The sequence below is a fragment of the Pseudoalteromonas sp. SG43-7 genome, from assembly GCF_014164295.1.
GTDB classification, from domain to species: Bacteria; Pseudomonadota; Gammaproteobacteria; order Enterobacterales; family Alteromonadaceae; genus Pseudoalteromonas; species Pseudoalteromonas rhizosphaerae.
In genome coordinates this window covers 1-98,734 of record NZ_JACJEY010000016.1, presented here as the reverse complement: position 1 = coordinate 98,734, position 98,734 = coordinate 1, and the positions used below count along the sequence as shown (strand labels likewise).

84 protein-coding genes are annotated in these 98,734 nt (G+C 40.5%); 45 read left to right on the top strand and 39 right to left on the bottom strand.

What is annotated here, in order from left to right:
* From H5200_RS09790 to H5200_RS09775, 4 genes are all read left to right on the top strand, one after another.
* A partial coding sequence (locus H5200_RS09790; RefSeq protein WP_182761394.1) for an IS3 family transposase occupies window positions 1-95 on the top strand: 95 nt, incomplete at its 5' end.
* Window positions 85-702, top strand: coding sequence for a hypothetical protein (locus tag H5200_RS09785; protein ID WP_182761393.1), 618 nt, complete (start codon window positions 85-87; stop codon window positions 700-702). The genes H5200_RS09790 and H5200_RS09785, both read left to right, overlap by 11 nt.
* A 36-nt stretch (window positions 703-738) precedes the next feature.
* The gene (locus H5200_RS24355) at window positions 739-2,052 is read left to right on the top strand and encodes an RHS repeat-associated core domain-containing protein (protein WP_220497013.1); all 1,314 of its coding nucleotides are present in this window, start codon (window positions 739-741) and stop codon (window positions 2,050-2,052) included.
* 79 nt (window positions 2,053-2,131) lie between these two features.
* Complete coding sequence (locus H5200_RS09775; protein ID WP_182761392.1) at window positions 2,132-2,626, top strand: hypothetical protein; 495 nt, start codon at window positions 2,132-2,134, stop codon at window positions 2,624-2,626.
* Window positions 2,627-2,726: 100 nt separating this feature from the next.
* Here H5200_RS09775 and H5200_RS09770 read toward each other — a convergent pair whose 3' ends face one another.
* Genes H5200_RS09770 through H5200_RS09760 form a run of 3 tightly spaced genes read right to left on the bottom strand, consistent with a single transcriptional unit; the run spans window position 2,727 to window position 5,055 of the window.
* Window positions 2,727-3,914: a VWA domain-containing protein gene (locus tag H5200_RS09770; RefSeq protein WP_182761391.1), complete on the bottom strand. Its 1,188-nt coding sequence runs from the start codon at window positions 3,912-3,914 to the stop codon at window positions 2,727-2,729.
* 1 nt (window position 3,915) lies between these two features.
* Window positions 3,916-4,764 carry a MoxR family ATPase gene (locus H5200_RS09765; protein WP_182761390.1) on the bottom strand — a complete coding sequence of 283 codons (849 nt, stop codon included), beginning with the start codon at window positions 4,762-4,764 and terminating at the stop codon, window positions 3,916-3,918.
* 51 nt (window positions 4,765-4,815) lie between these two features.
* Window positions 4,816-5,055: a DUF1653 domain-containing protein gene (locus tag H5200_RS09760; protein WP_145235257.1), complete on the bottom strand. Its 240-nt coding sequence runs from the start codon at window positions 5,053-5,055 to the stop codon at window positions 4,816-4,818.
* 60 nt (window positions 5,056-5,115) lie between these two features.
* On the opposite strand from H5200_RS09760, the gene H5200_RS09755 reads away from it, so the two are divergent.
* From H5200_RS09755 to rpoS, 11 genes are all read left to right on the top strand, one after another.
* On the top strand, window positions 5,116-5,598 hold the full coding sequence (locus H5200_RS09755; RefSeq protein ID WP_182761389.1) for a DUF2947 domain-containing protein: 483 nt from the start codon (window positions 5,116-5,118) through the stop codon (window positions 5,596-5,598).
* Between the two features lie 90 nt (window positions 5,599-5,688).
* A complete protein-coding gene (locus tag H5200_RS09750; RefSeq protein WP_182731534.1) occupies window positions 5,689-6,318 on the top strand; it encodes a hypothetical protein in 630 nt (209 codons plus the stop codon).
* 61 nt (window positions 6,319-6,379) lie between these two features.
* Window positions 6,380-6,670, top strand: a complete 291-nt coding sequence (gene ftsB, locus H5200_RS09745; protein WP_145235264.1) for a cell division protein FtsB — start codon at window positions 6,380-6,382, stop codon at window positions 6,668-6,670.
* Entirely contained in the window at window positions 6,660-7,361 is a 702-nt protein-coding gene (gene ispD, locus H5200_RS09740; RefSeq protein WP_182761388.1) for a 2-C-methyl-D-erythritol 4-phosphate cytidylyltransferase, read from the top strand. The genes ftsB and ispD overlap by 11 nt, the downstream gene beginning before the upstream one ends.
* A complete protein-coding gene (ispF, locus tag H5200_RS09735; RefSeq protein WP_182761387.1) occupies window positions 7,358-7,840 on the top strand; it encodes a 2-C-methyl-D-erythritol 2,4-cyclodiphosphate synthase in 483 nt (160 codons plus the stop codon). The genes ispD and ispF overlap by 4 nt, the downstream gene beginning before the upstream one ends.
* Entirely contained in the window at window positions 7,837-8,886 is a 1,050-nt protein-coding gene (truD, locus tag H5200_RS09730; RefSeq protein WP_182731531.1) for a tRNA pseudouridine(13) synthase TruD, read from the top strand. Before ispF ends, truD begins: the two co-directional genes overlap by 4 nt.
* Window positions 8,867-9,631 (top strand): 5'/3'-nucleotidase SurE, encoded by a 765-nt coding sequence (surE, locus tag H5200_RS09725; protein WP_145235272.1) that lies wholly within the window; start codon window positions 8,867-8,869, stop codon window positions 9,629-9,631. The genes truD and surE overlap by 20 nt, the downstream gene beginning before the upstream one ends.
* Complete coding sequence (locus tag H5200_RS09720; protein ID WP_145235274.1) at window positions 9,621-10,259, top strand: protein-L-isoaspartate(D-aspartate) O-methyltransferase; 639 nt, start codon at window positions 9,621-9,623, stop codon at window positions 10,257-10,259. The genes surE and H5200_RS09720 overlap by 11 nt, the downstream gene beginning before the upstream one ends.
* 9 nt (window positions 10,260-10,268) lie before the next feature.
* A complete protein-coding gene (locus tag H5200_RS09715) occupies window positions 10,269-10,847 on the top strand; it encodes a YqaA family protein (protein WP_182761386.1) in 579 nt (192 codons plus the stop codon).
* A gap of 40 nt (window positions 10,848-10,887) precedes the next feature.
* Window positions 10,888-11,712, top strand: a complete 825-nt coding sequence (locus H5200_RS09710) for a peptidoglycan DD-metalloendopeptidase family protein (protein WP_182761385.1) — start codon at window positions 10,888-10,890, stop codon at window positions 11,710-11,712.
* Window positions 11,713-11,772: 60 nt separating this feature from the next.
* Window positions 11,773-12,768, top strand: coding sequence for an RNA polymerase sigma factor RpoS (rpoS, locus tag H5200_RS09705; RefSeq protein ID WP_145235280.1), 996 nt, complete (start codon window positions 11,773-11,775; stop codon window positions 12,766-12,768).
* Between the two features lie 104 nt (window positions 12,769-12,872).
* Here the strand turns inward: rpoS and mutS are convergent, their stop codons facing one another.
* Window positions 12,873-15,443 carry a DNA mismatch repair protein MutS gene (gene mutS / locus H5200_RS09700; protein WP_182761384.1) on the bottom strand — a complete coding sequence of 857 codons (2,571 nt, stop codon included), beginning with the start codon at window positions 15,441-15,443 and terminating at the stop codon, window positions 12,873-12,875.
* Window positions 15,444-15,464: 21 nt separating this feature from the next.
* Here mutS and H5200_RS09695 point away from each other — a divergent pair, with 21 nt between their 5' ends.
* Both H5200_RS09695 and recA read left to right on the top strand, forming a co-directional pair.
* Window positions 15,465-15,953, top strand: a complete 489-nt coding sequence (locus H5200_RS09695; protein WP_145235284.1) for a CinA family protein — start codon at window positions 15,465-15,467, stop codon at window positions 15,951-15,953.
* A gap of 68 nt (window positions 15,954-16,021) precedes the next feature.
* Window positions 16,022-17,068, top strand: coding sequence for a recombinase RecA (recA, locus tag H5200_RS09690; RefSeq protein WP_145235287.1), 1,047 nt, complete (start codon window positions 16,022-16,024; stop codon window positions 17,066-17,068).
* Window positions 17,069-17,266: 198 nt separating this feature from the next.
* Here the strand turns inward: recA and H5200_RS09685 are convergent, their stop codons facing one another.
* Window positions 17,267-18,430 carry a DcaP family trimeric outer membrane transporter gene (locus tag H5200_RS09685; protein WP_145235291.1) on the bottom strand — a complete coding sequence of 388 codons (1,164 nt, stop codon included), beginning with the start codon at window positions 18,428-18,430 and terminating at the stop codon, window positions 17,267-17,269.
* A gap of 307 nt (window positions 18,431-18,737) precedes the next feature.
* Between H5200_RS09685 and acs the strand changes: the two genes are divergently transcribed.
* Both acs and H5200_RS09675 read left to right on the top strand, forming a co-directional pair.
* Window positions 18,738-20,678 (top strand): acetate--CoA ligase, encoded by a 1,941-nt coding sequence (acs, locus tag H5200_RS09680; RefSeq protein WP_182717187.1) that lies wholly within the window; start codon window positions 18,738-18,740, stop codon window positions 20,676-20,678.
* A gap of 97 nt (window positions 20,679-20,775) precedes the next feature.
* Window positions 20,776-21,429, top strand: a complete 654-nt coding sequence (locus H5200_RS09675; RefSeq protein ID WP_145235295.1) for a response regulator transcription factor — start codon at window positions 20,776-20,778, stop codon at window positions 21,427-21,429.
* Between the two features lie 76 nt (window positions 21,430-21,505).
* Here H5200_RS09675 and purU read toward each other — a convergent pair whose 3' ends face one another.
* Entirely contained in the window at window positions 21,506-22,336 is an 831-nt protein-coding gene (purU, locus tag H5200_RS09670) for a formyltetrahydrofolate deformylase (RefSeq protein ID WP_182717186.1), read from the bottom strand.
* A 229-nt stretch (window positions 22,337-22,565) separates the two neighbouring features.
* Here purU and H5200_RS09665 point away from each other — a divergent pair, with 229 nt between their 5' ends.
* The 3 genes from H5200_RS09665 (at window position 22,566) to H5200_RS24000 (ending at window position 27,441) form a co-directional block, all read left to right on the top strand.
* Window positions 22,566-25,463, top strand: a complete 2,898-nt coding sequence (locus H5200_RS09665) for a PKD domain-containing protein (RefSeq protein WP_182761383.1) — start codon at window positions 22,566-22,568, stop codon at window positions 25,461-25,463.
* A 207-nt stretch (window positions 25,464-25,670) separates the two neighbouring features.
* The gene (locus H5200_RS09660; RefSeq protein WP_145235301.1) at window positions 25,671-25,940 is read left to right on the top strand and encodes a hypothetical protein; all 270 of its coding nucleotides are present in this window, start codon (window positions 25,671-25,673) and stop codon (window positions 25,938-25,940) included.
* A gap of 148 nt (window positions 25,941-26,088) precedes the next feature.
* Window positions 26,089-27,441: a PQQ-binding-like beta-propeller repeat protein gene (locus H5200_RS24000; protein ID WP_259398733.1), complete on the top strand. Its 1,353-nt coding sequence runs from the start codon at window positions 26,089-26,091 to the stop codon at window positions 27,439-27,441.
* A gap of 47 nt (window positions 27,442-27,488) precedes the next feature.
* On the opposite strand, the gene H5200_RS09650 is transcribed toward H5200_RS24000, so the two are convergent.
* The 4 genes from H5200_RS09650 to H5200_RS09635 form a co-directional block, all read right to left on the bottom strand.
* Entirely contained in the window at window positions 27,489-30,713 is a 3,225-nt protein-coding gene (locus H5200_RS09650) for a serine/threonine-protein kinase (protein ID WP_182761382.1), read from the bottom strand.
* Between the two features lie 8 nt (window positions 30,714-30,721).
* Window positions 30,722-31,291, bottom strand: coding sequence for a sigma-70 family RNA polymerase sigma factor (locus H5200_RS09645; RefSeq protein WP_145235307.1), 570 nt, complete (start codon window positions 31,289-31,291; stop codon window positions 30,722-30,724).
* 68 nt (window positions 31,292-31,359) lie between these two features.
* The gene (locus tag H5200_RS24350; RefSeq protein ID WP_182731522.1) at window positions 31,360-32,385 is read right to left on the bottom strand and encodes an AraC family transcriptional regulator; all 1,026 of its coding nucleotides are present in this window, start codon (window positions 32,383-32,385) and stop codon (window positions 31,360-31,362) included.
* Window positions 32,382-33,302, bottom strand: coding sequence for a GGDEF domain-containing protein (locus H5200_RS09635; RefSeq protein ID WP_182731521.1), 921 nt, complete (start codon window positions 33,300-33,302; stop codon window positions 32,382-32,384). The genes H5200_RS24350 and H5200_RS09635 overlap by 4 nt, the downstream gene beginning before the upstream one ends.
* A 335-nt stretch (window positions 33,303-33,637) precedes the next feature.
* Here H5200_RS09635 and H5200_RS09630 point away from each other — a divergent pair, with 335 nt between their 5' ends.
* The 4 genes from H5200_RS09630 to H5200_RS09615 all read left to right on the top strand — a co-directional run bounded on the left by H5200_RS09630 (window position 33,638) and on the right by H5200_RS09615 (window position 42,106).
* Window positions 33,638-36,409: a TonB-dependent receptor gene (locus H5200_RS09630; protein ID WP_182761381.1), complete on the top strand. Its 2,772-nt coding sequence runs from the start codon at window positions 33,638-33,640 to the stop codon at window positions 36,407-36,409.
* Window positions 36,410-36,457: 48 nt separating this feature from the next.
* Window positions 36,458-37,780, top strand: a complete 1,323-nt coding sequence (locus H5200_RS09625) for a metallophosphoesterase (RefSeq protein ID WP_182761396.1) — start codon at window positions 36,458-36,460, stop codon at window positions 37,778-37,780.
* Between the two features lie 203 nt (window positions 37,781-37,983).
* Window positions 37,984-39,348, top strand: coding sequence for a hypothetical protein (locus H5200_RS09620; protein WP_182739729.1), 1,365 nt, complete (start codon window positions 37,984-37,986; stop codon window positions 39,346-39,348).
* A gap of 106 nt (window positions 39,349-39,454) precedes the next feature.
* Window positions 39,455-42,106 (top strand): DUF2339 domain-containing protein, encoded by a 2,652-nt coding sequence (locus H5200_RS09615; protein ID WP_182761380.1) that lies wholly within the window; start codon window positions 39,455-39,457, stop codon window positions 42,104-42,106.
* A 97-nt stretch (window positions 42,107-42,203) separates the two neighbouring features.
* On the opposite strand, the gene H5200_RS09610 is transcribed toward H5200_RS09615, so the two are convergent.
* Window positions 42,204-45,644, bottom strand: coding sequence for a PAS-domain containing protein (locus tag H5200_RS09610; RefSeq protein WP_182761379.1), 3,441 nt, complete (start codon window positions 45,642-45,644; stop codon window positions 42,204-42,206).
* Window positions 45,645-46,033: 389 nt separating this feature from the next.
* On the opposite strand from H5200_RS09610, the gene H5200_RS09605 reads away from it, so the two are divergent.
* The 5 genes from H5200_RS09605 (at window position 46,034) to H5200_RS09585 (ending at window position 51,113) form a co-directional block, all read left to right on the top strand.
* Window positions 46,034-46,297, top strand: a complete 264-nt coding sequence (locus H5200_RS09605; protein ID WP_004586074.1) for a DUF4212 domain-containing protein — start codon at window positions 46,034-46,036, stop codon at window positions 46,295-46,297.
* Between the two features lie 10 nt (window positions 46,298-46,307).
* Window positions 46,308-48,032 carry a sodium:solute symporter family protein gene (locus H5200_RS09600; RefSeq protein WP_149982128.1) on the top strand — a complete coding sequence of 575 codons (1,725 nt, stop codon included), beginning with the start codon at window positions 46,308-46,310 and terminating at the stop codon, window positions 48,030-48,032.
* Between the two features lie 119 nt (window positions 48,033-48,151).
* Window positions 48,152-49,990 carry a DUF294 nucleotidyltransferase-like domain-containing protein gene (locus tag H5200_RS09595; protein WP_182761378.1) on the top strand — a complete coding sequence of 613 codons (1,839 nt, stop codon included), beginning with the start codon at window positions 48,152-48,154 and terminating at the stop codon, window positions 49,988-49,990.
* A gap of 36 nt (window positions 49,991-50,026) precedes the next feature.
* Entirely contained in the window at window positions 50,027-50,650 is a 624-nt protein-coding gene (locus H5200_RS09590; protein WP_182761377.1) for a 3'-5' exonuclease, read from the top strand.
* 202 nt (window positions 50,651-50,852) lie between these two features.
* On the top strand, window positions 50,853-51,113 hold the full coding sequence (locus H5200_RS09585) for a hypothetical protein (protein ID WP_145235329.1): 261 nt from the start codon (window positions 50,853-50,855) through the stop codon (window positions 51,111-51,113).
* 48 nt (window positions 51,114-51,161) lie between these two features.
* Here the strand turns inward: H5200_RS09585 and H5200_RS09580 are convergent, their stop codons facing one another.
* The 9 genes from H5200_RS09580 to H5200_RS09540 all read right to left on the bottom strand — a co-directional run bounded on the left by H5200_RS09580 (window position 51,162) and on the right by H5200_RS09540 (window position 61,201).
* The gene (locus H5200_RS09580; RefSeq protein ID WP_145235331.1) at window positions 51,162-51,653 is read right to left on the bottom strand and encodes a PaaI family thioesterase; all 492 of its coding nucleotides are present in this window, start codon (window positions 51,651-51,653) and stop codon (window positions 51,162-51,164) included.
* 23 nt (window positions 51,654-51,676) lie between these two features.
* Window positions 51,677-52,924, bottom strand: a complete 1,248-nt coding sequence (locus H5200_RS09575) for a phenylacetate--CoA ligase family protein (protein WP_182761376.1) — start codon at window positions 52,922-52,924, stop codon at window positions 51,677-51,679.
* Between the two features lie 45 nt (window positions 52,925-52,969).
* Complete coding sequence (locus H5200_RS09570; protein WP_145235336.1) at window positions 52,970-53,791, bottom strand: ABC transporter ATP-binding protein; 822 nt, start codon at window positions 53,789-53,791, stop codon at window positions 52,970-52,972.
* A gap of 82 nt (window positions 53,792-53,873) precedes the next feature.
* Complete coding sequence (locus tag H5200_RS09565; protein ID WP_182761375.1) at window positions 53,874-55,124, bottom strand: ABC transporter substrate-binding protein; 1,251 nt, start codon at window positions 55,122-55,124, stop codon at window positions 53,874-53,876.
* Between the two features lie 96 nt (window positions 55,125-55,220).
* On the bottom strand, window positions 55,221-56,294 hold the full coding sequence (locus tag H5200_RS09560) for a branched-chain amino acid ABC transporter permease (RefSeq protein ID WP_149982122.1): 1,074 nt from the start codon (window positions 56,292-56,294) through the stop codon (window positions 55,221-55,223).
* A gap of 68 nt (window positions 56,295-56,362) precedes the next feature.
* Window positions 56,363-57,256 carry a branched-chain amino acid ABC transporter permease gene (locus H5200_RS09555; protein WP_145235342.1) on the bottom strand — a complete coding sequence of 298 codons (894 nt, stop codon included), beginning with the start codon at window positions 57,254-57,256 and terminating at the stop codon, window positions 56,363-56,365.
* The gene (locus H5200_RS09550) at window positions 57,253-59,214 is read right to left on the bottom strand and encodes a long-chain fatty acid--CoA ligase (protein WP_182761374.1); all 1,962 of its coding nucleotides are present in this window, start codon (window positions 59,212-59,214) and stop codon (window positions 57,253-57,255) included. The genes H5200_RS09555 and H5200_RS09550 overlap by 4 nt, the downstream gene beginning before the upstream one ends.
* Window positions 59,214-60,020, bottom strand: coding sequence for an ABC transporter ATP-binding protein (locus H5200_RS09545; RefSeq protein WP_182761373.1), 807 nt, complete (start codon window positions 60,018-60,020; stop codon window positions 59,214-59,216). The genes H5200_RS09550 and H5200_RS09545 overlap by 1 nt, the downstream gene beginning before the upstream one ends.
* A 140-nt stretch (window positions 60,021-60,160) precedes the next feature.
* Complete coding sequence (locus tag H5200_RS09540) at window positions 60,161-61,201, bottom strand: DcaP family trimeric outer membrane transporter (protein ID WP_145235348.1); 1,041 nt, start codon at window positions 61,199-61,201, stop codon at window positions 60,161-60,163.
* 181 nt (window positions 61,202-61,382) lie between these two features.
* Here H5200_RS09540 and H5200_RS09535 point away from each other — a divergent pair, with 181 nt between their 5' ends.
* Complete coding sequence (locus H5200_RS09535; RefSeq protein ID WP_182761372.1) at window positions 61,383-64,922, top strand: PAS-domain containing protein; 3,540 nt, start codon at window positions 61,383-61,385, stop codon at window positions 64,920-64,922.
* On the opposite strand, the gene H5200_RS09530 is transcribed toward H5200_RS09535, so the two are convergent.
* Window positions 64,919-65,581 (bottom strand): response regulator transcription factor, encoded by a 663-nt coding sequence (locus tag H5200_RS09530; RefSeq protein WP_145235355.1) that lies wholly within the window; start codon window positions 65,579-65,581, stop codon window positions 64,919-64,921. The genes H5200_RS09535 and H5200_RS09530 overlap by 4 nt on opposite strands.
* Before the next feature lie 415 nt (window positions 65,582-65,996).
* Between H5200_RS09530 and epd the strand changes: the two genes are divergently transcribed.
* From epd to H5200_RS09500, 6 genes are all read left to right on the top strand, one after another.
* Window positions 65,997-67,013, top strand: a complete 1,017-nt coding sequence (gene epd / locus H5200_RS09525; protein WP_145235357.1) for an erythrose-4-phosphate dehydrogenase — start codon at window positions 65,997-65,999, stop codon at window positions 67,011-67,013.
* A gap of 69 nt (window positions 67,014-67,082) precedes the next feature.
* On the top strand, window positions 67,083-68,258 hold the full coding sequence (locus H5200_RS09520) for a phosphoglycerate kinase (RefSeq protein ID WP_145235359.1): 1,176 nt from the start codon (window positions 67,083-67,085) through the stop codon (window positions 68,256-68,258).
* 230 nt (window positions 68,259-68,488) lie between these two features.
* Window positions 68,489-69,553 carry a class II fructose-bisphosphate aldolase gene (gene fba / locus H5200_RS09515; protein ID WP_145235361.1) on the top strand — a complete coding sequence of 355 codons (1,065 nt, stop codon included), beginning with the start codon at window positions 68,489-68,491 and terminating at the stop codon, window positions 69,551-69,553.
* Window positions 69,554-70,178: 625 nt separating this feature from the next.
* Window positions 70,179-70,868, top strand: a complete 690-nt coding sequence (gene phoB / locus H5200_RS09510; RefSeq protein ID WP_145235364.1) for a phosphate regulon transcriptional regulator PhoB — start codon at window positions 70,179-70,181, stop codon at window positions 70,866-70,868.
* 71 nt (window positions 70,869-70,939) lie between these two features.
* Window positions 70,940-72,247 (top strand): phosphate regulon sensor histidine kinase PhoR, encoded by a 1,308-nt coding sequence (phoR, locus tag H5200_RS09505; protein WP_149982118.1) that lies wholly within the window; start codon window positions 70,940-70,942, stop codon window positions 72,245-72,247.
* Window positions 72,248-72,358: 111 nt separating this feature from the next.
* Window positions 72,359-73,327 carry a PstS family phosphate ABC transporter substrate-binding protein gene (locus H5200_RS09500; protein WP_145235368.1) on the top strand — a complete coding sequence of 323 codons (969 nt, stop codon included), beginning with the start codon at window positions 72,359-72,361 and terminating at the stop codon, window positions 73,325-73,327.
* Between the two features lie 77 nt (window positions 73,328-73,404).
* Here H5200_RS09500 and mdoH read toward each other — a convergent pair whose 3' ends face one another.
* The 10 genes from mdoH to sfsA form a co-directional block, all read right to left on the bottom strand.
* The gene (mdoH, locus tag H5200_RS09495; protein WP_182761371.1) at window positions 73,405-75,366 is read right to left on the bottom strand and encodes a glucans biosynthesis glucosyltransferase MdoH; all 1,962 of its coding nucleotides are present in this window, start codon (window positions 75,364-75,366) and stop codon (window positions 73,405-73,407) included.
* Window positions 75,338-77,002 (bottom strand): glucan biosynthesis protein, encoded by a 1,665-nt coding sequence (locus H5200_RS09490; RefSeq protein ID WP_259399195.1) that lies wholly within the window; start codon window positions 77,000-77,002, stop codon window positions 75,338-75,340. The genes mdoH and H5200_RS09490 overlap by 29 nt, the downstream gene beginning before the upstream one ends.
* A gap of 334 nt (window positions 77,003-77,336) precedes the next feature.
* A complete protein-coding gene (locus tag H5200_RS09485; protein ID WP_182717174.1) occupies window positions 77,337-77,576 on the bottom strand; it encodes a hypothetical protein in 240 nt (79 codons plus the stop codon).
* 17 nt (window positions 77,577-77,593) lie between these two features.
* Window positions 77,594-78,445: a pantoate--beta-alanine ligase gene (gene panC / locus H5200_RS09480; protein WP_182717173.1), complete on the bottom strand. Its 852-nt coding sequence runs from the start codon at window positions 78,443-78,445 to the stop codon at window positions 77,594-77,596.
* Window positions 78,445-79,239 (bottom strand): 3-methyl-2-oxobutanoate hydroxymethyltransferase, encoded by a 795-nt coding sequence (gene panB / locus H5200_RS09475; RefSeq protein WP_145235375.1) that lies wholly within the window; start codon window positions 79,237-79,239, stop codon window positions 78,445-78,447. The genes panC and panB overlap by 1 nt, the downstream gene beginning before the upstream one ends.
* Window positions 79,240-79,270: 31 nt before the next feature.
* Complete coding sequence (gene folK / locus H5200_RS09470; RefSeq protein WP_182761370.1) at window positions 79,271-79,756, bottom strand: 2-amino-4-hydroxy-6-hydroxymethyldihydropteridine diphosphokinase; 486 nt, start codon at window positions 79,754-79,756, stop codon at window positions 79,271-79,273.
* A 2-nt stretch (window positions 79,757-79,758) separates the two neighbouring features.
* Window positions 79,759-81,117, bottom strand: a complete 1,359-nt coding sequence (pcnB, locus tag H5200_RS09465; RefSeq protein ID WP_310736213.1) for a polynucleotide adenylyltransferase PcnB — start codon at window positions 81,115-81,117, stop codon at window positions 79,759-79,761.
* A 387-nt stretch (window positions 81,118-81,504) separates the two neighbouring features.
* Entirely contained in the window at window positions 81,505-82,449 is a 945-nt protein-coding gene (gene gluQRS / locus H5200_RS09460; protein WP_182717172.1) for a tRNA glutamyl-Q(34) synthetase GluQRS, read from the bottom strand.
* Window positions 82,450-82,466: 17 nt separating this feature from the next.
* Complete coding sequence (gene dksA, locus H5200_RS09455; protein ID WP_145235383.1) at window positions 82,467-82,910, bottom strand: RNA polymerase-binding protein DksA; 444 nt, start codon at window positions 82,908-82,910, stop codon at window positions 82,467-82,469.
* A gap of 225 nt (window positions 82,911-83,135) precedes the next feature.
* On the bottom strand, window positions 83,136-83,852 hold the full coding sequence (sfsA, locus tag H5200_RS09450; RefSeq protein WP_182758180.1) for a DNA/RNA nuclease SfsA: 717 nt from the start codon (window positions 83,850-83,852) through the stop codon (window positions 83,136-83,138).
* A gap of 90 nt (window positions 83,853-83,942) precedes the next feature.
* On the opposite strand from sfsA, the gene pepB reads away from it, so the two are divergent.
* Window positions 83,943-85,238, top strand: a complete 1,296-nt coding sequence (gene pepB, locus H5200_RS09445) for an aminopeptidase PepB (protein ID WP_182761369.1) — start codon at window positions 83,943-83,945, stop codon at window positions 85,236-85,238.
* 234 nt (window positions 85,239-85,472) lie between these two features.
* Window positions 85,473-86,039, top strand: coding sequence for a phosphoribosyltransferase (locus H5200_RS09440; protein WP_145235390.1), 567 nt, complete (start codon window positions 85,473-85,475; stop codon window positions 86,037-86,039).
* A gap of 72 nt (window positions 86,040-86,111) precedes the next feature.
* Here H5200_RS09440 and H5200_RS09435 read toward each other — a convergent pair whose 3' ends face one another.
* The 3 genes from H5200_RS09435 to H5200_RS09425 form a co-directional block, all read right to left on the bottom strand.
* On the bottom strand, window positions 86,112-88,268 hold the full coding sequence (locus H5200_RS09435; RefSeq protein WP_182761368.1) for a YjbH domain-containing protein: 2,157 nt from the start codon (window positions 88,266-88,268) through the stop codon (window positions 86,112-86,114).
* A gap of 154 nt (window positions 88,269-88,422) precedes the next feature.
* Window positions 88,423-90,321, bottom strand: a complete 1,899-nt coding sequence (locus H5200_RS09430) for a hypothetical protein (RefSeq protein ID WP_182717169.1) — start codon at window positions 90,319-90,321, stop codon at window positions 88,423-88,425.
* A gap of 355 nt (window positions 90,322-90,676) precedes the next feature.
* The gene (locus H5200_RS09425; protein ID WP_145235393.1) at window positions 90,677-91,333 is read right to left on the bottom strand and encodes a Crp/Fnr family transcriptional regulator; all 657 of its coding nucleotides are present in this window, start codon (window positions 91,331-91,333) and stop codon (window positions 90,677-90,679) included.
* Window positions 91,334-91,601: 268 nt separating this feature from the next.
* Between H5200_RS09425 and H5200_RS09420 the strand changes: the two genes are divergently transcribed.
* Window positions 91,602-91,829 carry a YgjV family protein gene (locus H5200_RS09420; protein WP_182761367.1) on the top strand — a complete coding sequence of 76 codons (228 nt, stop codon included), beginning with the start codon at window positions 91,602-91,604 and terminating at the stop codon, window positions 91,827-91,829.
* A 9-nt stretch (window positions 91,830-91,838) separates the two neighbouring features.
* Here H5200_RS09420 and H5200_RS09415 read toward each other — a convergent pair whose 3' ends face one another.
* The 5 genes from H5200_RS09415 to H5200_RS09395 form a co-directional block, all read right to left on the bottom strand.
* Window positions 91,839-93,503, bottom strand: a complete 1,665-nt coding sequence (locus H5200_RS09415) for an amidohydrolase (protein ID WP_182739827.1) — start codon at window positions 93,501-93,503, stop codon at window positions 91,839-91,841.
* Between the two features lie 120 nt (window positions 93,504-93,623).
* Window positions 93,624-93,860 carry an EF-hand domain-containing protein gene (locus H5200_RS09410; RefSeq protein WP_149982107.1) on the bottom strand — a complete coding sequence of 79 codons (237 nt, stop codon included), beginning with the start codon at window positions 93,858-93,860 and terminating at the stop codon, window positions 93,624-93,626.
* Between the two features lie 12 nt (window positions 93,861-93,872).
* On the bottom strand, window positions 93,873-94,109 hold the full coding sequence (locus H5200_RS09405) for an EF-hand domain-containing protein (RefSeq protein WP_149982106.1): 237 nt from the start codon (window positions 94,107-94,109) through the stop codon (window positions 93,873-93,875).
* A 110-nt stretch (window positions 94,110-94,219) separates the two neighbouring features.
* A complete protein-coding gene (locus H5200_RS09400; RefSeq protein WP_145235404.1) occupies window positions 94,220-94,447 on the bottom strand; it encodes a hypothetical protein in 228 nt (75 codons plus the stop codon).
* Window positions 94,448-94,469: 22 nt separating this feature from the next.
* Entirely contained in the window at window positions 94,470-94,697 is a 228-nt protein-coding gene (locus H5200_RS09395; RefSeq protein ID WP_145235406.1) for an EF-hand domain-containing protein, read from the bottom strand.
* Window positions 94,698-95,012: 315 nt separating this feature from the next.
* Between H5200_RS09395 and H5200_RS09390 the strand changes: the two genes are divergently transcribed.
* The 4 genes from H5200_RS09390 to H5200_RS09375 all read left to right on the top strand — a co-directional run.
* Complete coding sequence (locus tag H5200_RS09390) at window positions 95,013-96,482, top strand: HAMP domain-containing sensor histidine kinase (protein WP_182739833.1); 1,470 nt, start codon at window positions 95,013-95,015, stop codon at window positions 96,480-96,482.
* A 1-nt stretch (window position 96,483) separates the two neighbouring features.
* Entirely contained in the window at window positions 96,484-97,026 is a 543-nt protein-coding gene (locus tag H5200_RS09385) for a hypothetical protein (protein ID WP_182761366.1), read from the top strand.
* 2 nt (window positions 97,027-97,028) lie between these two features.
* The gene (locus H5200_RS09380) at window positions 97,029-98,378 is read left to right on the top strand and encodes a sigma 54-interacting transcriptional regulator (protein ID WP_145235410.1); all 1,350 of its coding nucleotides are present in this window, start codon (window positions 97,029-97,031) and stop codon (window positions 98,376-98,378) included.
* Window positions 98,379-98,386: 8 nt separating this feature from the next.
* Window positions 98,387-98,734, top strand: a 348-nt coding sequence (locus H5200_RS09375; protein ID WP_182761365.1) for a DUF1543 domain-containing protein, incomplete at its 3' end; no start/stop codon positions are given.

The following is a 98,734-nucleotide window of genomic DNA, read 5'->3' as shown; positions in this document are numbered from 1 at the left end:
TTGAATACATCGAGGTTGATTATAATCGGACAAGAAGGCACAGTGCTCTCGGGTATCTAAGTCCAGTTAACTTTGAAAATAAAAATGTCGCTTAATGAAGTGTCCAGTCTGGCTGGAGCAGATCAAAATGGTGTCGGACAGTTAACTAAAGTTACTGATTCTACAGGAATTACAGAGTATTTTTATACACCACATGGTGAGATAAAAGAAACAAAACACCTACCAACTGGCACAGACTTTGTACAGATCGTTAAATATAACTATAACAATGTTGGTGATTTATCGCAGCAAACATACCCAAGTGGAATGATTGTAAATTATAGTTATAACTCTATAGGGAATATAATTAGCGTTACTGCTCAAAAAAATAACACAAGCAATATTATTGCAACTAATCTTGATTACTTACCTTATGGCCCTTTAAGTCATTTAGAGTACGGAAATAGCCTAACCCTAGAACAAGGCTATGATAATGCTTATCGGCTGACTAATAAAAAGGTGACTGATACATTTGATAAAAAATATATTTATAACTACCTTAATATTCAGTCAATTGATGACTTATTGCATTCGAGTTTATCGCAAAGTTATGAATATGATTTGATTGATAGGTTAACAAACGCACAAGGCCGCTACGGTGACTTAAGCTACACTTACGACAGTATTAGCAATCGCACAAACAAAGTAGTTAATTCGGTATAAATACCATACACCTACAGCGATGGCGTATTAAACAGCGTGAATGGCGTAAATAGATCATATGATGCTATAGGAAATACGCTTAATGATGGCACAAGAACCTATCAGCACAATCAAGCTGGGCGTTTAATAAAAACTAAATCCGGTACAGTTGAATATGACTACCAATATAATTTTCTTGGTCAACGAACTAACAAACAATGGCAAACAGCTAACTCAAATCAAAACGACCACTGCAAAGTAGTTGAAGTCATTAAAAATGTGAAGGTTCGGTCTGAGCCTGATAAAAACAGTACAAAAGTTGGCTATATAAAAGTCGGGCAAAAGTATGTTGAAACCGGCCTGCAAGGAAATTGGCGACGTATTTGGTATCAAAATGAGCAACGTTGGGTATACGGAAGAGGATATTTAGAGGGATCTATAGAGCAATGTTTTGAAATTGCAAATACTAGAACAGGCAATGTTAATGTCAGAGCAAGTAATACCAGTAGCTCTGAGAAAAGAGGTACAGCACCAGAGGGTTCTATGTGGGTTTTAGATAACTCTCAAGGTGATTGGCTTAGCTTTTGGTATGGTGCAGAGCTCAGTTTTGTTCATAGTAATTATGCTGTTATAGATGAAAAAAACAGTAGTAATCAACGTTATTATCAATATGATTCATCAGGTATGTTAATTGCGGAATTGGATGGCAGTGGTAAACCGTTAATTGAATATATCTATTTAAATGGTAAGCGTATCGCATTTGTAACAGCGGATGAAATTTATTACATCCATACTAACCATTTAGATGCGCCTGTTGCAATAACTAACAGTAATGGCGAACCTGTTTGGACTGGTTACTATACACCTTTTGGTAAGTTAGTTGAAACTAAAAATGAGCTCTCAGAAGAAATGGCATTACGCTTCCCTGGTCAATATGCCGATGCTGAAGCCGGTTTATATTACAACTACTTTAGGGATTACGATCCCGAATTGGGGAGATACATTCAGTCTGACCCGATTGGTTTAGCGGGTGGCATTAATACTTACGAGTATGTTAGTGGTAATCCGGTGAGCTTTATAGATCCATTCGGTTTAGCAAAAATATGTACAAGACCGTTAAATGGATTTAAAGGCTTTAGAACTAGTGGCGTATCAAACACTAATATAGGAATTTTTCATGAGCAGATTTTGTATAAGGATGGAACCAATAGTGGCTTTTCTGGTGATGGGTTGTTCGCTGATGGGTTCGCTTATACAGACTCTGAGACAAGTGCATATTCTTGCAAAAGCAAAGAATATGATGATGCTTTAATGAAAAAAGCAGAAGCTCGCGCTCAAATTTCATTTGACATGAAAACTATAATGTTGTAACTAATAACTGTCAGGATTACGTTGATGAAGTAATAAAACAATATTACAACGTGCTCGCTGATAAACAGAGAATGCAACGGTGAAAATAAAATATATTACACCAATATTGATTTTGTTGTTAATAATGGTACATCCTTTAAATATATATGCCAAATGGCATTTAAAAACATTTTCTGGTGGTTTTGTTTATACACTATTAAACTTAACTTATGTTCCGTATGACTATTATCGGCAAATAGGGGAAGTTTGGGTTGATACAGATGAAAGTAGAACCGAGTATTTAAATCTAAAGCATCGCTATAAAGGAAATTATGGAGTTTATATCGCTAGTGAAGCCGTTCGAAATAAAAATCATACTTTTTCGGCAACAATGAATTGTTTAGATAAAGCAATTGAGCTGGAATCTAGTTTTAGTAATCTTACTGATTTAAATAGAGAAAAAGCTACTTCACTATTAATTGGAATGTATAGCGTAGGTGATGAATTTTCTAGTGAAATTAAATGCTCAATATCAATTAGCGAGAAAACACAGGGCCAGTTTTTTGTCTTTGTTAAGAAGTTGATACATTACTAATAAAAGAAAAGTTGTTTGAATCTAAAGCCTCACTAGCCGACGCTGTTAGGCAAATTAACAATAGAAAGATTAAACTTCTCAGGATTGAGCCACATTAGTTTCAACTCAGCTCTTTAATCGCATTACTTATGCCATCTAAACTCAGTGGGTACATGCGGTTGTTCATTAGCTGCTTTATAAAATCAATTGATTGATAGTAACGCCAGTGTTCAACCGGTTGTGGGTTGAGCCAGGCGACTTTATCAAAGTGATTAGTGATACGGGCAAGCCAAACACTGCCGGGCTCTTCGTTGTAGTGTTCCACTGAGCCGCCGGGGTAGGCAATTTCATACGGGCCCATAGTGGCGTCGCCAACAAAGATCACTTTATAGTCACTAGTGAATTTGTTGATCAGCGTCATAGTGTCGATGACGTTGGAATGGCGGCGCTGATTATCTTGCCATACGTGTTCGTATAAACAGTTATGGAAGTAGTAAAATTCTAAGTGTTTAAACTCGCTATGCGCGGCGCTAAATAATTCTTCACAGGTGTGAATATAGTCATCCATTGAGCCGCCAATATCAAACAGCATCAATACTTTTACCGCGTTGTGGCGCTCTGGTGCCATTTTTACATCCAGCATGCCGCCTTGTTTGGCGGTAGCACGAATGGTCTCGTTTAAATCGAGGGTGTCACTGGCGCCAGTGCGAGCAAACTTGCGCAGTTTTTTAAGGGCGAGCTTAATAGTGCGTGAGCCAATTTCACGATCGGAATCTAGGTTACGGTATTCGCGTTTATCCCATACTTTTACTGCTTGGCGATTGCGGTTGCCGTCTTGACCAATGCGCACGCCCTCAGGGTTATAGCCATACGCGCCAAATGGCGATGTACCACCCGTGCCCACCCATTTATTGCCACCAGCGTGGCGTTTTTGTTGTTCTTCTAGGCGCTCTTTGAGGGTTTTCATTAGCTCATCAAGGCCGCCCATGGCTTTAAGTTGGGCTTTTTCTTCATCGGTTAGGTGTTTTTCAAACTCTTTGCGCAGCCAATCTTCAGGTAAGTTGTGCTGCTGTTTTAAGCTCTCGAGTAAGTCGATATCGGCAATGCCGCTAAAGTAATCAGCAAACGCTTTATCAAACCTGTCAAAGTGGGTTTCGTCTTTAACCATTATGGTACGGGCTAAATAATAAAATCCGTCAACATCGGCAAATACCGCGCCTTTTTTTAGCGCGTTGATCAAATCAAGCAGCTCGCGCAAACTAACAGGTAAACGGTATTCACGCAGTTTGAAGAAAAACGCAACCAACATCTTAACGGCGACTCATAAAGGCAAGTTTTTCAATTAAGCTGATATCTTGTTCATTTTTAAGTAGTGCGCCAAACATTGGCATTAAACCGCCTTTTTGAGTTTTGTCATGCAGAGTTTTTGCATCGATGTCTTCAGCCATAAGCAGTTTTAACCAATCAAGTAACTCGCTGGTGGAAGGCTTTTTCTTAATGCCGTTGACTTCACGTAGATTAAAAAATACTTCTAGCGCTTGGCGAACTAAATCTTGTTTTACGTGTGGGTGGTGAACATCGATAATTTGCTGCATTTCGTCACTAGATGGAAAATCAATGTAATGGAAAAAACAACGGCGTAAAAAGGCATCGGGCAATTCTTTTTCGTTGTTTGAGGTGATGATCACAATAGGGCGTTGTTTTGCGATTACACGCTCACCGGTTTCATAAACATGAAATTCCATTTTATCGAGTTCTAATAGTAAGTCGTTCGGGAATTCGATGTCGGCTTTGTCTATTTCATCAATTAATAATACCGGGCATTTGTTATGTTCTTCACCATAGGTAAATGCCTGCCACAACTTGCCTTTAATAATATAGTTGCCAATGTCGTTTACCCGGGCATCACCTAATTGGCTGTCGCGTAGGCGTGATACCGCATCGTATTCATATAAGCCTTGCTGCGCTTTAGTGGTCGATTTGATATGCCATTGGATAAGTGTGGTGTCTAAGCTTTTAGCCAACTCCTCAGCCAGCATGGTTTTACCTGTGCCGGGCTCGCCTTTGATCAAAAGTGGCTTTTCCAGCAAAATAGCCGCATTAACCGCTTGTTTTAACGCTGAACTTGCGATGTAGTTATCAGTAGAATTAAATTGCACGTAAATACCTATCTGGTCTGAGCAGTAAACAATATGCCTATCATGCCATAGTTAATCGGCTTCACCAAGGTAGCTAAAGCGTGGAATAATTTGGCCGTCTTTCTCGACGGTTTCGCTAAACATACTCAGTGGTCGTGCCCACATGCCAAACTCACCATACAAGGCTTGGTAGATAACTAATTGTTCGTCTGTTTCACTGTGAGTGGCGACGTATAGAACTTTGTACTTTGGGCCTTTGTAGTGTTGGTATATGCCTGATTTGAGGGTATGTGGTTTTATTGCTGTAGTCATGTTTTGATCTCTTGTATAATTTGTCTTTGCACTTTTAATGCTAACTAATTTGCCAATACTATGAACTATATTTCGTTAGATGATTACAAAAAAGCGTGGGTTTTTCGTCATAAAGATGCGCCAGTAACAGAACAAGACCTTGCCTTAATTAAACCTATGAGCCATGAGCGTGCCGCTGTTTTATGGAGCACCATGGTGAGCCGTGAACATGACCATCCTGATTTTTTTGAAAAAACAGACTGGTGTGGTAACGAAGACAATTTCTCGCAAATTATTCACTGGGAAGCAGCATGGGAAGCCGGCGCTGAGCAATTGCCAGCGGAGATCCTTGCGCACTTAGGTTGGCAGGCTAATACTACAGTGTATTTTTGTATCGCCCGCGATAATATTATCGAAACCAGCTTTGATGTGTTTAAACGCAATTGGCAAAATTTTATGTTTTTAGCTGATGGTAGTCTGTTATTAGGTAAGAAACGTGATGAAGTAGTGCAGTTTTTAGAAACTGGCGATGCTAAATTAGGTATAAAGTCACAAGTTAAGTAACCTGAGCTTTGCTTTTGTAAAGAGCAGAGCTTAAAAAGCAGTCAATACTGTGCTATAAAACAAGCAACTAGATGTTTTAGAGTATGATCGTTGGCTGCAAGCGACCCCTTTCAACAAGTCGATATTTGGCAATCAGATACACAACGTGTGCTATATGCACAGTTGTGCAATGCTTTTTATGCGCGGGAAATAGGTCAATTAGTTGTTGAAGTTAATGAACAGCGTTTACGCAAGCGATTAAAAAGTCTTCCTTATTATATAGAACGCGCAGCAACGGCCGTGGTAAATGGTCAAGTTCCTTTTCAGTTAGATCCGCACAATGGCTGTTGGCTTGATAAGCAAAAAGCTCAGCCTCCCAACGCAAAAAATAATGATGATTTTTATCAAACACATAAAAATGTAGGTTTAATTGTTCCGCTTTTACTCAATAGCGCAAATCAAACCCGTGTTGCAATAGACAGCATCGACCAAGTAAGCGACAATAAACTTCATTGTAATGAGCATGGTTGGTTTGACTGCCAAGGTCAGCCGCTTGAAGGGCAGTCGGTGGTGTTATTAAAGCCCACAAAGGCAACAATGGCCGCTGCTTGTTGTGGCCATCAGTGGTCTTTTGATAAACGCACTACACCGCGAACGTTATCACTGAGAGAAATGCTGCTAGCAGGCAATATCAATTGGCGTAATTTAAAACGTCCCCATGTTCGAGTTAAAAAAATATAATACCAGTAGCCTTAATCGCATTATAAATTTGTACTGGTAGAGTAAAATCAAGGAGTGTTTAATGCGACTGTTTCAATTCACGCTGCTGTGCTTAGCGTTATTTGTACAATATCGATTATGGTTTGGCCACAACGGTGTACAAGATTATAGTCGTTTAAAAGCTGCTGTTACTTCACATCACGATACTAATGCTCAATTGATCAAACGTAATAAAGTGCTTAAAGCCGATATTGAAGATTTAAAGCTTGGTCAAGAAGGTGTGGAAGAGCGCGCTCGAAATGAATTAGGGATGATCAAACCCGGCGAAACATTTATTCGTGTTTTACCTGGGCAGCAACAAAATGACAACTAATTATACCCTTGCAGCCATAGTCCCAGCCGCTGGCGTGGGAAGCCGAATGCAACATAGCGCACCGAAGCAATACATTCGCTTGGCTGGTAAAACAATTCTTGAACATACACTTGCTAAACTAGCGCAACTCAAACAGTTAACGACTATTGTAGTAGCCGTCAGCGATGATGATCCTTATTTTGCTGCGCTGGAGTTTATTGATCAGCGCATTGTCCGTGCAAGTGGCGGCAAAGAGCGAGCAGACTCGGTACTTAATGGCTTATTAGCGCTTGCAGATAACCCGCCTGATTGGGTGTTAGTGCATGATGCGGCAAGGCCACTGGTTACGCTGGCTGATATTGAGTGCTTACTTAGTGAATGTATTAACGCTGATGAGGGCGGTATATTAGCAAGCAAAGTGAAAGATACCATTAAGCGCGGTGCAACTCATAGCCAACAAACAGTGCCACGGGATGACTTATGGCAGGCGTTGACCCCGCAATTATTTAAGTACCACGATTTAACGCAGGCATTGCAAACTGCGCTTGCTCAGCAGGTTACGATCACCGACGAAGCATCGGCAATAGAATGGGCGAATAAGCCCGTAAAGCTAGTGGCTGGGCGTAGCGATAATATTAAAATAACCACTCCAGAAGATTTAGATTTAGCCAACTTTTTACTCCAAAAACAACACAGTGAGAATGCATCATGATTCGTATAGGCCATGGCTTCGATGTCCATAAATTTGGTGGCGAAGGCCCGTTAACTATTTGTGGTGAAAAGATTGCTTACCCACAAGGCTTTTTAGCGCACTCTGATGGTGATGTTGCGATCCATGCACTATGCGATGCTATTTTAGGCTCATTAGCAATGGGCGATATTGGCAAGCACTTTCCTGATACCGCCATTGAATATGAGAATATAGATAGCCGTATTTTATTACGCCATGTTGTTGATTTAGCTAAGCAGCAAGGCTATGTACTGGGTAATGCGGATGTAACGATAGTAGCGCAAGCGCCAAAAATGCTGCCGCATATTCAAGCCATGCGTAAGAATTTAGCCGCTGATTTAAATGCTGAACTGGACCAGGTAAATGTCAAAGCAACAACCACTGAAAAGCTCGGTTTTGAAGGGCGAAAAGAAGGTATTTCAAGTCATGCAGTGGTTATCATGAGCAAGCAATCACTATGAGCGAGTTAAATTATTTATACGGTGCACCACTATCTAAAGCTGATTTTAAAACCACTGCTGAAGATTTTATGGTGGACGAAGACTTAGGCATCGAATTTACCGGCAGTGGTGAACACGTCTGTTTACAGGTCGTTAAAAAAGGCGAAAATACCCAATACGTTGCTAAATTACTTGCCCAAAAAGCGGGGATTTCGCCACGTGATGTCAGCTTCGCTGGTATGAAAGATCGCCACGGAGTATGTAGTCAGTGGTTTAGTGTGCCAGTACCCATTAAAAAAGACATTGATTTTACTGAGCTAAACAGTGAATCACTGTTTATCATTGCTCAGCAACGGCATAATCGTAAGCTGCGGACTGGCTGCCACAAAGGTAATAAATTCAGCATTATTCTGCGTAATGTAACTCAGCCGTTAGACATTCTTTGTCGTATCAACGCGGTACGCGCCGGGGTGCCTAACTATTTTGGCGAACAACGCTTTGGTCACGATGGTCATAATTTAGTGATGGCTAAAAAGATGTTTGCCGGTGAGCGCATTCGTGACAAAAAACTACGTGGTTTAATTATCTCTGCTGCACGTTCTTATGTGTTTAATCAAATAGTGAATTTGCGTGTTGCTGAGCACGGCTTAGCTAAAACCATGCACCGTGAAGTGTTTATGCTCAGTGGTAGCAATGCATTTTTTGAAGATGCCATTAGCGATGAAAATATCGCTCGTCTTGCCTCTGGCGATATTATGATGTCTGCGCCATTGGTCGGCACTAGCGAAAAAGGCCTCACCGAACAAGAAAAAATATGGCTAGAGCCGTATCAAGATTGGTGTGAAGGGCTTGGTAAGTTAGGGCTGAAAAATGAGCGCAGAATGTTGCGTTTGATCCCACAAGATTTAACCGTTGAAACGATTGATGAAACTACCATTAAATTGAGCTTTGGTTTACCCAAAGGCACCTTTGCCACGGCATTGTTACGTGAGCTGGTGGATTACACAGATGCAAGCCCACGAGTACATAAAGAACAGGACGCTGAAAATGAAAATTCTTCTAAGTAACGATGATGGTGTTAATGCAAAAGGTATTGCAGTGTTGTATCAGGCATTGACGCAAATTGCAGACGTAACGTTAGTTGCACCTGATCGCAATTGCAGTGGCGCAAGTAACTCACTGACGCTACTTAATCCACTGCGTGCTACCACGCTAGATAACGGGTTTATTTCGGTCAATGGTACGCCCACTGATTGTGTACATTTGGGCGTGAATGAATTACTTAATGAAAAGCCCGATTTAGTTGTGGCTGGCATTAATCATGGCGCGAATTTAGGTGACGATACTTTGTACTCAGGGACTGTTGCAGCAGCAACCGAAGGACGTCATTTAGGCTTGCCCGCAGTGGCGGTGTCTTTGTGCTCAAAAGAAGGCAATCATTTTGAAACGGCAGCAGCGGTGACTGTCAGCATAATTAAAGAGCTGGCGTCACATCCATTGCCAAAAGATCAAATCATCAACATTAATGTGCCAGATATTCCGTTATCTGAGCTAAAAGGCGTGCAAGTAACGCGTTTAGGTGCGCGTCATAAAGCAGAAACCATGACTAAACAACAAGATCCATGGGGACGAGACATTTATTGGTATGGGGTTTTAGGTGCCGAAAGTGATGCCGGAGAAGGTACAGACTTTTATGCTATCAATAATGGCTATGCATCGGTTACGCCACTAAGTGTTGATATGACTGCGAAAGATAGTTTGGCTGCGGTTGGTGAGTGGCTTAAAACAATGGAGATCAACGGTGCTGGCTAATTATACTCGAAGTGCCCGTGCGCTCGCTGACCTATTACAGCGTGAAGGTGTTGAAGATAAATTGGTACTCAGCGCTATTGCTGATATTCCACGTCATGTATTTGTTGATGATGTACTTAAGCATAAAGCGTATCAAAATACGGCGTTGCCAATAGGTCAAGGACAAACAATTTCACAGCCATATATTGTTGCCCGTATGACCGAGTTACTGCGTTTGGCTGGCGTGCGCGATAAAGTACTTGAGATAGGCACGGGTTCAGGCTATCAAACAGCGGTGCTGGCGAAAACCTTTTCAAAAGTATTTTCGGTAGAACGAATTAAAGCGTTACAATGGCAGGCTAAGCGCCGTTTACATAACCTAGACTTATACAACGTTTCCATGAAACATGGCGATGGTTGGCAAGGCTGGCAGTCACAAGCGCCGTTTGATGGCATCATTGTAACCGCCGCTGCATCGCAAGTCCCGCAGGCATTACTTGATCAACTCAGTGATGGTGGGGTGATGATTGCGCCAATCGGTAATGAAGATCAACAACTGGTTATGGTTGTGCGCGAAGGCGAAAAATTTACTCAACATGTTATTGCGCCAGTTAGATTTGTACCTTTAGTCCCTGGCGACATTGAATAGGAAGTCACTTTGAAATTGTTTACTAAGTTATACGATATGGCATTAGTGTGGGCAAAACATCGCCACGCAGAGCGTTATTTAGCTGGGATGAGTTTTGCTGAATCGGTTATTTTTCCTATTCCACCCGATGTAATGCTCGCGCCGATGTCGCTTGCACAACCGAGCAAAGCATGGCGCTATGCTACTTTTGCTACAGTTGCTTCGGTGCTTGGCGGTATTTTAGGTTATTTGCTCGGATTTTGGTTGTTTGAACCTGTAGTAGAGCCATTAATAGCGCAAATGGGTTGGCAAGAAAAGTTTAATACCGCTTTAAGCTGGTTTAAAGATTATGGCGTATGGGTGGTGTTTTTAGCCGGTTTTTCGCCAATACCCTATAAAGTATTTACTATTGGTGCTGGGCTTTTGCACATGGCGTTTTTACCTTTTTTATTAGCTTCTGCTGTCGGGCGTGGTGCGCGATTCTTTTTAGTTTCAGCGCTAATGAAGTGGGGCGGAGTAAAAATGGAGCAAAAATTACGTCAATATATTGAGGTACTTGGCTGGGGGGTAGTGATTTTAGTGGTGGTTGCATACTTTTTATTACGTTAAGCATCTAAATAACTACTTTTAGCACAAGGAGCAAAACACCATGAATAAACAGTACGTCTTCTATGTTACTTTATTTACAAGTGTTTTGCTCAGTGCCTGCTCATCTCGACATGCCCCCGCTCCGGTCAGTAGTTTAAATACCAGTGTTAAACCTTATACTAGTAAAGTAAATATTAATGGTGACCGCTACACGGTTAAAAAAGGTGATACGTTATACTCGATAGCCTTTAGCGCCCAGCAAGATTTCCGCACGTTGGCAAAAAATAATGGCATACCAGCCCCTTACATAATCCAACCGGGGCAAACAATTTCTTTTAAAAATGTACCTGAAAAAATAAAAAAGCATAAAAAATATACGAAACCGAGTAAGAAGTCTACAAGTGACATACAAAAAAATAACAAAAAATTAAAGAAAGAGCTTGATCAGCCAAAACAACGAGAGTATGTTCAAAAACAAGCCAATAGGAAAATTAGTAAAAATAACAGTTTGTCCTCGACCCAAGTTAAGTGGTCGTGGCCAGCTAAAGGAACAGTAACTCAGCGTTTTTCAACCAAGGAAAGCGGTTATAAAGGGTTACAAATTACTAATAAAAAAGGTGTCGCTGTTTTTGCCGCAGCACAAGGGACTGTAGTTTATGCGGGTAATGCACTTAGAGGATACGGTAATTTAATTATTTTGAAACATAATGATGATTATCTTAGTGCCTATGCACATAACTCTAAGTTGCTAGTTAAAGAAAAACAGGATGTGAAAGCTGGGCAAAAAATAGCCGAGATTGGCAGTTCAGACTCTGAAGTGACGGCATTGCGTTTTGAAATCCGTTACCGAGGACAAGCTGTTAATCCTGAGAAGTATTTGCCTTAGCTATCGGTCGGGTATTGATCATAGTGATATAAGATCACTTGTTTGCTTGAGGGTACGCTCATGGGTAACACAGCAAAAATAGAAAAAACGAAAGATGCGATTGATGATAAATTTGATGATATAGCTGTCGCTGATACAGACTCTGAATTATTAGATGACGTCGATAAAGATGATGATAAAGAAGATGAAATATTTGCCAAAGAGGAAATCACTAAGAATTTAGATGCGACTCAGCTGTATTTAGGTGAAATTGGTTTTTCGCCATTATTAAGTGCTGAAGAAGAAGTCTTTTTTGCTCGCAAAGCATTAAAAGGCTGTAGCGCTTCTCGTAAACGAATGATTGAAAGTAATTTACGTTTAGTTGTTAAAATCGCCCGCCGTTATAATAATCGTGGCCTTGCGTTACTTGATTTAATTGAAGAAGGTAATCTTGGTTTGATCCGCGCCGTTGAAAAATTTGATCCTGAACGTGGTTTTAGATTTTCGACCTATGCGACTTGGTGGATCCGTCAAACAATTGAACGCGCCATCATGAATCAAACCCGCACAATTCGCTTACCAATCCATGTAGTGAAAGAACTTAACGTTTATTTACGCACCGCACGTGAACTAACGCAAAAGCTGGACCATGAGCCCACTGCCGAAGAAATTGCAGCGTGTTTAGACCGACCAGTTGAAGACGTAACTAAAATGCTGCGTTTAAACGAGAAAATCACCTCTGTAGATACACCTATTGGTGGTGAAAACGATAAAGCATTGTTAGATATTATTGCCGATGAAAAAGGCTTTGGCCCGGAAGGCGAAGTACAAAATAATGATATCAATAAGCACATTGTAGACTGGTTAGGTGAGCTTAATCCTAAGCAACGTGAAGTGCTTGCACGTCGTTTTGGTTTGTTAGGTTATGAGCCATCAACACTTGAAGATGTGGGTCGTGAAATCGGTTTAACGCGTGAGCGAGTAAGACAAATTCAAGTAGAAGCACTGCGCCGCTTAAAAGATATTTTGCAGCATGAAGGATTAAGCACTGATAGCTTGTTTGATCAGTTTTCATAACACTGACTGATACAGCAATAGACGCAGCAACACAAACACACACAGAAAATAATTATTAAAAGCTGAAGAGCTAACTCTTCAGCTTTTTTTGTGCTTAAAGCATGCTACAGCAGCGATTTTAGCTTATATAGTAAATCTTGAGCTTGGCGTGGGCTTAAGTTATCTAGGTCAACCTCAGCGAGTTGTGCTTCTACCTGTGATGGTTCAGCTGCAAACAATGATGGCTGTACTGCATTGATATCAGCAGTGACTGGCTGATGATTCTCCAGCATTTTAAGCTTTTGTTTTGCCTGCTTTATAACTGCTTTTGGCACCCCAGCTAAGGCCGCTACTTGCAAGCCAAAACTTTTACTTGCGGCACCATCAAGTACGGTATGCATAAAGGCGATTGTGTCGTTGTGCTCTATCGCATCTAAGTGAACATTCACCAGCCCCGCTTGTTGCTCGGCTAGTTCGGTAAGTTCAAAATAATGGGTTGCGAATAAAGTTTTAGCGGATATTTTTGATGCTAAATGATCCGCTGTTGCATAAGCTAATGATAGACCATCGTAGGTACTCGTCCCTCGGCCAATTTCATCCATTAATACCAGTGACTGCGCGGTAGCATTGTTTAAAATAGTGGCTGTTTCGGTCATTTCGACCATGAAGGTTGAGCGACCTGATGCTAAGTCATCACTGGCGCCAATACGTGTAAATATACGGTCGATATTACCAATCTTAGCGCTGTCTGCTGGTACAAAGCTACCAATGTGTGCCATTAACACAATCAGTGCAGTTTGGCGCATATAGGTTGATTTACCGCCCATATTTGGCCCCGTAATGATCAGCATTTTACGCTGAGCACTAAGCTCTACAGGATTGGCAATGAAAGGATCTTTCATTACTTGTTCAACAACTGGGTGGCGACCTTGCTTAATACTAATGTCATCGTTATCGCACAGTAGCGGTTTTGCATAGTTCAATGCAATTGCACGCTCGGCAAGGTTATTTAGCACATCTAAATCTGCCAGTGCTGCCGCCATTATTTGTAGCTGTTCAATGTGCGGGGCAATAAATTCAAACAGTTGTTCGTAAAGTTGCTTTTCAAGCGCCAGAGCTTTTGATTGGCTACCTAACACTTTATCTTCATGTTCTTTAAGCTCTGGAATTATATAACGTTCGTTATTTTTAAGCGTTTGGCGACGAATATAATCAGCGGGCACTAAATGTGCGTTGGCACGACTTACTTCAATAAAAAAGCCATGCACACGGTTATAACCGATTTTAAGGGTGCTAATACCGGTGCGTTCACGCTCGCGCTGTTCGAGTTGTTCAAGAATGTCGGTAGCGCCTTGGCTGAGTGAACGCCATTCATCGAGTTCACTGTTGTAACCCGGTGCAATTACGCCACCATCACGAATAAGTACCGGTGGGTTTTCAATCACTGCTTGCTCAAGTAATTGCTGTAAATCAGGTAATTCAGGAGATTGCGCGATGATCTGACTAATGCGAGGATCGCTGGCATCGGTTAATAGCTGGTGCAGTGGAGCTAGGGCTTGTAGTGCGCTACGCAGACGGGTTAAATCGCGCGGACGAGCGGTCCACAATGCTAAACGAGCAATAACCCGCTCAATATCACCTATTTGTTTTAACGACTCATGTAGCTCACCACACAGCTGTACATCGATAATGGCACTAATCGCATTAAGGCGAGCGTTAAGCTCAGGTTTAGAACGTATTGGTGTATGAATACGACGCTTTAATAGCCGTGAGCCCATCGCTGTTGCTGTTTTATCAAGTACTTGTGCTAAGGTGTTTTCAAAGCCACCAGAGAGGTTAACGGTCAACTCTAAATTTTTACGGGTGGCAGCATCTAAGATTACTGCATGTTCGTTATGTTCTAATGTGATGGCGCGAATATGGGGTAGAGCAATACGTTGCGTGTCTTTCACATATTGCATAAGGCAACCGGCGGCAACTAATGCAGCAGTTGCTTTATCAACCCCAAAACCGACTAAATCTTTGGTGCCAAACTGCTCGCATAACAAATGTTGTGCAGTGTCTAAGTCAAACTCCCATTCAGGACGACGGCGAATACCTTTGATATGCTCAATCAAATGAAAGTTGGCAAAGTCTTCGCTATAGAGTAACTCTGCTGGTGCTAAGCGTTGTAAAGTTGAACTAAATGCTTCTTCAGTATTTACTTCAACAATATTAAAACGGCCTGAGTTAATATCTAAGTAAGCAATGCCATACACGCCTTTTTTACTTTGCCAAACACTGGTCAGTAAATTATCTTGGCGCTCTTGTAATAGTGCTTCATCAGAAATGGTGCCAGGGGTAACAATGCGTACAACTTTGCGCTCAACAGGCCCTTTGCTGGTTGCAGGGTCGCCCACCTGTTCACAAATAGCGACGGATTCACCCATTTGTACCAAACGAGCTAAATAGTTCTCTACCGCATGATAAGGGACGCCTGCCATAGGAATAGGATCACCGCCGGCTTTACCACGGTGAGTTTGTGAAATATCAAGCAGTTGTGCTGCACGTTTTGCATCATCAAAAAATAGCTCGTAAAAATCGCCCATGCGATAAAACAGTAAAATATCACGATGCTCAGATTTTATTTTTAGATACTGCTGCATCATCGGAGTTTGTTGACTTATATTGTGCGGTGCATAAAGATCGAACGACATGTATTTACCCAAAGGCTGAATATGGAATTACATCAAGAGATTAAAACACTTGCTGCGCAGTTAGGCGCTATTTTAACGGATAAACGCTTATGGATCACTAGTGCTGAATCATGTACTGGTGGTGGAGTGAGTTATGCGTTAACAGATACCCCTGGCAGCTCAGCTTATATTGACCGTGCATTTGTAACATACAGTAATCAAGCTAAGCAGGATTTACTAGGGGTTACAGAGCAAACCTTAACTTTATACGGCGCAGTGAGTGAGCAAACTGTTTTGCAAATGGCCGCGGGTGCGTGTAAGGCCGCAGGGGCAGATATTTCGGTTGCAGTATCGGGGATTGCAGGTCCAGGTGGTGGCAGTACAGAAAAACCAGTAGGTTTAGTATGGTTTTGTATTCAAATTGGCGAGAAACAGTATCCGAGCCAACAGATATTCGCAGGCGATAGAGCGCAAGTTAGGTTGCAAGCTATTGTTTACTCATTAAAAACCATTATAGAAAAGATAAATTAATAAAATTAGCTTGATACTGTGATTTCATACAGTATACTTGTCTGCATTAGCCGGATTTGGAGAGTAAAATGAACGATAACAAACAAAAAGCGTTGGACGCTGCTTTATCTCAAATTGAACGTCAATTTGGTAAAGGCTCAATAATGAAATTGGGTGACAATAAAGCGTTAGATATTGATGCTATATCAACAGGCTCTCTGGGCATTGATATCGCATTAGGCATAGGTGGTTTACCTATGGGGCGTATTGTTGAGATATATGGCCCTGAATCATCAGGTAAAACAACGCTAACATTACAAGTTATTGCTGAAGCACAAAAAGAAGGTAAAACCTGTGCTTTCGTTGATGCTGAGCATGCACTTGATCCAATTTATGCCCAAAAATTGGGTGTAAATATTGATGAGTTATTAGTTTCACAACCTGATACAGGTGAACAAGCACTTGAAATTTGTGACATGTTAGTACGCTCAAGCGCTGTTGATGTGGTTGTTGTCGATTCGGTTGCGGCATTAACACCGAAAGCTGAAATTGAAGGCGACATGGGTGATTCACACATGGGCCTACAAGCACGTTTAATGTCACAAGCATTACGTAAGCTAACTGGTAATATCAAACGTTCAAACACTTTATGTATTTTCATTAACCAAATCCGTATGAAAATTGGTGTTATGTTTGGTAACCCAGAAACCACTACTGGTGGTAACGCACTTAAATTCTACGCGTCAGTACGTTTAGATATTCGTCGTATCGGTTCTGTTAAAGAGGGCGACGAAGTGGTGGGTAACGAAACCCGCGTTAAAGTGGTGAAAAACAAAGTTGCTCCTCCGTTTAAGCAAGCTGAATTTATCATCATGTATGGTGAAGGCATCTCTAAGCATGGCGAGCTAATTGACTTAGGTGTTAAGCATAAGCTAGTTGAAAAAGCAGGTGCTTGGTATAGCTACAATGGTAGTAAAGTTGGTCAAGGTAAATCAAACTCAATTAAGTTCTTGAAAGAGAACCCTGAGATCTCTAATGAGATTGAAGGTAAGTTACGTGATATGTTGCTATTAAAAGCAACAATTAAGCCTGACGATGTTGAAGATACAGTGTTAGCAGATGATGCTGAGCTTTAAAAGTATTTAATAAGCGCGATTTGACCCGCACTTAACATTAAAAAAGCCGCTAAATAATATTTAGCGGCTTTTTTGTATTTGTAACAGCCAATACCTTAAGCCAATTGGGTGTAGATAATTTAACTTTGATAAGGTATATCACAGGCATAAAAAAGCGGCCAAAGCCGCTTAAGGAAGTAATATAATTTTAGTTTTAGCTTAGAACGCGTATTTAACTGAGAACTGCAGGCGATCTAAATCACCATCAACGCCACTTTCTGTTTCACGTTCTGCATGCTTTAACTCAGCACCAAACGTTAAACGTTTAACTGGTGAGTATAAAATATTAGCGCTATAGCTTTGGCTAGATTCAGTTGGGTCACCGGTAATCGTAAGCAAATCAGTGTTATTGTCTGCTGAGAAGAACGAGTAAAGGAATGTTGAGCGCCATTGGTTATTCCAATTGTGCTGGTAAGCGATAAACCCTGATGTAGAGTCAATTGCATCTAGCTCATCACCATTAAGCACTGCACCATGCGCAACATTTAAGCCAACGTAACGACCTAAGCCTTTACCTTGGGTAAGCATAAATTTAACGTTGTCTTGGCCAACTTTAAACATACCTGATGCACTAATACCAATTGATGTTTCATCAGCGTCAAGGCCGCCCACTTTATAAGTAAGTTGACGAGCAAGCGCTGCAACCACTAAGTTACCCCAATCAGCAGTATGTGTGTAACGTGCTGTGAAATCCGGTAATGATGCATCATCGGTTACAGCCATACCATTTGAAGTTGTAATTGTACTTTCAGGGTTTTCTAACGAGAAAGACCATGCGCCAGTTGTGTATTTAACTTGTGCTTGGCGAACAAATACCGTGCCTTCAGCTGGACCTACAAAATCAAGAGTTTCAGGCAGTGCACCAACATTTTGGAAGTTTGACCATGTTTGACCAAATAACCAGCCGTCGTAAGAAATAAATGCGTGGCGAATACGTGGCGCGTATGAGTTAGATACGCGCTCATTACCGCCAGCAGCAGATGCTAAAAAGTCTATTTCGATTTTACTACTTATGGTTTTGCCGTTGTCTAGGAGTGTTGATGTGCCAAAATTAAAACGAGACTGACGTGCGTGCATATCAAATACAGCATCAGAGTTGTTGTCGGCACCGACTGTTAATGTACTTGGTACATAAAAGTCACGCCCTACATTTGTACCTGCAGGCGCACCAGCTGAATAATCACTCCACATTGCATCGAGTTTTATATAACCGCCATAAGTCACATCAGTGCCACCGATGGTTGCGGCTTGTGCTGTTGCTGAAAGCGCGCACAATACGGCTGTGGCAGTAAGTGTTTTTAATACTGTTGATTTTGTTGTCATAGTCAAAGTCCTATTCGGGGCTGCTTGTTGCATTATTATACTTGTGGTGTGATACCACTTTTGATTAAGTATGCTTTTTACTCAATTACCTATTGGTCTATTAGACTAAGGTGGCAAGCTTGCCATCTCAGTATAAACATATCATTAACATTTTGTATTGATAGCGTAAAATGATGAAATTTTAAAACAATTTGAGCGTACAGTGAAATAAATCAAAGATAATACAACTAAGGTCTAATACTTTCGCCCGCTATGCTGGGTGATCCTTAAGATAGGCCTTAGGCAAGTAATTAAAATGGAGACGACTATGTCACAAAGTATCTATCCAGTTCCTGCACATATCAAGAATGCAGCCTTAGTTGATAACGATAAATATAATACACTTTACAAGCAATCTATTGATGATCCAGAAGGTTTTTGGGCAGAGCACGGTAAACGTCTCGATTGGTCAACACCTTTTACTAAAGTAAAAAACACCTCGTTTGATAAAGGCCATATCAGTATTAAATGGTATGAAGATGGTGAGCTTAATGCTTCGTATAACTGTATTGACCGCCATCTGGCAACTAAAGCAGATAAAACGGCATTGATCTGGGAAGGCGACGATCCTTCGCAAAGTGAACATATTTCTTATCAACAGCTGCATGACGAAGTGGCAAAATTTGCCAACGGTTTGAAAAAACTCGGTGTTAAAAAAGGCGATCGTATTGCTATTTACATGCCTATGTCACCGCAAGCTGTTTATGCAATGCAAGCATGTGCGCGTTTAGGTGCAATTCACTCGGTAGTCTTTGGTGGTTTCTCACCATCAGCAATTGCTGATCGTATTAAAGATTCTGGTGCTAAAATTGTTATTACTTCTGATGAAGGGCGTCGTGCAGGCAATACAGTGCCGCTGAAAGCAAATGTTGATGAAGCCGTTGCACAACAGTCGGTCACTACCATCGAACACGTTGTTGTACATCAGTTAACGGGTGGCGAGGTACAATGGCATGAACATGATGTATGGTGGCATGATTTAGTTGCTGATCAAGCCCCAGACTGTGCACCAGAACCGATGAATGCAGAAGATCCACTCTTTATTCTTTACACTTCAGGTTCAACAGGTCAGCCTAAAGGGGTGGTTCATACGACTGGTGGTTATTTAGTATATGCATCGATGACTCACGAATATGTATTTGATCTAAAAGAAGATGATATCTTTTGGTGTAGCGCCGATGTGGGCTGGATCACAGGTCACAGTTACATTGCTTACGGCCCATTAGTTAATGGCTGTACGCAAGTCTTATTTGAAGGTGTACCCACTTACCCAACCGCAGGACGTATGGGTGAAGTAGTCGATAAGCATAACGTTACAATTTTATACACAGCGCCAACGGCAATTCGTGCACTGATGGCCAAAGGCGATGAACCAACAGCGACCTCAAACCGCGATAGCCTACGTATTTTGGGCTCGGTGGGGGAGCCAATCAACCCAGAAGCATGGACTTGGTATTACGAAAACATGGGTAAAGGTAACTGCCCAATTGTTGATACTTGGTGGCAAACTGAAACTGGTGGCATCATGATCACACCTTTACCAGGTGCAATTGATATGAAACCTGGTTCTGCAACCCGTCCATTCTTTGGTATTGCGCCAGCATTATTTGATGCTGAAGGTAATGCTCTGGAAGGCGCAGTTGATGGTAACTTAGTTATTCTTGATAGCTGGCCATCACAAGCTCGTACAGTTTACGGCGATCATGAACGTTTTGAACAAACTTACTTCTCTGCTTATCCGGGTGTGTACTTTACTGGAGACGGTTGTCGCCGTGATGAAGATGGTTACTACTGGATCACCGGCCGTGTTGATGATGTATTAAACGTATCAGGACATCGCTTAGGTACTGCCGAGATTGAAAGTGCACTGGTTGCTCACCCTGCGGTTGCCGAAGCTGCTGTAGTAGGTTACCCGCACGATATTAAAGGCCAAGGTATTTATGTTTACCTAACGCCAAACGAAGGTATAACGGTCAGTGACGAATTAACCAAAGAAGTTCGTAACTGGGTTCGTAAAGAGCTTAGCCCAATTGCATCGCCAGATATGATCCAATGGTCACCAGGCTTACCGAAAACGCGCTCTGGTAAGATCATGCGCCGTATTTTACGTAAGATCGCTGCAAATGAGCACGAGCAATTAGGTGATACCTCAACACTTGCAGACCCTGGTGTGGTTGATGAATTAATCGAGAACCGATTAAATCGTTAAATATGCGTTAAAAACTTGATTAGAAGTTGATTCTAAACGTAGTATATCGGCTGTCAGCTATTTGATAGATGGCAGCCGAATTCATTAGGAGTGAACCATGAGTCAGTTTTTAATAGCGGATGACCACCCGTTATTTCGCGAAGCACTAAAAGGGGCATTAACGGCAAAGTTTGATGGTTTAGAGGTTTTTGAATCTGAAAATTTTGAAACTACATTGCAAGTGCTTAGTGAACAAGAAGATTTAGATATCTTACTACTAGACCTACATATGCCTGGCAGTGGCGATTTATATGGCCTAATTCGCATTCGTGAAGATTATCCAAGCTTGCCAATTGCTGTTGTCTCTGGCAGTGAAGATATCAATATTGTTTCAAAAGTTATGAGCTACGGGGCGATGGGATTCATTCCTAAGTCATCATCATCAGATGATATTGCCGGAGCAATTAATCAAATACTCGATGGCGATGTATGGCTACCACCTGAGCTTAAAGACAAAGTAGCGAGCGTTACCAATGAAGATAAAGAAATCGCCGCTCAAGTAGCCTCCCTTACCCCACAGCAATATAAAGTGCTGCAGTACTTACACGAAGGTTTGTTGAATAAACAGATCGCTTATGAACTACATATTTCAGAAGCAACGATCAAAGCGCACATCACCGCGATATTCCGTAAGCTTGGAGTGTATAACCGCACGCAAGCGGTGTTGATAGCTGCAAAATTACAACTCGAACCTATCGAGCAAACACATTAAGTACAGTATAAAAGTAGTCAATAATAAAAAAAATAAAGAGGCGTTGAGCCTCTTCATTCTACTCTATTTCTAGAACCTAGCTAAATACGACGGTTCGATTACCATTAATAAATAGCTTATGTTCTGATGCTAATTGCAGTGCTTTACAAAACACTGTTTTCTCTACATCTTTGCCCATTTTAGCCATCATTTCAGCGGTGTTTGCATGGTTTACATGGGTGACGTCTTGTATAATAATCGGCCCTTCATCAAGCTCATTATTAACAAAATGCGCCGTCGCACCAATGATCTTCACACCCCGTTCAAATGCCTGATGATACGGTTTTGCACCGATAAAAGCAGGTAAAAATGAATGATGAATATTGATAATTTTACCGTCAAAACGGCCTACAAATTCAGGGCTTAAAATCCGCATATATTTGGCAAGGCCAATGATATCGGGATTGTAGCTGGCAATTAAGTCACCCACTTGCAGGTCGTGTTCAGCGCGTGATAACCCTTCATGGCTGACCACATGAAACGGCACATCAAAGCCCTTCGCCAATGGCGCTAAGTCAGGGTAATTAGCAATCACAGCCAATACTTCAATATTCAGTGCTTGCTCAAATTGCTTTAGCAATACGCCCCCTAAGCAGTGGGCTTCTTTAGTCGCTAGTAACACCACTTTAGTTTTCTCGTCAGTGTGCAGTGCTAATTGCGCGCCATCGGGTAACAAAGCTTGTAATTGATTTAAAAAATCTGGATGTGGTTGGCCCGTTAGTTCAGTGCGCATAAAAAAGCGCTGAGCATCTTTATCTACAAATTCATTATTGCGGGTAATATTTAAATTATGCTGATGACAAAGCCCGGTGATTTTCGCTATTAAGCCGACATCATCGGCACATTGCGTGGTTAGTATCGTGTTCATTTTTCCTCATTCTAATCCCGTGAACAGTGGCTCCATTATTTGTTAATTTGTCACAATAGCAAGGGCTTTATTGAGAAATTCAGTATTACCTAAATTGCTATAAGTGGAAAATAAAAAAATATTTTAATTTTGTGAGAAATTATTATACAGATTTCGTTATGGGTTATTTATTGTTCATTATCTTATTATCGTCAGGTAGACAAAATATAACAACGAAAGGGATAATTTTATGAATCTAATTAAATCAATGCTTGCGGCATCTATTTCGCTGGCTTTATTGTCTGGCTGTGAATCTGATTTTGTTGATCACCCTGATGAGCCTATAAATACCGCACCAGTTATTAGCGTAAGCGATACAGCAGTAGTTGAAAAACAAGCTATTTCAATCAGTGCCACAGTGCAAGATGAAGGCCCCGTTACTTATCTTTGGAGCCAAAATGCAGGGTTGTCAGTTGCATTAGAGAACACCAATACAGGGACTGTTAGCTTTATTGCGCCAAGTGTTAGCGAAGATAAAAAAATATCTTTAAATTTAACTGTTACAGACAGTGAAGGTTTAACGAGTGAAAAAAATGTTGTAGTTGATATTCAACAGCAGCTGGTTAAATTATCACTGGAAGGCATAGCAACAGATTCCCCCTTAATTGACGCGGCTATAAAAGCCAAAATAGGATCGCAAGAGTTCACGACAACGACAAATAGCGATGGTTATTATAGCTTAGAGTTAGCACTTGACGATGATGCTGATATGAGTCAATTGGTGACAATTGAAGCACAGGGTAAAGAGCAACAACAAGCCGCTTTGTTGCAGTCACGACTAATGAGCTTTGCAAGCTTAAAAACGAAAGCGGGCGATGACGCTGTACTTACTAATGACGAAGACTTTTCGGTAAATATTACTAATCTAACCACAGCAAAGTCGGCGCTTTTGGCGCGAGAAAATTTATTCGTAGACATTAAAAGCGAGCAAGACTTGAAACGCTTGTCGAATGAGATTAGTGCTGATGAGCTCGTTAAGGTTGCTACGACTATAAAAGTTATTTTGGACAAATCAACGAGCAATGAATTATTTGCTTTACCCGAGGGAGTAAATAATGTTTTAGAGCTGGCTTTAGATAATGAAAAAATGACTCAGTATATTAAAAAAGTGGAGCAAACGCCCGAGTTTAGCCAGGCCCAAGAAGAAATGCTAGCTGATGAGAAGGTTGTTCAGTCTACAAAGACTAATAACATTAAAACTTTTTACTATAATCGTGGCAATTTATCTATTAATCAAGTTATTGAATTAGATAACGACGGCACTGGTCGTTACCTTCTTCAAAATTATGATGGTCGCTTCGACTGGATATATCAAAACGATGTGTATACCTTAAATAATCCTGAAGGTTTTTATGCTTATCAGACTACTGCTGATATTGAAATTGATGGTGAAACAAAGCGGGTTCGCCAAGAGGTTACTACTTATAAAGCAGAGCTAAAGTTAATTGCGGCAACTGAAAATGGTTTTTTAGTCAAAGAAACTGAGTATAAAAATGTAGAGTACCCAGATGGTGAGTTAGAAAATTATCAACTCACTAACGAGTCTATCCTTAAAGTATTCACTCAAAATGAGCAAGTTGATTTTACCTTCGCGCAAACTCAAAACCCTATTGCATTGCCTGCACCGCATATTTTCGTTGATCAAGTATCTCTTGGTGCGATTACGTTAATGTTAAATGACGATGGAACAGGTGCTGTTTCAGAGCTTGGAAATACGCCTATTACTTGGCGAATGATAGAAGATAATAACAAACAGTCATTACATATCACACTGAGTGATTACGATAATGAAACAATACTATTTAGGCAATTAACAAGTGATGGTGATATTGCAACGTTTGCTGCATTTAGTGAATTTGACGGAATTAAAAATGCGAGTGTAGGTACTGGCAGCATTATCGACGAATCAGAGACATTCAATATTGCAACAATCCCTGGAATATATAGCTACAACTTTGATGGTAAGAGTTTAGATGAGTTTTGGTTTGAGCTTTGGCCTGATGGCAAAGCTATTTCGATGAGTGTGTACGACAGCAATGAGGATGGGCAATTATCAGTTGCTGAAAGTCGAATTTATGCTGGTAACTGGCATCTTGATGATGACATTCTTACAATAACGCGAAACCTAAATGGACGAGATGATTGTTACTACGTTGAGCAAGATCCTAATTGCTGGTTGTGGAATACTCGGCAATGGAAGCTAATTGAACAGATCGAAGATACTATTTATGTAAATAACATGCATCAATTTACCTATAGCCAAGGTGAGGAACCAAGAGAGAAAACGTTCGATAATCGCAAGTTTAATCGAGCAACTGAGCGGCCTATTTCGTCTCCACTACCTGATGAAATTTTACAACAGATAGGCTATCAGCCCCCTGTTTCTTTGACTGGCCTAATTAGCCCTAATAACTACTTGGGTAAGCGTTTGTATTTTACAGATCATGATTATAAAGTGGAAGGCGAGCTTGGTTATTTTCAATTTGATGACAATAACTCATTTCAATATTATCAAGATAACAACCTATCAACAGGGACTTACCAGATATTTTCTGATAATCAATTAATATTACGCGATGGTTCATCATTAATGTATGGGGCTAATTATAGTTTATTAATTGGCTCGAGTAATGTGGTAATTGCTACTTTTGAAGAGCATATTTGGCCGCATTTTACTAGCGAAAACGATGCCAAAGAATACATGAGTATTGTTGCCGACAATAAACCAGTAAGTAACGTCGAACATTTAATCGGGCGCGATATATATATGGTCGACCGAGATCGAGATGATCAGTGGGTGGTTAGTTATTTGAAGTTTGATGAAGATAAAATCACAATTTATAGTGATGAAAGTTTCACAACCATTAATACAGAGCTTGATTACAGTGTTGATGACACAGGCATGATTAGCTTCCCGGATGATCAAAATACAATGTACTTATCGTTAGTGACTGATGAGTTTAATATTATTATTACTAATGATGTAGGAAATAGCAGTAAAGATTTTAACTATTTCTTATTTGATCAGCAAAAAGCAAAAGATTTTGTTAACAACACAAATGCATTAAGAGAAAGCGCACAGCGTTAACTCCACTTACAATCTTTTAGTTTTAACAAAAATAAAGCGCGATAATTTTTATCGCGCTTTTATTCGTTTTAGTGGCCTGCAAAATTACCGTCGCAGAGATTTTATATCACGTAAAATGTGTAAATGTTAGGTTATAAGGCCGACGCGGGGTAAACCCTTAAAAGAACGGGGGTAAACCCGCTGTTATGGTGTTGTATGGAGGTGATTGTGGCTCGTTTAATTTTTTGTTGTTTGATGGTTGGTGTTTTACCAGGGTGCGCGATGAGTGACCCATCTGCAGAGATTGATGAAAATCAGTATGTATATCCTTATAAATGTACACATAAAGGAGAGGTTGAATATCATTCAATCACGGCACGTGAGCCTTTAAGTAAAGCGTTTTTAGCTAAAATGCAAAATGCATTGCACGAGGGCTTTGAGCTAGACCCTAATAGTTGCGTGCCTGTAGAGGCAATACCAGACGCTAAGAATAAGTAATTCGTCTCAACGATTTAGTAACGCCATTAAGACAGATAAAAATATTTTAAATTTATGAGAAAAATTTAACTTCTATTCGTGTCTGTCATTGTTGTGATTTCTTCGTAAAATTTATTTAGCTATAAATAATAACTATCTAAGGAATTACATGAAGTTACAGTTTGAATCACCTAAAGTTAAAACATCAATTTTATTCACGTTCAGTCTTCTTCTATCTGCTTGTGGAGGTGGTAGCGATGACTCACAAACTACAAAATCTGATGCAGATAAACAGCCAGATAAAGTAGAAGCGTCGCGCTTAGTGTGGGAAAAATTATTACCAACAACAAGCTTTGCTTATTACTCGTCACCGGCACTTAGTGCTGATGAGCAAACAATTTATATAGGCACAGCTAAGAATGTACGCAATGACCCCGCAGGCAGTGATTTGATGGTAGCTTATAACCGCAATGGCAGTGAAAAGTGGCGTTACACTTTGCCTAATGGTGAAGAAGTGCGTTCAAGCCCTGTTGTACATAATGAAAATATTTATTTCACTGTTGATAAGCGAGTAGGTGAGTTTGAAAAAGCATATCGCGATTTAGTAGCTCTAAATAGTAGCGGCGAGCAAATGTGGCGTCAACGCGTATCTGATTATGGCTTTCAAACAGGTTCTGGTTTAACCAAGGTTGCGGCTTTTGAAGGCCAAGTTATATATACCGGTTTAGATATCCGCGCTTTTAATGCGCAAACGGGTGAGAGCTTGTTTGAGCGTTTATGTAACTGTGCAGAGCGACAAGACCGATTTGTAAATGGAGCGGTAAATCACAATGGAGAATTGGTATTTTATGATGAAGGGCGTGTACTTAAGCTTGATTTAAATAGTTATGAGTTAGTTGGCGAATTCAAAGATATAGACACCTTTGAAGGTGACTTGGTTTACTCTACTCCAGCTATTGATTCTAACAATAATATTTACTTTGGGTCTGAAGCCGGAGTTTTATACAGCTTTGATGATAATTTGGATCTTCGTTGGCAGTTTGAGTTAACAAACCCGCAGGTGTTCGAGGCGCCATACATTCGCTCATCGGTAGCGATAGATGAGTCGCGTAGTACGATTTATTTTGGTACAAAAAATAATGATGATAGTGAGTTTTACGCACTCGATATCAATGATAAAAGTATAAAATGGCAAGTGGCAATTACCGGTGATGTTTATGTGTCTCCTACCATTGGCGATAATGGTAATGTGTACTTTTCTTCAGAAAGTAATTTACTTTATACATATAAACCAGATGGCACGCTTGCATGGCAATATGATTTAAAAGCAAATGTAACTTGGTCTTCTCCAGCTATCGATAGTCAGGGGGTTTTATACATAGGTACTTTATCTGAAAGTAATGTATCGGCCGCAAGTGCAACAGGTAAGCTTGTGGCTATTCAAACCGACAGCACAGGTTTAATGCCTAATACTTGGTCTAAAATTCACCGGGATAATCAAAATAGTGGCGTGGTTAAGTAAAGTTAAAGTAAAGCAGTCGCACTAGTGTGCGATTGCTTTAACTAAAATTACAACGGGTTTACCACTGAGAACCGTTTATCAGAAACACTCCAGTAACCCAGATCAGAGACGATTAAAATTTTATAATTGTTACCTCGGCCATTAAAGAGTGCAGGGTCTAAGTTAAACTCTCCTGTATTTGGCAGTTCTTCAGCGAACTGGTACCAGCGCCTATTATTCACGATATTTAAATCCACTTGTTGCTTATCGCCAATTCCGCGAGAGTCATCATGCAGAACATACATAGCAACGGTTTGTCCGTAGAGTTTATTGGCGTTCCAGGTTATCGTTTTTTGCTGACCTACAGGGTAAATATCAAGGGCTTTAGGTGTGATAATAGTTGTAACCAATTTGTCTTTTAGTAAAAAGTGCTCTAAACCGTTATCAACAGTTTTACCTGAAGCAATACTAAAGAAACCATCAGATAGGCTCCAATAGCCTAAATCGCTGATGAGCATAAGTTTAAAGCGATTTGTGCCATTGGCCATAAAATGATAAGGGTCAATTTGGGCTGTTCCCGTGTTTTTTAAATTAGTTGCCGCTGGGTGCCAATCAATTTTCTTCAAATTATTAAAATCATCAAAGCTGTTAACTTTATAGTTGACGGTATGATTGACTAATACACTTATCGTATTGCCAATTAATCGTTTGCTATCCCATTCAATCGTAAATTCAGAGCCTATTTTTAGTTGGCTTGCATGTTTAGGGGCCGTGATCGAGCTAACTCGCTTTGTTTCACTTATCGCGTTGATATCTCTGGCAGGGCTAAATTGGTTCTTTGTGGAGTGTGATATATGGTTTTGCTTTTCGAGTTGTGCTAACCACTGTGTGTGTGGATTATTGTTTAGCTTATTAATAGTCGCTATTAATTCAAATGCCAAGGGAGAGTTTGATTTAGCATAAACAATGAGCTGCTGCATTTGCTGTGAAGTTAAAGTATTAAACATATTTGTTTTTATCACAAGCTCTAACCATTGAACTTGCTGTTGCTTGCTTAGTTGTGTTACGTCAATATCAAATAATGCTGTTTTATTCAGTGTATTTTGTTCATATTGCGCCGTGTATTTTGCTAAGGTGATATCGTAATATTGGCTTGATTGTTGTGTACCATTGGCAAGCCATAGCTCTGCATTCTTTAAGGTTTGTGAGTACTTACGCAAACTTAAACCTAGCATGGTACTTTCATAACGCCCCTTCATGCATTTTTGATCACTTGTCGAACAATGTAGTAGCTGTTTATTTAAAAAGTTATTTGCTTGCAAATAATCACGTTCTTTTAGGTAATATTGATATTGCTCATATAGTACAGTACTAAGTTCATGTTCAAAGTTTGGGAGTAGCTGTTGATAGATAAACATGGCTTTATTCAGGGCTTGTTCTTGCGCAAGTTGTGCACCTGCTTGAGCATATAAATTTGCCGCAAAATGGTTTAATTTTGCGAGCTCACAATGTAGTGGGTGGTAGTTATTCGCAGCATTTTTTAATGTTGAGTCTAGTAACTTAATTGCTTGGTCTATTTGATTATCTTCTATCAGTAGGCTGCTTTTCATTAACGATTGCCATGCTTTTTGCGAGGCAGACGTTGCTGTCGTATTTTCATTCTCGAGAATTAATTGACGGCTGAGTATAGGGTGATTATCACGATGAGTAAAAATATGTATTAATAATTCCAGTTTTAGTTCTGATGCATCGCTATTTTGAAAAGCTATTTTGATCTGCTTTATGTCACCAGCTAAATAGCTATCTTTAGTAAGCCAACCAAGCAATTTAATGTTGCTGTTTTGAGGGTTTTGCTGCGATAGTTTTTGCCAAAGAATTCGTGCTTTTTGTTGTTGATTTAATTTAATTAAACTTTTAATTTTTAATATTTGCATGTCAATCGAACTATCGCACAACGCCAATATATCTAAAGCTGCTGTAAAATTTCCATGCAAGTATAAGCTTTGGGCAACGGTTAAGAGTACGCTTTGTTGGTTTTTTGGGCTTAATTGACTCTGCATTACTTGTTCAACACCAGCAAGTAACAAGGCCGATACCGACAGTTTTGCACCTTGCGGCGCTAGCGGTGTGCTGCTAATTAGTAAGTTTTGATAAAAGTTGAGCAGTTCATACTGTTGCTTTGCGGCTTGCTTTTGTTCATCTTGATAAAGAAATAAGCTAATACAGGCGACACCCAAAAAAGCGATAGTTGAGGTTATTAGAGCAGCAGTAAGAGGGGAGCGTCTTATAAACTTACCTAATATATATGTTTTTGAGTGTTTAAACCAAAGTAATGGACGATGCGCCAGATAAGCGGCGATATTTTGTTTTAATGTATCTGCTGATGCAAAGCGTTGCTGTGGTAGTGGCGCCAGTGATTTATTGATGATTTCTTGAAGCTCTGTACTAATAGGTTGTATAAGTAGTTTTTCTAAAATACGCCCGAGGCTATAGATATCAGCTTGGGTTGTTAAGCTTTCACCAGCCAGTTGCTCTGGGCTTGCAAACTCGTGACTAAGCGCTTTTATATATGCGTTATGTAATGGTATTTCATGATTCATGGAACTGGAACGCGCAACCCCAAAATCAACAAGTTTAGGTTCACCATTGTTATCTACTAGGATATTTGAAGGCTTTAAATCTGCATGGATCACCCTATTTTGGTGAGCATACTCAACGGCATCACATACTTTTTGAAATACCTCTAACCTTGCTTTTTGCGAAAGGTTTTTTGCGTAGTTAATTAATGTATCACCGGCTATATATTGAATGATGATGTAAGTGCCAATACTGCATTTACCGACATCTAATACGCTAGCTATATTGGGATGTGATAATTTGGCAAGATATTGCGCTTCTTGTAAAACATGTTTTTGTCCATGTAATTGTACAATGGATGGATAAAATAACTTAATCGCTACCTTTTGATTTAACTGGCCATCATTTCTAGTCGCCAAGTAAACTGCACCCATTCCCCCATAGCCAATTAATTGCTCTAACCTAAAGTGACTTATTTCGCCGCCTTGCAGTTGTAAAAGCTGATGATCATTAGTAAGTAAATTTAATTGGCCATGTAATAAGTCATTAAACAATGAGCTTTGATCATTACTTGTATGTGCATTTATTAATTGCTTCACTTCAATGATGAATTGTTCATCAGATAGTTGTAATTGCAGCAATCCTGAGGTTAAGTTGTTGGCATGGTGTGTAAGTAAGTGTTCAAAACACGAAAGCGCGTCTTTAAATTGATTCATTAATTATCTTAATTTGTTTGAATACGCACTTTTATAAACGCTTTAGCAGCATCTAATTCGCGATAAATAGTAGCAAGTGAGACCTTGAATTGTTTAGCTAGCACTTTAGTATCTAGGCCCAAAAAGTAATGTTGAGAGAATATTTGAGCTTTTTGCGGATGATTTTTTTCTAGATGATTTAGGGCGCTATCTAATGCTAAAAAATCCTCTTGGTGTTTTAGTTGATCGTTTTGTTGCTGGATTTTTTCTGCGTTAGGAGTGCGTTTGAGAGTTTGAAACTTGCGAATTTCATCGCGTAAAATATTACGGATAAATACACTTAAATAAGTATTAAATTGTGTTTGGTGATTAATGCTTTGTTGTGGCGGGATTAATTCAATAAGTGACTGATGTAGTAGCGATCCAGTATGCGGTAAGTGCTGCAATACATAGGTTGAATCGATTTCATTACGGTAACCTTCTAAATGTACATGACAAACTTGTTTCAGGTGGTAGTAAAGCCGAGCTTTAAGTTCATCAGCACTTTGCGGGCAACCATTTTGCCAGCCATTGATTAGATCTTCTAATGATGCCTGCATCGATCTTCCTTATTTCGATATTTCAATTAATAAGGTACATTTGCGGGACTTTAATTACAAGTGTTAACTTAATGTTCGTTAATCAATTCTCTCAGCTGTGAGGGAGTCGTCCCAGTCCAGCGTTTAAATGCGCGGCGAAAGTTAGTTAAGTCGCTAAAGTTAAGTTCGCCTGCTAGGGTTTCGTTACTTTGCGCTAAAGTGGCGATATTAAACACCGCGGTTTGGCGATTGATACAATCTTGCAAGGCGCTAAAACGAGTATGATGTTGTTTTAGTTTTCGCTTAAAAGTGGCGGGGCTCATAGCGAAATGCTGGGCAACTGTTTCGAGGTTTTGTTGTGGTTGAGCACTAATATGATTACGCACTAATTGCAGCCAAGGCGCAGCGGGTAAAGGGTGCTGCTTTATGGTTGCTAATGATTGCTGCAGCAGGCTCGGACAGCTATCTATTAAGTGTTTGTTATAAAGTTCATCACTAATACTGACCATAAATAATTGTTGTGAAAACTTGCAGTTGGCTTGTAGGTTAGTTTGATATTGCTCTATGTGTGAGGGCTGCGCATAGGGAAACGAAAAACATAAATCACTGTTATTACCTATTCGCCATTTACATGTTGCAGCGATAAAACTGGCAAATAATTCGCAGCAAAATTGTTCTACGGCTGCATTTATTGCCCCGAAGCTGAGGTTGATAATGAAGTAATGTCGGCCTTGATGGTATTTATGTTCGGCATTAAATAAGTTAAAGCCATGCAAAGGAGTGCGTGTGAGTAGTTTTTGCAGTGTGCGTAAACTTTCTGCTTGAGAAAATGCGCTATATAACGGATTGTGATTAAGTAGTTTTCGCCCTAGTAAAAAACTGAGTTGGTGTTGATTATCAAATTGACGACAGTTTTCTTGTAATCGATAAAATTGCTCAACACTGATCGAAGCCGTTCCAGCTGCAAAATCTTGATAAAATAATCGAGTTCCTTTGAGTAACTTATCAGGGTGTACCCCTCGGTGTTTGGCTAAATCAACTAATTGCGCTGCCCATGACTGTAAACCTTGATAAGGAGAGTCGATATAACTGCTGTTACTAAGGCTTGCACTCACGCAGTATGTCCATGTAAGTTTTTGTTCGTTAGTAATTTTTGATGCAATTGACTGAGTAAACCAGAGGTCGAATCACGGTGCGTTGCGGCTACTAAACTGGTGTGTACTTTTTGTTTGTAGCTCACTGCTTTGTCGCTGCTATTAAACGAAAACGCTTCTAAAGCACTGACTAACGATACGCTTAGCTGCTCTGCGACAGCGAGTTCGGTATTGGGCAACATGACAATAAAGCAATCACTGGCGTAACGGCAGACTAAATCTTGTTCACGTACATTCAAGGTGATCACTTGAGCAAACTCTTGTAACAGCTTATCGCCTTCTGCATCACCAAATTGACGATTAAACCGATCAAACTGAGCAATATCTAACATCAGTAATGAAAATCCATGCAGGCTATGGTGGAGCAAATTTAGCTCGCGGCTGATCTGGCTTTTCATATAATCGGCGCTAGCTAGTCCGCTGATAGCATCACTGAGTTGATGCTCTCGATAAAAGCGCTCGCGATTACGTAATTGTTGATTAATGGTCATTTGCTCTTGGTGCCAATGATACAAAGCCATGGTCATTAAAATCATCCCAAATGGTGCAGGAATGGATTCAATAGTACTGAGCCATGCTTGTTCATTGCTGTAATATACAAATTCATCAATAAAATCGAGGGTCATCGATAGATTCATAATCGCAAGGCCTGAGAATAATAAGTTAGTTACTCGTCCCTTTGGCCTACTTAATAGAATAAAAAAGATCCACAGCAGGGTCATGGCAGTAATACCGCCTTCGCCACCTACATCAAACCAATCGATCTGGCTATGGCCTTTATAGTGACCGTAGCTAAGTGTCAGGGTTAATACGCTGGTTAACATCACCACTAAGATAAGCAGTAATGAGCGATGTAATTTTAAAAACGATAAATTCATTGTCAGCTCAATAGGTATATTTGATAGGCAGAATAAGCAAACAGCTTAAACACCACTAGGGTCAGATTAGCTCACAGTGATGACATATTTTTTACGTTGGCAACTTTTCAAACGGATTATTGTTGATTTTTGAATTAAAAAACCATAAAAACAGGGGGTCAAATCAGCTCATTTTGCCGTATTTAACTACTTAAAATGCCCTTACAATGGCTAATTATCAAGGACGTAACGGGTACTGACATATTTCTTTCATGATTGCCCCTTAGGGTGTTGCTGCGAGCCAAGCATGGCCAAGTAAACAATCAAAATCATTAGCAGCAACCAAGAGAACAATTATGAACCCTTTTATCAAATCGAGTATTGCATTAGCGTGTTGTGGTATTTTATATGCGACCCCAGCCTTAGCGGATGGTCGTGTGCAAGGTCGCATCACTGATGCCAGCCAAAGTGTGTATTTTGGCGGCGCGAAAGTATCGGTTAAAGAGTTAAACTTAAATACGGTAAGTAACCGCGATGGTTCTTTTTCATTTAATAAGTTGCCAGCGGGTGATTACACCCTAGTGGTTGATTACATTGGTGCCCCCTCGGTAGAACAAAAAATTACGGTGGTTGATTCACAAGTTTTTACACAACAAATTATAATTGGTGAGCAACAAGAAGCCATCGACAATATCATTGTTTATGGCCAAAGTGCTGGCCAAGCAGGCGCAATTAACCGCCAAAAAAACGCAACTAATTTAAAATCGGTAGTCAGTGCAGACTCGATTGGCCAGTTCCCTGATCAAAACGCAGCAGAAGCATTACAGCGTTTACCGGGTATTTTTATCGCTCGCGACCAAGGTGAAGGGCGATTTGTTGGTATTCGCGGTATTGATCCAAATTTAAACAACGTTACGGTTAATGGCTTAAATGTGCCGTCGCCTGAGGCCGGTGTTCGCTCTGTGGCGATGGATGTATTGCCAAGTGAACTAATTCAAAGTTTAGAAGTAAGTAAAACTGTTACCCCAGACATGGATGCCAGTGCTATTGGTGGCTCTATCGAAGTAAAAAGCTTAAGTGCCTTTGATAAAGCAGGTGAAAGCTATAGTTTTACTGCACAGGGCTCATATAACGAATTAGAGTCAAAAACTAGCCCGAAGCTTTCAGGTAGTTACACTAATGTTTATGAGCTTGATGGTGGTCTTGATCTAGGTGTAGCAACAGCTATTTCGTGGTTTAAGCGTGATTTTGGTTCACGTAATATGGAGACCGACGGTGGTTGGAGTGAATTTGATGTTGAAGATGCAGCAACTGGCGACAAGGTCTCATTATTTGGCGCTGAAGAAATTGAGCAACGCCAGTATCAAATTACCCGTGAGCGTTTAGGTGCAGCACTTAATTTAGATTTACACAGCGGCGCCACTGATAAATATTATTTACGCACACTATATAGTGACTTTTCTGATGATGAGTATCGCCAACGTAATGAGTATAAGTTTAGCGATGGCAAACTATTAGATAGCAACGAGAGCGGTGCAAACTTTAGTGGTGCAGAAATGGACCGCGATACCAAAGACCGTTATGAAGAACAAAGTATTCTTTCACTGGTACTTGGTGGTGAAAATCAATTAGATAATTGGTTTGTTGAATATAATGTTGGTTATTCTAAATCAGAAGAAAAAGAGCCAAACCGCTTAGATGTGACCTTTGCTGGTAAAGATATTGATATGGGCTACATTGCGCGCGTTGATACTCCATTATTAAGCCAATCGACTAATGCCCACGATTTAAGCCTGTTTGAGATGGATAAAATTGAAGCGGCCAATAACCTTAGTGAAGACGAAGAGCTTAGCTTTAAACTCGACTTCAGCCGTGATTTTGTGTGGCAAAATAATAATGGTGAATTTAAGTTTGGTTTTAAACATCAAAATCGCGAAAAGCGTAATGATGTAAAGGTTGCTATTTATGATGGCGACTTTTTAGATGCTCTTGGTAGCGACTTTGCCGCGCCTGCACCTGACTTTGATTTGGGAAGTTTTGGACCGGGCCTTGATCGCGGCGCGATTCAAGCCTTTGTGAGAAAAAATAAAGAGGCGTTTGCTTTCAATAGTAATGAGTCACAAGTTGAATCTGATGGTCAAAGTTATGTAAGTAATGAAGATATTACCGCCGCTTATGCGATGGTTAGCATGGATATTGATAAGTTACATGTTGTCGCGGGCGTGCGTTATGAAGGTACTAAGTTTGAAACGCAAGGTAACCAAGTTGACTTAGTAGTCGATAAAGTAAGTGATACAGAAACTGTTACCACAACGCCTTGGCAAGTAAGTAAAGATTATGACTACTTTTTACCAAGCTTAAATTTACGCTATAGCATCAGCGATAAACTAGTTACCCGTTTTGCTTACACCAATACCATCGCGCGGCCAACCTTTAGCGATTCGGCCGCTTACCAATTAATTGAAACTGAAACAGTTGAAGATGAAGGTGTAATGGTTACAGAGCGTAAAGCTGAAGTTGGTAATCCAGCTCTCGACCCTTATGAATCAATGAACTTAGACGCATCAATCGAATATTATCCTGGTTCCATTGGGGTGTTATCTGCTGGTGTTTTCTATAAAGACATCGACAACTTTATTATTCAACAAGAAGTACAAGATAACGGTGATTGGGATGGTTTTGACGAAGTAGTGCAAATGGTTAATGGCGGTAAAGCGTCATTAACGGGGATCGAGCTAAACTGGAACAAAACCTTTAAATCAGGATTTGTGCTTGGTGCAAACGGAACCTTTATTGATGCGGATGAAAAATTACCAAATCAAGCAGACACAGTGGCAAATATCATTGTGGGCTTTGAAAATCATGCTATTAGCACTCGTTTAAGCGCATCATATAAGAGTGAGAGTTTCCAGTTTGATGATGCTGATATGGCGGTTTATGAAGATAGCCACATGCAATTGGATTTCAGCAGTAAATATTACTTAAACGATAATATGAACGTGTATTTCAATGCCACCAACCTAACAGATGAGCCAATGTACTTGTATCACGGCGAAAAACGTTACAACTACCAGTACGAATCTTACGGTCGTACATTTGAGCTAGGTTTTACGTTTTCTTCTTTGTAAGGTGAACATATGAGCCTGCTTAACAGTAGGCTCATTGTTGAGGATATTATGATTAATAAAACTATTTTGTATATTGCACTAAGCGCTTGTTTAGCAACGGTTGGTTGCACAGCTCAAAGTAACAAACAAAGCAGTACTGACGTCGCAAGTACCAGTAAAAAAGCCTCCGACAAGATTGAGTTTTTAGCTTTTGGTGATGGTGGTTATCATGTTGACTATCCAAAAACTAAACACATAACCAACCCTAAAAACAAGCAACAGTTTATAGCCGCAGAGCTTGCTGATTGGTTAGAGGATTATCGCCCTCGCGATGAATTTGACCATGCACCAATATATATTTATCCAGGCACTGAGATTGCTACAGAGCAAGGGGGCGCTCAGGCTGTGGGGATCGCAATGGCAAAATTGTGTGAAACAAAAGCGTGCCAATTTGCTATTCAGCTCGGTGATAACGTATACCCTGATGGTGCCGATGCTAATGATGGTAAAGACGACCAAAAACGTTTACACGACTTAGTGTATGCGCCGCTTGAGCCATTATTTAAAGCTGAGCCTAATTTAGTGGTGTATTCCGCATTAGGTAATCATGATTGGAAAAGCTCGCGCAAAGGCGTAGCGGTACAAACGCAATGGATGGCAGAGCAAGCGAACTTTTACCTAGACGAAAAAGGCTACTATAGCTACAAAATGGGGGAGCCGGGTAACGATGTAGAATTTTTTGTGCTCGATACTAATATGTTACTGGCAGGGCAAAGTTATTATGATGTGCCGCTAAACCCAGATGGCAGTGAAGCCGATGAGCAACAAGCAATACGTGATGGCCGCGCAGATCTTGAAGTACATGACCCCCATGAAGGGCCACAAAACGATGAAGACCTAGCTCAGCTTATATGGCTTGAACAAGGCATTGCAAACTCGACTGCTAAATGGAAACTGGTTTATGGGCATCATATTTTATGGTCAATTGGGGGCACTAAATATAGTGAAGGCCACGTACTGCGTAAATTACTAATGCCAACTCTTTGCAAATATGCAGATGGTTATATTGCCGGCCACGAGCATGACTTAGAGTTACTAACCGATGATTGCTCAAAGTTTGATACCGGTAATAGCGTTGGCAAATTGCCGCTGATCATTTCTGGCGCTGCGTCTAAAATGCGTGGTAAACATACCCCGTTTGCACAGTTTCAAGAACGCCAATATCCTGAATATGATTTGCTTTGGTCAAAAAGCTTTGTATGGGGGTTTAGCCACATCAGTCTGGATAATCAAGCCAATAAGCTTGATGTGAGCTTTTATACCACGCCACGAGATTTAACGGGCAGTATTATTGATGAAGGTAGTTTTAGTTTTTCTAAACGCACTCGATAAACTTATATTTTGCATAAAAGCCAGTGTAACTACGCTGGTTTTTTGTTGTTTTAATGTGTTAAATTGTGCATTTTTTTGCATGTTTGTACATTTATTTACGGTTGCGTAAATATTTGTAAGTGGAGGTAATGCTTTGTAAATCATGGAATTATTGCTTTTGTTAATGGTCAAATTCAAACTATTAACAATAAGGAATTGATTACATGCGTGGCCCGTTATTTAAAACTGCACTAACAACCTCTTTACTTGCAACCCTAACTGCGTGCTCTGGCGATGACTCAAGCTCGAGTAAAAGTGGTTATATCCAATTATACAATGGCTCTTATAATAGCCCGTACACCCGTTTATTTATCGAAGATGCTGAACGCTCAGGCACTGATTTTGGTGGCGTTACCACTCGTCATAATTACAGTGCTAATAACTATGATGTGAGCTTTAAGTACCTTGATGCAAACGACAGTTATATAACGATCAGTGAAAAAGCAGTTTCGGTAAAAGACGACATGACCCAATTATGGGTGATGAATGGCGATTTTTCAGAGCCAACATTCAGTGAGTTAAGTTTACCAACCGGCAGTGATGAAGGGGCTATTAATTTAGGCTTCTTTAATATTGCCGGAGAAAATATTAGTTTTGATGTGTATTTAGCAAATGATGATGGCTTATTTGAAACCGCTGAGTTAATTGCATCACCACGGTATTTAAACGAACTGGCACTGCAAAGCTTTGATGAAGGATATTACACACTGTATTTAACTCAAAGCGGCAGTACTGATGTGCTATTTGAGTCTGCTTCGATTTACCTAAATGATGATGCCAGTTATGTTGCGATGATCAGATCAAGTTACGCCACTGAAGAACATGGTATTACGCTAGATCTCGTTACTTCAAGCAATACCGTAACCACGCTCAAACATCAAAATGCCCAAGGGCAATTGCGTTTTATCAATACTATTGATGATTACCCGCAAACTAGCTTTAGTGCAACGCGGGGGAGCGCAAGCAGCACTTCGCAAGTAACCGCTAATGACAGCTACTCAAACTACATTGAGCTTGCTCCAAACAGTTACAGTATTGCTATGTTAGATGAACAAGGAAATGCAATTGTTGATAACTTTTTACTAACCCTTGAGCGCGAGCAAAGTAATGTTGGTGTTTTTTATAAAGATAAAGATTACGGCCCGCGAATGATGACAGTAAAAGAAACCTTAACGCCAAGTAGCTACAGTCATAAGGTGACAGTCGTTAACTTAATTGATAGTTACGCGGGGCAAAATATTACTGACGTTGATGTGGTATTTACCCTCAATGGTGAAACCGTAGATGATGCTAAAAATATTATTGATGGCATCGATCAGTATGATCAAGAAGATCAGGTTGTCGATAATGAAATTTACACCACTTATGTGCTTTATGAAGATAATGGCCAGCAAATTGTACTCATGCAACAAGGCGATATGGACTTTAGCCAAGAAGGTAACTACATATTAATTCTTGAGCATGATGAAACAACCAGCACTGGCTATAAAATGACGCTAGAGCGAACGGTTACTGATTCGGTAGAGTAATCTTACTTTAATTTCAGCCTCGTAATAGCGAGGCTGAGATTTTTGGGTATATTTTCAATACACTTTACGTTATAAGGGAATATTAAAAGCAGTCAAGGATTGAAAAATGGACGATGTTTTAGGGCTCATAGTCATTTTATCGTTAGTTGTAGTCGCAGGCTCTATTGCCGGTTTTATTGCTTTAACGCAAATAAGTACGTTAAAGCAAGATATTGCGATGTTAAAAAAACAACTGCGTGGAGTCATGGTAGACAATACCGGGCAGCATCAAGTGTCGCTAGACATTGCTGCTAATATAACTGAGCCGCAAGTAGATCATCCGTTTACGCTAGAACAATCATCCCAAGCTGAGGCAACTTTACATCAGCAACCATCGGTAAAAAAATACGTAAACACCGCACCGACTATAATAACAACTTCTCGCCCGAAACAAGCTTCTCCCTCAGTTATTGATATTTTCTTTAGTAAATTAAAAACACAGTTCCAAGAAAATTGGATGACCTGGATTGGCGGCGTCGCGCTGGCCTTTGGTGGTATATTTTTAGCAAAATACAGTCTTGATGCCGGCTTATTATCACCAAGCTTACGACTCACCTTAGGGGGCTTATTTGGTGTCGCATTAATTGCCGGTGCCGAGTATTTACATAGAAAAGGTATTGTCTTCGAAGGCTTTAATAATTACGTGCCTGCAGCACTTGCAGGTGGCGGGTTTATTAGCTGCTTTGCATTAACGTTATTAGCTTATTCAAGCTATGCCATGTTAAGCCCAACAGTGGCGTTTGTGATGCTGGCAGTAATTGCACTGGCCGCAAGCTCTATGGCGCTGCGTTTAGGGCCTTTATTGGCCGTGCTTGGCATAGTTGGCGCTTACAGCGTGCCGATTTGGGTTAATACTGGCAGTGGTAATTTAGCTGCTTTACTGATGTACATTGGCTTTATCACTTTTGCTGCGGTATTAGTGGCGCAAAAGGTAAAACGTAATTGGCTGTGGTATTTACTATGGGCTGGGCATATTGGCTGGTATTGGGTGGCACTGAGTGTAATCAATACGCAGCAATATTGGATTGTTGGTGGTTTTGCACTGCTCTCTATTATTGGTTTAATTGCCATAGCTCGATTAGGTTTAACTTTGCGTTTATTAGAATATCGCCCACATAGTTTACAGCGATTATTAAAATTACAGCCGGATCATCCGTTATTGTTAGCGATAGTAATTCCTTTATTGCTGGCGATAATGACAGAGGCGGTGAGCTTACAATGGCAAATAGTGATGGTGTGTTTAATCGTCATGCTGTTATTTTTAGTGCTGCAAAATAGTCGTTGGGATCTTTGGCAAGGTGTGGCGTTAGTGGTTGCGATGTTATTAGTCCTTAGCCAACAACGTTATAGTGTCGATAGCAATGATCATTTGTTTGTATTTAGGGAAATGTATGGCGTAGGGTTATTACTCGCGGTTGGGCTTTGTCTATACGGGCTTTATTTTGGCGCGCGTTACTATAAACGTTTAACGTTTCATTTAGTGGCTGCGTTTAGTGTGTTTACCTTGATTGCAACGCTCTATACCATAACACCCGAGCAAGGCTTAGGCGTTGCGTATCCGCTATGGACTGTATTGTTGCTAGTAACTAGTGGTGTATTAATTAAACGCGCACAAACAGCTCACACTCAATGGCAGCAGTTTAGTTATTGGGTTGGCGCTAATGCTAATATAACTCTTTGTTTAACTATGTTATTAGCCGATAGCGGGTTAACTCTCGCACTGGCTGCTCAAGTGTTGGTTATTAGCTATCTGGTGAAACGCCATGATGTGCCTATGCCGCATTGGCCTATTAAAGTGCTGGTGGCTGTGGTGCTGGCAAGGCTAACCTTTGCACCGTGGACGGCACATTATTTTGATCTAACCATATTTTCAATGCATTGGAGCGCAATTGTGTATCCATCAGCGGTTGGGTTATTTTGGTTTGCCGCAAAACAGTGGCAACAAACAGATATGAAAATTTGGCTCGAAGGGGCTGCATTACATTGCTTAGCATTATTTATCACCACCGAGACCAGCTATCAACTAGTCGGGCATTATCCACAGCTTACTTCTTTAAGCTTTTATGAGCAGGTATTACTCAGTTGTAATTGGTTAGCACTTGGCTGCGTTTATTTGCATCGGTCACACAGCGCAGGGCAACTGGGTAAACTTTATCGCATTGCAGGGCTTGCACTTGCGGGACTCGCTGGCTTGTTGTTGATAAGTACAGCATTATATGAAAATCCACTATTTATACGCCTTTACGTTGGTGAAATGCCATTATTTAATTGGCTGTTATTAACCTGGCTCGTACCAAGTATTCTTGCACTGTGGTTGGCTAAATTAGTTAAACCACTTAATGCTAAGTTTAGCCAAATAGTACTGGGTGTATCAGGGTTATTAGCAGTGTTAGCTATTAACACATTGATCCGCCAATATTGGCAAGGCGGGTTCATTTATCTTGATAAAGCGACCAGTGACGCCGAGCTATACAGCTATTCGATCATTTGGTTATTGCTTGGCGCGTTGGTGGTCATTACCGGGCATTTAAAACAACAGTTGCTACTACAAAAAGTCGGCTTAGGCATTCTCGGCGCGGTTATCGTGAAGGTATTCTTAATTGATATGGCAAGCCTAACCGGCTTGCTCAAAGCTGTATCATTTATTGGTTTAGGCCTGTCGCTCGTTGGCCTAAGCTGGCTGTTTCAAAAGCTCAGGAGTAAAGCACCAGCGGGGTAATTTAACTCAAGCAGTACACCCAATAAGATTGTTGGGTGTACTTAGTTATGTTGTTTAACGCCAATCTGTTCTAATCTTTTGCCTAGCGCCTTTCCCTTCACGTACTATGGTTTAGCAGTGCTTTTAATTTCCCTGGCTTGATTGGTTTAGACAAATAATGAATATCAGCGGCTTTAGTCGCTTGTTTTAGCTCTACGTCGCGTACTGCGGTGATTAAAATTGCCGGCACATTGGTTTGCCAAATTTCCCGCAGGGCTTTAATTAATGTAATACCATCGTGTTCATGGCCTAACTGATAATCCATTAATATTACATCCGGTGCGCTGTGTTCATTTGCGTATGCGAGTACGCCTTCAACTTGATCAAACAACTGATAATTAGCTTGCCACTTTTGTAATAAACTGGCCATGGCGTTTAGGTTTTCAGGGTCGTCATCAACGGCAACGATATTCATTGCAGAGCGCTCTTCAAACAAGCTATTGGTAACGTGTTTTTGCTGAACAAATTGGCTTTCGCCATAAGGGACTTCAATACTAAAGCAGCTACCTCTTTGCGGGGTTGAGCGCACATCTAAGCGAATCGACAGTAAATCTACCATACGCTTTACTACGCTAAGGCCAAGGCCAACGCCTTTATTGTCAGAGGCCTCTACGCGGTAGAAGTCGTTAAATATTTTTGCTTGCTCTACCTCGCTAATGCCAGGGCCGGTGTCCCACACTTCAATGCGCAGGTGATGTTTGCGTTTACGACAGGCTACTAATACTTTGCCCGTATTGGTGTATTTAACTGCATTTGATACTAAGTTCTGCACAATTCGCCGTAGATAGGTGATATCACTGTGGACAATATGCTGTCCGCTGCGCACTGTGAGCTTGAGGCCTTTTTCGCTTGTTAAAATGGCGTATTCATTGCGCAGTGGTGCGAGGATATCATCAATACTAAAATGGCGAGGGGTGGGGGTCATCGCACCTTGTTCAAGTTTGGCAATTTCTAATAGGGCTGACATTAAATGCACTGTTGAATCGAGGCTGGCACCGAGCTTTTCGAAGTTATTGATATTATTATCAGCGAGGGATTTTTCATCTATCGCAGCAAGGTATAAACGGGCGGCGTTGAGCGGTTGCAAAATATCGTGACTTGCTAAAGCTAAAAAGCGGGTTTTACTGTCATTGGCTTGCTCTGCTTCTCGTTTTGCTAAAGTGAGTGCTTGCTCTGTTTGTACGCGGCTTTCTATTTGTGCTTCGAGATCTTTATTGATAGTTCGAATTTCTTGGGTACGCGCTTCAATACGATTTTCCAAATCCATATTCACTTCTTCAAGTGCATTTTGTGTGGCAATGTGAGTGGTAATATCTGAAAAGCTAGTAACAAAGCCGCCATCAGGCAGTGGGTTACCGATCATTTCGTACACTAGGCCGTTACGACGGTGACGGATAAAGTGATGCGAACTACCATTTTTTAAATGTTGCACGCGCTTTTCTACTTGGCGTTCTATTTCACCAGGGCCACATTCGCCGCGCTCGGCATTGTAACGAATAATTTGCTCAATCGGTTGTCCTACTTCTAAAAATCCTGTTGGGTAATTAAACATTTCTGCGTAGCGCTTATTCCACGCAACAAGATTAAGCTCTTTATCAACAACTGAAATACCATGACTGAGATTCTCTAAAGAGGTGAACAACAGGTTTTGGTTAAACTGTAGTGCTTGCGTTGTTTCATCAAAAAAGTTAACCACTTCTTCAAATGCCATACGCTTGCCCGATGCTACCGTGTGGATCAAAGCTTGCGCTGAAGAGGCGCCTAATACACCAGTCAAGGCGCGTTCGCAGTAAGCTATAAACTCAGGGTCGGGGTGAGTGTTATTGTCTCCGAGTTGGTGAGTTAGTGAAAAATGCGTCAATACTTGTTGGCTACGCTGGACTCCTAAAAAGGTTTGTAACAGTACTTTAAAATCGTATACCGTGGCTTTCACGTTTTTGTTTAAACGTCTTGCAAGTACTGCTTGCTCCTTGGGATTAACGAATGCTGCAGCTTGAATTTTATCAATTAACCGCTCATCAGCTCCCAGTGAAAAACTAATATAACAGCCAATATTGGCAAATAAAGCGATCAGTGTGCCGCGGGTAATAAGGGTTTGTTGTAGTTCGGTGTCAAGTGTATTACCTGCATCTAAAATAGGTAACATTAAAAATAATATCCAACAAATCAACCCCGCTAATAAACCAGCATAAACACCGTAGGCATGGCCTTTGCGCCAGTATAGGCCGCCCACAATGGCCGGTAATAATTGCGTTACTAAAGAAAATGCCACTAATCCCATGCTGGCAAGTGCTTTGCCGTGACCAAACCATTGCTGATAAAAATACGATAAGATCAAAATACCGGCGATGGTAAAACGTCTTACCAGTAATATTTGTGGCTTATAACTGCTGGTGATCAGGTTGCGTTTGAATTTACGTCGCAGCATCAGCGGTAATACCACATCATTTGAGATCATAGTACTTAGGGTCAAAGTGGCAACCACAATCATCGCAGTCGCCGCAGATATTCCGCCAATAAACACAAACGTGGTAAGCAATGCATTGTCATTCATTAATGGCAGTGCCAATACAAAACTATCAGGAGAGAAGCTATTGCCGATCTGTGGATGAATAGCTGCGGTGGCTATTGGTAAAATCATTGCTGCCGTCAGCAGTAAATACAGTGGAAATGCCCAACGAGCGGTAAATAGGTGACGTTTGTCTTGGTTATCAACCACAGTAACGTGAAATTGTCGTGGCAAACAGATGATTGCAGCAGCGGCCATCAGTGATTGGCCAATAAAGTTAAAGCTTAAAAAGTTAAAATTATTCCAATGTTGCCATAAAGATTCTTTTATTTGTCCTTCATTAGCAGTGGGTAAATTATACAAAGTGTACACCGCCAAAGCCGCCACTGCTACTAATGCCAGTAGTTTTATCATTGATTCAAATGCGACTGCGAGCATTAATCCTGAACGGTATTCGGTTACATCAACTTTACGGGTGCCAAAAAATATTGCGAACATTGCCATGATCAGGGTGGCAGAAAGCGCGACCATTGAACCCGATATTTTATTGTCACTTTGTAGTAGTAAGAAGCTGTTGCTCAGTGCCTTTAACTGTAAGGCGATATAAGGAATAGTTGCTAGTAGCGCAATCATAGTCACCATAATGGCGGTGGTTTGACGCTTACCATAACGGGCAGAGATAAAATCGGCTATGGTGGTGATATTTTGTTTTTTACTCACTAGTACCAGTTTGCGCAAAAATCCTTGTCCGAAAAAAAACAACAGTGCAGGACCAAGTAGAATGGGTAAATAACTCCAACTGCTGGTAGCTGCAGTACCAACAGAGCCGTAATAAGTCCACGAAGTACAGTAAATACCCAGCGAAAAGGAGTAAACAAAAGGGTGATGGCTAATTCGTTTTGCCAGCGGTGTGGTTTTATCGCCCCAGTTTGCTAGCCAAAACAATATGCCAATGTACGCTAAAGCGACAAAAATTAGTGCAGCAGTCATGTTTTTATTCAATTTTTATTATGTTATTGCACACCATACCAGAAGTTTTCACTATTTTGAGCTGTCAATTTTTGTGAGTATTCTGAAAATAAACATATTTATTTGATATATATGAGAAATTTAATGTTTTATTGATGTATTAGACTAATGTCGCAAGTGTGCAATATAACCTGGATGAATAGTTAAAATCACCGAGTGGAAAGACTTAACATTATGATAGAAAACGTTTTTTACTTTTTTGTAACAAGCGCTTCAGTACAGTTTACGTAAACGTTAACTTGTTGTTACGACTATGGTCTCAATTCAATATTGTTCAGGCATTGCTAAGTTTATAGCCGAGAATAAATCGAACACATCACTTTTTACAGATGTTAAAGAGGAAATAAAAAATGGCTTTTAAAGATGAAGAACAAGCAAAAGCTTATTGGGCGGAAAACATTTCACTGCTGTTTAAATTATTAGCAGTTTGGTTTGTCGTGTCGTTTGGCTTTGGCATATTACTGGTTGATGTACTTAATGAAGTGCGTTTCTTTGGGTTTAAACTTGGCTTCTGGTTCTCCCAGCAAGGCGCGATTTACACCTTTGTGGCTTTGATTTTTGTGTACGTTTTCAAAATGAATACGTTAGATAAAAAATACGGCGTAGACGAATAGGAGCTAAGCAATGGATGTTCAAACACTCACGTTTATAATTGTCGGGTTGAGCTTCGCGCTTTATATCGGCATTGCAATTTGGGCCCGAGCAGGCTCAACAAAAGAGTTTTATGTAGCAGGTGGTGGTGTTCCGCCTCTGGCTAATGGTATGGCAACAGCCGCTGACTGGATGAGTGCTGCGTCATTTATCTCAATGGCGGGTATCATCTCTTTTGCAGGGTATGATGGCGGCGTTTACTTAATGGGGTGGACCGGTGGTTATGTACTACTTGCTATGTGTTTAGCACCTTACTTACGTAAATTCGGCAAGTTTACTGTGCCAGACTTTATCGGCGACCGTTACTATTCACGCACCGCGCGTTTAGTGGCAATCTTATGTGCCATCTTCATTTGTTTTACGTACATTGCAGGGCAAATGCGTGGTGTAGGCGTTGTATTCTCACGTTTCTTAGAAGTTGAAATTGAAACTGGCGTTTACATTGGTATGGTTATTGTCTTCTTCTATGCGGTACTCGGTGGTATGAAGGGCATTACTTATACCCAAGTAGCACAGTACTGTGTACTGGTATTTGCTTACCTTGTTCCTGCCATCTTTATCTCTATGATGATGACGGGTCACTTCTTCCCACAAACAGGCTTTGGCGCGACATTAATTGGCAGCGATGGTGTATACGTACTTGATAAACTGGACGGTTTAAGTGCTGAACTTGGCTTTGCACAATACACTGAAGGCTCTAAGAGCATGATTGATGTGTTTGCTATTACTGGTGCCTTAATGGTTGGTACTGCCGGTCTTCCTCATGTAATCGTACGCTTTTTCACTGTACCTCGCGTTAAAGATACGCGTATTTCAGCGGCATGGACTTTAGTATTCATTGCGATAGTTTACACAACAGCACCAGCGGTTGCAGCATTTGCCCGTGTTAACATGATTGATACCATAAATGGTAAAGACGGAAGTGGTACTGAATACGCTGAAGCACCAGTATGGGTAAAAAATTGGGAAAGAACGGGCTTAATCACTTTTAATGATAAAAACGGTGATGGCAAAATGTTCTACACAGCAGGTAAAATTGATGATCCAAACAGCGCTAACGAAGTTAACGTTGACCGCGACATCATGGTACTTGCTAACCCTGAAATTGCTAACTTACCAGCATGGGTCGTGGCACTTGTGGCCGCCGGTGGTATTGCTGCTGCATTATCAACAACAGCAGGGTTACTGTTAGTTATTTCGACTTCGGTATCGCATGATTTACTTAAGCGGACCTTAAAACCAGACATTAGCGATAAACAAGAGTTACTCGCAGCGAGGTTGGCAGCCATGGTTGCGATTGTTATCTCCGCTTACTTTGGTATTAATCCACCTGGATTCGTGGCGTCGGTGGTGGCATTTGCATTCGGCTTGGCCGCAGCAAGTTTCTTCCCGGCGATCATTATGGGTATCTTCTCTAAGAAGATGAATAAAGAAGGTGCGGTTCTAGGTATGGTTACAGGTATTACCTTTACTGCGGCATATATCATCTTCTTCAAGTTCATCAGCCCAGAACTAAATAGCCCTGAGCATTGGTTCTTAGGTATTTCACCAGAAGGTATTGGTCTAGTTGGTATGCTTATTAACTTTGCAGTTGCTGCAATCGTGGTTAAGTTTACCGCTGATACACCGCTTGAAATTCAAGAAATGGTTGAAGGCATTCGTAATCCTAAAGGGTCTAGTGAAGCTCACGCTCACTAACAACGCTGATACTCTATTAATTAATATTGATAGATCCAAAAGCCCGACTTAAGTCGGGCTTTTTATTTACCGTTGATAGCAGTACAGTGATCGTACGATTGTTTTTTGCGAGTAGACAAATGAATAATGAGCAACAGGAAGTCGCCCAGTTTGTGCTAGCACAAATGCCATTTAGCGACCTTGATAGCAGCGCAACAGATTACTTTGTAAAACATCTCGATGTTATTTATCTAACCCGTGAAAACCAAACGCAATGGCTGCAATCAGCCTCACCTAAGCTGTTTTTAATTCGCTCTGGTTTGTATGACTTAGTGGATGCAAAAGGCGATGTGATCACTCGTTTAGCACAAGGCGATTATTTTGGCTTTCCTTCACTGCTGACCGGCGAGGCAATTCAAAACCGTTTAGAAGTGCAAAAAGAGGGCATAGTTTATATGCTCAACCAAGATGCTTTCGACTACTTACGCCGTGAATATAAAACGTTTGAGCAGTATTTTGTTCGCGCGCATGCAAATCGGCTGCTTTCTTCACATTATAAAAGCCAAAACGATAGTTGGTCTGAACGTAAGATATCTGAACTGATGTCACGTAAAGCGGTCACTTTGTCGCCTGATGCAAGTATTCGCCAAGCAGCTAAAAAAATGAAAGAGCACGGCGTTTCGTCGATTATGGTGACAGAATTTGAACGCTTGGTTGGTGTGGTTACAGATCGCGATTTACGCAACCGGGTATTAGCCGATGAAATCGATCCCAAACAAGCGGTTAGCACTATCATGAGTGTCAAACCCAAGTTTATTTTTGAAAATAACCGTGTTTTTTCAGCGCTGCATTTAATGCTCAAACATAATATTCACCATTTACCAGTGTTGGATGAACACCATAAAGCGTTGGGCATGATCACCAGCACTGACTTATTACGTCAGCAAAAGAGCGATCCCGTTCAATTGATTGGCCGTATTTATAAAGCTCATAGTGTCGCAGATTTAAAGCGTTATGCGGCAGAAGTACCTAAATTATTGCGGAGCTTTTCTCATAATATTGATGATATATCGTTGATAGGTAAATTACTCAGTGGTTTAACTGATGCGTTAACCTCACGACTAATATATTTATTCCAAGAAGAGTGCGGTGCCGCTCCTACTAGCTTTAGTTTTATTTGTTTTGGCTCTCAAGCGCGTGAAGAGCAAACCTTGCATTCTGATCAAGATAACGGCTTATTACTACCTGATGACTTAAGCGAGCAACATCAAGATTACTACCGCCGGATGGGGGAGTTTGTTTGCGAACAGTTGGTTGAGTGCGGTATTAAACGCTGCCCAGGTAATATTATGGCAAGCAGCGAATTATGCAGAATGAGTATATCGGATTGGTGTGAGCGCTTTTTTAACTGGATCAAAAGCCCGACACCTGAAGCAATGCTCAACTGTAAAATATTTTTTGATTTACGTTTTATTGAAGGCTCAACGGCACTTTACACTGCATTTTGTGAGCAACTAACCCGAATTTCTCGCAACGAATTATTTTACGCCGCAATGGCAACGGATATTAAATCGAATTCTGTGCCGATAGGGTTATTTAATCAATTCAAGTTAGAAAAAGATGCTAAGCAACATAGATACATTGATTTGAAAAAGCGTGGTGTGGTTATCATCAATGACATTGTGCGCTTGTATGCGTTAAAAGCAGGCATACGCCGAGCAAACACCCAAGAGCGCTTAGATGCATTGCTGAAACACTCATTGTTAAGTAATCACGATGTATATAATTTGAAAGACTGCTGGCGATTTTTAACTCAATTACGTTTACGTACACAAATAAATGAAGAAGGACTACCGAGTAACTGTATTAATCCAGATAGGTTAAACTCGCTAGAGCGCCATCAATTAAAAGAAGCGTTTTATTTACTCAAGCTCGCACAACAAGCTGCGGCATTTAAGTTTGCTCGTGGAAGTTTATAAATATGTGTTTTGCTATGAATAAGGTGGACAAGCTAAGTGGTTAAACGTTGGTTGAGTCGCTATTTTGCGCGTAAGCAATTACTTGCTCAAAGTGCACTAGTACAGCGCTATATAGTAATTGATTTAGAGCTGACTGGACTGGATCCAAAACTGCATGAAATCGTCTCGATTGCGTGGGTGTTGATAGAAAAGCAATGCATTAAATTGAGCCAAGCTCAGCACGCCATAAATAAAGAAGTGCTGCGCCTTGAGCAAAGTCCTGTTTATCATGGAATTGCCCAGCAAGATGTCGCTAATGGAAAAAGCTTAGCGGCTATTTTAGCTAAGCTAAGCGCTCATTTTTCGGATGCTATTTTGGTGTTTCATAATGCTACTTTAGATTGGGGATTTTTAAAGCAGGCATTTCAAGCACATAATATTGATGTGCAGCCTTTATTGATTATTGATACTTTTCAGATTGAAAAAAAGCGCCTGCACCAACAAGGCTATGAAATAGGCTTAGACGATTTAACTCTCAGTGCCTGCAGGGCGCGGTATGAGCTACCTCATTATGGTTGCCATCATGCACTTACCGATGCCATGGCTACCGCTGAATTACTGTTAGCACAATGCCATCAAATTAGCCGTGGCAATGAACTAAAGTTGGCTGAGTTGGTTTAAACCTAACGCTGATTAATTACACTCTACCGTTCTCATTATTATTAATATATATCCTAGCTGAACAACTGTTTTAATTGTTAACTATATCGCGCCGTAAGTATTAATTTTTATTCTTAAAAACAGGCTTTTATCGTAATCTTTTTAGGTACTTTATTTGCTATTGTAGAGCACTAACATTTACTTTCTCGTTTGGTTTTTATCTATGAAAAATAATTTACTGCCATCTTTAGCTGGCGTTTTAGTGAGCTTGTTCGCCGTATGGTGGTTACATGGGTTTTTATTGGTTGACCGCTGTTTAGATAGTGGTGGGGCTATTAATCATAAAACAAACTTATGCGTGGGCGCAAACGAGCAAATAATAGAACTTGCTACACCGTCAGGTATGTTAGTTATTTATGGTGTGGTGATTATGGCTTTGTCGCTATCAGTCAGTGTACTGCTGAAAAAGCTAGGTAAGCGCTAAGTTTTGAATTGAAGAGCGAACACGGCAGTTCGCTCTTAACTTTGAATGCTAACTGATAAAGCTCGCTGGCATTTTCACAGCAATTACGCTGCCTTTAACACAGATCACGTTGTTCGCTGATAGCGTGATGTCGACAATCACTTTGTTGGGTTTTACTTCAATGAAGCTACCTATTAGCTGCAGCTCTACCCCCATTGGAGTCGGCGCTAAAAAGTTAACATTTAAAGCCCCTGTAACAAAACGAAATGCAGGTTGAGTCCCCATCTCTCGCTCTGCATATCGATAAGCTATAGCAGCGGCACTGCCTGTACCATGGCAGTCAATCAGGGACGCAAGCAGCCCACCATAAACAAAGCCAGGGATTGCTGTATGGCAAGGTTGCGGCGTAAAGTGGGCGATAGTTTTATCGATATTGCCTTGATTTTGCTCATCCTGATACCAATAACTTTTTAATTGGTGACCCTGCTCATTGTTTTTGCCACAGCCATAACAATGGCTGAGCTCATCGGGGTAATAATCTTGAAAGGCTATATTGTTCATTAAAACTCCTAGTTCTAATTGGGTTATCCGATGACTCGTTGATCATCAATCACTTTGCCATCATCAGCTAAGCTGCCTAGCTCGACCAACTCAACACTGCCATTTAATTTTGTGTATTGTTTTAAGTTATCTAGCAATAATCCGGTGAGTTCCAGTTTAGTTAGCTCTGATTGGTCTTGATCGTATTCACACAATAGCTGCATTTTGTCTTGATGATCTTGTAGCTTGACCACTAAGCGCATTTTCTTTATCCCCTTAACACTGAGCCTAATTCGCTCTATTTGTTGAGGATGAACAAACATACCTTTTATTTTCGTGGTTTGATCGGCTCTACCTAACCAACCTTGAATGCGCATGTTAGTGCGACCACACGCACTTTGCCCAGGCTTGATAGCCGATAAGTCACCGGTTGCAAAACGGATTAACGGATAATCAGTATTGAAACTGGTAATAACCACTTCACCAATCTCACCATCTGCGACTGGAGTGAGGCTGCCTGGGCGCACAATTTCGACAATTAAATCTTCAGCGATAATTAACCCATCGTCAGCAATGGTTTCATAGCCAATTAAGCCTACATCGGCACTTGCGTAAGCCTGTAAGGTGTTGATACCTTGTTGTTTAAACGACTCGCGCAGTTCATGAGATAATGCCTCTCCAGTCACCAGTGCTTTTTTGAGGCTGCTAACGTCACGTTTAGTTGCCTGCGCTTTATCCAGTAATATTTTTAAAAAAGAGGGAGTGCCACAATAACCTTGCGGGTGTAAATCTTCTATTACGTCAAGTTGTTGATCTGTTTGCCCTGGGCCTGCGGGTATAACCACACAGCCACACGCACGCGCCCCTGAATCAAGAATAAAACCGCCAGGAGTCAAATGGTATGACAAACAATTTTGTACTAACTCACCTGCTCTAAACCCCGCAGCATGAAAGGCTTGGCCCATTCGCCACCAATCTTGCTGGCAATTTTCAGGGTCATAAATAGGCCCCGGTGATTGAAAAATTCGATTTATATGGCCACTTTTAGATGCGAGACCGCCAAGCGGAGGCTGTTGCTTTTGTATGTCTAAAAGGTCAGATTTTCTGGTGATCGGCAAAGTCGCTAGTTGTGAGCGAGTAGTGATATTCGTGGCATCAATGTTCGCTAATATAGCCTGATAATAGGGGCTGTTATTTTTTGCATAGGTAATAAAGTCAGCTAAACGGGACAATAAATTTTGTTCTCTGGTTTCAGAGTGTTGATGTTCATTGGCATGATAAAAATGGCTCATAATAGCTCCAGTAACATAGAAAAAGTAGAGAGATAGATAGGTTGATTACAACCAGCGTTTGCGACGTTTATATGACTTAAGATCTTTAAAGCTTTTACGTTCTTCGTTACCTCCACCGAGGTAAAACTCTTTTACATCTTCGTTGTTTAAAAGCTGCTCTTGTGTGCCATCTAATACAACTTTCCCTGATTCAATGATGTAACCATAATTAGCCGCTCTCAGTGCATAGTTGGCATTTTGTTCTACCAACAGCATAGTAATACCTTGATCTTGGTTAATCTTTTTTATGATTCCGAACACTTCTTTAACCAATAATGGCGATAACCCCATCGATGGCTCATCGAGGCAAATCATCTTTGGACGTGCCATTAATGCACGGCCAATTGCCAGCATTTGTTGTTCGCCACCTGATAAATATCCAGCTAAGCCTGTGCGTTCTTTTAAGCGAGGGAAATAGTGGTACACCATTTCAATGTCTTGATTTATTTGTGCGTCTTTGCGGGTAAAGGCGCCGAGTTTTAAGTTTTCTAGAGAGGTCATATCTTCGATGATACGACGCCCTTCCATAACCTGAAACAATCCACTGCGCACCACATCTTCGGCATTTTTATTGTCTATTCGTTCGCCCATAAAGGTAATGTCGCCTTTAGTGACTTCGCCATTTTCAGTTTTTAATAAGCCAGAAATGGCTTTTAAGGTGGTTGATTTTCCTGCGCCATTTGGCCCAAGTAGGGTGACTATTTCACCCTCTGGCACATCTAAACTAACACCACGTAAAACTTGGATGACTTCATCGTAAACAACTTCAATATTGTTAACGCTTAGAATTGGTGATGCAGGTTGTATTTTTATAGCTGCTTGTGACATAGCTAACTCCGTGAAAAATTAATAATTTATCAGCGGATGAAAATAACGAGATGCTTCATCCGCTGCTATGTTTAACGAGCTATTAAAAACCTAACCACGCATCACGGCGCTCAATGGTTACCAGTGATAACTCTTCAACGACGACATTGCCTTCGTTATAGTTGCCTTTGTAAATGTAAACTTGGTTAGTGCCACGGTGATCTTGTTCACTCCAGTTGCCCGCAAGGCATACGCCTTCAAGTCCTGCTGGTACCCAATCTTTACGGGCATACATGGCTTTTTTAATATTTTCACCGGTTATTCCGCCGTTATCTTTTGCCCATTCCATAGCCTCTTTCATAAAGAATGTTGAGCACACGCCACGAATGTAATGATGAACACGCTCTTCTTGGCCTGAAGGGTCTGATTGTTTTGAAATCTCCCTAACGAGTTTCATGCCAGGTACTTGATCAGTCCAAAACGGCGTCATAGCTGGAAATACATAATCTTTAATGCCTTCGCCCGCAGCTTGGAATATTTTTTTATCGCCCCCCCATATATTCGACATAAACTGAATATCGGTACCAACGGTGTTACATGATTTAACTAAAGACAATACTGAACCACCTAGATTGCCTATATATCCGTAATTTGAGCCTGAGCTTTTTAAGCTTAAACATTGCGCTTTAAAATCACCTGGTTTCATCGAAATAACAACCGCAGGTTGTACATCAAAGCCTAATTCGGTGGCGTACTCTGCACAGGCTTCTTTCGGTGCATTAGGGAAGGGGTGATTTGCACCAATATGAGTAAACTTAGGTTTGCCTTTGCCCCCCTTTTTTTGCCAGTCCTCAGCTGCCCACTGGACTAAACCGCGGCACGCATCTGAATAGGATGCGCCGTAAAAAAAGTTATAAGGAGCTGGTTTCTTTGTATGTGGGTTTTTACCCATAGGATCCGTTAAGTGGCCAGAGTAAGACGCTGAAAATACTGGTAGTTTATCTTTGGCTACAAATGAGATCAGTGCTTCGGTATCAGCGGTGCCCCAGCCTTGCATGGCAACCATGTTTTTACGCGAATGCCACTTTTTATAAGCGGCAATCGCTTGCGGCACTTTGTAAGCGTAATCAATTGTTTCATATTCGAGTTTAGTGCCATTGATGCCACCATTTTCGTTAATGTAAGCTAGGGAATCACGCACGCCGTCAGCGTAATTTTTACCAACAAAAGCTGTCGGGCCACTCATATCAGCTAGATGACCAACAAAGACTGAGTCTTCAGCGAATGTTTGTTGGTTGGTGCACAGCGCGCTTACTATTAATAGAGACGTTAATTTTGCCTTATGATTGTGCATAACTATTTCCTTTTTCTTTTTATGGCTAGATTGCCAATTATTTACGCATTAATGATGCTCATGTGTGTTGTATATGCTTAAGTTAGTGTCTATTGATTAGTACGAGAACGGGTAAAACTTCCAATAGTTTTTAATTTGTGCCCAGCGGTGTGCCATGCCTTGCGGCTCAAAAATAAGGAATAAGATAATCACTAAGCCAATGGCCATTTCTTTGATATAGGCCAGGCCATCAACCACCATTGGAATATTGCCCCAGTCGGTCATTTTCATTAAACCTACGCCGCTTTCGAGTACTTCTGGTAGAAACACCATAAACACCACACCCATTAAGGTGCCTTTAATTGAGCCTAAACCGCCGATGATGATCATGGCTAAGAATTGGATCGACATAAATAAAGTGAACCCTTCAGCAGACACATAGCCTAAGTAATGGGCATATAAGGCACCGCCAATACCGGCATAAAAAGACGATATACCAAAAGAGAGTAAGCGATATTTATTGAGCTTGATACCCATGATCTCAGCTGATAGATAATGGTCACGTACTGCAACAAAGGCGCGACCATCACGACTGCGCATCAGATTACAGCCCCAAATATACATAATAACTAAGGCTGCTAAGGCGATATAAAAGAAACTTTCATCGCTATTAAAAACAAAGCCAAATATACTAATTGGGTCGGCAGATGAGCCAGCAGAACCACCAGAAAACCAGTCAGCACGGGCAAAGAAGTCTTCTAAAATAAACTGCGCAGCCAGTGTGGCTATAGCTAAGTACAAGCCTTTAATTCTTGAGGCCGGTAAACCAAACATCATGCCTACAGCCATTGTTAAAAAACCAGCCAGTGGAATACACAGCAATACAGGAATACCAAAGGAGATATTGAGCCATGCTGATGCAAAAGCACCAAAGCCAAAAAATGCGCCATGACCTAATGAAATTTGTCCGGTGTAACCGACCAAAATATTGAGCCCTAGTGCGGCTATCCCTAAATATGAAATTTGAATAAATAGGGTTAGGTAATATGCATCGACTAAGTATGGCGCTGCACATAATAGGGCAATTGCGAAAATTGCCACATTTTTGATGGTTGTTGTTTCAAAAATTGTATTATCTTGTTTATAACTGGTGCGGAAATCGCCGCAGGGTCTCATGGTTAAACTGGACATAATAAACTCCTAAAATTTACCTTTATCTGCACTTGTTAGGCGCTATTGATGCACCTAAATTGGCTTGATTAAATACGTTCAATATCTTTTGTGCCGAACAAACCGTATGGTTTGAACCAAAGGATGACGAGCAACACGTAAAATGGTGCGATGTCATACATATTGCCAACATGCAGATATTGGCTGTCGAAAAACTCAGCGACATTCTCTAATACACCAATGATCAAACCACCGACAATAGCGCCGATGATAGAATCTAAACCGCCAAGAATAACTGCAGGGAAAACTTTGATGCCAATTAATGACAGTGAATTTGAAACCCCGTTTACCATGCCAATAACAATTCCAGCTGTGGCTGAAACCGTAGCAGCAATACCCCAGCTCATAGCAAAAACTTGTTTTACCGAAATACCTAAGCTTTGTGCAATCTGTTGATCAAAGGCTGTGGCTCGCATTGCTAAACCGTATTTTGAATGTTTAAAGAATAGATAGAAGGCAACCATAATTATTAAGGCGATTACGGTGCTCATTAAGTAAGCGGCTTCAATGTTCAAGCCAAATATTTGGATGCTATTAGTGGTAAATACTTGCGGGTAACTTTGCGCTGAAACACCAAAAATCCATTTCATCAAGGCTTGAAAAAAGATTGATAAGCCAATGGTGATCATGATCACTGAGATAATAGGTTCACCTATCATCGGGCGTAAAACAATCATTTGCAGCAGCACACCAAAGATTGCCATAAAGGCCATTGTCAGTAAAAAGCCCACTACAAAAGGCAGCTCTAAATAAATCAGTACTGCCCAGCATACCCAGGCACCCACTAATAAAAACTCACCTTGGGCAAAGTTTACAATTTGCGTTGATTTGTACACTAATACAAAGCACATCCCAACGACGCCATAGAGTAAGCCGACAATTAAACCATTGACGATTAGTTGAATTAGCAATTCAAAATTCATGAGACTCTCCGTGTTATGTTGATAGTGTTATCAGCAGCCGTGCAGGCTGTTTCGATCAGCGAAGTGACTTTAAGCTGGGTTTGAATACGGGTTTTAGTACCATCTTGAAATACCACCATGGTATCAATATCAACATTTTCCTTGTTGTCATAAATGGATGAAATAATGTCGCCATATTTATCCGCAATAACACTACGGCGAACTTTACGGGTTCGTGTTAATTCGCCATCATCGGCATCAAGTTCTTTGTAAAGTAATAAAAATTTATGGATTTTTTGTGATTCAGGAAGTGACTCATTGACGCGCATTATTTCTTCGCCAATTTTTTCGTACACTTCAGGCAGGGTTGATAAGTTGGTGTAGTTGGTAAACGACAGCCCTTGTTGCTCAGCCCATTTCGCAACAATACTAAAACGAATACAAATGATGGCTGATAGATAAGGCTTTGCTTTACCTAAAATAACGGCTTCGCCAATAAATGAAGAAAACTTAAGTTTGTTTTCTATATATTGAGGAGAATATTGTGCGCCGTCGCTGGTGCAAGCGAGATCTTTGATCCGATCAATCACCACTAAATGGCCAGACGGTTTAAAGTAACCGGCATCACCTGTTTGCATCCAGCCGTCAATCACGTCTTCATCATAGGCTTGTTGATTATTAAGGTAGCCACTAAACATTCCGACTGTTTTAGCAATAACTTCGCCAATACCGGCTTTATCGGGATTAATGACTTTAATTTGTGCATTATCAAACGCGACGCCAACACTGTCGTAGTCAACATCGGCTTCATGATGGATGGTGTAAGCTCCGCACATTTCTGTTTGGCCGTAGAGTTGGCGTAAAGGCACACCAATGGTTTGGAAAAACTTAAAGGTGTCAGGCCCCATCGCAGCTCCGCCGGTGGCAGCCGATTTTAAGAATGAAAAACCGAGTCGATCACGAAGTGCTTTTAGCAGTAGAATTTCAGCTAGCCATGATTTTTTGCCTGTTACTTGGCTTTGCTCAGCCAGCTTCATGGCAAAATTAAATAGCTTTCTTTTAAAAGGTGTTGAATCCATCATACGGGTTTGTACGTCAGCTAAAATGCCTTCCCATACCCGTGGTGCTAATAGTACAAAGCTGGGGCCAATTTCTCGTAGGTCAGCCATGAGTGTTTCTTGTTCTTCAACAAAATTTACAATTTGACGGGCGATCAGTGCTTGGCCAATTGCATAGACTTGCTCCATGATCCAAGGTAAGGGCAATACAGATACATAGTTGTCGCCAGCTTGACGCGGGTCAGCACGTAAATATGAACTACAGTGCTTAATAAAATTGCCACCATTGAGTAGGGCAATTTTGGGTTTTGATGTGGTACCTGAAGTGGTGCAGTAAATAGCAATGTCGTCAGGGGCTGAGGCATCTATCATGGCTTGATAACGATCAGGGTATGCTTGTTCGAGTTCTTGGCCCAGTATGTATAGGGTATTGATATCTATAAGTCGCGAGTCGTTGTATTTGCGCATACCTCTTGGGTCGCAATAAACAATGAATTTTACTTGCTCTATGCCATCACCTAAATCAAGTAATTTATCGCATTGCTCTTCGTTTTCAGCAATCACAACGGTTGCGCCACTGCTAGCGAGTAAATAGATTACTTCGTCATGCATTGAATCTTGATAAATACCTAATGAATGGCAACGTAAAGCGTGAGCAGCAATTTCGCCCCATATCCATTCTGGGCGGTTATCACCAAGTAAGGCAATGGTATCATCTGTATTCACGCCTTTGTTACTCAACGCGAGCGACAACCACTTTACTTTATTGTTATATTCGGCCCAGCTGAACTCGTTCCAAATACCAAACTCTTTTTCTCGCATCGCCACCATATCAGGCCAATGCGTGGCATTGTGTTGTAGAATTTTGGGGAAGGTATTCAGTTCACCCATCTCAAAATCTTGATTGATTTGGCTAGTCATTAACTTACCTCCTCTAAGGTGGCTGGCTCTGCGTCGTCTTCAAGACCAAGGTAGGCACGTTTAACATAGGGGTCAGCCATGACTTCGTGTGGTAAACCAGAAATTAATTTTTTACCAAAATCCAGCACCATAACTTCATGAGAAATATCCATTACAACTCCCATATCATGTTCAATCATAACGACCGTAATACCGAATTCTTCATTTAAATCGAGGATGTATCTGGCCATGTCTTCTTTTTCTTCCAGATTCATTCCAGCCATTGGTTCGTCAAGTAAAATCAGTTTTGGGTTTAGAGCCATTGCACGAGCTAATTCAACGCGTTTACGAAGCCCGTAAGACAAGGTGCCAGCGATGGATTTTCTGATATGAGAGATCTCAAGGAAGTCGATCACTTCTTCTACTTTTCTTCGGTGAGCGAGTTCTTCTTTTTGCGTCCCAGAAGCCCAATATAACGGCCCTGTTAACCAATTGTTTTTTAATAAGTGATGGCGACCAACCATAATATTATCGAGCACTGACATATGGCCAAATAAGGCTAAGTTTTGAAAAGTACGGCCCATACCTAAGTCTGCGCGGTCATTGGGTTTTAAGTGGGTAACATCTTGATCTGCAAAGGTGATTTTTCCACTGTTAGGTTGATAGCGGCCAGAAATGCAATTGAGCATTGATGTTTTACCAGCCCCATTTGGGCCAATAATTGAAAATACAGAGCCTTTAGTCACCGAAAAACTAACATCTGTTAAGGCTTTAACACCACCAAAGGCTAGCGATATTTGCTCTATATTGAGTATCGATGTTGTCATACTCATACTCCTAAATTTAACTGAGAATAAAAATGAATAACGAATGCGTTGAAAAATAAGAGGGGGTGAACCCTCTTTAAAATGTATTAACGGTTGGGGTCGTTATTACACACAACAAACATTAGAAAGTGTTCTGTCAGCTAGAGGATGTATCTCATTGTGGCTTGTAGGTAATTTGAATCTTTATCTAACTCATCAATTGAAAAGTTACCGACTTCAATACCCACTTCGAGTTCTTTAGTTAAGTTTTGAAAGAGGTTTATACCCCATTGCGTACGCTCACGATTGGATACATCTCCATCAACTTTGCCGTACAGCACGCTTGAACGCAGTGAATCATTCCAAAAATGACGATAGGCAACTAATACAGAGGTAATATCTTCAACTTCTTCACCATAGAGATCTTTAACAGCCGCAGCCCCTACATAGCGGCCTAAATCACCTTTATGAATTTGTAGGCGTAAGTCATCTTTTCCTGTTGTTTTAATTCGTGCCGCAACAGATGCGCCAAAGGCGCTTTCAGTGTTACCTGATAAGGTATGTAATTGCCGTGCTAAGCCAGAAATAGAGACATTGCCCCAATCACCTTTGATGTTATAGCGTGCGATTAAATCAGGAATATTATCGTTTGCGGTATCGCCCCCCCAGCTCTCAGGATTTTCAATGGATACTTGGAAGTTGCCCATGTTATAACGTACTTGTCCTTGACGAATAAATACTAGACCTGTTGTTGCGCCAGCAAAATCGGCAGTTTCAGGAATTGCGCTAGTATTCATAAAGGTTGACCAAGTTTGGCCAACAGTGAGATCTTTGTAGTTTATAAAAGCATGTCGGATGCGCGGGTTAGCTGAGTTAGAGACAATTTCATTACCGCCGCCGCCCCAAAAATCCATTTCGATGAAGCCTGTTATCTCGCCGTGTTGGTATTTAGTATTGAAACGGGTTTCGTTAGCAAAGATACGAAACTGGGATGCGTCTTCTTCTAAAGCAATGCCATCACCAATCCAGTAATCACGATAGGCAATGTCACCGTCAACGTATCGTGCATCAATTTTAATGTAGCCACCGAAGGTTAATTTATCGTTTTCAGTTATGTTGATCTCGTAGCCTGCCAGTGCGGATGTACTGGCAGTAAGAAAAGCAGATGTAAGCAGTAATTTTTTATATTGTGTGTTGAACATCGACCAAATTCCTTTGTTATTATGTGTGATTCATACTAGGTGAGTCGAAAAAATCAACAATTGTAAATAAGGGCTAGTACCTTGCGCTTAGTCCTTTAGTCCAATGTTATATGCTGTGTTTTACGGGCAAAGTAAGCATTGAAAATAATAATAAATACAATTTGATACAAAGAAGAGCGCGATGTTTTCTAATTGGTTGTTGGTTAGTGTAAGTATTGGTTACATTAGTTTGTTATTTCTAATTGCCCACCTTGGGGGCAAGTATCGACATAAGCTAGTTGCCAAACAGCATGCTATTATTTATGCCTTATCATTAGGGGTTTACTGTACGTCTTGGGGGTTTCTAGGTACTTCAGCGCAGGCGGCAAATAGCTCTTTTTCTTATATTTCGGTTTATTTAGCCCCTATTTTATTATTTATATTTGCTTGGCCTTTTATTCAGCGGATCATAAAAACCTGCCTCAAACTCAAAAGTACTTCCATTGCTGATTTACTTTCGGCTCGGTTTGGTAAATCACAAAGCTTAGCCTTGTTGGTAACGTTAGTGGCCATGATTGGCACCTTGCCTTATATTGCTTTGCAGCTTAAAGCGATTGTTTACTCTTATAAAATTTTACAGCAAAGCCAAGATTTTCCGATTTGGCAATTAGGTTTAATCGTTAGCCTGATTTTAGCTGGATTCACCATTATCTTTGGCATTCGAACTATCGATGTAACAGAGCGTCATCCCGGCGTCATGATAGCGATTGCCTTTGAATCGTTAGTTAAACTGATCGCTTTTTTACTTGTTGGCTTATTTGTATCATTTGTTATTTATGATTCCCCCGCTGATATTTGGCAAAAGTCACAAGATTACGTGTCCTTATCGCAGCAGTTTGAAAGCTATAACCTAGTAGGTATGGTGGGTTTATTGATCATCGTTATGTCAGCTTTTTTATGTTTACCAAGGCAATTTCAAGTTATGTTTGTTGAAATTAAAGAGCAAAAAACCAGTAATTTAGCACGTTGGTTATTGCCTATTTATATCTTGGTATTCGCATTTTTTGCAGGCCCTATAGGCCTTGCTGGCACATTAAATTATGGACACTCTTTAGACCCTGACGCGTATGTTTTATTTTTGCCCGCTTATAACGGCCAAGAGTGGTTGTCGCTATTTGCATTTTTAGGAGCGGTTTCTGCGGCAAGTTCAATGGTAATTGTATCGACCATTGCTTTGAGTACTATGCTCAGTAATGAAATTGTTTTTCCATTAATTTTTAAACTCGCACCTCGTAAGCACCACGACTTTTTACACTTTCAATCCCGATTATTATTGATCCGAAAAATATTAGTGGTGGTGGTTATTGCACTTAGTTATTGCATGTTACTGGTATCTCCCCCTGATACGCTGGCATCACTTGGGGAGGTTGCGTTTGGCGCGATTGCGCAAATAGGGCCTGCATTGGTTGCTGCTTTTTTTTGGCGAAGAGCAACTCAAAAGGGCGTTTTTTGGGGCATGTTTTGTGGTTTCTCTATTTGGGCACTGTTTAATTTATTACCACAGCTTGGGTTTTATGCACACCCGTTAAGCAATACAAATTGGCCTGCTACAACGGTGGCTACCTTGTTTGGCTTGGCTATTAACCTTATTGTGCTGTTTATTGTTTCACAGCTTACTCGGCAAAATATTCGCGAAGAAATGCAGAGTAAATATTTCTATGAAACCGATAATAAACAAGATTCACATCTGCCTAAACAACCAAAAATAGATCGTCAGGAACTCGAGCTGTTAATTGCTCGCTTTATTGGTCAAGACAAAGCAGCCGAGTGCTTTGCTGAATTTAATCAATCACATAAAATTAAAAAGCATAAAACCTATAATGAGGCTTTATTACTGCATGCAGAGCAGACATTAGCGAGTGTAATGGGCTCGGCATCAGCCAAATTGGTGATTTCTTTTGCTTTGGCTGGTCGTGATATCGCATTTGATCAAGTTGCTAAAATTGTTGAGGATAACTCTACTCAACAACTTGAATTTAGTCGTTCAGTATTGCAAGGAGCGATTGAAAATACCAGTGAAGGGATCTCTGTGATAGATGCTAATTTGAATTTAGTAGCATGGAATAAGCAGTATCTAGATATTTTTAATTACCCTAAAAATTTAATCTATATTGGTTGCCCAATTAGCCAGTTGATCCGCTTCAACCTTAGCAATCAAAATCGCTATATACATAATATTGAGGGGCAGGTTAATAAACGTCTTGAGTACTTAAAAGCCGGTAGTAAGCATAAATCAGAGCGAAAGTTAGCCAATGGTAAGGTGCTGTTAATTGAAGGGAACCCAATACCTGGTGGAGGATTTGTGATGATTTTCTCAGATATTACGGAGTTTCGCCGAGCAGAAAATTATTTAAAAGAAGAAAACACCGATCTTGAAAGTCGTGTTCTTGCGCGCACGACAGAATTAGAACTAGCAAACTTAGAGCTTGAAAAAGCCAATCGAGAACTCGCTGATGCAAGGTTAAAAGCAGATCAGGCTCATTTGAAAAAGAGTCAATATTTAAGAGCCTGTAGTCATGATCTTTTGCAACCATTGTCGGCTGCTCGGTTGTTTTCTTCTGCGGTATGTTTGAGCCCTAGAGTGTCAATACAAGAGCGTGAGCAAATTAAGAAAATTGATAATTCGTTAGAGATAGCAAATAACCTATTACTTGATTTAAATGAAATTGCGCGGATTGAAAGTGGCAATATCACCCCTGTTTTCAATGACATTGCACTGGAGCGGGTATTTAGTATGTTGCATTCGGAGTTTTCTGCCTTGAGTAAAGATTATCAAATTGATTTTCGCTGTCACTCAAGTCAATTATTTATCCGCACAGATCTAACTTTGCTAACGCGGATTGTGCAAAACTTTTTAAGTAATGCATTTCGCTATGCAAATAACGGTAAAGTATTGCTGGGTTGTCGTCGTAAGGGCAATTACTTAAGTATTCAAGTAATTGATAACGGACCTGGCATCCCCGAAGATAAGCAGCAAGAAGTATTTGAACAATTTACACAATTATCGACGCAAATGATTGGCCCTAAAGGCTTGGGGTTGGGTTTAAATATTGCACAAAGCCTGGCTAATATTCTTGAGCATAAGGTTGGCTTGGTATCAGAGCCTGAGCATGGCTGCTTGTTTAGCGTTCAAGTACCGATTGTAAACCGTGTACAGCAAACAAAGCCGACACTTGCCCCTAAGAATATGACTTTGCAAGGAGTTGGGGTGCTATGTATTGATAACGAAAAAGATGTTATTGCAGGTATGACCGAGCTTTTAACAGCCTGGAAATGTCGTGTATTTACCGCGACAACCGCAGCTGAGGCGTCTGCACTTTATAAAACACATGAAGATGAAATTGATATTCTCTTAGTTGATTATCAACTTAGTGCTGAACCAATGTTCCCCGCTAACCCTTTGCATATTGTAACAGTAGACTACTCTGAGCGTCAGGAGCAAAAGCCTCACTCGGAGCATCTTGATGGCTGTAATGGCATTGAATTAATCAAGCGTATTCGAGCAATCAGCCAGTATCCATTACCTGCGATTTTAATCACCGCAACAACTGATGAGTTAGTGCAAGTACAGGCAAAGCAAGCCGATATTGGCTATTTGCGGAAAATCATCAAGCCCGTCGCATTACGGGCGTTGATGAGTGCTTTATTAACTAAACAGCTAGAAAAAAATTATAATAGTTAATGGCGATGAAAAGGTGAAAGTGATGCTTGTGCCAGTTGCTGCTCGTTTAATAAAATCACGGCTTGAGTTCGACTTTTTACCCCAAGTTTTAAGTATATTGTGCTGGCATGGCTTTTGATTGTAGATTCAGACAAGCTAAGTTCGTAGGCGATTTGTTTATTTAACAAACCATCGGCAAACATGTGTAATATTTTATGCTGTTGGGGCGTTAATGTTGCTAACTTTTCTGCTTGCTGTTGCTCTGGCGTATTTTTATTGTGATCATCGGTGGGTGTCCATAGTTTGCCTTGTAGCACATCTTCTATTGCTTTTATCATCTCAGGGACGGGAGTTGATTTAGGTATAAAGCCTGCAGCACCCAGGCTCATCGCTTTGCGTATGGTATCAGGTTCTTCAAAACCTGATACTACAATCACCCCTATTTCAGGATACAGCTCACGTATATTACTCAGCGTATTAAAACCCTGTGCACCCGGAATATCAAGATCGAGCAAGATCAGATCAACATCTGTGGTGTTTGCTAATTTGTGCTCTAATTCGGGAATTGTTTCGGCTTCAAGTAGGCAAGCATTATTAAAGCTCGATTCCAGCATAAGTAATAGTGCTTGTCGAAACAGCGGGTGATCATCTGCAATTAAGATTTTTGTGTGTGTTGTCATTTTATTTCTAACCTAATGTTTAGATTAATGATCTTTTAGTTTCATCAATTGTTTTTTGATTGAATAGTGTTCGTTGTCTTGAATAAAGTAACGCTATTATAAAATAATTCAATAATAATAAACCTAAATAGCACAAATTGACTAAAATTCACTCGTGAAAATGAACCTATAAGCGCTGTTTTATTCTATGTTATGAGTAGATATCAGGAAGAAAGGAGAGGGAGTAAACATTTATTTAATCTTGCCTTTTATATTCAGATTAAAGGTCGATTACCAAAATTGCAGCATCAAAAGCAGGCTTAACACATTTATTTAACTTTCCCTCTTATAATCAAGACAAAGGTCGATTACAATACGCGCATCTAAAAGGCAGGTTGCCTTTATCTGCAAGCAACTAGAGTGGATTTTCTTCTTCATGGCAATCAAACTTGCAATCAATGGTTTTGGTCGAATTGGTCGAAATATTGTTCGCGCTCTTTATGAATCGGGCTTAAGCGACGAGATCAAAATTGTTGCGATTAATGAACTTGCTGATCCACAAGGGATCGCTCATCTTCTTAAATATGATACGTCTCATGGCCGTTTTGCGTTTCCAGTTACTTTAGGTGAAGACACCTTATCGGTAGCGGGCGATACAATTGCTTTATTTGCAGAACAAAACCCGCGTGAATTACCTTGGCAGTTACTTGATGTTGATGTGGTTTTAGAATGTACTGGTGTGTATCACTCTCGTGAACATGCGCAATTACATCTTGATGCTGGCGCAAAGAAAGTCTTATTTTCTCAGCCCGCAGATGCGGATGTTGATGCCACGATTGTCTATGGTATCAATGATGATGAACTACTCGCTGAGCATACGATTGTCTCTAATGGATCGTGTACCACAAACTGTATAGTACCGGTGATTAAAGTACTTGATGATGCCTTTGGTATAGAATCAGGGGCGATTACGACTATTCATGCGTCGATGAATGATCAGCAAGTAATTGATGCTTATCATCATGATTTACGTCGTACCCGCGCTGCGAGTCAGTCGATTATTCCCGTTGATACTAAATTAGCTCGCGGTATTGAGCGTATTTTACCTAAGTTCCATGGCCGCTTTGAAGCTATTTCGGTGCGAGTACCTACTATCAATGTTACTGCGATGGATTTGAGTGTGACTGTCAACGCAGATGTTGATTTAAAAGCGGTAAATAAGGTATTAAAAGCAGCAGCGAGAGACCGCCTAGAAGGTATTTTAAGTTATACCGAAGAGCCATTGGTCTCGGTTGATTTTAATCATGACCCACATTCTTGTATTATAGATGGCACACAGACACGAGTCAGTCATAAACGACTGATAAAGTTGTTAGTGTGGTGTGATAATGAGTGGGGGTTTGCTAATAGAATGCTCGATACAGCACGAGTAATGATGGCAGCAAGTAATTAATATAAAAGTTCAAACCTAAAAATAAAACCTATATATTTCAAGTCAGTATCGTTAACTAAGGAGAAGTCCATGTCGGTCATAAATATGGCGGATTTAGATTTAAACGGCAAACGCGTGTTAATTCGTGAAGATTTAAATGTACCAGTAAAAGCAGGTAAAGTGACCTCAGATGCACGTATTCGTGCTGCATTACCGAGTATTAAATTAGCCCTTGAAAAAGGCGCTAAAGTAATGGTTATGTCACACCTAGGCCGCCCTACGGAAGGGGAATATGATGAAGCGTTTTCTTTAGCGCCAGTTGTTGATTACCTTAATGAAGCACTTGAACAAAATGTACGTCTTGAAAAAGATTACTTAAATGGCGTTGAAATTGCTGATAATGAAGTGGTCGTTTTTGAAAACGTACGCTTTAATGTTGGCGAAAGCAAAGATGACGAAGCGTTATCTAAAAAGCTTGCTGCATTATGTGATGTGTATGTAATGGATGCATTTGGTACCGCCCATCGTGCTCAAGCGTCTACCCATGGCGTTGGTTTATTTGCAGATGTTGCTTGTGCAGGCCCACTATTGGCGGCTGAATTAGAGGCATTAGGTAAAGCACTTGATAACCCAGCTCGTCCATTAGTGGCGATTGTGGGCGGCTCTAAAGTATCAACTAAACTAACAGTACTTGATTCACTTTCAACGATTGTTGATCAATTAGTCACTGGTGGCGGTATTGCAAATACCTTTATTGCTGCGGCAGGCTACCCGGTTGGTAAGTCATTATACGAAGCTGACCTAATTGATGAAGCAAATAAGCTAAGTGCGGCTGCTAAAAGTAATAATGGTGAAATACCAGTACCTACTGATGTGGTTGTTGGCAATGAGTTTTCAGAATCAGCCGTTGCAACATTAAAAGATGTTAGCGAAGTAACAGACACAGATATGATTTTTGATATTGGCCCAGATACAGCGAGCAAACTTGCAAAAATTATTGCTAATGCAGGTACTGTTGTATGGAATGGTCCGGTAGGTGTATTTGAATTTGACCAGTTTGGTAATGGCACCCGTGCTATTGCTCAAGCAATCGCTAATTCAAATGCGTTCTCAATAGCTGGTGGCGGTGATACGTTAGCAGCGATTGATAAATACGGCATTGCCGATAAAATTTCGTATATTTCAACTGGCGGTGGTGCTTTCCTTGAGTTTTTAGAAGGGAAAAAATTACCAGCAGTTGCTATGCTTGAACAACGCGCTAAGTAATTAGCGTTTACTCAATGTAGTTAGCAATCGTTAGTTTAGGCTGCTAACTACACTGAGTGTGATCAGATATTAAATACCTCTCACCCTTATTTAATAGCTGGTTTTGTATAACGGTAGATTTGGCAAGAGCCAATACTATCGAGGTGCAGTGATTGCACCGAACTCAACTATTCCGTTCGAACTAGGTAGTTTTGCGCGTGCGCAGCTATCGACAATTTGGAGAATACCAAATGGCTTTAATCAGTATGCGACAACTTCTTGATCATGCAGCTGAACATGGTTATGGCGTACCAGCATTTAACGTTAATAACCAAGAGCAGATCCGCGCTATTATGATGGCGGCTGACAAAACTAACAGCCCAGTAATTGTACAAGGTTCAGCTGGCGCTCGTGCCTATGCTGGTGCCCCATTTATACGTCATATGATTTTAGCTGCGATTGAAGAGTGGCCACATATTCCAGTGGTAATGCATCAAGATCACGGTACCTCACCTGGCGTTTGCCAACGTTCAATTCAATTAGGTTTTTCATCAGTGATGATGGATGGCTCGTTAATGAGCGATGGTAAAACACCATCATCATATGAGTATAACGTTGATGTAACGCGTAAAACTGTTGAACTTGCACACTCTTGTGGTGTGTCTGTTGAAGGCGAGTTAGGTGTGCTAGGCTCACTTGAAACTGGCGAAGCTGGCGAAGAAGATGGCGTTGGTGCTGAAGGTAAACTAACCACAGATCAAATGTTAACCGATCCAGAAGAAGCGGCCGATTTTGTAAGTAAAACCCATGTTGATGCCTTAGCGATTGCGTGTGGTACTTCACACGGCGCGTATAAATTTACACGTCCGCCAACGGATGATATTTTGGCGATTGATCGTATTAAAGCGATCCACGCACGTATTCCTAACACTCACTTAGTTATGCACGGTTCGTCATCAGTGCCGCAAGAATGGCTTGAAATCATCAACCAATATGGTGGTGAGATCCCAGAAACCTATGGTGTGCCAGTTGAGCAGATCGTTGAGGGAATTAAGTTTGGTGTGCGTAAAGTAAATATCGATACAGACTTACGATTAGCATCTACAGGGGCTATTCGTCGCCATCTTGCGCTTAATCCAGCAAACTTTGATCCACGTAAGTATTTAGCTGAAGCGACAAAAGCAATGACAGAGATCTGTGTTGCACGTTATGAGTCATTTGGTACAGCGGGTCAAGCAGGTAAGATCAAACCAATCTCACTTGATGAGATGCACCTTAAATATTTAACGGGTGAATTAGATCCGAAAATTAAATAATTTAATTTATTAAGTTATAAAACAGCCAGTAGTGTTAAAGCTACTGGCTTTTTTATGCCTGATCGTAAAAGATCATTATTTTACCAAGCAGGGGCTTTGGGATCATTACTTTACTAACTGTGCTTTGTTGAGATCAGATTTTTACTAAGGATCAGCTTGATTGGCAGAGGTTTTGTTATAAAAATAGCCATTTCAAAGCTTTGTTGTATAAATGATCAACAACTTATGGCTTTGGCTAGGTAAAACACTGATCCCAGATCTAACTCGGTTGGTAAACGAATGATCCCTGAAATGAAACTTGGTAGGATTTTGATCTCTGTTAATGATCACCGATGTTAATAGGCGTTTTAATTGAGTTAGAGTGTGAAGATGCTTTCGTGGCTTACATCGTGATACTGTATAGTTGATTATTGAAAGGGGAATTTAATACAAAGTAGTAATGTAGCAATTATAAAGTATGATTTTTAAATGTGAAATTTGATAATGTATGCTAATTTTGTACCTTAAAAGGGTTTATTTTGCATTTTTTACCCCGCATTTCGATTTACACGTTACACTTTCATAAAAATGTCATACTTAGTCATAATAATGAAAACTAGTTCGATAACGAAAGAGATAAATTGGAATGTCACGTAAAGTACTTGTCGTCGATGACGAAGCACCGATCAGAGAGATGCTGGTTTTTGTATTAGAGCAAAATGGTTTTCAAGCGATTGAAGCGGAAGATTACGATTCAGCCATTGCAGCGATGGTAGAGCCTTATCCAGATATGGTGTTATTAGATTGGATGCTACCAGGTGGTAGTGGAATTCAAATTGCTAAAAAGTTTAAGCAAAGTGAATATACTCGCCAAATTCCTATTATTATGCTGACTGCTCGCGGCGAAGAAGAAGATAAAGTTCGCGGTCTTGAAGTCGGTGCTGATGATTATGTTACTAAACCATTTTCACCAAAAGAATTAATGGCGCGTATTAAAGCCGTTATTCGTCGTGTGTCGCCTACTTCATTGGAAGAAGCGATTGATGTACATGGTTTACGTCTTGATCCTATTTCACACCGTGTTACCTCTGAAGGTAGCGAGTTGGATATGGGACCGACAGAATTTCGCTTATTGCATTTCTTTATGACTCACCCTGAACGTGTTTATAGCCGTGAACAGCTACTAGATAACGTATGGGGGACTAATGTCTATGTTGAAGATAGAACCGTAGACGTGCATATTCGTCGCTTACGCAAAGCGATTGCACCGCTTGGTCATGACCGTTTAGTACAAACTGTACGTGGTGCAGGCTATCGTTTTTCCAGTAAATTATAAGTGTCATGGAGATGACCAAGCCAATAATTAATTTTGGCTTAAATTTACTTACTCTAAGGTAAAGTGAGTGTATGTATCGAGTTGTTAATAAGCAGGCGTTAGCAAAGCGTCTGTTTATCTATTTCCTACCTTTATTATTAATTGGCGTGCTTATTGGTGCGCCATTTTTGCTTTTATTTTTAGGATCTTTTTCACTGCTTGTTTGGCATTATCATCAACTCTATCGGCTCAGTGATTGGCTATTGAATCAACGTAGTTTTAATCCACCTGAAGGCGAGGGGGCATGGGAGCAAGTATTTGAAGGGATCTACCATTTACAACATCGCAACCGTAAAAAACGTAATGAATTAGCTGATTTGATCCGTCGTTTTCGCGATGGCGCAGAAGCAGTGCCTGATGCGGTTATTGTTCTACAACGTGATTTAAGTATTGTTTGGTGTAATCAACTAGCTTTAAAAGTGCTTGGATTACAGTGGCCAGCGGATCATGGTCAACGGCTTGACAACCTTATTCGCGATCCTAAATTTGCGAAATACATGCAAACGGAATTGTTTGATGAAGCATTAGAACTTGAAAGTGGTCACAGTGTTGAGCAAGTTTTAGAGTTTCGGGTAATGCCATATGCCAGCTCACAATTAATGGTTGTTGTGCGTGATGTCACGCGACTGAAGCAACTTGAGCAAATGCGCAAAGACTTTGTTGCCAATGTATCTCATGAGCTACGTACGCCATTAACCGTTGTTACTGGTTACTTAGAAATGTTTGATGGCGATATGGTGCCACCACCGGCAATGTGGAATAAGGCACAAGGTACTATGCTTGAACAGTGTAAACGCATGGATAGCTTGGTAAATCAGCTATTATCGTTATCACGTATTGAAGGCGCTCGACGTCAAGATAATGATAAAGCGATCAATGTACCGCAGTTACTTAGCTATATTAGGACTGAAGCACAATCATTGAATCAAGACAAAGGGCATGAGTTGATATTTGATATTGATGCTAACGTCGATATAAAAGGCGCTGAAGAGGAGCTGCGCAGTGCCTTCTCTAATTTAGTGTTTAATGCCATTCATTACACCAAGGCGGGCGGTAAAATAACCGTAAGCTGGCAGCTAAAAGATAATCAAGCGTACTTTTCAGTGGTTGATAATGGCGATGGTATTGCACCAGAGCATATTAATCGTTTAACTGAGCGTTTTTATCGGGTTGATAAAGCACGTAGTCGTACAACCGGTGGCTCAGGGCTGGGTTTAGCCATCACCAAACATGTATTAACTCGTCACGATAGCCAATTGATAATTAAAAGTAAATTAGGTGAAGGATCATGTTTTTCGTTTGCTTTTAGTCGTGAAAAAACAGTGCTATTAAATAATTGAGCCAAAAAGCCAAAGTCATAAAAGTGTCATTTTAGAGTAATCTAACTGTCATCTATTCTCTTTAGAGTAGACGACAGTTAAGAAATGGACGAACAAAATCGGAGCAACCTAATGAGATTTAAAAACCTAGTAGCCGCAATGGGTGTGGCAGTAACAACATTTGTATCTGCACAAGCAATGGCAGTAGATACAGTTATTCCTGAGTATCAAAAAACCAGTGGTATTTCAGGTAATTTTTCATCTGTGGGCTCTGATACTTTAGCCAACATGATGACCTTTTGGGCTGAAGAATATAAACGTATTTACCCAAATGTGAACATCCAAATTCAAGCGGCTGGTTCATCTACTGCGCCACCGGCATTGACAGAAGGCACAGCAAACTTTGGCCCGATGAGCCGCAGAATGAAATCAAAAGAAATCGAAGCGTTTGAAAAACGTTACGGTTATAAACCTACTGAAGTACGTGTAGCGATTGATGCATTGGCAGTATTTGTTCATAAAGACAATCCAATTGAAGGTTTACGTATTGACCAAATCGATGCGATTTTCTCTTCAACTCGTAAATGTGGTGCTGATGCAGATGTGACTCGTTGGAGTGATGTAGGTTTAACGGGGAATTGGGCTGCAAAAGACATTCAGCTTTATGGCCGTAATTCTGTATCTGGTACTTACGGATACTTTAAAAACAAAGCGCTATGTAAAGGTGACTTCCGTAACAACGTGAACGAGCAACCAGGTTCAGCATCGGTAGTGCAATCAATTTCTTCATCAGTGAATGCAATTGGTTACTCAGGTATCGGTTATAAAACATCAGGCGTACGTACTGTACCACTGGCGAAAAAAGGCGATAACTTTGTTGATGCAACACTTGAAAATGTAGCAACAGGTAAATACCCACTGTCGCGCTTTTTATATGTTTATGTGAATAAACACCCGAATAAACCGCTTGCACCTATTGAAGCAGAGTTCTTAAAAATGGTGTTATCACAAGATGGCCAAAAAATTGTAGAGAAAGATGGTTATGTACCACTTTCTGGCAAGATGGCAATGGGCGAACTTAAGAAGCTAGGTCTTCTTTAAACTTAACGCCAACTATGAGTTAATAAAAAACCGCGCAATGTAAATTGCGCGGTTTTTTTATATCAACTAGGTTCAGGTTAGTTAAACAGCTTCTTTTTGAGCTGTTGATGGGCATTTAAAACGCGTTTACGTTTACTTAAACCTTGGCGCTTAAAGCTCTGAATTGGCATTACGCTAGGTTGCTCTTGCCCCAATGTAGGGATTGTAAAGTTAGCAACATCATCATTCGGTAATGCTATTTCTTGCTCATGTACACGTAAGGCTGCAAGGGTGTCGTTATTATCAACTTCACTCGGGCAAATAAATATGCCCATTTTACGTAATTTAACCCCTAAGCCTATGCTACTTGAATATCGTACAATTGGGGCTGCTAAGATCAATCCAACTAAGATCGGCGATAACCACCAAAAGAATACAGGCGTAAAGTAATAAGCAATACCGCCCCAAGCTAAGGCGATTAAGGTTGATAGTAATGTGTAACCTATCGCTTCTTGCCACGGAACCATGCGGCCTGATCGAGGCTGGGCGTCCCACGTTACTTTTTTACCTAAAAATACACACACCACAAAGTAGCTATGAAAAACCATCATCAGCGGGGCGATAATAATGGCAAACACGGTTTCAATGATTGAGCCTAAAATTAATTTAAATGAGCCGCCAAATTGTTTATTACGATGGATCAGTGTGACAATAATCCCCATTAATTTCGGTAATAATAACAACACAATTGTGACAAAAAGCAACGAGTTAATTAATTCTGTTTTTGCTATTTGCCAAGTCGGAAATAATTGATACGCCTGATTAAAATAGACATTACTGTTTAGTGCGCGGGTGACCGCATCTATGGTACTTAGCACTAACATTGATAACCAAATTAATGATGAAATATATGCCGTTGCACCTAATAAAAAGTGCAGCTTGCTCATTATTTTTAAACCCGACGCAGGTAACAAACCTAAATGTTGAATGTTGCCTTGCACCCAACGCCTGTCGCGAATAGCGTAATCTAAAATATTACTCGGTACTTCTTCGTAGCTACCTTGTATATCACTGAGTAATAATACATCCCAGCCAGAACGATGCAGCAACGATGCTTCGACAAAGTCATGGCTTAAAATTTCGCCGCCGAAAGGGGCATTACCTTTGAGCACCGGTAAACCGCAGCAATCAATAAACGCTTTAACCCGAATAACGGCATTGTGGCCCCAGTAATTAGCGTGATTAGTCTGCCAAAAAGCTGAACCGGTTGCTAGCATTGGACTATAAAGTACTGACGCAAACTGTAGAAAGCGACCAAAGAAGGTATCTTGCCTAACAGGGATCGGAATCGTTTGAATAAGCCCAGCTTGTGGGTTGTTGATCATGCTGCTGGTGAGCTCAAGCATACACTGACCCGTCATGATACTATCTGCATCAAGTACAATCATGTGCTCGTATTTACTGCCCCAACGCTCGCAAAAGTCAGTTAAGTTACCTACTTTACGGTGTTTGTTATCTTCACGGCGGCGGTAAAAAGTTTGTTTGGCAAAATCACCTAGGCGTTCGGTCAAGGCATGCCACGCTTTTAGCTCATTGTTAGCTATTTCTTTATCTTGTGTATCACTTAATAAGTAGAAATCAAAATGCGCAAATTGGCCTGTTTTTATCAGTGAACGTAAGCTCACTTCAAAACCTGCGATAACTCGCTGCGTATCTTCATTGTAGATAGGCATAACGACAGCAGTTTTGGTTTTACTCAATGCTTGCTCATCAATTTCGATTGCTTTTTGGCGCGTCAGTGTCAGCGGGTCAATTCTAAATAATTGTAAAATAAATCCCATACAGCCACTGCAAAACGCGGTCACAATCCAAGTGAAGGTAATTGAAAACAGCGCAAGTAATGCATACTCAAGCGGGGTCATGCCATTTGAATTTAAAATATCAAACATGATCCACATACCATAAGCTGAGATGGCTAACACTAACAGTGAAAAAAGCCATACACGAGTCTTTTTAAAAGGCATTGTACTGTTACTCGACGTCATTTGGATACCAGACATAACTCCATACCTCGCTAACTTCTTTGTCACGTAGTGTTAATGATAAGCGCATGTCTACAGGCTTACCGCCCTCTGGCGCGACTTTAAAAGCAACACGCCATCCTTCATTATTTGGTAATTGTTGAACTGTTTTATCGCTTATTTCACCTGAATTTAGGGTCAAATTAGCAAGCAATTTTAGTTTAGCTGACAAGTTGTTAATATTGTCACCAGTGAAGTCAACCGTAAATTGGCGATGACTTTTTGGTGGTGGATTTTCTTCACCGGGTAATGCAGCACTGCCAATGCGAGTGCGTAAAACTCGGGCTTTATCTTGGCTTGCAAGCGCCGCGTTAAATGTTGACAATTTATAACTAAAACTAAGTGTTTCACCTGCTTTAAGTGGTTGCTCTGGTACCCAATAGCTAACGATATTGTCATTGGTCTCGGTGTCAGTCGGTATTTCTACTAACTCAACTCGACCATTTCCCCATTGTCCTTGTGGTTCAATCCACAAGCTTGGGCGGGCATGATAATGTGCCTCAGTATCGAGATAGTTATTAAACTCACGGTCGCGCTGTGCTAGTCCAAAACCTTTTGGATTGTCATAACCAAATGACGTTACACTAAGCTGTTTAGGGTTATTTAGCGGACGCCACACCCATTTATTGTCTTGTGATTGCATTAGTAAACCATCAGAGTCATGTACTTCTGGTCGGTAATCATCAAAGAATTTAGTGCTATTTTCGCCGTGGTAAAACATGCTTGTAAGCGGTGCTATACCTAGTTTTTTGATATCTTCTCGGGCGAATATTTGCATTTTAGTTGTTACTTCCGTTGCTGTTGATGGACTGATCTCAAAACGATATGCGCCAGTAACAGAAGGACTATCAAGTAGTGCATATAACACAATGTGAGTGTCTTCAGGTTTTGGCTTAACTAACCAAAACTCTTTAAATACTGGAAACTCTTCACCAGAGCTGAGTGCTGTATCAATCGCCAGGCCGCGTGCTGAAATACCATACACTTGGTCAGGGCCCACTATGCGAAAATATGAAGCGCCTTGAAATACCGCTACCTCATCTTTGTACTCATTATTATTGAGTGGAAAATGTACTCTAAAACCAGCATGCCCTAACTGAGTGGTGCCTAAAGCTGTGGTAATTTCCTGCTCAAGTGGTGCTGCGGTGCCATCATAGCGGTAGTAATCAGTTTTAAATGGTAGATTTTTTACCTTCGCATCAGCATCAACTGTGTTAATCGCGATAGGGTTTTTATAGAGAAAACCTGGATGGAATAACTGTACCTCATATAAACTTTCATCTTTCCAGATCGCATGATCTTGACGAAAACGAATCGCTCGATAGTCCTGATAATTAATATTATTTAACGCATCAACAGCAATTACGGGAGCTGCTACGTAGTCTTTTGCAGCCAGTTGTTTGGCTCTAGCTGTTACCACCGCAAATAATTTTTCAGAAGGGATTGTAAGCAAAGTTGGCTGTGTAGTTGGTACAGCATCAGCAGTACCCGCATCAGATTTTGTTATTGGTTGTTCTGCCGCACTGACATTACATGCACACAAGGCTAATAATGCACTTAATAATGCCCTCTTTTTAAATGATGGATACAGAGCTGCCCGCGTTATCGTTTCCATGAGGTTTTTTCCTTTAGCCGTTATCTGGTTAATTTTAAAATGCTTTAGTTAGTTGAATTCAAGTTTGCAAAAAACGAACCTAAAATAAACTTATATATTTCAATGACTTTATGTTTATTAGTATCGTAGAGGGTGTACTTTCTTTGTGTAAGCTGGAAATAATTACACGCAATGTATGACTACTTCTTACTAATATAAGTAGATATTACTAAACTAAACCTTGCTCTAAGGTGAATGGCAGAAAAATCACGATGGTTGGATGTAGAAAGTTTGCCTAAAGTAGGCGCAGGGGGAGGAAACTTGCCAATCATGATAATTGGCAAGTTAATATCAGTTATTGCACATTACCTAATGCTTGGGCATTTGCTTTGCATTGGTTGTAGGCTTCAATACATTTGGTACTACATACTTTATATGCCATGCCTTCGCCGGTACTTTGCTGTTCACAGTTCACTTCACATTGATAATTCTGTTGTGCGCATTGCTGCATTTCTGGGTTTTCTATTTGGTTTTGACACCCAGCTAATATGCCTATACACAGCGAAATGCTTGATAATTTTAATAATGAATTCATGCTTATTCCAATTATTGTTATGTAATATCAACGAGCAGATTGTCTATTAGCCTTACTGGCCCTAAGAAGGCTGCCGCCAAAATCACTAGTTGACTATCATTGAGTGTAGCTTTTTTTAAGGTATCGCGCTGAGCTATTTCAAAGTAGTCAATTTTGAGCCCTGCTTGCTCTAGTTGCTGCTTTGCTTGTCGGCATATGTCGTCAAAATCACGTTGTCCCGAGTTTAACTGTTCTGCGCTCCAATTAAGGGTTTTAAATAGCACTGTCGCTGTTTCTTTTTGAGCTTCTGATAAGTAGCCATTGCGAGAGCTCATCGCCAACCCTGACACTTCACGGCTGGTTGCAACGCCAATAATTTCTACTGGAATTGACAGGTCATGAGCCATGGTTTTAATCACTTGCAACTGTTGATAGTCTTTTTCACCAAAGCACGCATAGTCAGGCTGTACTAAGTTAAATAATTTAGTAACCACCGTTGCTACACCGCGAAAATGACCTGGACGTGATCCGCCGCAATAACCCATTGATATATTTGGTACATCGACAAAGCTTTGCGCATCTAAACCGTTAGGGTAAATGGCTTCCACACTTGGGGTAAATACAATATCAGTATCAAGCTCTGCCAGTCCTTGTTTATCCGCAATGAGGGTGCGCGGGTAGTTATCAAGATCTTCGTTGACACCAAATTGCATTGGGTTTACAAAAATACTAACCACGACTTTATCAGCCATGTTTTTGGCTTTCTCAACGAGTGAAAAATGCCCTTGATGTAGATTACCCATAGTTGGCACTAGTGCTACACTAAGCCCAGCTTGGCGCCATGCTTTAATTTGACTACGTAATGATTTTATTTCAGTGATCGACTGCATTATTTAAACTCATGTTCCGTGCTTGGAAAAGCACCACTTTTAACGTCGCTACAATATTTTTTAACCGCATCCGGCATATTGCCTGTTTCGAGTAAAAAGTTTTTAGAAAATTTAGGGATGTAACCTGCTGAAATGCCAACTAAGTCATGCATGACTAGAATTTGGCCATCAGTTTGATTACCTGCACCAATACCAATGGTAGGAATATTAACCGCGTCAGTAATTAATTTGGCAAGTTCAGATGGAATACATTCAAGAACCAGCATTTGTGCGCCTGCCGCGGCAAGCGCCTGAGCATCGCTAATCATTTTTTGTGCTTGTTGTTCACTACGGCCTTGGATTTTAAAACCACCAAACACATGTACTGATTGCGGTGTTAAGCCTAAATGTCCACATACCGGTATACCTTGTTGAGTCAGCGCAACAACTGAGTCATACAGCCATTCGCCCCCCTCAAGTTTGACCATGTTAGCGCCAGCTCGCATTAATTCTGCTGCATTTTTACAGCTCTCGGCTGGGTTTGAGTAGGTCATAAATGGCATATCCGCAATGACGAATAAATCACGGCTCCCGGCGCGTACGCTGCGAGTATGATAGGCAATATCTTGATTGGTGACAGCCAGGGTATCGTCGCCACCTTGTAACACCATGCCTAACGAATCACCGACTAAAATAACGTCTACGCCGTTATCATGAAATAACTTTGCAAAGCTGGCATCGTAGGCCGTTAATGCCGTGATTTTTTGTTGGTCTGCTTTCATTTTATTAAGCGTAGAAACGGTTATTTTAGACATAGTATCCTCGTAGGCAACAGCCTGAAATTAATTACAGAGGTAATTGTTGTAATTCGTTTAGTGCCAAATTAGTGCTAATACTGTGAAGTAATGTACCATTTGGCAGCGTAATATTTGGGGCTATTTCAAGTAGCGGGTAAACCACAAACTCGCGTTCAGTTAGACCATAATGTGGCACAATTAAACGCTCGCTATTAATGACTTGATCACCAAATAATAAAATATCAATATCTAAGGTGCGTGGCCCCCAGCGCTGTGCTTTTCGTACTCGGCCGTGTTCAAGTTCTATCTGTTGTGTTAAATCAAGCAACTGCTCAGGTAATAGCGTGGTTTTTAGCGCCGCAACAGCGTTAACGTAGTCAGGTTGATCTTGCGGGCCCATCGGTTTACTCGCGTAATAATGCGATACACCAATAAACTCGCAATCAGCCAATGCACGCAGTGCTGCAACAGCATGATCTAGTTGAGTACGTGGAGCGTTTAAATTAGCCCCTAAACCAAGGTAGACGGTATCCATGATCATTCAGCCGCTGGTTTTGGGCTGCGTCGGCGAGTACGACGACGGCCTTTTGTTGCGCCTTGCGTACCTAACGCTTTAACTAGCTCTTTTTGACCATTGATGTCTTGTTTTAAATACTCAGTCCACCAGTTAACTAATTGCTGATGCTGTTTTTCACCGGCCTGTACGCGCAAGAGTAAAAAGTCATACGCAGCTTTAAAACGTGGTTGCTGTGTAAGGCGATATGCACGTTGTCCTGAGCGTTTATCTAAGCGGTGTTGAATATGCCAGATATCACGAGCGCCAAGGGTAAAGCGTTTTGGTACGGCAATATGTTGGGCATTATCACTGAGTACTTTGTTCATACCTTGAGCGAAGGCATCGTATTCAGATAGTTGCTCTTGTTCTTGCAGTGCTTTAGTGATCTGCAATAATGGGAACCATAACAATGCAGCAAAAATAAATGCTGGAGTTACTTTTTTCTCCGCATTAATACGTTCATCTGTATTACGGAACATCTGTTGAATTAAAGCGAACTCTAAGCCATCAGGATTACTATCTAAAATACTATCAAGAGCTGGAAATAATGATTTAAAAAGGCCATATTTACGTAGCATTAAAAAGTTTGCTTCGGCCTTGCCATTTAAAAACAGTTTCAGTGTTTCTTCAAATAACCGCGCTGCAGGTATATTATCTAACAGGCTTGCTAATTCATTTAAAGGTTGCTCGGTTGCCGGTGCAATCGACATATCGAGTTTGGTTGCAAAGCGAACTGCGCGTAGCATACGCACAGGATCTTCGCGGTAACGGGTTGCTGGATCACCAATCATCTCGATTTGTCGAGCGTTAATAGCGGCTAAGCCATTAGCATAATCATGGATTGAAAAATCATTAATTGAATAATATAACGCATTGATTGAAAAATCGCGGCGTTCAGCATCTTCTTCAATACTACCAAAAACGTTATCGCGCAGCAGTTGTCCTTGGTCACTCGATTGGCTAATTTGGTTTTTATCTTCAGGCGCTTCGTGATGACCACGCATGGTGGCCACTTCGATTATTTCACGACCAAAAACAATGTGTGCTAAACGAAAACGACGGCCAATTAAGCGGCAATTACGAAATAGCTTTTTAACCTGATCAGGAGTGGCATTGGTGACCACATCAAAATCTTTTGGTTGTTGACCTAACAAAATATCACGAATGCAACCACCAACAAGGTAGGCATCAAAGCCTCCGTCTTTCAGGCGATATAATACCTTGATTGCATTTGGGCTAAATTGTTTGCGAGAAATACCATGCTCATTGCGTCCAACTATTAAAGGCTGCGCAGAGACTTGGGTATGTTCGGCTGTTACAGAGGCGGTTGGGCCAATAATTTGCCGACAAAATTGAAAAAGCTTGGAAATAATAATCTGTCTCCTACAGAATTCGGTTATTTGATGGACGCCATCAAAATCAAACCAAGTATAGCTTCACTTTGCTATTAACTGCACATGTGTTGCGTTTACTTGGTAATACCTATGGTATTAGAGTCTTGTTCATTCTAGTCAGTTAAACAGTCATTGCTAGGGTTAAAATTTTCTAGCATCACGATGCTGGAAATTATTATCCTGTTATTGGGCTACTTGACTGCTGAATCGTGTACAACCTTAACGCAATTGGTATTAATTAAATGAATTGCACATTTAAGGTGGGCTATCATATACCAGCACAGCTTAAAAATTAAGTTGAAGGCCTTAAAATTAGCCTTTTTTAGTGAATTTTTATTTGTTTAAATGCGTAAAGGCGATTGTATGGCTGTGCGGGTTTTGCGAAATTTGAATTTGTGTCATTTTAGGGACGTTTTGCAAGTTGTAATTGTCTACTGCCCAAGCTAGCATTTGCTCGATATTTAGTTCAAGTAATTCATCTTTGGGCGCCAATCCTAAAAATTCGAATGCACTCAGCAAAGCCGGTTTGGGGTTACTTTTGCTAATAGCTGGGGCATAGTTTTGTTTTGATAATTTAAACCCAGGTTTAGCGACTGCTAATGGTAAATGTGCGTAATGGGGGGCCGTGGCAGCTAATTGTTTAAATAAACTCAATTGGCGTGCGGTTGGTTCAAGCAAGTCTGCGCCGCGTACGACATGAGTGATACCTTGGGCAATATCGTCTGCGACCACCACTAGTTGATAAGCAAATAGCCCATCACTGCGCTTTATTAAGTAATCTTCGTGGGCGAGATCATGAGCTACATTTATCTCACCTTGAATGAGATCATGGTATTGGCATGTAGCATGTTGCTGAATTAACCGTAGTGCGCTGCTGTTCTGACTATGCTTTAAATGACGACAATGGCCTTGATAAATACCGCCAAGCGCTTTAATTTCTTTGCGCGAGCAGTGGCAAGCATAAATTAGGTGCTGGTTATTTAGATTATTAATGGTATGCGCATACAAGTCATGGCGTTGAGTTTGATAGACTACGTCTTCATCCCAGTACAAACCATAGGCTTCTAAGGTATTGAGAATATCCTTAGCGGCGCCGTCTACAACACGTGTGGTGTCGATATCTTCAATACGGACTAACCAAGTGCCTTGGTTGCTTTTCGCGTCAAGGTAGCTGCCCACAGCCGCCACAAGAGAACCAAAATGAAGTGGTCCAGAAGGTGACGGCGCAAAGCGACCGCGATAGTTGCGCATAGGCGCAGTAACGGCTGTGGTAGACATTGATTAATTACTAGTAACTAACCACGTCCAGATTGTTTTTCTTTGATTTCCGCAAGCGTTTTACAGTCTACGCATAAGTCAGCTGTAGGACGTGCTTCTAAACGGCGGATACCAATTTCAATCCCGCACGAATCACAAAAACCAAAATCATCTTCTTTGATTAATTGGATCGTTTTTTCAATTTTTTTGATCAGTTTACGTTCACGGTCACGAGTACGAAGTTCTAAAGAGAACTCTTCTTCTTGTGCTGCGCGGTCAACTGGATCAGGGAAGTTAGCTGCTTCGTCTTGCATATGCGATTTAGTACGGTCAACTTCATTGCGTAAATCGTTGCGCCATGCTTCCAAAATAGTTTTGAAATGAGTGCGTTGTGCATCATTCATATACTCTTCGCCCGGCTTTTCCTGGTATGGTTCTAATCCGGCCTGAGCCAATAACCCTAATTTTTTTTGGTCTGGCATAACTTTCTCCTAAATCCTTAATATAATGCCCAGCATGAGCCGGCGGCTATAAATAACAGAATCCTATGGCCTAGGCAAATTTATTTTTCATTAATTAGTCTTACTTAAACCGCATCAATAAAATTAAAAAAGGTACGATAAGTGGTTTTTACACCGATTACTTTTAAATAAGTGCTTAAAAACTTGCCTTGTTATATGGGCGAAAACCTTAAAAACAAGTCGCTTTTAATTAAAAGTAAGCTTTTCTGTTAGTGTAATTTCAGCGCTCGAAATATCGGCTTTATAAGCAACTACTTCGACACCTTTAGTTATTGCTAAATCAACTAGTTGGGCGTACTTTTCGTCAATGTGGCGTGCCGCACTAACTTGCTTAATCCCTTGATGTAATACAGCAAACAGCAGCACTGCACGGTGGCCTTGTGCAACCATTTCAATTAATTCACGAATATGTTTTTGACCGCGAAGAGTTTCGGCATCAGGGAAGTAACCTTGGCCACTTTGTGGATCATTTTGACTGAGTAAAGTGACAGATTTTACTTCTACATAGCAGTCTGGGCGTTGGGGAGCTGTCAGTAAAAAATCGATACGGCTATTTTCATCACCATATTTAACCTCTGGCTGTATTTTAGTGTAGCCGCTAAGCTCGTTGATTACCGCTGCATGAAGTGCTTCTGCAACGATTTTATTCGCGATTGCCGTATTGACACAGATCAGATGGCCAAACTGGTTTTGTGTCAATTCTAATGAATGAGGATATTTTCTTTTTTGATTGCTACTGGTGGAATAAAAGGCTGCAAAGTCAGGCTCCGCGCAACCAGTCATTTTACCTGTGTTGGCACAATGGGCGGTAAACTCTGAGCCATCGCTAAGGCGTAAATCGGCTAAAAAACGTTTGTAGCGTTTGATCAAAGTAGCGTGTTGGAGTGGCGTTGTATATTTCATTATTTTAGTTATTTGGTCTCAAGCAGTTGGGAAGTTGTTGTGGCTATAGTAAACTCATTGTCACTATTTTAGCGCAAAGAGTATTCTAACATGTCTGAAAAATTTGTTGTTCAATTAAGCGAGCAGGGTGCTGCATCGCATTGGGGCGAAACCGCCACGTTATCTTTTTATGAGCACGGTGCAACGGTTCATTTATCTGAACAAGAAACATTAGTAAATGTACAAAAAGCCGCGCGCAGTATTGCCAATCAAGGCGTTAAAAATGTCGTGCTAGCTGGTGATTGCTGGTGTACAGAAACACAGTGGGCTTTTTATCAAGGGTTTGTATCGCCTAAGTCATTACACGGTGTTGAATTTGCTGAAAATGCTAAAACAGATAGCCAAGAGCTTGCTTCATTACTTCGTTCTGCTACTTGGGCGCGTGAAATGATCAATGGCACGGCGGATGACATTTTCCCTGAAAGTTTAGCTGGTAAAGCTGCTGAATTTATTCAATCACTAGCTCCTGAACACGTGAGCTATCAAATCATCAAAGGTGATGCGCTACTTGAGCAGCAGTGGATTGGTATCCATGCTGTTGGTCGCGGTAGTGAGCGCCCGCCTGTATTACTTGCACTTGATTACAATCCAACTGGCGATGAAAATGCGCCTGTGGATGCAGCGCTTGTTGGTAAGGGGATTACTTTTGACTCTGGCGGTTATTCAATTAAAGCCAGCGAAGGTATGTTAGGTATGAAGTGCGACATGGGCGGTGCTGCAACGGTTACCGCAGGTTTGGCATTGGCTATTAGTCGCGGTATTAATAAACGTATTAAACTGTTTTTATGCTGTGCTGAGAACCTTATTTCAGGCCATGCATATAAGCTGGGTGATATCCTTACCTATAAAAACGGCACGACAGTTGAGATTGTTAACACTGACGCTGAAGGACGCTTAGTACTTGCTGATGGCTTAATGGCTGCAGCTGAAACAGGTGCTCCTTTAATTATTGATGCGGCGACACTAACAGGCGCTGCGCTAGTTGCTGTTGGTCAAGAGTACAATGCCTTATTTGGACTTGATAAAGAGTTTGTACGTGAAGTTGAAGGCTTTGCTGGGCAAGAAATGGAAGGCGCGTGGCCACTACCACTTGAAAAGTGGCATCAACAAAACTGTCCTTCACCATACGCTGATACAGCTAACAGCCGTGCCCAAAAAGGCGGTGGTTATGGTGGTGCATCAAATGCTGCTGGTTTCTTGTCACGCTTTGTACCAAACGACGGCAAAGGCTGGGTGCATATGGATTTAGCGGCAGCGTTTAATATGGGTAGCACGAGTCAATGGGCTGCGGGCGCGACAACAGTCGGGATGCGCACAGTTGCACGTACTTTACTAGAAAAAGCGTAATCTTGAATATGTTTAAAAAAGCGCCGTTTTAGGCGCTTTTTTGTTGGCTATAAAAATGTAATTACAAACAGAAACAAGCTTTTTTAGTTTATTTGCGCTAAAATCTCGCCCCACTTTTGCATTTCAAGTGATAAAGGTTTGAAGTTATATTTCTTACATTAAAAGCGCTGCTTTTATTTAAGTCGTATTCATAAACTATACTTGAATGATCAACTCACACTGGGAATTCTAATTATGTCAGATAAGTGCTACATCACAGCGCAACAATTGCTTGAAGATTCATTTCGCGTTGCGGCGCAAGTATACCAAGATGGTTTTCGTCCTGATTTTATTATTGGTATTTGGCGTGGTGGTGCCCCAATTGGGATTGCAGTGCAAGAGTATTATGATTATAAGGGCATAGAGACAGATCATATCGCGGTACGAACTTCATCATATTATGGTATTAATAAGCAGTCGAAAGAAATTAAAGTACATGGCTTACACTACATTATTGAAAATGCTAACGCAGGTGACTCGTTATTGATTGTTGATGATGTATTTGATTCAGGGCGTAGTATTTTTGCACTGAAAGAAAAGCTTTCGGAACTGATGCGTTTAAACTTACCTAAAGATATCCGCATTGCATGCCCGTATTACAAACCAAAAAATTCTAAAGTTGATATGAAGCCTGACTACTACATTCATGAATCAGAAGAGTGGTTAGTATTCCCGCATGAATTATCGGGTTTAACACCTGATGAGATCATCGCTGGTAAAACAGATTTAGTAAAAATACACGATATTTTATTAGCAAAATAAATCTGTCGAGTAAAAATAAAAAGGCCTTAACTAGGCCTTTTTTTATTTATCAATTAGCTGTCTAAACCAATATTATTTATAGGTTTCAAACGCTTCTTTTAATCGTGCTAAATGAGCATATACGTAACTGCTTGACATACGATCTTGGTTTAAGAAAGTATTATCGAGGTCGATTGACGATTTGAGTATTGTCGCACTACTGGTGTTTATCAAATTTACTTTTTGATTAATTATAGTATTTACGCTATGTGTCCAGCTTTTAGTCCCTGTAACTTGCCAATTACCTGCATCCATATCTTTGCGTGGTGATAATGGAATACTAAAACCAATCCCCACTTTTTCTACGTCAGTGTCGCTATACATTACGGTTATATTTGCATCACCAAACCAGAACTTAGTTTCAAGTTTATAGCCGGTATCTTCATTCCAGAATTGTCCACCAGAGATATGGAAAGAGACATCCTTTTCAGCCCATAAATAACGGTATGAATAAACCGAGTAGTCGCGTTTATCAGTGTCATAATCTTTATACTCAAAGTAGCCTAACTTTGCTTGTATCTTGTGGCGGCCTGCGGGGCTTTGCCATGCAGTTTCGTTGGTAATACCTGTATAATCAAAGTAATCTTGGAATAAACCGACTTGAGTCTGGTTATATATGTTAAACGGTAAAGCGAATGTTTGATATACAACGGCACGTTTAATCCCCGTTTCTTGGCGTGAATTACTAAATACACTACCTTTTTCAAAGTGATCTGTATTAGCTACATTAACTTGCCCAGTAATATTTACACCTGCACCTTGCCATAATGGTACATGTAAATCGGCTTGTAGAGCTAACGAGTAATCATAAACACCTAATTCAGTTGCATATCGTGATGATAACGATGGTGAAAATGAAACTCTAGGTACAAAATAAGGGCTCGTGCTTTGGGTATTTCCGGCCCATTTTACACCCACAGCATCTTTATCACTAAATTGAGTGCTGACCATTAAATCAGGAGTGATATTTTCATCAATAAAGCGACGGTAATTATCTAAATACCCATTGACTTGTAACAGTGGGATATCTTGTTTTGCCAAGCGAACAATAAATTCATTATTGCCAGTAGCAAAGCTTTCAGTTATGCGGCCTAAAACAAGCCCCAACGCATCAATTTCATTACGATTAAATACTGAGTTTTCAAATTCAACAATGATTTGTTTGCTCTCGCTAATACCAACACGGATATTTTCAAAACCATCGTTAACTAAGCTGCTTTTTAAGCTGTGAATTTGTTGATTGTTATTTTGTGCAGTGGAAACTTGTTGATTTTGTTTGGTCGTAGTTAATACTTTTACTGGTTCCGCAGATACTACTCGACTAACAGACTCTTCCGTTTGATTTGGGGATGTAGCAAGAGTTGCTCTCGTTCGCTGATTTGAACTCTTAGATAACTTTGCCGCTGCAACTGGTTGAGGTGCTGGTTTTAGAGTGTGGTAGTAATCTTGTGCTGCATCACTGAGCGGCATGCTAATATTGACACCCCAATAAGTATCATCACTAGCAAGTTCTGTATTTGAGTAAAAGCGGCTATTAAATGAAACCGTGGCAATATCATAAAGCCACTCTTTTGGCACCGTAATACGGGCGCCTAAATTAAATGCTTCTGCATCATGCTCAGCGAGTACTGAAAGCCAAGTGAAAGGTTGATATTCAATACCAGCAAATGCGCCGTCTAGTTGCCCTGTAAGCGTGTCAGATGTGCCAATACCGGCACTAAAGCGAAAATCCCACCACTGTTTAGAAGCAACAGCATAAAACGCTTCATAGTTATTCGCAGCCCCACCAACATCTTTAGCGCCAACAGCGACACTAAACCAGTCTTTTGGAATGAATGGAATTTGGTATTTGGCATTAAATGATAAGTCGCGGATTTGGCCTTTATTTTCATAGCTAAATGTTATGTCGTGCATCGACGATGAGGTAATCCTACCACTGACTTCTAAACCTTCAAAAAGTCCAGCTGAAAATGTAAAGTTATGACCGTCGGTGTACTTTCCTCTAGCTTCTAGCTGGTTACTGTAACCTATATCAATATTACCTTTGTCGATTACAACAGCGGTAGGAGTGTTGAAAATACCGGTAAATCCATTATATGCAATACCATGATTAATGTTTTGATCAGCAAAAACGGAGGTACTGGCACTGAGTGCGCAAAGTGTCGCGAGGGTTGTTTTATTATAAGTCACGTGATTAACCAATTTAGATTAGAGTTAGGTTTTAAACTTTTAAAACCCGATAATTATTTTAGCTATAAATACTATAAACCAAAAATAACTTAATAACGAGATAAACAAAAGCCGCGCAAATGCGCGGCTTTAGGAAGTACAGTTCTACCTCAGATTAAGAACCAGAACCAGAACCAGAACCAGATACTGGTACAGTATCAACTTCACACACTACTGGGATATCAAATGTAGCTGCAGTTGTGTTTGCCGCTACTGGAGTAGATGTCCACACATTAGTGTTGTAGTTAAGGTAACTAGCAGAGTAAGTGCCACCTTGCTCTAAGTTCAGGTTGAAAGTACCTTTCGAGTAAATAGTTTGCTTGAAGTTGCCATCTTTAAACAATCTGACTAGCGCAGGTGTTGCAACCGGTGGAGTACCTATTTCAAAATCTCCGGTATTGCTACACACTAGCTGTGTTGTTATTTTTTTAGTTACAATTGTTGGCGGAGCAATTGTAAGTGTTAGATCTTTATCATTTAAGTCACAGATATTGCTTACAGATAATGCCGATGCAGTGCTATCAGTGTCAGTTGACAAGCCATCTAAAACGTTAACACCATTGCGCAATACTTTAACTTTAACCGGGAAACCTGGAGGGTTGTTAAACGTTGCTGATCCATAATTACCGTTACGGCTAGTGAAAGATCTTCTATAGCCATTAATTTCAAGTAAAATAGTTGTTTCAGCTATATTAGCGTCACCATTTCTATCTAAAATATCAAATTTTACACTTGAACATTTATTGTTGTTGAAGTAATCAAGGTTCCAGTAAGATAGGTGATTTACATCTACTGATACATCAAATGTTGATGCATTACCGCTATCAGTTACTTCACCGTAGCTTTCGAATCCCCATTTACCAGCTTCTTCATCGTAACTCCAAACTGGGAAGATATCACCAACCGCAATTTTACGAGCTACAGGAGCTGCAACAGTACATACACCATTTTTGAAGCCATTTGCTTCGGCGTATGCTTTGATATCAGTAGTACCGGCAGGTAAAGTTACAGGACAAGGGTTTGAAGTCTTTTTGTCGACCTGCATTGCAACAGTGATTGAATTGCCTGCACCAAAAGATTTCACTTTATTACCAGCATCATCAACTAGCTCGATAGCAACAAAGCCACCTGAAGTAAATGAACCTTGCACTTGATCAGTACTGTTAGGATCAGAAGCTACAGATAGAGCTAAACCTCCAGGGAACGCATCTAATGACGACGAGGTTGCAGCTGCAGTTTCGGCTTCTTCATCATTACGTGTTGCTTCATTCGCAAAGTAGGCAACAGTCATTTTTGGAACTGTCGTTAACGGTTGATTATCTTTATCTAAAAATTGCGTGCCGCTTTTGATTTTAACGGTTGAACCGCCAACAGCAACACCTGCTTTGTTAATTGCTTGTGGTAATGTAATCTCTGTTTTATCGCCAGAAATTGATAACCCTGAAGCTGGGTCATACGACACAGTGGTATTTTCACCTTCAGGTACTAATGCAGTTAATTCTTTGGTGTCAGCAACAATCGCTACATCAGAATCTGCAAGTGTACGTGGTGTTAAACGAACTTCTTGTGCTACAACGTTATCAGTTGGTGATAACGTTAAAGTACCAGAGTTGTTTAAATATCCAGCAGCAGAAATAACATAGTCATAGCTAACACCATTAGCTGGGATAGAGTCTACTGTGTATGCAAACGAACTAGCTGTTGATGATTTGTCGGTATCAGCTAAAGCGTTGCCTGCAGCTGTTAAAAGGCCGTCTTCAGAAGAAGTAAAGCTAATCGTTGCTGTAACCGTATCAGCTAAAGCAGCACCCTTTACATCTACGATATTAACAGTAACTGAACCTGCTTGAGCTTCAATTGCTACTGGTGGTACAGCAACATCAACGGTTGGTTCAGGTGGAACTGGTGGCTTTACATAATCATTGTTGTCGTTATCGCTAAAACAGCCACTTAAAGTTGCTGTCAGACCAAGTGCAAGAGCTAGCTTGGTGAGCTTGAATTTATTATTTCCCATAATCGTTACCTTTCTTTCCTTTCTCTTTAAAGTAAACAGACTTAATTGCAGTTCTATAAATGTACCGAAGCGCGCACCAGGTCAGGCTTGCACCTATAATACAATAATTTGTTCATCAAGGATAAGCGCACATTATATATACGTCAAGTGAACATTATATATACTTTTATTAATTAAATAAGAAAATTGTTACCCTGTTATGTAATAAATCTCTTATTTAATTTTTACGGATTTAGCGCAGCTTCGTTATTAGCTTACTATGCTAAAGTAGTAGGCTGCGGTTGTAAATGTAAATAGTTGCATTTTAGGCAGTTAAACGTTGTTTTTTTCGGCTGAATTTTAATGTGAGTCAACTTCATAGCTGCGAAAAACTATCCACGTAATCGCTAAGTTTATCTAAATCAACCGCTTTGAGTCCATCATTTGAGCGTGCGACTAAACCTCTTTCCACCAGTTCCGATACTACGCGGCGATAGGCTCGCTCTGTGGTGGCAAAACGCTCAGCTTCAGCATTTACCGTTGGGTATGCGCGCAGCAGGGTGGGGTTATTATTTTCGGCACGTAATAAACAGTCTTTGGCGATATTGTAACCCAATGGCAACAATAGTTTATCTAAATTAATTTTTTGGTTTTCTTGAAACTTAGCGGCAATAGTTTGTGCTGTGTATAAACTCAGTTCTGGCTTTTCAAGTAACAGGGCACGCCAGTGCTTTAGCTCTATTAGGTTGTAGCTAACGTCACTGAAGCAGGTAACTGTATAAATGCAGGGATTATTGTTTAGCGCTTCAATTTCACCAATTAAGGTGTTGTTGCAATCAAGTTGGCCCAGCAGTAAGCGGCGGCCATTACCGACATCATAACTAAACGATACGGTGCCGCTTCTGACTAACACTAATTTTGTAAGAGGTTGATCTTGGTGGATCAGTACTTCTTTTTTAGATTGTTGATAACGGCTGCCAGCAAAGGTTAGTAGCTGGTCGACGAGATAACTAGAAAAATGATATTGAAACATCAACAATGCCCTTCGGACAATTGTCCTATTTATTACACCTTAATGACGTTAGCATTAAGATTCTAAGAATTTACGCTAACTTACTAGCTTAGTTAACTCGGTTAATTAAGCTTAATACCTGATATCCCGTGTAATGATTATTAAAGTGTGCTTTTAGCAGCTTTGGGTTTTTAGTAAGTTAGCTTTTTTATACTATTGCTATATTGTGGAATAACTTTGCCTAAACTACAACATTTGCAATGCTAACCTAAAGTACCGGAGAGAACAAATGAGTTGGGAATATTTGGGGTATTTTGCCTCAGCTTTACTTATTGCCTCTTTAACTATGAGTGATGTGAGCAAACTTCGTTGGTTTAACCTTGCCGGTTGTATTGCTTTCACAGCCTACGGTATTGCGATTGTTGCATGGCCTGTGGCTATCACTAATGGTTTGCTAACCTTCGTAAATATTTATCATTTAATTAAGCTCAAACGTCAACAACAAAAACCGCAATAATAGCGTGGTTTATTGTGCCTTACTCTGTGTATCAATTTGCGCTTTTTGGTAGCGTAATTCACCGCCAATCCATGTTTGATTTACGACAATGGTAAAAATTTCTTGTACTGGCACTTTAAAATAGTCTTTGTCGATTAAAATAAAGTCAGCCCACTTTCCTTGCTCTAAACTACCTAATTTAAATTCTTGATGTGCGGCATACGCGGCACCTAACGTGAATGCTCTGAGTGCATCTTCTCTGCTCAGTGCTTCAGTGACTCGCCAGCCATTAGCGGGTAATTGATTGTGATCTTGGCGAGTAATTGCTGAATACAAACCGTCAAAGGGGTTGGCCAGTTCAACTGGATAATCTGAGCCTGCAGCTACTACTGAGCCTTGCTTTAAAAACGTTTGCCAAGCATATGCACCTTGTAATTGTGTATCGCTAAGGCGCTGCTCTGCCATATGCATATCAGAAGTTGCATGCACCGGTTGCATTGATGGAATGATTTTAAGTGCTTTGAAGCGAGGAATATCTGCTGGATCAACTATCTGTGCGTGCTCTATACGGTTACGTAGTAAAATCCCGCCGGTTTTTTTAAATACATTTTGATAGGCATCTAACACAATATGATTTGCTTTATCACCGATGGCATGGGTATTGGCGCTAAAACCATGGTTAAAGCTCAATGTGTACAGCTGCTCTAGTTTTTGTTGAGTTTCGAGCATTAAACCTTGGTGATTCTTTCTATCTGCGTAATCGGCCTGTAGTGCGGCGCCACGGCTACCTAGCGCACCATCAGCATATATTTTTACACTACGAATAGACATGAAATCGTTAAGATCTTTATAGCGACCGGCTCTGAGCATATCTTCAAGGGACGGATCTGTTGCACTTAGCATTGCAACTATGCGCAGCGGTAAGGTGCCTTGTTCAGCTCTTTGCTTGTAAACTTGCCATGTTTGTTTATCAATCCCAGCATCGTGGGTTGAGGTTATACCTAAGCTGAGCAGATGTTGGCCAGCTTGATTTAAGGCATTATTTACGTTTTGATCAGATGGCGTTGGAATATGTGCAGTAATTAAACTTTCGGCTTTATCGACAAAAATACCGCTAGGCTGACCTGCTTGGTTGCGAATAATTTCACCACCTGCTGGTGACTGTACTGTGGGTGTTAATTTGGCTAACTCCATCGCTTTGCTATTAACCCAAATCGCGTGGCTATCGACACGAGAAAGCACCACCGGAACATCTTTGACAACTTTATCTAAGTCAGCAGCAGTAGGAAATTGCTTATTAGGCCACAGTTCTTGATTCCAACCGCGGCCAATAATCCAGCCCTGGTTATTTTTAGCAAATACAGCAAGTTTTTTTTGTATTTCTGCAATCGACATACTGCCACGTAAATCGAGTTGCGCTAAATTATTACCAAGTCCTATCACATGACCGTGGGCGTCAATTAAACCAGGTAATAAGGTTTGTTGCTCGGCATCAAATACTGCAGCATTAGGGAAACTCGCTTTTAGTTTATCGTCTCCTACTTTTACTACTTTGCCATCTTTAATAACCAGTGTAGAAAATTGCTGTAATTGGCCACTGTAAGTTGGAGTGTAACCGTTAGCATTGTAGATCACCGTGGTATCAGCTAGCACAGGTAAAGATAAAGTGATTAAACAGGCGAGTAAGCATTTCATTGTTAGAATTCTTTTTCTGCTTTTGTTAGTTAAACAGTAACAGAGAATACTGAGTCTGCAAATTAAATATAATAAATTATTTATCGTTGTGCATTTCAACTATGCTGATGAATTAGCTATTCATTTATTTGCATATAGAGTAAATTCAGACAGTGATAATCTACCATCTTTATCGCTGTCATAGTTTTTAAAACGAGACCACAGGGCAGGATCTTTTGCTGACTCTGAACGCGTGATAAGACCGTCTTTATCGCGGTCTAAGTTTTTGAATTGTTCTGCTATATTATCAGTTGTTGCAAAACTGCAACAGCTACTGACAAATAACAAACTTAGTCCCAGTTGTGTACAAAATTTCATTGGGGAAACTCGTTAATCTAGATTATTAGTTAAAAAACGCTTAAATTCAGATAGGGAAATTTTATTGTCTTGGTTTTTGTCCCAACGTTTAAAGTTACTCAACAATTGTGGTTGTGGTTCAAGCTCATTATGCGTTAAATAGCCATCTTTATTGCTATCTAAATGATCAAAACGTTGTTTTACATCCAGTGCCATTGCGCTAAAACTGGTGGCTAGCGACACACTTAATATTATTAATATGCTTTTCATTATTTACATCCTACCAACAAAAAGAATAAAGCATTTGCCATAATTTAAATCCCAACATTAAATCCGTTTACACATTCCCTCCGGGATTATGGCAAATACTTTAAAGCCTTTTAAAATTTAAACTTTGCGAACTCTTGCTCAGATAACTGCTCGTCGTTATTATCATCAAGATCAGTAAACTGCTTTAATAGCGTGTTGTTTTGCTTGGCTTCAAGCAATGAAATTTGTCCGTCAGAGTCGGTATCTAATTGCGCAAACTTAACGTTTAATTGTGATGCTAAAACAGTGGCGCTAATGACTAAAAACATCAGTGAAAAAGCGGCGATAAGTTGTTTCATAGCAGTGTTTCCTTTGGGAAAATTATTGCAAAAATTGTTTAAACTCAGCAAATGAAATTTGACCATTTTGATCTTTGTCAATTTGCTCAAAACTTTCGTGTAATACCGCATCTTCAGATGCTTCTGCTTCACTCAATGTGCCATTACTGTCTTTATCAAGTTCTGCGAAGGTGGCCTCGACATCAATGGCAAAGCTGTTAAAGCTAAGCAGTAGGCTGATGCATAAGCACAGCGGTGTTAATATTTTCATATTATTTCCTTATAAACAGTCGTTGATACGGATGTTACAAGAACGATGCCAATTTTTTTATTGTAAAAATATCAGTGACTTAATGTTTTGGCATGATAATAAGTGGGAAAAAATGACTGGGCAGTGTGTCTTTTTTGCAACAACTTTTAACGGGTATTGATTAAGTTTTTAAAAAACAGTTGGTTAAGTTGTTTCAATTTAGCGTCAGTCGCTTTATATAGCGCTACACAGTTCGCCTTATTCATTATTCTTATTGATTCAGCTAGTGTATAAGTAACACCTTCCATAATCAGACATTTAACTAAAGGAGTAGCGATAATGGCCTCATTCGCTAAAAAGTACAGTGCATTACTTAGTTGGCGACCCAATTTAATAGGCCAGTTTTTGTTTAGTACTTTGTTATCGCTGCTGCCATTATCACTGGTAGTGATTGTATTTTTAAATGCGCTGAATAAACAGCTAGCAGTAACTCAACAAATCGTCAGTGAAAATTATCAAATTACCAAGTCATTTAATAATCTTAAGCAAGACCTCAATAGCTTAGAGCGTGCAACGCGACAAAACTGGGTGCTGAAAAGCGAATCACTCGATGAATTGATTGTTGATAAGTGGCAATCATCACTACAAAGCATTGATGAACTAACTTTTATAAGTTCTACGGGGGAGTATATTAAGCAATGGCAGCAACTCGCACAGGTATTGCAATTAGCGCATACTCAACTCGTTACTGAAGGACAACAAGATGCGCAATTGTTTATTCCTGTGAGTGAATTAATTGCGCGTCAAACGGTGTGGCTAAGAGATCAAAATGAGCTGCAAATAACTAAAAATCAGCAACAGTTAAAAGCTTTGCAAAGCTCATTTATCAATTGGTTAATAGCACTTATCCCATTAACTTTACTAGTAGGTGGTGGTTTTTTATGGCGTATAAGTGGTCGCTTAAAAGGATTAACGTCGGTTATTGATAAGCTTGGGCAAGGTCATTGGCAACAAAAAATAGCTGTACAAGGCTCTGCTGAGTTGGTTGAACTAGGAAATAAATTACAATGGGTGCAAGAGCAGTTGCATCAATTAGAGCAACAAAAAGATACTTTTTTACGCCATGTTACCCATGAATTGAAAACTCCATTAGCGTCAATGGTTGAGGGCACTGACTTACTTGCCGATGAAATCGTTGGGCCAATTAACAAAGAGCAGCAAGCGGTGTTGGCGTTAATTACCCAGAGCATGGTGCGTTTGCGCGCTATGATCGATAGTTTACTTAGTTACAATGCGATTCGCAGCAGCAAAGAAGACTTAAGTGAGCTGGAATTCTCGCAATTAATAACCAAGATAAACAGCCATTTTGAACATCGTTTAGTGGCGCGTAAGCAAAGCTTATGTTGGCATTGTGAGTTACCCGAGCAACCACTGGAAATTGCTGCAGAGCTTGTTGAAATGATCTTAATTCAGTTGATCTCTAATGGCTTAAAGTTTTCACCAGCAGGACAGGCGGTCAATATTGCTCTGTCATTAGCTGGTCGTACTTTGACTATGAGCGTTAGCGATCAAGGCACCGGTATTAAAGAGCAAGAGAAATCACATATATTCAGTGCCTTTTATCAAGGTAAGAATGCTAAAGATATAACCGCTCAAGGTAGTGGTTTAGGGCTCACCATTGTAAAAGAGTCTGTTGAGCAATTGATGGGTACTTTACACGTTGAGCATAATGAGCCACAAGGCTGTCGTTTTATAATTCAAATCCCAATCATCCCTCCAACCAATAAAAACCAAGGAGTTAATTAGCATGGGCGTGCGTTTAAATGCCATTTTAGTAGTTTGCATTACAACCTTAGGGCTCGCAGGGTGTGAGTTAACTGAGCAGCCAGTAAATAAAAGCAACCCTGAAGCTGAACAAGCGGGTAAGGTGACTACACCACAAGGGGATAGTTTACCAAATCCGAAACCTAGGCCGAAAACCGATCCTATGTATGCACCTGCCGAAACGGTTATTGGTTGGCATGCAAAGTCGTGCGGTGGTTTTCAAGTGGCAGCGAGTAAAACGGTTTATATTGGTGCTAAAGAGCTTCAGCATTATTTTGATTTTAGTTGCAAAAATAATGTATTAGCACCGGAAAAAGTATTAACGCAGCTGCTAAAACTGGATCAAGCTTATTATTGGCCAGATGATATAAAACAGTATTTATGGCTGCAAAAACAACAAATAAAACAGCAGATCAACGCTAAAAAACAGCAGCAAGCGCTGAATAATAAAATGCAAGAAACCCTGTCATCACTGGCAGCCATCGAGCAGCAACTATTACTACGCGAAGAAACTAAGGAGCAGTAATTATGTCAACAGAGCAAAACCAAGGCGCGCGAATTTTACTGGTCGATGATGATGCAAGTTTATTAAAACTATTGGCTATTCGCATAGAATCTAAAGGCTATCAAGTGACTACCTGCGAAAGTGGTATCGCTGCGCTACAGTTATTAAAAAATAATGTGTTTGATGCTGTGGTTACAGACTTACGCATGGATGAAATGGATGGTATGGCATTACACCGTCAGTTACAAAATCGCTACCCAGCGCTGCCAGTGTTGATGATGACAGCTCATGGGTCTATTCCTGATGCTGTTGAAGCGACGAAGCAAGGTATTTTTGCCTTTATTACTAAACCGGTAGATAAAGATGAGTTATTTGATAGTTTAGCAAAAGCGATTGAAATTCATGGTCTCAGTGCCGATGAAAGTGCATCAAACAGCAATATCGTGACCCGCAGTGGTGCTATGCTGCATTTACTTGAGCAAGTTAAATTACTAGGTCCGACTCAGGTCAATGTGTTGATCTCGGGGGCCAGTGGTACAGGTAAAGAGTTACTAGCTAATGCTATTCATCAACATAGCCATGTTAGTGAAGGTCCGTTTGTCGCAATAAACTGTGGTGCGGTACCGGGTGAATTACTCGAATCAGAACTATTCGGTCACAAAAAAGGGGCTTTTACGGGCGCGATTAAAGACCACCAAGGGTTATTTCAGCAAGCGCAAGGCGGTACTTTATTTTTAGATGAAATTGGTGATATGCCACTTAATTTACAAGTTAAGTTACTGCGCGTATTACAAGAAAAAACTATTCGCCCTGTGGGCTTTGAAGAAGAAATTCCAATTGATGTGCGGATTGTATCAGCAACTCATAAAAACTTGCCTGATGCGATTGCTAATCAGCAATTTCGCGAAGATTTATATTACCGCTTAAATGTTGTGAATCTTAAATTGCCACCACTGTGTGAGCGCAGAGAAGACGTTAGTTTATTAGCACAGTATTTTAGCGCTACCATCGCTAAACGTATGGATCAAAAAGAAAAGCGTTTCGCCAATGATGCAATGCATGCATTAGTACGTCACGATTGGCCGGGTAATATTCGCCAGTTACAAAATGTAGTAGAGCAGGTTGTCGCACTTACCCCAGGTGAAGTAATATCAGCACAGCTGGTTGAAAGTGCGCTTAATAGTAATACCAACAATGTTGAGCCGCTTTCACTTAACGATGCTAAAAAAGAATTTGAGCGAGATTATGTGATTAATGCTTTAAAGATGGCTGGCGGTAACGTGGCTGAAGGGGCAAAACTAGCTAAGCGAAATCGCTCAGATTTTTATAAGTTGATCAAAAAACACAACATTGACGTTGATACTATTTGTTAGGAGAGAAAATGCAGTTATTTATGGTGTATTTAGGTGGGCGTATTCAGGGCTGCCATATTGAAATGCATGATGTTCGTTTTGTTGTTGGGGAATCGATTGAACAAACTTACTCAAAATTAAAAGCGCAGTGGGTCGGTGATAAAAGTAGCGTGCACATGGACAGCTATATGGCGGTAAATCACATTGATGGCTTTGCAGTAACCGTGGTTGATGAACCCGTGGCCCAATCGCAGCAGTTATACTTTGTAAATTTAGGAGCGTATCGTGCTGATAGCTTAGCTGAGCAGCATGACTTTGCGTTATATGTAGCAAGTAGTAGCGACGAAGCTAAACAAAGAGCAAAAGAGGATTTACTA

What these genes read in the sequence shown, in the direction of transcription:
- H5200_RS09785 (WP_182761393.1), top strand. Translation starts at nt 85, where the DNA reads ATGTCGCTTAATGAAGTGTCCAGTCTGGCTGGAGCAGATCAAAATGGT.
- H5200_RS09770 (WP_182761391.1), bottom strand. Translation starts at nt 3,914, where the DNA reads ATGTTGGTTGCGTTTTTCTTCAAACTGCGTGAATACCGTTTACCTGTT.
- H5200_RS09760 (WP_145235257.1), bottom strand. Translation starts at nt 5,055, where the DNA reads ATGACTACAGCAATAAAACCACATACCCTCAAATCAGGCATATACCAA.
- H5200_RS09755 (WP_182761389.1), top strand. Translation starts at nt 5,116, where the DNA reads ATGAACTATATTTCGTTAGATGATTACAAAAAAGCGTGGGTTTTTCGT.
- ftsB (WP_145235264.1), top strand. Translation starts at nt 6,380, where the DNA reads ATGCGACTGTTTCAATTCACGCTGCTGTGCTTAGCGTTATTTGTACAA.
- ispD (WP_182761388.1), top strand. Translation starts at nt 6,660, where the DNA reads ATGACAACTAATTATACCCTTGCAGCCATAGTCCCAGCCGCTGGCGTG.
- ispF (WP_182761387.1), top strand. Translation starts at nt 7,358, where the DNA reads ATGATTCGTATAGGCCATGGCTTCGATGTCCATAAATTTGGTGGCGAA.
- truD (WP_182731531.1), top strand. Translation starts at nt 7,837, where the DNA reads ATGAGCGAGTTAAATTATTTATACGGTGCACCACTATCTAAAGCTGAT.
- surE (WP_145235272.1), top strand. Translation starts at nt 8,867, where the DNA reads ATGAAAATTCTTCTAAGTAACGATGATGGTGTTAATGCAAAAGGTATT.
- H5200_RS09710 (WP_182761385.1), top strand. Translation starts at nt 10,888, where the DNA reads ATGAATAAACAGTACGTCTTCTATGTTACTTTATTTACAAGTGTTTTG.
- rpoS (WP_145235280.1), top strand. Translation starts at nt 11,773, where the DNA reads ATGGGTAACACAGCAAAAATAGAAAAAACGAAAGATGCGATTGATGAT.
- mutS (WP_182761384.1), bottom strand. Translation starts at nt 15,443, where the DNA reads ATGTCGTTCGATCTTTATGCACCGCACAATATAAGTCAACAAACTCCG.
- H5200_RS09695 (WP_145235284.1), top strand. Translation starts at nt 15,465, where the DNA reads ATGGAATTACATCAAGAGATTAAAACACTTGCTGCGCAGTTAGGCGCT.
- recA (WP_145235287.1), top strand. Translation starts at nt 16,022, where the DNA reads ATGAACGATAACAAACAAAAAGCGTTGGACGCTGCTTTATCTCAAATT.
- H5200_RS09685 (WP_145235291.1), bottom strand. Translation starts at nt 18,430, where the DNA reads ATGACAACAAAATCAACAGTATTAAAAACACTTACTGCCACAGCCGTA.
- acs (WP_182717187.1), top strand. Translation starts at nt 18,738, where the DNA reads ATGTCACAAAGTATCTATCCAGTTCCTGCACATATCAAGAATGCAGCC.
- H5200_RS09675 (WP_145235295.1), top strand. Translation starts at nt 20,776, where the DNA reads ATGAGTCAGTTTTTAATAGCGGATGACCACCCGTTATTTCGCGAAGCA.
- purU (WP_182717186.1), bottom strand. Translation starts at nt 22,336, where the DNA reads ATGAACACGATACTAACCACGCAATGTGCCGATGATGTCGGCTTAATA.
- H5200_RS09665 (WP_182761383.1), top strand. Translation starts at nt 22,566, where the DNA reads ATGAATCTAATTAAATCAATGCTTGCGGCATCTATTTCGCTGGCTTTA.
- H5200_RS24000 (WP_259398733.1), top strand. Translation starts at nt 26,089, where the DNA reads ATGAAGTTACAGTTTGAATCACCTAAAGTTAAAACATCAATTTTATTC.
- H5200_RS09650 (WP_182761382.1), bottom strand. Translation starts at nt 30,713, where the DNA reads ATGAATCAATTTAAAGACGCGCTTTCGTGTTTTGAACACTTACTTACA.
- H5200_RS09645 (WP_145235307.1), bottom strand. Translation starts at nt 31,291, where the DNA reads ATGCAGGCATCATTAGAAGATCTAATCAATGGCTGGCAAAATGGTTGC.
- H5200_RS09635 (WP_182731521.1), bottom strand. Translation starts at nt 33,302, where the DNA reads ATGAATTTATCGTTTTTAAAATTACATCGCTCATTACTGCTTATCTTA.
- H5200_RS09630 (WP_182761381.1), top strand. Translation starts at nt 33,638, where the DNA reads ATGAACCCTTTTATCAAATCGAGTATTGCATTAGCGTGTTGTGGTATT.
- H5200_RS09625 (WP_182761396.1), top strand. Translation starts at nt 36,458, where the DNA reads ATGATTAATAAAACTATTTTGTATATTGCACTAAGCGCTTGTTTAGCA.
- H5200_RS09620 (WP_182739729.1), top strand. Translation starts at nt 37,984, where the DNA reads ATGCGTGGCCCGTTATTTAAAACTGCACTAACAACCTCTTTACTTGCA.
- H5200_RS09615 (WP_182761380.1), top strand. Translation starts at nt 39,455, where the DNA reads ATGGACGATGTTTTAGGGCTCATAGTCATTTTATCGTTAGTTGTAGTC.
- H5200_RS09610 (WP_182761379.1), bottom strand. Translation starts at nt 45,644, where the DNA reads ATGACTGCTGCACTAATTTTTGTCGCTTTAGCGTACATTGGCATATTG.
- H5200_RS09605 (WP_004586074.1), top strand. Translation starts at nt 46,034, where the DNA reads ATGGCTTTTAAAGATGAAGAACAAGCAAAAGCTTATTGGGCGGAAAAC.
- H5200_RS09600 (WP_149982128.1), top strand. Translation starts at nt 46,308, where the DNA reads ATGGATGTTCAAACACTCACGTTTATAATTGTCGGGTTGAGCTTCGCG.
- H5200_RS09595 (WP_182761378.1), top strand. Translation starts at nt 48,152, where the DNA reads ATGAATAATGAGCAACAGGAAGTCGCCCAGTTTGTGCTAGCACAAATG.
- H5200_RS09585 (WP_145235329.1), top strand. Translation starts at nt 50,853, where the DNA reads ATGAAAAATAATTTACTGCCATCTTTAGCTGGCGTTTTAGTGAGCTTG.
- H5200_RS09580 (WP_145235331.1), bottom strand. Translation starts at nt 51,653, where the DNA reads ATGAACAATATAGCCTTTCAAGATTATTACCCCGATGAGCTCAGCCAT.
- H5200_RS09575 (WP_182761376.1), bottom strand. Translation starts at nt 52,924, where the DNA reads ATGAGCCATTTTTATCATGCCAATGAACATCAACACTCTGAAACCAGA.
- H5200_RS09570 (WP_145235336.1), bottom strand. Translation starts at nt 53,791, where the DNA reads ATGTCACAAGCAGCTATAAAAATACAACCTGCATCACCAATTCTAAGC.
- H5200_RS09565 (WP_182761375.1), bottom strand. Translation starts at nt 55,124, where the DNA reads ATGCACAATCATAAGGCAAAATTAACGTCTCTATTAATAGTAAGCGCG.
- H5200_RS09560 (WP_149982122.1), bottom strand. Translation starts at nt 56,294, where the DNA reads ATGTCCAGTTTAACCATGAGACCCTGCGGCGATTTCCGCACCAGTTAT.
- H5200_RS09555 (WP_145235342.1), bottom strand. Translation starts at nt 57,256, where the DNA reads ATGAATTTTGAATTGCTAATTCAACTAATCGTCAATGGTTTAATTGTC.
- H5200_RS09550 (WP_182761374.1), bottom strand. Translation starts at nt 59,214, where the DNA reads ATGACTAGCCAAATCAATCAAGATTTTGAGATGGGTGAACTGAATACC.
- H5200_RS09545 (WP_182761373.1), bottom strand. Translation starts at nt 60,020, where the DNA reads ATGACAACATCGATACTCAATATAGAGCAAATATCGCTAGCCTTTGGT.
- H5200_RS09540 (WP_145235348.1), bottom strand. Translation starts at nt 61,201, where the DNA reads ATGTTCAACACACAATATAAAAAATTACTGCTTACATCTGCTTTTCTT.
- H5200_RS09535 (WP_182761372.1), top strand. Translation starts at nt 61,383, where the DNA reads ATGTTTTCTAATTGGTTGTTGGTTAGTGTAAGTATTGGTTACATTAGT.
- H5200_RS09530 (WP_145235355.1), bottom strand. Translation starts at nt 65,581, where the DNA reads ATGACAACACACACAAAAATCTTAATTGCAGATGATCACCCGCTGTTT.
- epd (WP_145235357.1), top strand. Translation starts at nt 65,997, where the DNA reads ATGGCAATCAAACTTGCAATCAATGGTTTTGGTCGAATTGGTCGAAAT.
- H5200_RS09520 (WP_145235359.1), top strand. Translation starts at nt 67,083, where the DNA reads ATGTCGGTCATAAATATGGCGGATTTAGATTTAAACGGCAAACGCGTG.
- fba (WP_145235361.1), top strand. Translation starts at nt 68,489, where the DNA reads ATGGCTTTAATCAGTATGCGACAACTTCTTGATCATGCAGCTGAACAT.
- phoB (WP_145235364.1), top strand. Translation starts at nt 70,179, where the DNA reads ATGTCACGTAAAGTACTTGTCGTCGATGACGAAGCACCGATCAGAGAG.
- phoR (WP_149982118.1), top strand. Translation starts at nt 70,940, where the DNA reads ATGTATCGAGTTGTTAATAAGCAGGCGTTAGCAAAGCGTCTGTTTATC.
- H5200_RS09500 (WP_145235368.1), top strand. Translation starts at nt 72,359, where the DNA reads ATGAGATTTAAAAACCTAGTAGCCGCAATGGGTGTGGCAGTAACAACA.
- mdoH (WP_182761371.1), bottom strand. Translation starts at nt 75,366, where the DNA reads ATGTCTGGTATCCAAATGACGTCGAGTAACAGTACAATGCCTTTTAAA.
- H5200_RS09490 (WP_259399195.1), bottom strand. Translation starts at nt 77,002, where the DNA reads ATGGAAACGATAACGCGGGCAGCTCTGTATCCATCATTTAAAAAGAGG.
- H5200_RS09485 (WP_182717174.1), bottom strand. Translation starts at nt 77,576, where the DNA reads ATGAATTCATTATTAAAATTATCAAGCATTTCGCTGTGTATAGGCATA.
- panC (WP_182717173.1), bottom strand. Translation starts at nt 78,445, where the DNA reads ATGCAGTCGATCACTGAAATAAAATCATTACGTAGTCAAATTAAAGCA.
- panB (WP_145235375.1), bottom strand. Translation starts at nt 79,239, where the DNA reads ATGTCTAAAATAACCGTTTCTACGCTTAATAAAATGAAAGCAGACCAA.
- folK (WP_182761370.1), bottom strand. Translation starts at nt 79,756, where the DNA reads ATGGATACCGTCTACCTTGGTTTAGGGGCTAATTTAAACGCTCCACGT.
- gluQRS (WP_182717172.1), bottom strand. Translation starts at nt 82,449, where the DNA reads ATGTCTACCACAGCCGTTACTGCGCCTATGCGCAACTATCGCGGTCGC.
- dksA (WP_145235383.1), bottom strand. Translation starts at nt 82,910, where the DNA reads ATGCCAGACCAAAAAAAATTAGGGTTATTGGCTCAGGCCGGATTAGAA.
- sfsA (WP_182758180.1), bottom strand. Translation starts at nt 83,852, where the DNA reads ATGAAATATACAACGCCACTCCAACACGCTACTTTGATCAAACGCTAC.
- pepB (WP_182761369.1), top strand. Translation starts at nt 83,943, where the DNA reads ATGTCTGAAAAATTTGTTGTTCAATTAAGCGAGCAGGGTGCTGCATCG.
- H5200_RS09440 (WP_145235390.1), top strand. Translation starts at nt 85,473, where the DNA reads ATGTCAGATAAGTGCTACATCACAGCGCAACAATTGCTTGAAGATTCA.
- H5200_RS09430 (WP_182717169.1), bottom strand. Translation starts at nt 90,321, where the DNA reads ATGGGAAATAATAAATTCAAGCTCACCAAGCTAGCTCTTGCACTTGGT.
- H5200_RS09425 (WP_145235393.1), bottom strand. Translation starts at nt 91,333, where the DNA reads ATGTTTCAATATCATTTTTCTAGTTATCTCGTCGACCAGCTACTAACC.
- H5200_RS09420 (WP_182761367.1), top strand. Translation starts at nt 91,602, where the DNA reads ATGAGTTGGGAATATTTGGGGTATTTTGCCTCAGCTTTACTTATTGCC.
- H5200_RS09415 (WP_182739827.1), bottom strand. Translation starts at nt 93,503, where the DNA reads ATGAAATGCTTACTCGCCTGTTTAATCACTTTATCTTTACCTGTGCTA.
- H5200_RS09410 (WP_149982107.1), bottom strand. Translation starts at nt 93,860, where the DNA reads ATGAAATTTTGTACACAACTGGGACTAAGTTTGTTATTTGTCAGTAGC.
- H5200_RS09405 (WP_149982106.1), bottom strand. Translation starts at nt 94,109, where the DNA reads ATGAAAAGCATATTAATAATATTAAGTGTGTCGCTAGCCACCAGTTTT.
- H5200_RS09400 (WP_145235404.1), bottom strand. Translation starts at nt 94,447, where the DNA reads ATGAAACAACTTATCGCCGCTTTTTCACTGATGTTTTTAGTCATTAGC.
- H5200_RS09395 (WP_145235406.1), bottom strand. Translation starts at nt 94,697, where the DNA reads ATGAAAATATTAACACCGCTGTGCTTATGCATCAGCCTACTGCTTAGC.
- H5200_RS09385 (WP_182761366.1), top strand. Translation starts at nt 96,484, where the DNA reads ATGGGCGTGCGTTTAAATGCCATTTTAGTAGTTTGCATTACAACCTTA.
- H5200_RS09380 (WP_145235410.1), top strand. Translation starts at nt 97,029, where the DNA reads ATGTCAACAGAGCAAAACCAAGGCGCGCGAATTTTACTGGTCGATGAT.